At 56.8% G+C, this 98967-nt stretch carries 107 protein-coding genes and 4 pseudogenes; 48 read left to right on the plus strand and 63 right to left on the minus strand.

Going from position 1 to position 98967, the window contains the following annotated elements:
- Both LG385_RS24440 and LG385_RS24445 read right to left on the minus strand, forming a co-directional pair.
- Positions 1 to 264, minus strand: a 264-nt coding sequence (locus LG385_RS24440) for a transposase (protein WP_225776409.1), incomplete at its 3' end; no start/stop codon positions are given.
- A 473-nt stretch (positions 265 to 737) separates the two neighbouring features.
- Positions 738 to 1838 carry a hypothetical protein gene (locus tag LG385_RS24445; RefSeq protein WP_225776410.1) on the minus strand — a complete coding sequence of 367 codons (1101 nt, stop codon included), beginning with the start codon at positions 1836 to 1838 and terminating at the stop codon, positions 738 to 740.
- Positions 1839 to 2296: 458 nt separating this feature from the next.
- Between LG385_RS24445 and LG385_RS24450 the strand changes: the two genes are divergently transcribed.
- On the plus strand, positions 2297 to 3610 hold the full coding sequence (locus LG385_RS24450; protein ID WP_225776411.1) for a hypothetical protein: 1314 nt from the start codon (positions 2297 to 2299) through the stop codon (positions 3608 to 3610).
- An 87-nt stretch (positions 3611 to 3697) separates the two neighbouring features.
- On the opposite strand, the gene mobF is transcribed toward LG385_RS24450, so the two are convergent.
- The 3 genes from mobF to LG385_RS24465 are packed head-to-tail and all read right to left on the minus strand — an operon-like array spanning position 3698 to position 8647.
- Positions 3698 to 6739 carry a MobF family relaxase gene (gene mobF, locus LG385_RS24455; protein WP_225776412.1) on the minus strand — a complete coding sequence of 1014 codons (3042 nt, stop codon included), beginning with the start codon at positions 6737 to 6739 and terminating at the stop codon, positions 3698 to 3700.
- 3 nt (positions 6740 to 6742) lie between these two features.
- Positions 6743 to 8299 carry a type IV secretion system DNA-binding domain-containing protein gene (locus LG385_RS24460; protein WP_225776413.1) on the minus strand — a complete coding sequence of 519 codons (1557 nt, stop codon included), beginning with the start codon at positions 8297 to 8299 and terminating at the stop codon, positions 6743 to 6745.
- Positions 8300 to 8311: 12 nt separating this feature from the next.
- Complete coding sequence (locus LG385_RS24465; protein WP_225776414.1) at positions 8312 to 8647, minus strand: hypothetical protein; 336 nt, start codon at positions 8645 to 8647, stop codon at positions 8312 to 8314.
- Between the two features lie 455 nt (positions 8648 to 9102).
- On the opposite strand from LG385_RS24465, the gene LG385_RS24470 reads away from it, so the two are divergent.
- From LG385_RS24470 to LG385_RS24495, 6 genes are all read left to right on the plus strand, one after another.
- Positions 9103 to 9549, plus strand: coding sequence for a hypothetical protein (locus LG385_RS24470; RefSeq protein WP_225776415.1), 447 nt, complete (start codon positions 9103 to 9105; stop codon positions 9547 to 9549).
- Positions 9550 to 9561: 12 nt separating this feature from the next.
- Complete coding sequence (gene stbB, locus LG385_RS24475) at positions 9562 to 10275, plus strand: StbB family protein (RefSeq protein WP_225776416.1); 714 nt, start codon at positions 9562 to 9564, stop codon at positions 10273 to 10275.
- A gap of 4 nt (positions 10276 to 10279) precedes the next feature.
- Positions 10280 to 10675, plus strand: coding sequence for a hypothetical protein (locus LG385_RS24480; RefSeq protein ID WP_225776417.1), 396 nt, complete (start codon positions 10280 to 10282; stop codon positions 10673 to 10675).
- 532 nt (positions 10676 to 11207) lie between these two features.
- Positions 11208 to 11804 carry a hypothetical protein gene (locus tag LG385_RS24485; protein ID WP_225776418.1) on the plus strand — a complete coding sequence of 199 codons (597 nt, stop codon included), beginning with the start codon at positions 11208 to 11210 and terminating at the stop codon, positions 11802 to 11804.
- A gap of 199 nt (positions 11805 to 12003) precedes the next feature.
- Entirely contained in the window at positions 12004 to 12855 is an 852-nt protein-coding gene (locus LG385_RS24490; RefSeq protein WP_225776419.1) for a SprT-like domain-containing protein, read from the plus strand.
- Between the two features lie 501 nt (positions 12856 to 13356).
- Positions 13357 to 15468 (plus strand): hypothetical protein, encoded by a 2112-nt coding sequence (locus tag LG385_RS24495; protein WP_225776420.1) that lies wholly within the window; start codon positions 13357 to 13359, stop codon positions 15466 to 15468.
- 163 nt (positions 15469 to 15631) lie between these two features.
- On the opposite strand, the gene LG385_RS24500 is transcribed toward LG385_RS24495, so the two are convergent.
- On the minus strand, positions 15632 to 15889 hold the full coding sequence (locus tag LG385_RS24500; protein WP_225776421.1) for a hypothetical protein: 258 nt from the start codon (positions 15887 to 15889) through the stop codon (positions 15632 to 15634).
- A gap of 53 nt (positions 15890 to 15942) precedes the next feature.
- Positions 15943 to 16269 carry a hypothetical protein gene (locus tag LG385_RS24505; RefSeq protein ID WP_225776422.1) on the minus strand — a complete coding sequence of 109 codons (327 nt, stop codon included), beginning with the start codon at positions 16267 to 16269 and terminating at the stop codon, positions 15943 to 15945.
- A 728-nt stretch (positions 16270 to 16997) separates the two neighbouring features.
- On the opposite strand from LG385_RS24505, the gene LG385_RS24510 reads away from it, so the two are divergent.
- Positions 16998 to 17816, plus strand: coding sequence for a hypothetical protein (locus LG385_RS24510; protein ID WP_225776423.1), 819 nt, complete (start codon positions 16998 to 17000; stop codon positions 17814 to 17816).
- A gap of 252 nt (positions 17817 to 18068) precedes the next feature.
- Positions 18069 to 18206, plus strand: coding sequence for a hypothetical protein (locus tag LG385_RS24515; RefSeq protein ID WP_225776424.1), 138 nt, complete (start codon positions 18069 to 18071; stop codon positions 18204 to 18206).
- A gap of 95 nt (positions 18207 to 18301) precedes the next feature.
- Here the strand turns inward: LG385_RS24515 and LG385_RS24520 are convergent, their stop codons facing one another.
- The 6 genes from LG385_RS24520 to LG385_RS24545 form a co-directional block, all read right to left on the minus strand.
- On the minus strand, positions 18302 to 18610 hold the full coding sequence (locus LG385_RS24520; protein WP_225776425.1) for a hypothetical protein: 309 nt from the start codon (positions 18608 to 18610) through the stop codon (positions 18302 to 18304).
- A 44-nt stretch (positions 18611 to 18654) separates the two neighbouring features.
- The gene (locus LG385_RS24525) at positions 18655 to 19254 is read right to left on the minus strand and encodes a hypothetical protein (protein ID WP_225776426.1); all 600 of its coding nucleotides are present in this window, start codon (positions 19252 to 19254) and stop codon (positions 18655 to 18657) included.
- An 85-nt stretch (positions 19255 to 19339) separates the two neighbouring features.
- Positions 19340 to 19744, minus strand: a complete 405-nt coding sequence (locus LG385_RS24530) for a hypothetical protein (RefSeq protein ID WP_225776427.1) — start codon at positions 19742 to 19744, stop codon at positions 19340 to 19342.
- Positions 19745 to 20432: 688 nt separating this feature from the next.
- Positions 20433 to 20966, minus strand: a complete 534-nt coding sequence (locus LG385_RS24535; RefSeq protein WP_225776428.1) for a hypothetical protein — start codon at positions 20964 to 20966, stop codon at positions 20433 to 20435.
- A gap of 371 nt (positions 20967 to 21337) precedes the next feature.
- Positions 21338 to 21664 (minus strand): hypothetical protein, encoded by a 327-nt coding sequence (locus LG385_RS24540; RefSeq protein WP_225776429.1) that lies wholly within the window; start codon positions 21662 to 21664, stop codon positions 21338 to 21340.
- A 64-nt stretch (positions 21665 to 21728) separates the two neighbouring features.
- Positions 21729 to 21953 (minus strand): hypothetical protein, encoded by a 225-nt coding sequence (locus LG385_RS24545; protein ID WP_225776430.1) that lies wholly within the window; start codon positions 21951 to 21953, stop codon positions 21729 to 21731.
- Between the two features lie 181 nt (positions 21954 to 22134).
- Here LG385_RS24545 and LG385_RS24550 point away from each other — a divergent pair, with 181 nt between their 5' ends.
- From LG385_RS24550 to LG385_RS24560, 3 genes are all read left to right on the plus strand, one after another.
- Positions 22135 to 22434 (plus strand): type II toxin-antitoxin system RelE/ParE family toxin, encoded by a 300-nt coding sequence (locus LG385_RS24550; protein WP_225776431.1) that lies wholly within the window; start codon positions 22135 to 22137, stop codon positions 22432 to 22434.
- Positions 22431 to 22724: an addiction module antidote protein gene (locus LG385_RS24555; RefSeq protein ID WP_225776432.1), complete on the plus strand. Its 294-nt coding sequence runs from the start codon at positions 22431 to 22433 to the stop codon at positions 22722 to 22724. The genes LG385_RS24550 and LG385_RS24555 overlap by 4 nt, the downstream gene beginning before the upstream one ends.
- Positions 22725 to 23351: 627 nt before the next feature.
- Positions 23352 to 23690, plus strand: a complete 339-nt coding sequence (locus tag LG385_RS24560) for a hypothetical protein (protein ID WP_225776433.1) — start codon at positions 23352 to 23354, stop codon at positions 23688 to 23690.
- A gap of 257 nt (positions 23691 to 23947) precedes the next feature.
- Here LG385_RS24560 and LG385_RS24565 read toward each other — a convergent pair whose 3' ends face one another.
- The 3 genes from LG385_RS24565 to LG385_RS24575 all read right to left on the minus strand — a co-directional run bounded on the left by LG385_RS24565 (position 23948) and on the right by LG385_RS24575 (position 25749).
- Complete coding sequence (locus tag LG385_RS24565; RefSeq protein ID WP_225776434.1) at positions 23948 to 24286, minus strand: TrfB-related DNA-binding protein; 339 nt, start codon at positions 24284 to 24286, stop codon at positions 23948 to 23950.
- Between the two features lie 113 nt (positions 24287 to 24399).
- Positions 24400 to 24843 (minus strand): hypothetical protein, encoded by a 444-nt coding sequence (locus LG385_RS24570; protein WP_225776435.1) that lies wholly within the window; start codon positions 24841 to 24843, stop codon positions 24400 to 24402.
- 60 nt (positions 24844 to 24903) lie between these two features.
- Positions 24904 to 25749: a DUF932 domain-containing protein gene (locus tag LG385_RS24575; protein WP_225776436.1), complete on the minus strand. Its 846-nt coding sequence runs from the start codon at positions 25747 to 25749 to the stop codon at positions 24904 to 24906.
- Between the two features lie 861 nt (positions 25750 to 26610).
- Between LG385_RS24575 and LG385_RS24580 the strand changes: the two genes are divergently transcribed.
- Positions 26611 to 27351: a hypothetical protein gene (locus LG385_RS24580; protein ID WP_225776437.1), complete on the plus strand. Its 741-nt coding sequence runs from the start codon at positions 26611 to 26613 to the stop codon at positions 27349 to 27351.
- A 177-nt stretch (positions 27352 to 27528) separates the two neighbouring features.
- Here the strand turns inward: LG385_RS24580 and LG385_RS24585 are convergent, their stop codons facing one another.
- The 14 genes from LG385_RS24585 to LG385_RS24645 form a co-directional block, all read right to left on the minus strand.
- Positions 27529 to 28275, minus strand: coding sequence for a hypothetical protein (locus tag LG385_RS24585; protein WP_225776438.1), 747 nt, complete (start codon positions 28273 to 28275; stop codon positions 27529 to 27531).
- 162 nt (positions 28276 to 28437) lie between these two features.
- Positions 28438 to 30066: a DNA sulfur modification protein DndB gene (locus LG385_RS24590; protein ID WP_225776439.1), complete on the minus strand. Its 1629-nt coding sequence runs from the start codon at positions 30064 to 30066 to the stop codon at positions 28438 to 28440.
- Positions 30067 to 30135: 69 nt separating this feature from the next.
- Positions 30136 to 30408, minus strand: coding sequence for a hypothetical protein (locus tag LG385_RS24595; RefSeq protein WP_225776440.1), 273 nt, complete (start codon positions 30406 to 30408; stop codon positions 30136 to 30138).
- Positions 30409 to 30432: 24 nt separating this feature from the next.
- On the minus strand, positions 30433 to 30732 hold the full coding sequence (locus LG385_RS24600) for a hypothetical protein (RefSeq protein WP_225776441.1): 300 nt from the start codon (positions 30730 to 30732) through the stop codon (positions 30433 to 30435).
- A 193-nt stretch (positions 30733 to 30925) separates the two neighbouring features.
- Entirely contained in the window at positions 30926 to 31051 is a 126-nt protein-coding gene (locus tag LG385_RS25490; RefSeq protein WP_263974758.1) for a hypothetical protein, read from the minus strand.
- A gap of 909 nt (positions 31052 to 31960) precedes the next feature.
- Positions 31961 to 32173, minus strand: a complete 213-nt coding sequence (locus LG385_RS24605) for a hypothetical protein (RefSeq protein WP_225776442.1) — start codon at positions 32171 to 32173, stop codon at positions 31961 to 31963.
- A gap of 35 nt (positions 32174 to 32208) precedes the next feature.
- Positions 32209 to 32457 carry a hypothetical protein gene (locus LG385_RS24610; protein WP_225776443.1) on the minus strand — a complete coding sequence of 83 codons (249 nt, stop codon included), beginning with the start codon at positions 32455 to 32457 and terminating at the stop codon, positions 32209 to 32211.
- Positions 32454 to 32726 (minus strand): hypothetical protein, encoded by a 273-nt coding sequence (locus LG385_RS24615; RefSeq protein ID WP_225776444.1) that lies wholly within the window; start codon positions 32724 to 32726, stop codon positions 32454 to 32456. The genes LG385_RS24610 and LG385_RS24615 overlap by 4 nt, the downstream gene beginning before the upstream one ends.
- 64 nt (positions 32727 to 32790) lie before the next feature.
- Positions 32791 to 33300 carry a hypothetical protein gene (locus LG385_RS24620; protein ID WP_225776445.1) on the minus strand — a complete coding sequence of 170 codons (510 nt, stop codon included), beginning with the start codon at positions 33298 to 33300 and terminating at the stop codon, positions 32791 to 32793.
- A gap of 1 nt (position 33301) precedes the next feature.
- On the minus strand, positions 33302 to 33877 hold the full coding sequence (locus LG385_RS24625; protein ID WP_225776446.1) for a recombinase family protein: 576 nt from the start codon (positions 33875 to 33877) through the stop codon (positions 33302 to 33304).
- Positions 33878 to 34236: 359 nt separating this feature from the next.
- Positions 34237 to 34746 carry a phosphoribosyltransferase gene (locus LG385_RS25860; protein ID WP_225776509.1) on the minus strand — a complete coding sequence of 170 codons (510 nt, stop codon included), beginning with the start codon at positions 34744 to 34746 and terminating at the stop codon, positions 34237 to 34239.
- A 595-nt stretch (positions 34747 to 35341) separates the two neighbouring features.
- Positions 35342 to 35491, minus strand: coding sequence for a hypothetical protein (locus LG385_RS24635; RefSeq protein ID WP_225776447.1), 150 nt, complete (start codon positions 35489 to 35491; stop codon positions 35342 to 35344).
- Positions 35491 to 35754, minus strand: a complete 264-nt coding sequence (locus LG385_RS24640) for a hypothetical protein (RefSeq protein WP_225776448.1) — start codon at positions 35752 to 35754, stop codon at positions 35491 to 35493. The genes LG385_RS24635 and LG385_RS24640 overlap by 1 nt, the downstream gene beginning before the upstream one ends.
- Positions 35755 to 36508: 754 nt before the next feature.
- Positions 36509 to 36847, minus strand: coding sequence for a hypothetical protein (locus LG385_RS24645; RefSeq protein ID WP_225776449.1), 339 nt, complete (start codon positions 36845 to 36847; stop codon positions 36509 to 36511).
- A gap of 515 nt (positions 36848 to 37362) precedes the next feature.
- On the opposite strand from LG385_RS24645, the gene LG385_RS24650 reads away from it, so the two are divergent.
- The 3 genes from LG385_RS24650 (at position 37363) to LG385_RS24660 (ending at position 39249) form a co-directional block, all read left to right on the plus strand.
- A complete protein-coding gene (locus tag LG385_RS24650) occupies positions 37363 to 38217 on the plus strand; it encodes a hypothetical protein (protein WP_225776450.1) in 855 nt (284 codons plus the stop codon).
- Between the two features lie 71 nt (positions 38218 to 38288).
- The gene (locus LG385_RS24655; RefSeq protein ID WP_225776451.1) at positions 38289 to 38798 is read left to right on the plus strand and encodes a hypothetical protein; all 510 of its coding nucleotides are present in this window, start codon (positions 38289 to 38291) and stop codon (positions 38796 to 38798) included.
- A gap of 25 nt (positions 38799 to 38823) precedes the next feature.
- Positions 38824 to 39249, plus strand: a complete 426-nt coding sequence (locus LG385_RS24660) for a hypothetical protein (protein WP_225776452.1) — start codon at positions 38824 to 38826, stop codon at positions 39247 to 39249.
- Between the two features lie 326 nt (positions 39250 to 39575).
- Here the strand turns inward: LG385_RS24660 and LG385_RS24665 are convergent, their stop codons facing one another.
- Together LG385_RS24665 and LG385_RS24670 are read right to left on the minus strand one after the other, a co-directional pair.
- A complete protein-coding gene (locus LG385_RS24665) occupies positions 39576 to 39869 on the minus strand; it encodes a hypothetical protein (RefSeq protein ID WP_225776453.1) in 294 nt (97 codons plus the stop codon).
- Between the two features lie 93 nt (positions 39870 to 39962).
- Positions 39963 to 41372 (minus strand): DNA cytosine methyltransferase, encoded by a 1410-nt coding sequence (locus LG385_RS24670; protein WP_225776454.1) that lies wholly within the window; start codon positions 41370 to 41372, stop codon positions 39963 to 39965.
- 803 nt (positions 41373 to 42175) lie between these two features.
- Between LG385_RS24670 and LG385_RS24675 the strand changes: the two genes are divergently transcribed.
- Positions 42176 to 42556: a hypothetical protein gene (locus LG385_RS24675; RefSeq protein ID WP_225776455.1), complete on the plus strand. Its 381-nt coding sequence runs from the start codon at positions 42176 to 42178 to the stop codon at positions 42554 to 42556.
- A 204-nt stretch (positions 42557 to 42760) separates the two neighbouring features.
- Here the strand turns inward: LG385_RS24675 and LG385_RS24680 are convergent, their stop codons facing one another.
- The 8 genes from LG385_RS24680 to LG385_RS24715 all read right to left on the minus strand — a co-directional run bounded on the left by LG385_RS24680 (position 42761) and on the right by LG385_RS24715 (position 47524).
- Entirely contained in the window at positions 42761 to 43678 is a 918-nt protein-coding gene (locus LG385_RS24680) for a hypothetical protein (RefSeq protein ID WP_225776456.1), read from the minus strand.
- A gap of 124 nt (positions 43679 to 43802) precedes the next feature.
- Positions 43803 to 44192, minus strand: coding sequence for a hypothetical protein (locus LG385_RS24685; protein WP_225776457.1), 390 nt, complete (start codon positions 44190 to 44192; stop codon positions 43803 to 43805).
- Between the two features lie 229 nt (positions 44193 to 44421).
- Positions 44422 to 44736: a hypothetical protein gene (locus LG385_RS24690; RefSeq protein WP_225776458.1), complete on the minus strand. Its 315-nt coding sequence runs from the start codon at positions 44734 to 44736 to the stop codon at positions 44422 to 44424.
- Complete coding sequence (locus LG385_RS24695; RefSeq protein WP_225776459.1) at positions 44729 to 45076, minus strand: TrfB-related DNA-binding protein; 348 nt, start codon at positions 45074 to 45076, stop codon at positions 44729 to 44731. Before LG385_RS24695 ends, LG385_RS24690 begins: the two co-directional genes overlap by 8 nt.
- A 102-nt stretch (positions 45077 to 45178) precedes the next feature.
- Positions 45179 to 45826: an OmpA family protein gene (locus LG385_RS24700; protein ID WP_225776460.1), complete on the minus strand. Its 648-nt coding sequence runs from the start codon at positions 45824 to 45826 to the stop codon at positions 45179 to 45181.
- Positions 45827 to 46033: 207 nt separating this feature from the next.
- Positions 46034 to 46183 (minus strand): hypothetical protein, encoded by a 150-nt coding sequence (locus LG385_RS24705; RefSeq protein ID WP_225776461.1) that lies wholly within the window; start codon positions 46181 to 46183, stop codon positions 46034 to 46036.
- A gap of 328 nt (positions 46184 to 46511) precedes the next feature.
- Positions 46512 to 46733, minus strand: a complete 222-nt coding sequence (locus tag LG385_RS24710; RefSeq protein WP_225776462.1) for a DUF3717 domain-containing protein — start codon at positions 46731 to 46733, stop codon at positions 46512 to 46514.
- A 14-nt stretch (positions 46734 to 46747) separates the two neighbouring features.
- Complete coding sequence (locus tag LG385_RS24715; RefSeq protein ID WP_225776463.1) at positions 46748 to 47524, minus strand: DUF4942 domain-containing protein; 777 nt, start codon at positions 47522 to 47524, stop codon at positions 46748 to 46750.
- A 1048-nt stretch (positions 47525 to 48572) separates the two neighbouring features.
- Between LG385_RS24715 and LG385_RS24720 the strand changes: the two genes are divergently transcribed.
- Positions 48573 to 49232, plus strand: coding sequence for a hypothetical protein (locus LG385_RS24720; RefSeq protein ID WP_225776464.1), 660 nt, complete (start codon positions 48573 to 48575; stop codon positions 49230 to 49232).
- A 64-nt stretch (positions 49233 to 49296) separates the two neighbouring features.
- On the opposite strand, the gene LG385_RS24725 is transcribed toward LG385_RS24720, so the two are convergent.
- The 4 genes from LG385_RS24725 to LG385_RS24740 form a co-directional block, all read right to left on the minus strand.
- Positions 49297 to 49914: a hypothetical protein gene (locus LG385_RS24725; protein ID WP_225776465.1), complete on the minus strand. Its 618-nt coding sequence runs from the start codon at positions 49912 to 49914 to the stop codon at positions 49297 to 49299.
- A 190-nt stretch (positions 49915 to 50104) separates the two neighbouring features.
- The gene (locus LG385_RS24730; RefSeq protein WP_225776466.1) at positions 50105 to 50380 is read right to left on the minus strand and encodes a hypothetical protein; all 276 of its coding nucleotides are present in this window, start codon (positions 50378 to 50380) and stop codon (positions 50105 to 50107) included.
- Between the two features lie 166 nt (positions 50381 to 50546).
- Complete coding sequence (gene umuC, locus LG385_RS24735) at positions 50547 to 51824, minus strand: translesion error-prone DNA polymerase V subunit UmuC (RefSeq protein ID WP_225776467.1); 1278 nt, start codon at positions 51822 to 51824, stop codon at positions 50547 to 50549.
- Positions 51808 to 52239, minus strand: coding sequence for a LexA family protein (locus tag LG385_RS24740; protein WP_225776468.1), 432 nt, complete (start codon positions 52237 to 52239; stop codon positions 51808 to 51810). The genes umuC and LG385_RS24740 overlap by 17 nt, the downstream gene beginning before the upstream one ends.
- A 97-nt stretch (positions 52240 to 52336) precedes the next feature.
- Here LG385_RS24740 and LG385_RS24745 point away from each other — a divergent pair, with 97 nt between their 5' ends.
- Complete coding sequence (locus LG385_RS24745; protein WP_225776469.1) at positions 52337 to 53041, plus strand: SOS response-associated peptidase family protein; 705 nt, start codon at positions 52337 to 52339, stop codon at positions 53039 to 53041.
- A gap of 10 nt (positions 53042 to 53051) precedes the next feature.
- On the opposite strand, the gene LG385_RS24750 is transcribed toward LG385_RS24745, so the two are convergent.
- The 11 genes from LG385_RS24750 to LG385_RS25870 all read right to left on the minus strand — a co-directional run bounded on the left by LG385_RS24750 (position 53052) and on the right by LG385_RS25870 (position 60886).
- Complete coding sequence (locus LG385_RS24750; RefSeq protein WP_225776470.1) at positions 53052 to 53618, minus strand: helix-turn-helix domain-containing protein; 567 nt, start codon at positions 53616 to 53618, stop codon at positions 53052 to 53054.
- A 484-nt stretch (positions 53619 to 54102) separates the two neighbouring features.
- A complete protein-coding gene (locus tag LG385_RS24755; RefSeq protein WP_225776471.1) occupies positions 54103 to 54540 on the minus strand; it encodes a GntR family transcriptional regulator in 438 nt (145 codons plus the stop codon).
- A 25-nt stretch (positions 54541 to 54565) separates the two neighbouring features.
- Positions 54566 to 54955 (minus strand): DUF192 domain-containing protein, encoded by a 390-nt coding sequence (locus LG385_RS25865; RefSeq protein WP_225776510.1) that lies wholly within the window; start codon positions 54953 to 54955, stop codon positions 54566 to 54568.
- A gap of 58 nt (positions 54956 to 55013) precedes the next feature.
- Positions 55014 to 55961 (minus strand): DNA-binding protein, encoded by a 948-nt coding sequence (locus LG385_RS24765; RefSeq protein WP_225776472.1) that lies wholly within the window; start codon positions 55959 to 55961, stop codon positions 55014 to 55016.
- Positions 55962 to 56553: 592 nt separating this feature from the next.
- Entirely contained in the window at positions 56554 to 57657 is a 1104-nt protein-coding gene (locus tag LG385_RS24770) for a replication initiator protein A (RefSeq protein ID WP_225776473.1), read from the minus strand.
- Positions 57654 to 58316 (minus strand): recombinase family protein, encoded by a 663-nt coding sequence (locus tag LG385_RS24775; RefSeq protein WP_318781429.1) that lies wholly within the window; start codon positions 58314 to 58316, stop codon positions 57654 to 57656. The genes LG385_RS24770 and LG385_RS24775 overlap by 4 nt, the downstream gene beginning before the upstream one ends.
- 275 nt (positions 58317 to 58591) lie before the next feature.
- The gene (locus LG385_RS24780; RefSeq protein WP_225776475.1) at positions 58592 to 59209 is read right to left on the minus strand and encodes a hypothetical protein; all 618 of its coding nucleotides are present in this window, start codon (positions 59207 to 59209) and stop codon (positions 58592 to 58594) included.
- A gap of 4 nt (positions 59210 to 59213) precedes the next feature.
- The gene (locus LG385_RS24785) at positions 59214 to 59444 is read right to left on the minus strand and encodes a hypothetical protein (protein ID WP_225776476.1); all 231 of its coding nucleotides are present in this window, start codon (positions 59442 to 59444) and stop codon (positions 59214 to 59216) included.
- A gap of 102 nt (positions 59445 to 59546) precedes the next feature.
- The gene (locus tag LG385_RS24790; protein ID WP_225776477.1) at positions 59547 to 59861 is read right to left on the minus strand and encodes a hypothetical protein; all 315 of its coding nucleotides are present in this window, start codon (positions 59859 to 59861) and stop codon (positions 59547 to 59549) included.
- A 343-nt stretch (positions 59862 to 60204) separates the two neighbouring features.
- Entirely contained in the window at positions 60205 to 60633 is a 429-nt protein-coding gene (locus LG385_RS24795) for a hypothetical protein (protein WP_225776478.1), read from the minus strand.
- 4 nt (positions 60634 to 60637) lie between these two features.
- The gene (locus LG385_RS25870) at positions 60638 to 60886 is read right to left on the minus strand and encodes an H-NS histone family protein (RefSeq protein WP_263974755.1); all 249 of its coding nucleotides are present in this window, start codon (positions 60884 to 60886) and stop codon (positions 60638 to 60640) included.
- Between the two features lie 151 nt (positions 60887 to 61037).
- Between LG385_RS25870 and LG385_RS24805 the strand changes: the two genes are divergently transcribed.
- The 18 genes from LG385_RS24805 to LG385_RS24885 all read left to right on the plus strand — a co-directional run bounded on the left by LG385_RS24805 (position 61038) and on the right by LG385_RS24885 (position 74891).
- Positions 61038 to 61742, plus strand: coding sequence for a lytic transglycosylase domain-containing protein (locus LG385_RS24805; RefSeq protein ID WP_225776479.1), 705 nt, complete (start codon positions 61038 to 61040; stop codon positions 61740 to 61742).
- The gene (locus LG385_RS24810; RefSeq protein ID WP_225776480.1) at positions 61696 to 62007 is read left to right on the plus strand and encodes a transcriptional regulator; all 312 of its coding nucleotides are present in this window, start codon (positions 61696 to 61698) and stop codon (positions 62005 to 62007) included. Before LG385_RS24805 ends, LG385_RS24810 begins: the two co-directional genes overlap by 47 nt.
- The gene (locus LG385_RS24815; RefSeq protein WP_225776481.1) at positions 61994 to 62308 is read left to right on the plus strand and encodes a TrbC/VirB2 family protein; all 315 of its coding nucleotides are present in this window, start codon (positions 61994 to 61996) and stop codon (positions 62306 to 62308) included. The genes LG385_RS24810 and LG385_RS24815 overlap by 14 nt, the downstream gene beginning before the upstream one ends.
- Before the next feature lie 55 nt (positions 62309 to 62363).
- Complete coding sequence (locus tag LG385_RS24820; RefSeq protein ID WP_225776482.1) at positions 62364 to 62681, plus strand: type IV secretion system protein VirB3; 318 nt, start codon at positions 62364 to 62366, stop codon at positions 62679 to 62681.
- A complete protein-coding gene (locus LG385_RS24825) occupies positions 62681 to 65299 on the plus strand; it encodes a conjugal transfer protein TraB (RefSeq protein WP_225776483.1) in 2619 nt (872 codons plus the stop codon). The genes LG385_RS24820 and LG385_RS24825 overlap by 1 nt, the downstream gene beginning before the upstream one ends.
- Entirely contained in the window at positions 65299 to 66027 is a 729-nt protein-coding gene (locus LG385_RS24830; RefSeq protein ID WP_225776484.1) for a type IV secretion system protein, read from the plus strand. Before LG385_RS24825 ends, LG385_RS24830 begins: the two co-directional genes overlap by 1 nt.
- A gap of 7 nt (positions 66028 to 66034) precedes the next feature.
- Positions 66035 to 66250, plus strand: a complete 216-nt coding sequence (locus tag LG385_RS25875; RefSeq protein ID WP_225776485.1) for an EexN family lipoprotein — start codon at positions 66035 to 66037, stop codon at positions 66248 to 66250.
- Between the two features lie 14 nt (positions 66251 to 66264).
- The gene (locus LG385_RS24840; RefSeq protein ID WP_225776486.1) at positions 66265 to 67323 is read left to right on the plus strand and encodes a type IV secretion system protein; all 1059 of its coding nucleotides are present in this window, start codon (positions 66265 to 66267) and stop codon (positions 67321 to 67323) included.
- A gap of 92 nt (positions 67324 to 67415) precedes the next feature.
- Positions 67416 to 67610 (plus strand): hypothetical protein, encoded by a 195-nt coding sequence (locus tag LG385_RS25880; RefSeq protein WP_413247399.1) that lies wholly within the window; start codon positions 67416 to 67418, stop codon positions 67608 to 67610.
- The gene (locus tag LG385_RS24845; protein WP_225776487.1) at positions 67603 to 68328 is read left to right on the plus strand and encodes a type IV secretion system protein; all 726 of its coding nucleotides are present in this window, start codon (positions 67603 to 67605) and stop codon (positions 68326 to 68328) included. The genes LG385_RS25880 and LG385_RS24845 overlap by 8 nt, the downstream gene beginning before the upstream one ends.
- Positions 68329 to 68332: 4 nt before the next feature.
- Positions 68333 to 69220 (plus strand): TrbG/VirB9 family P-type conjugative transfer protein, encoded by an 888-nt coding sequence (locus LG385_RS24850; RefSeq protein WP_225776488.1) that lies wholly within the window; start codon positions 68333 to 68335, stop codon positions 69218 to 69220.
- A complete protein-coding gene (gene virB10 / locus LG385_RS24855) occupies positions 69220 to 70368 on the plus strand; it encodes a type IV secretion system protein VirB10 (protein WP_225776489.1) in 1149 nt (382 codons plus the stop codon). Before LG385_RS24850 ends, virB10 begins: the two co-directional genes overlap by 1 nt.
- A gap of 8 nt (positions 70369 to 70376) precedes the next feature.
- Positions 70377 to 71402, plus strand: a complete 1026-nt coding sequence (locus LG385_RS24860) for an ATPase, T2SS/T4P/T4SS family (RefSeq protein WP_225776490.1) — start codon at positions 70377 to 70379, stop codon at positions 71400 to 71402.
- Positions 71392 to 71916, plus strand: a complete 525-nt coding sequence (locus LG385_RS24865; protein WP_225776491.1) for a phospholipase D family protein — start codon at positions 71392 to 71394, stop codon at positions 71914 to 71916. The genes LG385_RS24860 and LG385_RS24865 overlap by 11 nt, the downstream gene beginning before the upstream one ends.
- Before the next feature lie 15 nt (positions 71917 to 71931).
- Positions 71932 to 72543, plus strand: coding sequence for a hypothetical protein (locus LG385_RS24870; protein WP_225776492.1), 612 nt, complete (start codon positions 71932 to 71934; stop codon positions 72541 to 72543).
- Between the two features lie 143 nt (positions 72544 to 72686).
- Positions 72687 to 73106, plus strand: a complete 420-nt coding sequence (locus LG385_RS24875; protein WP_225776493.1) for a hypothetical protein — start codon at positions 72687 to 72689, stop codon at positions 73104 to 73106.
- An 11-nt stretch (positions 73107 to 73117) separates the two neighbouring features.
- Positions 73118 to 73375, plus strand: coding sequence for a hypothetical protein (locus LG385_RS24880; RefSeq protein ID WP_225776494.1), 258 nt, complete (start codon positions 73118 to 73120; stop codon positions 73373 to 73375).
- 142 nt (positions 73376 to 73517) lie between these two features.
- Positions 73518 to 74891 carry a transposase gene (locus LG385_RS24885; RefSeq protein WP_225774689.1) on the plus strand — a complete coding sequence of 458 codons (1374 nt, stop codon included), beginning with the start codon at positions 73518 to 73520 and terminating at the stop codon, positions 74889 to 74891.
- A 749-nt stretch (positions 74892 to 75640) separates the two neighbouring features.
- Here the strand turns inward: LG385_RS24885 and LG385_RS24890 are convergent.
- Together LG385_RS24890 and LG385_RS24895 are read right to left on the minus strand one after the other, a co-directional pair.
- A pseudogene (locus LG385_RS24890) lies at positions 75641 to 75994 on the minus strand (calcium-binding protein); the annotation flags it as partial.
- Positions 75995 to 76012: 18 nt separating this feature from the next.
- Positions 76013 to 76885: a WYL domain-containing protein gene (locus LG385_RS24895; protein WP_225776496.1), complete on the minus strand. Its 873-nt coding sequence runs from the start codon at positions 76883 to 76885 to the stop codon at positions 76013 to 76015.
- Between the two features lie 103 nt (positions 76886 to 76988).
- Between LG385_RS24895 and LG385_RS24900 the strand changes: the two genes are divergently transcribed.
- Positions 76989 to 78092 (plus strand): ADP-ribosylglycohydrolase family protein, encoded by a 1104-nt coding sequence (locus LG385_RS24900; protein ID WP_225776497.1) that lies wholly within the window; start codon positions 76989 to 76991, stop codon positions 78090 to 78092.
- A 37-nt stretch (positions 78093 to 78129) separates the two neighbouring features.
- A complete protein-coding gene (locus LG385_RS24905) occupies positions 78130 to 79887 on the plus strand; it encodes a hypothetical protein (RefSeq protein ID WP_225776498.1) in 1758 nt (585 codons plus the stop codon).
- 99 nt (positions 79888 to 79986) lie between these two features.
- On the opposite strand, the gene LG385_RS24910 is transcribed toward LG385_RS24905, so the two are convergent.
- Positions 79987 to 80349 (minus strand): histone-like nucleoid-structuring protein, MvaT/MvaU family, encoded by a 363-nt coding sequence (locus LG385_RS24910; RefSeq protein WP_225776511.1) that lies wholly within the window; start codon positions 80347 to 80349, stop codon positions 79987 to 79989.
- A gap of 466 nt (positions 80350 to 80815) precedes the next feature.
- Here LG385_RS24910 and LG385_RS24915 point away from each other — a divergent pair, with 466 nt between their 5' ends.
- From LG385_RS24915 to LG385_RS24940, 6 genes are all read left to right on the plus strand, one after another.
- Positions 80816 to 81238 carry a hypothetical protein gene (locus LG385_RS24915; RefSeq protein WP_225776499.1) on the plus strand — a complete coding sequence of 141 codons (423 nt, stop codon included), beginning with the start codon at positions 80816 to 80818 and terminating at the stop codon, positions 81236 to 81238.
- Between the two features lie 395 nt (positions 81239 to 81633).
- Positions 81634 to 81837, plus strand: coding sequence for a hypothetical protein (locus LG385_RS24920; protein WP_225776500.1), 204 nt, complete (start codon positions 81634 to 81636; stop codon positions 81835 to 81837).
- On the plus strand, positions 81824 to 85117 hold the full coding sequence (locus tag LG385_RS24925) for a helicase-related protein (RefSeq protein ID WP_225776501.1): 3294 nt from the start codon (positions 81824 to 81826) through the stop codon (positions 85115 to 85117). Before LG385_RS24920 ends, LG385_RS24925 begins: the two co-directional genes overlap by 14 nt.
- Positions 85114 to 85803 (plus strand): DUF4391 domain-containing protein, encoded by a 690-nt coding sequence (locus LG385_RS24930; protein ID WP_225776502.1) that lies wholly within the window; start codon positions 85114 to 85116, stop codon positions 85801 to 85803. Before LG385_RS24925 ends, LG385_RS24930 begins: the two co-directional genes overlap by 4 nt.
- A 19-nt stretch (positions 85804 to 85822) precedes the next feature.
- Positions 85823 to 87709 (plus strand): site-specific DNA-methyltransferase, encoded by a 1887-nt coding sequence (locus LG385_RS24935; protein WP_225776503.1) that lies wholly within the window; start codon positions 85823 to 85825, stop codon positions 87707 to 87709.
- A 10-nt stretch (positions 87710 to 87719) separates the two neighbouring features.
- Positions 87720 to 90797, plus strand: coding sequence for a type III restriction-modification system endonuclease (locus tag LG385_RS24940; RefSeq protein WP_225776504.1), 3078 nt, complete (start codon positions 87720 to 87722; stop codon positions 90795 to 90797).
- Between the two features lie 403 nt (positions 90798 to 91200).
- On the opposite strand, the gene LG385_RS24945 is transcribed toward LG385_RS24940, so the two are convergent.
- Positions 91201 to 92172, minus strand: a complete 972-nt coding sequence (locus tag LG385_RS24945) for a DNA-binding protein (RefSeq protein ID WP_225776505.1) — start codon at positions 92170 to 92172, stop codon at positions 91201 to 91203.
- Between the two features lie 315 nt (positions 92173 to 92487).
- Between LG385_RS24945 and LG385_RS24950 the strand changes: the two genes are divergently transcribed.
- Together LG385_RS24950 and LG385_RS24955 are read left to right on the plus strand one after the other, a co-directional pair.
- Complete coding sequence (locus LG385_RS24950) at positions 92488 to 93129, plus strand: hypothetical protein (protein ID WP_225776506.1); 642 nt, start codon at positions 92488 to 92490, stop codon at positions 93127 to 93129.
- Complete coding sequence (locus tag LG385_RS24955; RefSeq protein WP_225776507.1) at positions 93129 to 94286, plus strand: tyrosine-type recombinase/integrase; 1158 nt, start codon at positions 93129 to 93131, stop codon at positions 94284 to 94286. The genes LG385_RS24950 and LG385_RS24955 overlap by 1 nt, the downstream gene beginning before the upstream one ends.
- Before the next feature lie 38 nt (positions 94287 to 94324).
- Here LG385_RS24955 and LG385_RS24960 read toward each other — a convergent pair.
- Both LG385_RS24960 and LG385_RS24965 read right to left on the minus strand, forming a co-directional pair.
- A pseudogene (locus LG385_RS24960) lies at positions 94325 to 95178 on the minus strand (IS5 family transposase).
- 56 nt (positions 95179 to 95234) lie between these two features.
- The gene (locus LG385_RS24965; protein WP_412548525.1) at positions 95235 to 95441 is read right to left on the minus strand and encodes a hypothetical protein; all 207 of its coding nucleotides are present in this window, start codon (positions 95439 to 95441) and stop codon (positions 95235 to 95237) included.
- 224 nt (positions 95442 to 95665) lie between these two features.
- Here LG385_RS24965 and LG385_RS24970 point away from each other — a divergent pair, with 224 nt between their 5' ends.
- Positions 95666 to 96805, plus strand: coding sequence for a glutathione-independent formaldehyde dehydrogenase (locus LG385_RS24970; RefSeq protein WP_124528254.1), 1140 nt, complete (start codon positions 95666 to 95668; stop codon positions 96803 to 96805).
- A 677-nt stretch (positions 96806 to 97482) separates the two neighbouring features.
- Here LG385_RS24970 and LG385_RS24975 read toward each other — a convergent pair.
- Both LG385_RS24975 and LG385_RS24980 read right to left on the minus strand, forming a co-directional pair.
- Positions 97483 to 98180: pseudogene (locus tag LG385_RS24975) on the minus strand (HAD family hydrolase).
- 70 nt (positions 98181 to 98250) lie between these two features.
- A pseudogene (locus LG385_RS24980) lies at positions 98251 to 98967 on the minus strand (IS5 family transposase); the annotation flags it as partial.

Genomic DNA, 98967 nt, shown 5'->3' on the forward strand with positions numbered 1-98967 from the left:
CTCATTCAATCGGATATGAAGACGCTTGAGCATCTGATCAAAAGCTCCGCAATCACGCCATCCCCGGAACCGTTGATAGATCGTTGACCAAGGGCCGAATCGTTCGGGCATGTCTCGCCAGGCTGCGTCAGAGCAAAGCACCCAGAGAATACCGTTTAGCATCAGGCGATCATCGGCCCGAGGGCGCCCGGTGCGCTGATTTTTGGTGAAGATATCTGCAACCAGATCCCAGGCTGCGTCGGGGAGTTCATACCGCTTTGCCATCTTGGCCTCCTGGCTTTAATGGCGGTGTCTTTTACAGAAAATCGTATTTCTTGGGTTTACGTACAGAGCCTAGATTATGGCCACCATTGCGCTCGACGTTTAGCGGTGCACTATCCCTGCCTTAGCCTTCGACATGCTTAGTGTATGAGTTTAAGTGCGAATCGTGGGAATCGCCTACAGTTTCTCGAAGAACCCACGTTTTTTAAGTCGATCCCCTCCGTGCATTCGACTCAGGTAGGTCCTACCTGACGGGCTGCACCTGTATCGGCAAGAAGTCACGATCTTTGAAAATTGTTTGGGGGCTAAAAAACATATTTGCCGAAGACTCTAGCTTCCGTCTTGAGCTTCAATAACTCGAGTGTCCGGTCATCAACTCGAAGGTGATGACGCTTCTGCGCCGCGGTGTACAAGCCGGCCAAACGAATCCTTTCGCTGGTAAAAGCGCGCTGAGCCGCGATCTTACCAGCTTCAGCCTATTTGTCGGCCGCTACAGTCGACGTCTTCACCGCATCGCTGGCGGCTTTTACCTGCGTCACGATGTTTCCCACAACTTCCGCATTCGTGGACAAGGTCGCGTTGTCGGCGATCGAGTTGACGCCACATGACGTGTGCATGTTCAAGCTGCCCTTTGGCGGGAGTGCGTAATAGACCACCTGATTGGGGTCCGCGATGACCGTCCCGAAAACCTGATATTTCAGCTCCGGCGGCAGATTGCCTAGTAGCTGGATTTGAACAGGCCTGCAAGCTGAGTCGAAGAAGGAATGAACGTTGGCAATCTTGGTGGCTTGAACAGAAGAAGCATTTACCGAGGTAGGGCCCACCCGTGCGTAATAGAAGATTATATCCATTCGGCTATATCCAAAACTATCACAAGCAGCATGAATTGTTGTGGTTTTGGTCATTTCCTTTATAGCATCCTCAAGCAGCACCCTATCACCATCATTCATAATCGTGGGGTCATAGAAATATCCGCATAATTCACCGCTTCGCCCCATGCTCGACAGCAACTGGTCACCATCAATCACAAGGGGGAATTTAACATCCAAAACGCCTTCTCGTAGCAGACCCCCTGCCACCGGCGCGGGCGCCGATGGGCTTCCACCAAGTAATTTATTGTCATTCAACAACCCGGCCCAGCTCAGCAGCAACGGCGCGGAAATCTTTGCTACGGCGCCCACGGCTTCCCACGCCTGCTTACGGTTGTCCACCACGTCAGTTCCGACCGAACTGACTACATTAGTGTTATCGCGCTTGGTCCACTTTAGAGTTCGACTGACAAAAAGCTCTTTTTTGACCTCAACTTCGTAAGCTTTGTCAGAATTTGCCGGTATCGAGGACACGGTAACGTTGCTCCCTTCCTGGCCTTGCGCATTCTTCTCTTTGGCAAGCCGGATATAGGACTTGGGTAGGTTGAAAGTCATGTTACCAAGAAACATTTGCTCGTTAAGTGGCTGCGTTTTCTGCTCCTTAGGTGGCTGCGTCTGGACCGGCAACGGCTTGTACGTAAGGGTCGGGGGCCTATCTGCGCATCCAGATATGATTACCAGTGCCAAAGAACTGAAAACCTTTTTCATAGCCACCCCCGCCATTGCGATGATCAACCTTCAGGTGAAGATAGCTAGCGGGAATGCGTATTCAACTCCGATAGCGCCGTTTAGTTTGAATCCTCCAGCGCCAAGCAAAAGCGGCGAGAGGCTGGCGCTCTTGTTCGACGGAAACTGATCGCGGCAGCTTTCCGACTGTTGCGCTGGCTCGCAATTTGGTTAGCCCTGGACGTACTTGGAGCTCTGTAGGCGGATGTACCCTAACCGCTAAGCCGTTGACTGAATGGTCAGGAGTTGTATGGATCACAAAAGACTCACAAAAGACTCACAAAAGACTCACAAAAGACTCACAAAAGACTCACAAATGGATTAGATTGTTGTATTATTTCGTCAGGCAAGTCTTGTATCTACTTAACGCTGGGCTCAGCCACAAAATTCTTGCGGCTGCTTATAGGATGAGACGGCGTGAATCTTTTCAAGGGGAGCTTATGAAAAATCTGATAAACCAAAACAGCTCAGTGGCTTACTACTGTCACTTTACGCAAACCATCACCTTAAAAAGGGTTGAAGAGCAGCATGTAAATGCTTTCTTACGTGCTCTGGAAAGCGAGTTTCCGGATGAGGAGATTGCTCTTGTCGAAGGCGCGCAAAACTTTATGCGTCCCATGGTCCATGAGCTGAGGCATTGGGCAGATATGAACTGTTCTATTCGCGGTCTGCAGACGCTCAGCAACATCTTTCTGTTTGGCTTCACGACAATCCACACCCTTGACCAGGATGTGCTGAGATCAAATCCATATCTTGCGAAGCTCAAGAAGGATTTGTCCTTGTCATTTTTTGTTGAAACCCATGATCCTGCTCAAGGAGAAGCCCGTTATCCGTGGCGTTTTGAAATAACGAATAGCATGCCGATGTATCATGAGATGCTGGAGCATGTCTCTGTCTGCTTTTTCTCTCAGCTGGACAAAAAAAAGGAAAAGCTGTTATTTAAATCTCCGATATATTTGGGTAGCCTGCTTGAAACTACTGCCTACTGCCAAGAACTGATAGATGCAGTGCCGCTGTTGCGGGGGTACAAAAAATGGAGCGATCTTTCTCCTATGTTTGAATTGGATGAGATGAATTTCATCAAGGATCCAAGCCTACCTGAATATCATTGTTTAGCTCACGCGTTTGCATCAGCTGGAGGCCAAGAAGACGTCATAGCGGCGTTTATGTTTGCCTCTGCGGTGGCAACCATTCTTTTACATATGCCTCGGCAGATGTTTCGGGAGAGCTGTAAAAAAGCGATATATTGGTCTGAAAAAAGGTTTCCCCAATCAGGTCTAAGAAGAAAAATGGAGATTTGCCCAGAGGCTGGGCTAATTTGCCATCTGTTAGACGAAATGGCCTTAGCGACCCGAAACGATTCCTCGAGCTTCGATGAGGATTTGGTATATGAATTGTTCCCTTATTGGAAACGAGAACGCTCGGTATTTTTTGAAAAAAGTCACGAAGAATTTAAAAAGTTCATCGACGAACATGTTAGGCATCACGGCGCTCCAAATTATTTTCCGGAGTCTATTCCTGCCCTCATAGAAAACAACCGCTATATTCTCGAGCAGCAATCTCTATGCCCTACGCTGCTCGGCCTGCCTAAGCGCCCTCCTATATTTTGCGGTGATGGTCATATTCTTGTAGGTTCACCAGAGTTTCAAAAAGTCATTGGGTTTTACGAAAAATATCCAATCTCTGATGTCGCGCGGGCTATGTTGCCTGCTGAATTGGCTCCTGGTTTGGTTCGACAAATACTCCCTAGATAATTTAGTTGAATCCTAGTTAACTCGTAACTAATAGCATTTTTTGACACGCTACCAGATTGAATAGTAGCGTGTCTTGAAACATGCGATCTATATTCCTATTTGATGCCCAGAATCGCCGCGGTCGTGAGACCTAGTGCGTTCCTGCACCTTGTCGTACTGCTTGTCTTCGCGCTTGAGCTCCTTGCCGATCTGCCGCTGGTCCTTGGCTACGTCGCGGTCCGCTTCCTTCGCCAAGTGGCGCAGCTGCTTGATTTCCAATGCGGCGTTCTTCTGGGCGTCCCGCTTCACCGACTTCGACAGGTCTTTCTCGTTATCGGTGTAGATGACTGCCTCGTGGCGCGCACGGCTGATGGCCACGTAGTACACGTCCTTGCAGGTTGTCGGCGACTTACTGTCCAGATTGATCAGGACGCGATCGCAGGTCAGGCCTTGTGCGCTGTGGACGGTCGAAGCGTAAGCCAGGCTGACGAAGTTCGCGGCCTTGCCAGTGAGCTCGATGTCCTTGTCCTTGGCCTGGACCGTGATTTTCCCGTACTCTACAGCCTTGACCTGGAACCGGTCGCCGTTGTCGATCTGCAGGTCCTTGTCGTTGCGCGTGATCTTGATCCAGTCGCCGGGAGCCAGCTCGGTCCGTTCCGGGTTGTAAACGTCAAGCTTGGTGACCCGACTAGGCGAAAACTGGATCAGCTGCTCATCCTTGTTCTTCACGGTGAGGCGGTTGCCTGGACCGGTATCGACAATGGTGTAGCTCTCGCCTTTTTTCAGGCCATTCGAATAATCCCTTTCCGGCACGATCACCTGGCCCGCTTCGAAATACCGGCTGTGCCGCCGTTCGGCCTGGGTGCTATCCACCCGTTCGTACAGGGTGAAGTCCTTCCCTTTGCCAACCAGATCAAGCGCCTCGCGAATCCCCTGGTTGAGCTCGCGCCGGCTGTCATTGGTGCCGGTAATGATCAGGGTTGTGTTGCGATCTTCGGGGGGCAGCGCCGTGAATTTCTCGACCATGCCTTTCAGGCGGGCTTCTTGATGGCTCTCGACCAATATCTCTGAAACCCGGGCCAGCGATTTGGCGCTCTCGCCATGTGCTGCCAGCTTTACCGCCTCGAGCAATTCGGGATTCTTCTGGCGCTGGATGTCCTGCAGGCGGCTGGTTTGCATGCCAGCCTTCTGCAGCTGCTCGAAGGGCTTGCCGGCCTCGACCGCTTTCGTCTGCGCGGTATCACCGAGGAACACAGCCCGCGCGCCGCTTTCCTGAATGACCTTCATGAGCGCCTGCATCTGGCGCGCTGGAATCACCCCGGCCTCGTCCACAAACACCACGGTCTTGTTATCCAGGCGCTTGTCCTTGGCGTGCAGAAACGCCGATACCGTGCGCGCTTCCAGTCCTTCGGCCTCAAGCGCCTTTTTCTGCATGCCATAGGGGGCCAGGCTGGTGACGCGATAGCCCTTTTCTTCGAGCAGGTCACGCGCCGCGGTCGTCATGAAGCTCTTCCCAACGCCGGCGAAACCCTGGACACCCATGAACTGGTTGGGCGATAGAGCGATCCGCTCAACAGCCTTGGTCTGCTCGCCATTGAGCGTTCGTGAGCTCAGAAATGCCTGCACCGCATCCTTGCTGATGGTGGGCTCGAAGCGGCCGCGCCCTTCGCGCTCCATCTGCAGGATGGCCTTCTCGCGCTGCATGGCAACCACAGTCGTGAAGCGCTCCGGCCCCAGCTCCAACCGACCGTGGCGGATACCGGAATCGACCAGCTGTTTTGCTTCGGCCGGCGAGCGGCCGCTTTGGATCAACTCCTCGACCCATTCCCGGCGGGTAAGCTTGGGGGCATCGCGTTCGGCTTCGCGCTGCAGGAAGGCGATGCGTCGCCGCTCATCATCCGACAGCTTCACTACCTGCCCCTTGGCTGGGCGCAGCTCCTCGGGCACGGCCGCCTCCTTGGCCTTTTTCAACGCCTCGGCAGAGACATACACCGGCTCTTCGCGGATCAGATGGCCCTGCGCTAAGCGGCGGTCAATGGCGGCCTGCACATCGCCAATGCTGACCACGCCCATGCCATGCTTGAGGGCGCTATCACGCAGCTCGGCAAAGTTGATGATGGCCCGGCGTTCGGTCAGGGAGCTGATCGCATGCTGCACGCTTTTGTCGGCATGGAATTCGGTCGGGTTCTCCAGCTGCTTGGTCGGCACAGAATTGCGCGACACTTCCGGGCCGCTGTGCTGTGCGCCAGGGCCTGACCACTCGCGACTGTGAAAATCAATCCCAAGGTCTTTAGCACGGGTTTGCCAGGTCTGGCGCAGGCTTTCCCGGTCAACGCCATCTCTCTTCTTGTCGCGGGTGGCCAGCGCCGCCTGGTTCTTCTCCGCCTGAGTTGCGGTTGTGCGGTCCAATCCCTTTTTGGCCAGCGCCTCTTCGATCTGCTGGCTGCGCGCGCTGAACTCGCGGATGTGCTCAGGCGCAAAATGGGCCAGGTCAAAGGTGCCATTGCGCTCGAATCGCAGCTGGAAACCCTCCTGCTGCAATTCCTTGGCGAGCTCAGCCTTGTAGACATTCCCCAGATGGCCGAGCGATTTGACCATTCCATCATTGGTGAGAGCCCGCCACTGGCCATCCTGACGCTGGGTCATGTTGAGGACGAATGCGTGCGTATGCAGGTCAGGGTCCAGGGCGCGGGAGGTTTCATGGCGAAACTTGGCCACGACCAGACTATTGGTGTGTTCGGAACTGGTCTTGCCTTTTACCGTCGTGCGCGCCATGGCCAGCCGTTCGGCTTCGCGGATCGCGGCCGAAACCGCTCGATCGTGCGCCTCGATGATTCGCTGATCACCGTGTACCAGCGCCTGCAGGGTGACGCCCTTGGGTGCCGAAAAGGTCAGGTCAAAACCCAGTCGTTCCTTGTAGGCGCCACCTGGACTCGAGCGCTTGAGCTGAGTGTGCTCATCCACTCGCCCGTCCAGAAGCTGGCGAAAGCGGCGCTCGTCCACGTCGCCGGCCAGCCCCAAGGCTTCGGCGCCCTTGCCTTCCCACTGCATGGCGCTGCCATCCTTGGCGTAGTAATCGTCTGCGCTGTCGGCGTAGTAGCTGACGACTTTGCCGGCCGCCTGGCGCGAAATCACAGTGATGTTGAGCATGGCTTAACTCGCAAAGGCTTGATGGCGAGAGACAAAGGCCGGCACTGGCGCCGCACGCTTGAACTCGATGGGCTTGTACTTGATTTTGGCGATCGGCAGGTCACCTGGGAAGGATAGATACCCCTGCAGATTGGGCAGGCGAGACAGCTCCGAAGGCAACACGATGCGCTCGAGCTTCAGGTCGTCACGATCGCTTCGCGTGCCGAGCTCGCCCAGCTTGTGGCTACGGCTGGAGCGGTGGCGCTCAATTTCATGCTCGCCGAGGGACTTGGCCACCATTTCCGCAGTGCTGGTGCCCATCCGGCCCGTGGCCAGCGCGACGATGGTCCGCATGTTGTTGACCATCGTTTCAGCCTGCTTGGGTCCGTACACATGCTCAACCTGGGTGTAGTTCTGGTAGCCGCAGACAATACGAAGACCTTTCTTGCGCCCTTTGGTCAGGCCCGGCCCAAGGCTGGGCAGACGGTTCAGGGATTCAAGCTCATCCAGGTAGAGCCACACACGGCGGCTTTCGTCTTCCGGCATGGCAAGGATCGAACTGATGATTGTATCCGTCCAGGCCGACAGCGAAGGTGTCAGCGCCGCTCGCTGTTCCTCTGTCCAGGTGATGAACAGGTTTCCCCCTTCAGGATCTTCAAGCCAGTTACGCAGCGAGAATTTACCGTGGGGCATGTTCAGGTGAGGTGCCAGCGCCTTGCTGAGGATGAAACGTGTGCTGCCCGTGGCGCGGTCGTTACCAGTGAACAGCGAAACCGCGCGGGTGCCTTGGCAGAATTCGGCCAGCTCATTGACCGGACGTTCGTTGGTCCATTCGAAAACCTGGGCAATGGTCGGGTTGTGCTGGGTGCGATACAACTTTTTGGCGACCTCCCGAAAGAGTAGCCGCCCATACTCGTTCCACTCTTCAGAGCCTTGGTCGCTGGATACCTGGATCATCGACTCGGCGTATCTTTCAAAATCATAATCTTCCCGAATCTCATTGAAAAATGACCATGCTTCAGAGCGGGCATCATACGGATTTAGAATCTTATCGCCCTTGCGCCAGAACTTTTTCAGGTAACTACCATCGGGGTCTAGAATAATCTGACGATCACCGCGCTTCATTGCGCCCAATATTATCTCATTGAACAAGGTTGATTTACCTGTGCCCGTGGTACCGGCGACCTGTATGTGCGTTGTTTCTGCCTCGTAGGGAATAGGAACGTCTGCAATGGTCACTTGTGGAATGGCTTCCTTGGTCTTTCTGGCCAAACTACGCTGCGTTACAAGTTGTGTGCCGCGATAGAATCTTGAAAAGCTGGCACCCGCGAATACTTGTTTGCTGAATACTACGATTGCCACTGCGATAGCCAGGCCCAGCGCCAGACCCACACCGCCTGCAAGTTTGAGCGGCCACAAATAAGAGCCACCGCTGAACGTGCCCTTGAACAATTCCGGCAGGACGCTGCGTACCGTCTGAGGCGTAAAACCGTAGACGGTTTTGGCGGTGACGAACCAGATAAACACGGGGGTGAGGATGAGCGAAGCGAGGATGGCTCCGCCTTTATGGCGCTGATCCATGAGCGGGGTCTCCTATGATTTTGACTGCCAGACTGGCAAGCCCAGGCGATCAACCTCGGCCTGAGCTTCACGTTGAGCGTTCGGTTTGACGGCCGTTCGCATGAGCAGAAGCATTTCGATCAGCATGCCCTGGGTAGCCAAATCCAAGCCGCTCGTTCGAGGCGACTCACCCTCGGCCGGGGCCGGATTTCCGATCCGTTCTACCATTTCCACCAGGTGGGCCAGCTCGTCTTCCCGGCTCATATGGCCGAACAAAACGTCCTTGATGTACTGCGAGACGTTGCCATTGCTGCGGGCTTCGAGCTCGTCTTTTTGGGCCGCGGTGCACTTGAATGTTATAGCCGGCACAGTGATTTTCCTTCGTCATACCGTGGTCATACCGCCAACACAGCAAATATAGGTAATACAGACCTATAAGTCATACCGCGAAATTACCGGATTTTGCCTCTCATTTGAAAAGGCTTTATTTTTCAAAGGCTTAGGCAAATCCGGTAATTGCGTATGGTGTATAGCTCGTTAAGGGGCCAAAACCCGGCTCTTCGTTAAGGGAAAACTGTCCTCAAATCCCCCTCGGAGGCGCAAAAAAGCGTCCCGAACCGCCCTTTCGCGCAGCGGAAGGGCAACAACCGGCAGAAAGCCCGACGCAGAGGGCAAATTGAGACAAAAGAGATTCAAATGTGAGTCATTTATTAGCCAAAAGATGGACAGAAAAAGCGCTTGCACCGCTTGGGTGAGACATTTAGAGTACAAACCAGAGACGAAAGGAGGTCATATGCAACCCGCCTGGAGATTCGAGGTGCCGCATGGGCCTCGGTGATTTGAAACCGAAGAAGGGTGCTGCCGTAGTGAGGGCCAACCTGGCCGAAATCGAGGCGGCCCTGGAACGCGGACTGACCCGTGAGCAGGTCTGGGAAGAACTCAAAAAAGAGCACCAGCTCAATCTGACATTCCACGCCTTTTATACATCGCTGCAACGTGCGCGCCGGGACAAGGCAAAGGTACATCCAGAAGCTCGCCCCCTGCCCCAGCCCACTCCAGCAAAGGCTAAGCCGGTTGAAAAAGTGGATTGCGCAATCCAGAACGCAAATGAATCAGTGACCGAAGAAGTGGATTGCGCAATCCAGAAAGAAGCAGAACAGGCGGCACCGTCGCCAGCAGAAAACAAGCGCAGGAACATGATTCGTTCCTCCAAAGAGATACGCGACAGCGCATCACTTGATTTCAATGACCTTGGCCAATCCAAATATTAAGCGAGGCAGCAGATGGCAACTCCCACAAAATTCCTGATGGTCAGTTACAGCGGCAGTGTTGGTAAAACGGTTGCTGCTCTTCACCTGCTCTACCCGCGTGTACCTGGTGCCAAATTCATTGCACTGGAAACCATCAACCAATCCGCCTCGGATTTGGGTCTGGCTGAAGTTGAAAAAATGCAAGGCAAGAAGGTTCGCGAACTTCTCGAACATCTGGTGTTGGAAGACGCTGCGATTGTCGATGTGGGCGCATCCAACATTGAACAGTTCTTTGCTGAAATGACCCGCTTCCATGGCGCCACTGATGAATTCGATCTGGTGGTCGTTCCGGTCTGCCCCGATGACAAGTCCTGGCAGGAAGGGTTGAAAACAGTAGAGTCGCTGTTGCAAATTGGCGTCGAAGCCGACCGCATCCGTATTCTGCCGAACAAGATCAAGGAAGACCCACGTGAAGAAATTCCGCAGGTATTCGAATACGCCAAGAAGAAGAAGATTCCGATGAACCCGGATGCCTTCATTTTCGAGTCCGAGGTGTACGGCTACTTGGCGCACCACAAGATGTCGTTCCGCGATCTGATCGGCGACAACCGCGACTACCGCGCCGAAGCCAAAGCAGCCACCGATCCGGCCGAGCGCTCCAAGCTTGCTCGCCTGCACAGCTGGACCAGCCAGGCCAAGCCGGTACAGGCAAACCTGGACGTGGCCTTCGACGCCCTGGTGGGATAAGCCCATGGCCCAGGAGCGACCAAAGACCAAAGAGGAGGTGCTGACCGAGCTGATTCTGGGCGAATCCAAGGACATCCTTGACCGCCTTGATGTAGCGATGTCGCAGATGAAGACCCTGCACAAGGGGCTGACAGATGTCGCGATCGCCGCCCAGAGCTCGGTTCAACAGGGCCAGCAGGATTTGGTGGCTGCCCATCATGAACTGGGCAAACAACTGGCCGATATTCAGAAGCATGAACGCGACCTGATCCTAAGCCTGTACAAGAAGCTCACCGCCGGCCTGTCCCGCGGTACCGCCGCCCGCCTCGGTGCGATGACCCTGGTTGCCGGCATCGGCGGCGCGGTAGGCGCTGCGGCCGGCGTTTACGCCGTCGTTCGGCTTCTTGGACTCGCGCACTGACTGCCCTCCCCGCTCCACCAAGGCCGCCCTCGAGGCGGCTTTTTTTGCCCGGTACAGCTGCGTATGCTTTCGCCACCTAGACGCCTACCCCAAAGCATGAGTGGCAGCGCTACCCAGAACATAAAGCCAATGAACATGACAGCTTGCAAGGGCAGCACATGGGCAGCGTTGTATCCGTCCATGTAAGCAGTGAAGGTAGCGATGAGTGCGAGGATGGTTTCGATCATAGGATGTATCTCCTAAGCCCCCCCAGTGGGGGTTAAAACAAGGTTCCTTGGGTTTGAATCTGGATTCGGCCGGAACAGAAACCGAGTCCTTGAGAGTCCCTAGCCGCGAGCCCCATACCCCCTGCCGCCCTCGATCATGGCCACTTGCCATCCGGCATTTGTCCCGCTACCTTGCGCGCACGACGAAGCGCCACTCGCCAAAAGGCGAATGTCGAAGAATTTCTATATTTTTTTTGCCTACGGACTTAGGGCTGGGTCTGCTGAGCGCCCGGGCGCGAGAGCTATTAGGCGAGGGAGCCACACATATGAAACATCTAATGCGCCTGCTGGCAGCAGTCCTCTGCACGGCTCCATTGTTATCCGGGTGCAACACAACCAACGGCGTTGGCCACCGCAACCCGGACTTCAGCGACTACCAAATGGGCCGTATAGCGATCGACGTACAGCCACGTAACGATGTCAGCGATATGGTTGAAGCGCAGCTGGTGGATGCGCTCAACCGGCGCGGGGTCAAGGCGTACAAGACCAGCGACATCACGCGGTTTGCCAAAGACTGGCCCGAAGCAGCCAAGAAGATTGCCGCCAGAGGCGGAAAAGAGTTGATGGTCGTGGTACTCGGGGATGGCCGCAGCGCGGCGGTGGCGGGTTACAACGCCAGCGCATACACCACAGGCAACACGACTTACGCTACGGCAACTCCTATGGTGGCGAACTTCCGCGACCTGGAAGCCAATGCTGTGATCTACGTCCCAGGCCCCAACGGCGGCGATGCTCAGGTAGCTGTTCAAGTCGACGCGAAGCGCCATGCCGGCGGCCTCGTCTTCACTCGCGACTCGAGCATGGCCGCTAACATCGCTGATGGGATCATCGAAGGGCTCGATACCGCAGGCGCCTTCCCGTAGAAGGCAGGATTCCCCGTGGATTGTTCAACCTGATTTCTGGATTGCGCTATCCACTAACTTGAAGTCGGGTACGCTTCTGGATTGCGCAATCCAGAATATGCAGCGAGAATCCAGTAACACCGCAACGCCCGGCCATAGATCTACCCAAGAGACGGTAAGCCAGGTGAATTGCCTTCTGCTCAGCCTCGAGGGCCGGCCAATGGTTCAGATCACCCCTACCATCGAGGTCTATACAGACCTGCAGCGAGCCTTCGCCCACTTCAACGCCACGCTTTTCGACGATGAACTGCCGGCGTGCATGATCACGCTGCAGCGTGAGAAGCGCACGATGGGCTACTTCTCACCGCAACGGTTTGCGCGGCGCTCCGGGGAAATGGTCGATGAAATCGCCATGAACCCCAGTTACTTTATCCTGTGCACGATCCACGAAAGCCTGTCGGTTCTAGCCCATGAAATGGTGCATATGTGGCAGTACCACAAGGGAACGCGCCCTACTGCGGGCTACCACAACAAGGAATGGGCCGCACGAATGGAAACCGTGGGGCTGATGCCCAGCAGCACCGGTGAACCTGGCGGCGACAAGGTGGGCTATGTCATGGATCACTACATCATTCCTGGCGGGCGCTTCGATGTGGCCTGCGCCCAGCTCGTCACCGAGCGCTTCCAGCTGCAGTGGTTTGATCGGTTTCCTCCCGAGCGGCCGCGGCCGGCCACGCCGCTGCCGCAGAGCGGCAAAGGCTACGTGGATGACAGTGATGACGAAGCCGACTTGGACATCGACCTGGATCTGGAAGGCGTTCAGATCGTCAATGAACCCATTTCGTCGCTGCGAGAGCCTGAGCCCTCCTTGCCCGATGATCTGGTGCAGTACCCTTCCGAGAACCCCAAAAGCCGTTCCAATCGCTGCAAATACCGCTGCCCGAAGTGTGGTGCGCAGGTCTGGGGCAAGCCGGAGCTGTTGGTGTCGTGCGACAGCGAGCAGCACGAAGGCTCGGCCAGGATGGAATTTGTCAGGGAAGCGCCACGGCCATTGCGCAAAACGCGCGCTTAGCGCTCTGCCGCTCCCGGCTGCAGCAGGCCGCAAGCAAGCGGAGCGCGCAGCCCGGAACGGGCGAAGGCGTGAGGGCTTGACGCCCCGAAGGGGTCAAGCCCGGGCAGCTTTATCGCCCGGGCTTGATTCACGAAAGCCCGACCCGAAGGGGCACGCTCAATATGCAGGCCTGCCGCGGCCTATCCGCATGAACAGAGCCGCTACAGCTCCCCGCCTCCACTGCATCTGCAACAGTGACCGGCACCGATCGCCTGAAAGCTCGGTGACTTGGTGTACACGACACAGAGGATGAGCACCCGTAGCCCGGGTGGTTCCAGGACAAACGGACCAGTGGCTGACCCGTTTGGTGTCAGCGGCCTTCGAAAGCCGCGTGCACTGACCGTCATCGACAGTAGTGCATGTGGGCAGGCCCAGTGCGCTCCCGAAAAGCTGGCCTGCCGCTATCATGCGAACAACCTTTTTCATTAAACTCGCCAGACGTGCAAGGCTCGAAAGGCGCTGTTGAGTACTCAACTTAGCCAGCAAGCCGACCTCAAGCACGCCTACTGGGCGGATGAAATCGACAGCATGGATACGATGATTGAGAAGGACTCAGGGATGCGTATATCCGCGGGGCAACCGACGCTGGGTGAGGTGAAGTGGTTCGGTGGACATAACAAGCAGACCGGCCGGGAAAATGACTATGGCTTCATAGCCGGACCGAACGGGGATGTGTACTTCCAGCGATCGCGCGTGGCGTCCCCCTTGGAATTTGTGTTGCCGGGCACAAAAGTCATCTTCCGCCATACGGAAAGCCGCAATGACAAACCAGCGGCGGGCTCGGTGCAGGTGGTCTCTCAGATACCGGAGACCGAACTTATAGAGCTGTTGCCGGCTTTTGCCTCGGTTCCACAAGACCTGTTAAGCATCCTCTTGTGCAGAACCACGTTATCGCCCTGTGAGAACGAGGCCCTTGGGGCAGTGGCTGTCCTTGCTGCAACGGCCATTGCTCCAGACGTCCTGGAACAATTTTGGACCAGATTCCCACCGTCCGGCCCAGATGATTCATTCTTCCCTCATGCACCCGCTTCCATACAGGCCCAGGTGTACAGACGCTATTATTGGAGCTTCCGGGAGCAGCTCGACACGCTATTTTCGTCAGTAATGGCGACGAAGGTATCCCTGGAAGCTGAAGCGGTCTATCCAGAGTTGGATGAGGCGGATGAAAGCATCGCTCAACACTGGGCGGGAGACAGTGAAAACGAAGCACTGATGGCAAAAATGCTTTCGGCCAGGGGAGCGGAAATAGCTGCCAGGAAGTTTTACGAGAGTATGGGATCACACGTAGAGGACATTTCCATACAGCAGCTAGGCGGTAGCTCCAACGATTGGACCACCCATGACCTGCTCGTGGATTCATCGGTCGCCATAGATGTGAAGAATGCGAGGCGAACGGTCAACGGGCAGCGGTTCTATGTCGAGCATACGGTAGCCAGGTTCAAGCTCGACCGTGACGACAGGCAGGTAAGAATAGCGGGCATTCTTTCGCCGTACCTCAATCTAAAATACGTCCGCAAGCCCGGCAATGCCAGTTTCAAGATCGGCAGACTGATATTTCTAGGCGAAACGAGCAGGGAGAGCATGGACCGGTTGGCCTTACTATTCGGCTCCTCTACCTTCGAGGTCGCCAGGGGCCACGAGCGCACAGTACCTCACTGGGTTTTCAGCTATCCAGCTGCGTGGTATCGAGCGTTACAGCAGGCCGTGAGCCGCCTCACGCTCGAATGTGAGTGGCCTGTCGACCAAGCCTGGAAGCATGTATTGAACGAATCGGAAAGAACCGCAGCCATTCCCGCTTTATGCCTGGCAGGCCAACCGCTGCCTGCAATCCTCTCTTCGGGTCTTAAGGATTGGCAGCGGGATTTTTATGCAAAGCTGCAACGGTTGCTGAAGGGAACGCCCAACCTGCCCGTGGTTTTTCTGGCGGTGCTTACGGATTTCCTTGAGCAACTGAAAAACGATACGCCCGGATTCTCCCCCGAGGACTATTTCCCCCTGCTCTTCGCCCAAGTTCGGTCTCTGGACAGGCCTTCCTACCCACTCGGTGCGATAGACCCGCTGGGTCTTGTCCGCGAACTTATTGGTACCCTGTCGATTCTCTGGGACAACCGGGAAGCGACGAATCTGAACGCCTTCAGCAGTTTCCGTTTCAGCGGTCTGGGGTTGCTGCAAGGCCGAGAAAGGAACCGCACGTCATGGAAGACCCTCGTCGCCTATTGTGGCGGTACGGCCTACAAGATGGACAGCAAAGGCCACGTCATACTCAACGCAGGCGGAGCGCCAGAGCAGATCAAAGGCAAATGTGGAAACGCACCGCTGGTCATAGGCGAGGCCGCCAACTGCAGGGCCTGCGGCAAGCTGGTGTGTAGCCTGTGCGGGTTTTGCAACCTGGATTGCCAAAAACGCGAATTCGCCAGAAGGGCCGAAGAGGCTAGAAGCACTCGCGCCAACCAGGCCTCGGCTCGCCCGGGCATACCTTTCAGTGGGGTAGGCGCCGCACCCAGATGGGAGGACATTCCGCTTGAAGCCTATGCAAATGATTTCAACAAAAAACCACACAATGGCATCAGCTAGCCACCCCGGCCCCCCCTGCTCACATTGGCACGACGCTTTACCCGCCGGCTGAAAGCTGGCTGCCGGTGGGGTGGAATCGCGGCCTACCCTACCCCGCACAGCCAGGCCAACCCCAGCGACCCAGCCTGTTGGGGGTACGCCCGGATGAACCGGGCATCCCGGCTTACAGGGCCTTGATCGTCGCCTTGGCCATGTCGCAGAAGGTGTCGGCCATGCCGTGTGCGGGGAACTCGGCAATGACTTCGCGTCGATCTTCACCGCGTACCTTGCCGACGACGGTGAACAGTCGAACGGATTCGGTGCGGTATTCGCGCGTTTGCAGACTGATATCGACCGCAAATGTTTCGTAGCGGGTCAGTGCGTGCGTGCCGGAGAAATAGAAAATTACCGGCTCGATGTACTCGGGGACTGTCTTGGTCATGGTCATCTACTCCTAGTAGATGCCCCGGAGAATCCGGGGCGGTTGAGGGATGGTTAGTGCTGCGCCGCCAGCTGCTTCAGAACCCATTTCCGTTCAAAGCATTCGGCCCGCCGAAGGGCGGCCGCATCGGTGGAAATGCCGCGCTTGCGCAGTGCTGCACGGAAAGCGAGCTTGTAGGTGAATTCCATGCCCTTTTCCTTCGCAGCCAGAGCGCGCAACAGCGTGGGTTCGTACAGGTCGCCATTGGCGCCGCAACGCATCCGGGTAACGGCCTTGATTTCCTCGATGATGAGGTCAGCGCTAAAGCGCTCGATCGGGCGGCCATGCCAGAAGGCAAGCAGATCGGCGCGGCTGAGGAACTGATCGTTGGGGATATTCATGATGAGGCTCCTTTCGCAGAGGGTGCCCGGCGCGGTTGCCGCCGCTGGTTCCGGGCGGTCAAAGCAGGATCGCTTTGACGGGTTTATTATCGCCCATCCGATTCTCTTTGTCCACTATATGTACAATCTTATTGTACTTTATTCATTTTTCAAATGATTGACGCACCGCGCTTTTCCGGGCTGCTCCGAGGCTGAGGCAGGGAGCGGTAAACAGACGCTTTTCAAGCGTGGCCGCGTAGCGGGCACTGCCCTGCCCCTTTTGCTCTGGAGCACGCTGCCGGCAGTGGGTCTGCTCGTCGGCGTCGGTTGGTCGCGGTAAGCCCGGGCTGTCCAGAGCCGGGCCGCGTGCCGGGGGACCGTGGAATAACGCAGGCCGCGCAGCGGACAAGGCTATGCCGCGAAAGCCCCTGGCACGAGGCGCGGCGGCGGATAGACCATCAGGGCGGCGCGAACAGCCGGTGCCGGCGAGCTTACCGGGTCAGCGCGAAGGACAGGCAAGCGGAGCGCGCAGCCCGGAACGGGCGAAGGCGTGAGGGATTGAAGCCCCGAAGGGGTCAAGACCGGGCAGCTCTATCGCCCGGGCTTGATTCACGAAAGCCCGGCCCGAAGGGACACGCCTTGGATCCTCAACCCAATGATGGCAAAATGCTAATTTCTGGCGCCAATGTAACGCCGCCATCCCACAGCACCCGGATCAGCTCGCTCCTGGAACAGGCAGTAAGGACTCTATGCACACCCTGACAAAATTACTGGCCGCCCTCGCCGCCTGTTCACTGGCTGCCGTCTGTTATGGCGATGATTACTCGGGCGCCTACCGCCTGCACGGTAAAAATACCCAAGTGAAGATTGTGCTCAACGTTCACGGCGACCAAGCCGAAATGGTTCGTTGGCAGACCAATCCTGCGCGGATCACCACTGTTCAGCAGATGAAGGCCATCAGCGTCGGGGACAAACTGTTAATCGACGACGCCGATGGGAATCGTTTGGCCCTGGGGCGTAATGCCGACGAACGCAGTCTCGATTGCCTTAACTGCAACGCGATAGATCTGCCAAAGGGAACGGTTTGGGACTATGACCCCAAAGGGCCGTATGACGTGCTCAAGCTGCTCAAAGAGCAAGCGGCCATGGATGGCGCCGTCCGTGAACTGGCCGCTCAAGCCGCCGTGGAAAAAGCGATGGAGCTGGCTCAACGCGAAGTCGAGGCACCCAAGCTGGGCCCATATGAAGGGGAATGGGTCTACCAGCGTGTTAGCAGCCGTGACCCGCTGAGTATCATGACCATTTGGCGCAAGAGCCAGATCAAGCAGTGGTCCTTCAACTTCCTGAGCCTGGACAGGCTCAGCCAGGGCACGCCGCTGTTTGCAATCACCGAAGCGGGCTTGAGGGTCGGGACCGGCGCCAAGTCCCACCTCTACACGCTGAGCGCCGATAAGAAAACCTTGGCCTGCGCCGACTGCGCCACGGTAGAGCGCTGGGCCAAATCCGATCCGAAAAAAGACCTGAGCGATCGCTATTACGCGCGCAGCGTGGCAGGCAACCCCCTATAGCAGTCCGCGCCCGCCACGCTGGCCAACCTGAAGAACCGGCAAGCGGAGCGCGCAGCCCGGTACGGGCGAAGGCGTGAGGGATTGAAGCCCCAAAGGGGTCAAGACCGGGCGGCTGTATCGCCCGGGCTTGATTCACGAAAGCCCGGCCCGGAGGGCACGCCCAAGGCCTTGCCCCGCGCTGATGTATGTAGAAGTGCCATCATCAAGAACCGCAGGCTGTGCCGATATGACTGCTATACAAGGAGCAACACTATGCAGTCCTACCTCTCGATCACCGGAGCCACCTACAAATCCAAGGCTGCACGCCATGTGGACACCTATTTGATGACCGTTGTCGGCCTAGCCGTGTGCGGTTGGGGTGCTTCGCTGGCCTGGCTATGGATAGCCTGAATCACGGCTTGCCCAGGGAGTATGCCCGGGCTGTTGGGGGTGCAAACCCCCAAAGCTCGGCCCGAAGGGCCGCGCTCCAGGGGCGCTGCATCCGCTCACGCAGGCTGAGCAAATCCGGACAGTTCGCTGGCATGCACCACACACACCGCTTCGCCCTGCGCATCGTACAAGCCCACCAGTGACATCTCCCACTCGTCAAGATACGGCACTTCGGTACCGCCCTCGTCGGTGAGCCGTATAAATCCCCCTGTGGGCAGCGTCAGGTACAGGGCAGTGCAATTGCCCCCTGTGTGTTCGGTTGCAAAGCCATAGGTGGCGGGATCGACCAGCTGCAAGCGATCCGGTGATAGAAACGGGTTGGTGATGATCTGTGATTGAAATTCGAAGGCTATGACGGGGCTCATGCAGGCTCCAAGGCGCGGCCTTGGCCGCGCGGTATGAGGTAGGTTCAGAGCGCCGGGGCAGCGCTGGTAGCCAGCAGCGCGGGCGCAGCCGCTTCGACGATGCGCACGGCTTCGGCGTGGGTCATGCTGATGCGGTCGGCGAAGCTGAAATAGTCGGAGCCAAGGCGCACATAGATACGCGTGATCTGGCCGCTGATGCGCTCGCTCATCTTGAACGATTCGGTAAATCCGCCACGGTACCAGCCGCACGGGGGCAGGCATTCGAGCGCTTCCCAGAACTGGGCCTTGGTAATCAACTCAGGCGTGCAGCGGGCGCGCCGGTCCATCAGCTCTTCAGCCTTGCGCCACGTCACCAGCACCATTTCCGGCCGCTCGATCTGCCAATCCTGCAAGGTCTTGCCGGGCTTGCCTGATACCCACTCGCCAGCGGCGTTGCGCACGGCCGCGCTGTAGGGGTAGCCGGCGCTTTTGTCGAAAAAGCACACGTCTTCGCAATGCTCGATCTTTTCGGCCGAACCGCGCCATACGTTGCCGTCGTCGTCATCAATGACGGTGACCATATCGGTTTCGGGGTCGTAGGCCGACACGGTGCCTTGGCCAAAGCTGGTGGTTCCGGTCTGGAACAAAACGGGATAGCCGATCATGAGTAATCCTCGCAGAGGGCCCGGCGCGGTTGCCGCCGCGGGTGCCGGGCTTGGTTTGAAAAGGGCGGGAATCCCGCCCAGGTGGTCACAGCGATGCAGGGGCGGCGTCGAAGCCAGGCAGCATGGATAGCGCCAGTTGCGCGATGTCGCGCAGTTCGCAGGCACCGAGCTCTTCCCGGTAACCGCCTCCTTCCTCGGCGGTCACTTCGTAAGTGCCGATTAACTTGAGCACTTCGACCGGGCTCACCAGTGCCACATCTGCCGGAATCGCGCACACGCCGAACGCCAGCGGGCCAGCCCCTTGGTAGCCCGGTTCATTGAAACTGGGTAGGTGATATTCGTTGTAACCGCAGATACTGAGGTCTTTCAGCATGTTGGCGATGTCCTGAGCGAGGGCCCGCTTTTCGGGCACGTCCCATTGTTCGCCGGCGGCGAATCGCACAATCGTTGCGATATGACGATCACTGATCTGGGGAATGGCTTTAGCCATGAATACAGCTCCTTTCGCAGAGGGCCCGGCGCGGTTGCCGCCGCTGGTTCCGGGCGGTCAAGGCAGGATTGCTTTGACGGGTTTATTGTCTCGCATCCGCCCTTTTTTGTCAACTGTATGTACAATATCTATGTACTATAAAACGGCTTAAATTGCTTGACGCCCGCGCCGCGCCGGGCTGCTCCGAAGCGGGAGGTGGGAGCGGGAAACAGACGCTTTGAGCGTGCCCGCATCGCGGGTACCGGCCTTTTTGCGACCTGGAACGCGCTGCCCCTCGAAGTCTGCTCGTCGGCTCTCGGTTGGTCGCGGTAAGCCCGGGCTGTCCAGAGCCGTGCCGCGTGCCGGGGGACCGTGGAATAACGCAGGCCGCGCAGCGGACAAGGCTATGCCGCGAAAGCCCCTGGCAGGCAAGGTGCGGCGGCGGATAGACCATCAGGGCGGCGCGGCCAACCGAAGGCCGGCGTGCAGTACGCGAAGGCGAAAGGTCGGGCAAGCCCGGCAGGGCGCGCAGGCTGAAAGCCGCAGGCAAGCGGAGCGCGCAGCCCGGAACGGGCGAAGGCGTGAGGGATTGAAGCCCCGAAGGGGTCAAGACGCGGCGGCTTTATCGCCGTGGCTTGATTCACGAAAGCCCGGCCCGGAGGGGCACGCCCAGGACAAGCCCGGAACGGCCCCTTTTGATTGGCTCCGACTACTCAGCCTGTTCGCCTGCCATACAAGCCAGGTCAATCGAGATGCAAGCCCCGGCCTTGTCGATCACCTCAAACACACACGCCGTGTCCGGCTGGCCACCGGCAATCCGATCTTGAAAATAACCCTGCGCGGCGTGCTTCGCGGCCTCTTGCGGGCTGCGGGCATCCTCCACGGTCAGTTCCCAGCGCACCGTGTACGTCGCGCTCGCGGCGCCGGGGAGGCAATGCTCACAGAGCCCGACTTGACCCGGCTCAAGATCGTCGGTGCAGCGTTCGCAGCGCATGGCATCCAGTTCGGCGCCATCGTCCACGTCACGCACAGTCAGGCCTATGCCTCGCAAATCCTCGGCGATGCTGTGGGGCGTATCGCTGTCCCATTCACGCCCGTCCAGCTCGGCATGAATGCGGGCGAGCGCGTCCAGATGGGAGGCGATGATGCTCATGGCCGTCGGGGTGAGCGCCGCGCGGGCGGCTGCGGCCTCGCGCAGCAGGGCGGCCATCATCCAGGGTTCGGCAGTAATGGTGGTAGTCATTGGTGTGCTCCGCGTGTGTGATCTGGTTTTCAACCCAGTCCCAGTAACCTAGCCACGTTTCTTCTCGGGCCACTTCGGCCCGCCACTCGCCATGTGTGTAGATTGGGTGATCGCCATGACCTGGCGCCGCGCAGTATTTGTCTTCGAGCTCGTCCGCAGTCAGCGCTGTGTCCATGCCGAACAGGGGGAACCCCTGATTGTTCAGCATGACGCCGATACGGCCCGACAGGTCGGCGTCGAAATCGGTATCGCTGAGCATGCCATGCAGCATGGCAAAGGCATCCAGAACCCGGGCGATGGTGCCGCGCGTCTTGTCGTCCAGTGGCTCAGAACGGACCCGGACGGCGCAGGAGCGCAGTTCGCGCTGTTGCCTATTCATCGTTGCGGCCTCCATCCGTGCTCGTCTCAGACGGACGCTGGTGCGCTCCCAGCCATTGTTCAAAGTAGTGGTGCACCGTTTCGCCTTCGGACTCATCACCGTCACTACCGTCCATGACCAGCGCGACAGGCTTTCCATGAATATCGGTGTAACCGGCCTCCTGTTGGAACTCGTCGTCTACATCGTCCTTGTGGCTGCTGGTGAACACGATCAGGACCGGCTGGGAACACTGGACGCTGTGAATGACACCACCAGTAATGTCGACGACTACGCGCACGGCGCGCGGATCGAGGCGGGATGCGGAAAGGGTAGGGCTCATAGTGTGTTTCCTTCGCAGAGAGAGCCCCGGCGCGGTTGCCGCCGCTGATGCCGGGGCGAGGGGCTTAGGCTGGGTAGACCGGCCCGGCGGTGTTGCTGCCTTGGGCTGGAATGCCTTTGTCGTCGTTGTCGGCCAGATAGATCGTGCCGTTCACGACCGCGAGCACGCCCATGCCGGGTTGCGCTTCCAGGTGCTCATTGGCTTTGCGGATGCCTTCGCCGGTATTGGGATACTCGGCCACAACCGCGAACAGGCGGCCATAGGTGCGAAAATGTGTTGCGGTACCCATAGGAATAACTCCTTCGCAGAGGTTGCCCCGAAGCGGTTGCCGCCGCTCTAGCCGGGGCGTCGTCGCCTGATTGCGATGACAGGATTAGTATCGCCTACTCGCTTTTATTTGTCCACCTTTATATAAGTAAAAGACGACTGTTTGCTTGACCTTTTGTCTGTTTTAACGGACAATAGACCCTATGAAAACAATCAAATCCACCGACACTTACCGTAACTGGGAGCGCAAGCTGAAGGACTCCCGCGCACGGGCTACGATCATTGCGCGCATCACGCGGCTGGCGAATGGGCTAGCGGGTGACGTGAAGCCTGTAGGGCAGGGCGTTAGTGAACTGCGGATCGACTATGGACCGGGCTACCGCGTCTATTTTCAACAGCGGGGCGAACAGCTGGTAATCCTGCTGTGTGGCGGCGACAAGTCCACCCAACAACGCGACATTGAAAAGGCAAAGCAACTGGCAAGCCTTTGGAGCGACGAATGAAAGAGCAACTGCATGACTACGATCCGGCGGAAGGTCTGACAGACCCTGAGTCCATCGAGGTCTTTCTGGCCGATGCCTTCGAAACCGGCGATGCCGACTACATCACCACGGCGCTGGGCATCGTTGCCCGCGCCAAGGGGATGAGTGAGATTGCCAATGAAACCGGCCTGCGCCGTACACACCTGTATGACGCCCTGGGAGAGAAGGGGAATCCGACCCTTCGCACCCTGCTGGCCGTCACGCAGTCGCTGGGCCTTGACCTGACCATCCGCACCCATAACCCGGCCTGAACAGGCCGGAGGCGCTTGACGCCGCGACCCCAGGGTGATGCTCCGAGGCAGAGCGAGGGAGCGGGCATTAACGCTTTTGGAGCGGAGCGCGAAGCGCGACCTGCCTTGCAGTGGGGGTCATAAGCGCGCCACCTGGTAGGGGATGCTCGTCAGCGTCGGTCGGTCGCGGTAAGCCCCGGCTACCAGAGGCCGGCCCGCACGCAAGGGACCGTGGAATACCGCAGGGCGCGAAGCGTACAAGGATATGCCGCGAAAGCCCTTGCGTGCATGAGGGCCGGCTTCTGGTAGACGAACAGGGCGATCGCGGCCGACTGACGCTGACGGGCGCCACGGGGCGCCGGCGGGGATCCGGCAAGCCCGCAGGGCGCGCAGGCTGAAAGCCGGAGGCAAGCGGAGCGCGCAGCCCGGGGCGGGCGAAGGCGTGAGGGATTGAAGCCCCGAAGGGGTCAAGACGCGGCGGCTTTATCGCCGTGGCTTGATTCACGAAAGCCCGACCCGAAGGGGCACGCTACTTGGGCCACAGCCCGTTTTTAAATATTTGATACTCCTTGCCGATATAGGCCTTAGAGGTCTGTAAGCCCTTGCGGCTTGCTCCTCTAACCTTCATACGTGACCAGGAGAATGGCTATGTCCAATTCGTCAACTGACAAGGATGGCCGCCCGCGCGATCTGCAAGACAATCTAGTCGATACCTCGAAAAGAGCTGCCATTGGTGGCGCAGCGGGTGCAGGCGTCGGTTATGGCACCGGGTCGCTTTTGAAGCGAGTCGTGGTCTGGGGTAAAAAGGGCGATAAGGACTGGGGCAAGGGCTGGAAGGCCAACATTGCGCTCAGCGTAGCGGGCGCAATTATCGGCGCTACTTCTGCAGCCGCTACCAAGATCGAAGATCTGCGCATTTTGGATGGCGCTGGCCGTGAGCAAGCCAAAGCGAAACGCGATCACGACCGTTTGCTAGGCAAGAAATAAAGTAGCTCATTGGTACTGTTGGTCTTGCGGCCCCTCCTGTCACATAGAGGATTTGAGCGGCCGTACTAACGGCTCAGGGTGACTTTGATATCTGACTCTGGCCGTTACCTCACTTTTTGCTGAAACCGTCTTCATAGCCAGCCCGTTCAGTTCAACTCTTAATGGCTTCGGCGATTTATTAGGATAATCAAATACTTATGAACTGCCCGCGCAGTGGGCGAGCGGCAGTCATGAATTGTGTTTGAGTCTCTTTTGACTCACATTTGACTACTTTTTGTATCAGCTTTGGCCCCGCTGTATTGGGCCGCCAGCGCCATGACTGCGGGCACCTGGTGCTCGGTTACCCAAACCAGCACGGGGCGCAGATCCTCTTCGAGGTGGTCGGCGACTATGGCAAGAACGCGCGTCACTGCCTTGTGCACGGTCTGCCGGTTCACCCCGGCTTCGCCGGCAATGGCGGAGATGCTGCGCTGTTCAACCAGCACTTGCTCCGACCATCTCAGGGTGTTGGCTTCAAGGTGCTGCAGGGCGGGTTGGATATCCGCCCACAGCTCGGGGCTGTAGTGGGGCAGGGATGATTTTCGACCTCGGGCCATGATGATTCCTTAACTGTCTTCGTGTTTACGGCGCCGCGGCGGTCCAGCTTGCCAGACCGCCAAGGCGGCAATGCGGTGTGGGAAACGGCGGCGGTCCTTCGCCGTGTGCAAGCTCACAGGGGCAGACGCCACGGCTCGCCTCTGGAGACCGCTTTGCAGCGGTGCATGATGAACGTGTGGGGTAGGTTGGTCACGCCTCGGAACATCCAGTAGCACCCGAAATGTTGCGCATAAACGGTCCCCAACATGGGGTCGGTGGCGTCGGGCACCTTGAACGAGCGCCCGGCTTCGCAATGCTGGAAGTCCAAGGCATGCGGACTCATCAGCGCGCGCTCGTAGCGATCCTCACTGGAGAGCTCCGGCCGCGTGCTGTGAATGCGGTCCAGGGCCTGCAAAAACTCTTCTTCATCCAGAAGCACGGCGTCAGGGTGGCGCACCTTGAGCTCCACCAGCATCAAGCCTGAATGGGTGGCGATGAAGTCGCCCGGGCCGTCGCCGATCCGGCGGGCGGTGTCGATGAACTGGCAGTTCTGTTTGGCGCAGAAAACGTGAGTCATGATCCGATCCTCGAGGGTAGGGCAGGGGACCGGGCGCGTCTGGCGCGCCCGGCAGGCCTATCAGGCGGCGCGCAGCTCGCGCATGCGTTCAGCCAGCAGCCACAGGGCGCGGTTGATCTTCGTGTCCTGGTCCATGCCGGTAATCGGGCGGGTGGTGGTCGGACGGTTCTTCTGATTGCGGCCGCGCAGCCCGCCGCGAATCACGTTTTCCTGAATCACGTTGAAGGTGGTCCACAGGTCGCGGCCCTGATCTTCCACGCGGCCAGGCATCAGCAGCTGGTCCTGACGGATCGGAACGTGCTCACCGGGCTCATAACGGGCGACCAGCGCGGCCTCGGCGAAGATCTGGCGCTCGTCGTGGGAAAGCTGCAGCGCCTTCATGCCTTCGCGTTGCTCGTTCACGCTGTCGAAGCTCTTGAGCACTTCGAAAGCCCCCTCGATGACGTTGTGACGCACGTCGCCGCTATGGCGAACGCGCACGTCGCCGGTGGTATCGCCGATCACCAGCCCATTGGCGCATACGAAGCGGAAGCAGCCGGACATCATGTGGTAGCTCGAGGAACCGTCGTGGCTGTTGAGCAGGATGATTTCGTTCGCTTCCTGCTGGTTGATCTGCGAGGCGGGGCGCAGACGGATCATGTGCTTGGTGAACTCGTGGCGATCTTCCTTGCGGGTGCGGGTCTGGCAGACCATGAACGGCAGGAAGCCTTCATTGCGCAAGCCCTTGAGCACGTCGCCGGTTGGGATATAGGCGTAACGGGAAGAACGCGATTGGTGGGCTTCATTCGCGAAGATGGATGGCGCCACCTTCATGATTTCGTCGTCTTCCAGAGGGCGATCCATGCGCAGCATGTGAGCCGAACGGAAGCTGGAAGCTAGGCGGTGACGGGTACGGGATACGAACATGGAAGAACTCCTATCTATCGCAGAGGGCCCCGGGAGCGGTTGCCGCCGCTCGTATCCGGGGTGTCGTCGCTTGATTGCGTCGACAGGGTTAGTATCGCCGAATCAGGCTTTATTGTCCACTATTTTATTCATTACAATAGCGCCATTTGTCGGCCTTCGGTGGTCCAGGGCGGATGCTCGGAAGCTGAGGCGAGGAGCGGGAAACAAACGCTTTTAGCGAAGCGCGCAGCGCGCCAGCCTTGTCCTGGTCCGTAGCAGCCACCCTTGCTGGCTGGATGCCCGTCGGCGTCGGCGTGGTCGCGGTAAGCCCCGGCTACCAGAGGCCGGCCCGCCTGCAAGGGACGTGGAATACCGCAGGCCGCGCAGCGGACAAGGCTATGCCGCGAAAGCCCTTGCAGGCATGAGGGGCGGTTTCTGGTAGTCGATCAGGGCGTCGCGGCCACGCCGTTGCTGGCGAGGCTTGCCCGGTCTCAGGCGCAGGACATTCAGCGGGAGTCGGCGAAGCCGCTCACGGCGGCCAGAGGCCGCAAACGATAGGGATGGAAGCCCGGCCACGCCGGGCCGAGGCACGGCGGCTTTTGGCCGGGGCTTGGTTCACGACAGCCCGGCCCGTAGGGATCGCCCATGATAGGTACAAGCTACTGCGCTTGGCGGCTTTAGGTGAATCCCTTAAGAGAGGCTTAAAGTCGCGCATGTAAATCGGCGTCCGGCCCCCCATAACCCCTTTTAACGCGCAATTTGATACCTAATACAAGATTTTATCTTTGTCACACCGAAGCTGCCTACTGCTCATACTCGGCATATTGCGATGTCGTAAAGCAATCCGTTAGGCTTCGCTACCTAATCAGACAAGGATGTGTCATGTATATACGCGCTTCGCTGCTCGCGACAGTTCTAGCTTGCTCAGGAACAGCCTTCGGAGCGGATTGCAACGTTGACGCCAGGCTTTTCCAGGCCGCCGTTTCGATGCGGGACAAAGGCATTACTGAAGCTCAAGCGATATCCTATGCTCCCTCGGTGATCAAGGACCCAGCTACTCGCGAAACGATGCGAGCAGCCATTTATGCTGCATACGAGCTTTACCCGACTTATGGTGTTGAAGACATTACTCGTCTTGGGAAATCCCTGTGTGAGGCCACCCAGCAGCAGGCCCAAGCGCAGGCGCCGGCGCCGGCGCCGGCTGCCCCAAATGGTCCGGCTGCGCCGCCAGGCGTACCAAGTTATATGTACGATAAAGCTTCTCCGCTTTATGTGGATCTTGAACCCTTAAAAGGCATCCCCGAATACGCTGCTGACAATCCCAGTGAATTAGTGATAGGGAAATGGCGGTGCCAGAACCAAAAGGGTACATATCATTGGACTGACACCTATAAAGCTGATGGCACGTTTGAGACCGTGGAGCTGGAAGGGGATATGCGGTCCGCTCGTGGCACCTATACGGTCTCAGGGAAACTCCTCAAGACAGATCGCACAGAGATGACGGACAAGGGTGTAACTGAAGCTGACACAGGCAAAGAGTGGATCTATCTCTACTTCGCTTCGCCAGATCACCGCTTCAACACAATGGCCAAAGCCTATACCGACTGCACGCGCGAGTCCTAAGCTCGCAAGCTGGCGCATGCTGCGGCAGAGCTGAAAGCCATGCTGCAGCATGCATAGGTTCCCACACGGCAGGTCATCAGCGCGCTCATCAACCTGCCGCAATTCATCTCAGCCTTTAGCCTCTAGTAAACGAAAGGTCGCCACTGCCACACCGCCGTCGGCAAGACCGACCCAGCGTCAGGCGCAAGACTGCTCAGCGCCAGCCGGCGAAGGTGCCTTCGATCGCTGGCGCTCCCAAGCGGTTTTTACGAGGGCACCTTCATGTCCGAAATCGAAGCGGGAAAGATGCCTGATGCCTACAACAGGAACCTGCCGACCAGCCACCAGCGCGGTAAACCCGTAGGTCGCGTAGTAAGCCGATGTGTCGACGTGATCCATCGAGCCGCTTACCCCGAAGGACTCCCAAAGAATCTTGCCTGCAGAGGGCGCTTGCAGACTGTTGCTGTAGGCGATGATCAGCTCCGGCTCGCAAAGCGGGACGGTAACCTGTTCGAAGAAATCCATGGATCGGCGCGTCAGCTCAGCCAGACTGCCTAGAGGGCTTTGCCGTGCAGCCTTATTGATCGAGGCCGCATCCGGCGAACAGAGCAGCAACGAGTTGGTGTAAACGGTCTCTTGCCAGTCGAACCCCAGCAGCCCGGGAAGCCTTGTCAGCCGCTTGGCCAAAGTTTTCGGCCCCCATCCTCCCTCCAGGCCGAGCGCGACATTGCTGAAGGCGGGGTCTTCAAACCCTGCATGCACTGCGCCGGCATTGGTGTGAATGGCATCCGCAATGGAGCCATTGAAACCCACCATGATTAGCTTTTTAGTGGTGGGAGGCGCTGCCAGAAGCCCAAATGAGCAATCGTAGGGGCGCGCTGCGAAGTCGCTTAACGCCAGTTCGTCCAGTTTGGAAAGAATGAAATCGCGGGTCTGTAACAGCATGGCCTCGTCCGTAGGCATGGGAGTAGCCTTATGATATCAGTGCTCCTAAAACTGCCGCAGCCGTTTTCGGCCATTTGTTTCTATGGGCACGACTGGTGATGTGACGTCTGGATTCAAGGCCAGACGTCACACGCCAACTTGATAGTGGGCCCTCTATTACATTTACCGCCGGAGCTCATTCACCCGCTTATCAACCTCGGCGAGCTCAGCAGGCAACTCGATGCTGGCCAAGCGCAGGAGCTGTGCGGCGGTGGACTTCACACCGTCGCTGGTTTTCAGCATGCGGCCCAGTACCACGCAACGGTTCTGCCAGAGCTCGCTGCTCTTGCTCGGATCGACTGCCTGCAGATGAGGCATCGGCTCCCAGTTCGCCACCGTGGGGTCGAGGATCTTGGCTGTCCGATCCAAAGGCAGCATGGAGGTACCCGCGAACAGGGCAGTACGGCCGAACATACCCAGCGCCTCCAGGAACACGGCATGCCCGATCACGAACGACTCCCGCACATCCGGGGCGGCAATGTCTCCCTTTACCATGGCTCGCCATTGGGGCAAATGCTCACCGCAGACTTCGAAGAACGCCTGCACATGGGCCTCGATCGCCTGCAAGTGGCTTTCTTCCAACGTGCCTACAGTCTTTTCGTCCACGCCCGTCAGGAGCGTCACGAACTTCTTGAAAGCCACCAGACTCCAGAGCTTGAACGACCTGGCCCCGGGCACGCTGTTCTCGAAGTCGATCCGACGTTGCACGTCGGGCAGCTTGCGCAGCAACTCGAGGGTCCAGGCATTGAACGGGTTGCGCCGGTCGTAGAGGGCATTAAGCGAGCTCGACGGTTTGACCTGCTTGGTATTGATGTCGGCGAACATTTGCTGGGCCCGGGCAAGGCCCTGATCGAAATGGATCTGCACCGAGGCTGACTCGCGCTCGAGCGCAGGATCTGCACGCAGGGCTCGCTCGATCGCATAGCGGCGGTGCTGACCATCGTTGATGAGCATGGTGGCATCCATGGGAATGTGCAGCATGCCCAGCTGGGGCGCAGCCTCCAGCGGCTCGAACACCATTTTCTTGTCAACCGAGGTGGTCAGCGAAGGCAGGACGTAGCTGTCACTGTTGGCCAGGATGTAGTCGCTCAAATCGTCGGCCCGCTTGGGGTTCAGCTGGCGCTGGGCGCGCAGTTCCGCCGGCACCACGTCTTCATCGTCGGACACGAACATCTTGGCCAGGATGCGGTAGGGGATCATGGCGGAAAAATACTCATGGCCTGCCTGGATACCGCGCACGGCCGGGAAGGAATAGCAGAACTCTTCCCGCAGCGCCTCGACGGTCTGTTGCGTCTCGAATCCCCGCGCGCGCAGGTGCGCTTCTTCCTGAGCCGCCACTACACGGGACTGATGTTCTTCGCGCACCTGGACTTCGTACCGCTCGCACAACTCTTCAAGCGTGAGGCCTTCGCTCGCCAGGTGGTAGCCGGCTTCGGCCGCCAGCAGCCCGGGCTTGCCGGTCAGTTCTTCCGCCAGGATGTCGGCCATCAGCCGCTTATGGAAGGCGCCCCGTTGTTCCCTGTCATGCTTGTCCAGAAGCTCGGGCACGATGTCACCCTTGCGCAGGGCATCTTCGGAATGGACAGCCACGAAAAACACTTCGCTACCGCCACCGGCTTTACGCTTTTGCAGCTTGCGCGCGTGTGCTCGGGCAGTTGTCTCATCGTTGTGCAGCGAGACGACCTGGCCCCGGGAATAGGACTGATCAAGGTAACAGGCCTGCGCGGCCAATACGGCGTCGTACTTGGACATGGTGTACTCCATTTCGCAGAGGAGACCCCGCAGCGGTTGCCGCCGCTGTGCTCGGGGTCAGGTTGGGGACTAGCCGCGGCGCCGAATCAGCCGCAGGGTGTAACCGGCTACCACCGTGAAGATGGCCAGCGCTGCCAGCGCGACCGATCCCCAGGCAATCAGGACGGCGTGCTGAGCCATGAGCGGCACGCCGTCCCCGGGCAGCTGGATCAAGCCGAATTTGAGGCTGGCGCGGCCCAGCATGTGGCTGGCCAGCAGGCAGACACTTACCTGCATTGCGAGGCGCGCGCGGCGCAGCACCGGCAGGGGCGAAGTGGTGGGTAGGGCGAGGGAGGTGTTCATAAGCAATCTCCTATGCGTAGAGGTCTACAGCTCGAAGCCGCCGCCGACAAGGATCACAACGAGGTATGCGATCGCCAGTGCCGCTGCGACCACGGCGCACGCAATGAAGCCCAGAACGATCAGGGCAAAACCGGTGGCGAAGTAGCACCCGATGTCGGGCGTACAGGCCGGCATGTGCACGGTCGAGAAAGCCAAGTGCTCGAAGCCCTGGGCGAAGCTGAGCCAGCCGATGCTCCACGCGGCCGCGAAAAACAGGCTGCCCCACAGGGCGATTCTTGCCAGACCCCGGCGGAAATAATTCACATCACTCATTTGCTCGGCCATGGCTGTAAAGCCTCTACTTGCGGTTCACAGAGGGGCCCCGGAGCGGTTGCCGCCGCTGGTACCCGGGGTGTCGACGCAGGATCGCGGCGACAGGATTAGTATCGCGCAGGCCTTCTACTTTGTCCACTGTTTTATTCATAACTAGCCGCATAAAAAGGCCGCAGCATGGCAAATAGCGGCCCGGTTCAGGTCGTTACTGGAACACGCCGTTTTCCAGGCAAGCCATGTTCACGGCAATGGCCAGCGGGCGTACCCAGACGGGGAGGCTGCTGAGCACGAAGGTTTCGCCTGCTTCGGGCAGGAGCAAGATAGTGCTCATGACCTCTCGAGCTTGGCGCGGTAAGCACCAATAAAAACGCCGCCCCGACAGAGCCAGGGCGGCGCGGTACATCAATGGTGCCAGTGATCCCGGAAGAACTCCCACACCCGATAGATGCGGTAGCTCGTCCATACTGCATCAATCATCTGACGCACAACGCTTTCACGTTTCTGCATGGCTCAGGCCTCCTTATAGTGGGGCCTAACCTCCAACGCACCTCCAGACCCGGCGCGCCTTTGTGACGAAATCAATGCGACTTGATTCGCTGAGGCGACCAATTCCCTAGAGCCCTTCAATCTGTCTGGTACGGCGTCCTACCGCCGTGTTGATCGAAGGGGCCATTGCAACGTTTCCCGACTGCGCATCGCTGGGCATTCGGCCTTGCAACTGGAGCGAAGATATCGCGGCCCGCAGGGCAATGCAATCGCAAAAATTCGGAAATTCTGCGACATATTCATTATCCTTGCGGCTATCTCCGCAAAAAAATACGGAAATGAATAGGCCGTTGTACATTTCTGATTAACGCCGATGAAGCCGCGTGAGCCTTAGTGATGGAGAAAATTTTCTCATACACTTCAAAAATGACTCCGCAAGCATCCACAACCTTCTACTTGCGCCAGGTTGTTCACAGTGCTTAAATCGTTTCGCGACTTGATTCGCTGATGCATTCACGCTAGCTCCTACACTCGCGTGAGACGAAAAACCGCCTTTCCTACGGGCGGTTTTTTTATGCCCGCAGGTTCTGTCCGTGCGTGAGCAGTATACGGACAATCCCCAACCAAGCGTGAACCTGAACGGCGCTTTCCCGGACGCCCTTCAGAACACCTTCACCAACACGCTGAACGTGTTCCGGACGGTGCCGAAGTAAGGGGTGTAATTGATCCCGTATTTGACCTTCCCGTAGTCGTGCTACAGCTCCACCCCAAACCCCCGGATCCCCACTTTCTCCGCGAACCGCTCCACGGCCGTGAGGCTTGCCCAGGTGCGCACGGGCTCGCGCCGCGAACGCAGCGGGATCAGCCGCGAACCCGGGCCACCCAGGCGGACCGCCACGGTCCACTTGCCCCGGTCGTCTTCGGCCCGGGCCACCACCACTTCGCGCACCGCGTTGTTGTGCACCATCAGCTTCAACGCGTCTTCATCAATACCCTTGCCGATCAACTGCCCAGCTCCGCTATGCGCCCGGTCAGGGCCCGTTCATACAACACAAATAAATCCTCGGTTTGGGCCGGCGGCATGACCTGTAGCCACTCCAGCGCCTCGGTAAAGCCGGCGGCGCGCTGCTCGGCCAACAGCGCCACGTTCATGCTATCGGCGCGCTGGATGCCCTCCAGCAACGCTTGGCATTTCTGCTCTAGGAAGTCAGGCAACCTCAACGGCGCCACGCTCAGCGTGGGCCTGCTCATGGCACACACGCGCACAGGTAACCCGGCGCCGTCATAAGGGCCAGCTGTTGCCAGAGGGTGCCCGCCCGCGCACCGCCGGCCATATACGCCGGGCCTTCGAGCGTGGCCACGTCGCACGGGGTCACGTCGTCCAGGCCAAAGCACGCGTGGCCGTATTCATGGTTGGCCAGCTGCACCGCGCCGGCCGCGTCATAGGCGACATACACGGCGTCCTCCCCCACCCAGTGCAAGGGCCGGGTCAGATTCAAGGCTTCGTTGGCTGGTTTCATCGCATATCCTCCAGTGCGTTACGCGTAACGGTAGGTCATGCCGGTGGACGCCTGCGCCGGTGATTCACACGGAGTCGTCCACCCACTCGGATACAAACCCTTCCCCCTGGCACAGCGCGCAGTCTTCGCGCCGGCTGAAAGTGTTGTGGCAGGCCGGGCAGCGGTAGAAGGGCGCCAGCTCGATCTGCCGGGCCACCGTCCTGAGCGCTTCGCTGCCCGGGGCCACTTCCTCCAGGGCGTCATGCAGGGCCAGCGCGGCGCGGTACGCGTCCGGATCGCTCAGGCGCGGGGCCAGCCCCGGCGGCGGCGCGCCGGTGTCGGGGATCAGTCGCCAGCGCTCGCCGTCCGGGCGCACCCAGGTCAGCCCCTCCAGGCGGCCGCCGAAGCGCTCGGTACTCTGCGCGTACTCGATCCATGGGCCCTGTTCGTCCACCCGTACCAGCGCGTCATACGCCTGGACGCCTTCACGCGGCAGCAGGGTCAGGGCACGGCTGCCCAGCCGGGCCGCCGGTTCGGACTGGCCGGGCCGGTACAGCAGAAACCGCCCGGCCGGGCTGTAGGGCCACTGACGCATCCTATGCCCCCACGCGAAGCGCTAAGGCCCGATATAGGGTGGCTCGATGGACTCCTAATAACCGCGCCACGCCTGCGACCGGCTCCCCTTCGTCGATCAACCGCCGCGCATGGGCCAACTGCTCTACGGAAAGAATCGGCTTGGGCCCAAATCGAACCCCCTTTGCCTTGGCGGCCGCTCGGCCAGCACTGGTGCGCTCACCAATCAAAGAGCGCTCGAAATCAGCAATCCCGGCAAAAATCGTCAATACCATGCGCCCGGCCGGAGAAGTGGTGTCGGCCCAAGGCTCAGCCAGCGAGCGAAGTCCCGCGCCTATTTCCCTAAGCCTCTCTGCTATATGCAGCAGGTCTGTCGTAGATCTAGCCAAGCGGTCCAGTCGTGTTACCGTCAAGACGTCACCGGCCCGCAAGTGTTCTAGGAGCCGGTTCAGCTCAGGGCGTTCACGCTTGGCGCCGCTCGCCTTTTCTTCAAAAATACGCTGACAACCGCCTTGGCCAAGAGCCAGCAGCTGCTGTTCGAGATCTTGGCCTACCGAGGAAACCCTGGCATACCCAATCAACTGCCCTACGTTCTGCATGGCCCACCTGTCGCACAATATGTTGCAGTCAACTTACCACTTGCGACAGATTCATGCGACAAGCGAAAGCCAACAAATTGGGCTCACTCTGGATTGTCGCTTAACTTAGGATATGTGCGACACATGATCCCAAAAAAAAGCCTTCTTAGGCCTTTAAATGAGGAAAGGGGAACCCGTTTCCGGATTCCCCTCTCATGTTGCATGTTAGCCGATGCCTAACGTAGCGATATTTGGCTCTTAAAGCCGGACCTCGCTTGACGGTGCTCGCTCGGGCCCGCAGGTAAACCTGCTTCATATTTATAGACCATCGGGCATACTGATGGTCTTCCTACGTGGCTAATTCCATCACGTGGTAATGATTATGTCAATACCCTATTTTTCGGGGGCTCTGGCGGATCGCCCAAGGGCCGCCCCCCGTCCAAGGAGCTTAATAGACATAAAGCAGAAACCCGATCTGCACCCGACGCCACTAGCAGGCGAGAAGCCGTCTGAATAGACGTTCCCGATGACAGCAAATCATCAACCACAAGCACCGATAGCCCTCGCACGCTGAGGTCTTCGTTAATCTTGAAGGGGAAGGTGAGAGGACGAAGGCTGTTGTCTACTTCCTTCAGCTTGAATAGATCGTTTGGGCTTGAGCTTAGCGTATTGATGAGAGATGTAACGTCTCTCCGGCGACTCCTGGGGATCTGCCCGGAGGAAACCAGATTTCTCAACGTCTCCGCGACTTCTGCATTGCTGCATTTCACAAAGAAACCGTAGGCAATAGGGGTATCAGGCTGAAAGCGCCCTGCCCGTCTAGCCAAACCGCTTGCAATAGGGTGGCTTGAGGGCAAAGGGATGATCAAATCATACGCCTGCCGGGCCATAAACCGACTCAAAATGAATCGCAGATTCGGGATAAATTTAACGATCTCAGCGGCCGAAATGTTGTATCTGCGTAGCCGTTTTAACGCATAGATCAGGGGGTTTCCGTCCCCATGATGACTTGCCGCCTTACGGCGCCGGAAGACAGAAGCGACCTCTACCCCATGAACCGACTGTACAAAAGGGTTTTTTTCCGCTGACGTGTCTACTAGTAGCTGATGCTGATCAGTATAGAAGACGGCCTTGTCTACAACCTCTATTCCCACTACCTACGCCCCTATCTGATCAGGACGGCGTTTTACCATACCGCAGGCAGAAATCCGAGCTTGAAAGCCTGACGGCCAAGCAGGCCGCCCGGGTCAGCCGCGATCATATCGCCCAGGGCCAAGGTAATGCGGTTGGGGATTGCAGCACATTCATGCGGTGGGTTCGTTGTCATCGTTCAGATCAAGGGTGCTGGCCTGCTCGGCCGTATGTCGCGCCAGGACGGATAGCCCTCGCGGTTTCGTTGAGTCGTAGACGCATTGCGGGCAAATGTGCTCGCCTTCGTCCACCCAGCCCCATGGCTCTCCCGCGTAATCGCGGCGGATGCCCAGGTCATTGCACCTCGGGCACGGGTAGCACGCTTCCACGCAGGTATACAACCGCACGGCGCTCGCGGGCCTCCTCCCAGCTCTCGCCGCGCTTGGCCAGCGCCGCCACCTGGGCATCGGTCAGCTCCGGCGGCAGGTCGAACAGCGAACGCATCACCGCGGCTCCTCTATATAGGTGCCACCCTGAGCTTCACGGGTGATGCGGTCTTCCACAAAATGGCTGTACGCCGCGTCGGCCAGCTCGCGCAGCTCAAGGTGTTCCAGGCTGTCCACCACGCCTTGCGCGCACAGCGCGGCCGCCAGCCGGCGCAAGTCGGCGTGCCATGTGTCCAGATTGGCTTGCGCCTGGGCGTCATTGAGCAGCCCTTCCCACTCGGCCAGCCGGCCGGCCTTCTCTTCGTCGGTGTCGCACAGCATGGCGGGCTCTCTTTGATTGCATTACGCATGACTGCTAAAGATAAACGGGTTCAACGCGGCCGGCGGCCGCAAGCGATAGGGATTGAAGCCCGGCCCCGCCGGGCCGAGACACGGCGGCTTTTTGCCGTGGCTCGGTTCACGAAAGTCCGGCCCGCAGGGATCGCCCCGGGCCTGAGTTTGGCGCTGAACAGAGCGGGAACAGAAGGGTAGGGGAGCAACGCAAGGCTGCGACTGGATATCCAGGAGCCAGAAACGAGGAAGCCAGACCCCGGCAAGGGTCTGGCCTCAGTACTGCCCTCTGCGAAGGAGCGCAATGGCTATAAATTTACGCGCTGTCGTCAGGCAGTGCAAGTCTGCGTTTAATCAGACGTTGGAACAGCATACGTATGCTAAGGATATACACCCAAGCAGTAGCGGGGAGGAAGACGGCGCAGCATCATTGAACCGTCCTGCATCGCTACAGCTTCGAAGCGATCGCCTGGCACAGTACCGGTTCGGTCGAATGGACCCACGTCACCCAATATGAAACCGTCCATAGTCGGAGTGACCTTCACAGCGAACCTAACCCCCACTCGAGTCGCCTGCGATGTGGCCCATAACGCAGCCTCGCGATATTGAGCTCGAGCGTCTGTACCGCAGTTAGGACACCAACCGTCCCATATCCACTAATGCGTACGGAAGAACCTGGCGACGGGGAAGCAGGTCAGGCATCCAGGACACCAGACATTTTCAGGCTGCGCAGTTACTGCTGGATTCATGCCTTGCCCTCCAGCGGGCCCTTTGGGGCATTCATCCATTCATTCAGCTCAGCAGAACGCGGAATGTTCAAGTCGCATTCGGCTAGAAGCTGCGCCGCCGAATAGTACGGAAACGCAGGCCCGGGCTCGGCCAGCACGTGCTGCAGCTTGACCACCGCTGCCATCAGTGCGTGCACCTGGACAGGCGTATCAGCCAGCGCTTCGAACTGCTCAGCGCCAAGTCGACGTAAGCCTTCAACCAAAGCGTCGTACTCAGCATGGTCAAGACCAAAGCGAGGCGTGTGGCTCTCATGCACATACGCGGCCTTCATGAAAACATAGGATTTGTTACTCATTCTCAGACTCCGAAGTCCGCCTCAAACGCGGTTCGTTCTGGAAGATATCACCGAAATTCCTGATTTTTTATAGCCAACGTGTTGCCCGAAAAAATAGCCTTAAATAGCCGTTTTGCCCGACGAATGGCATGATTTAGCCCATTTGAACACCCAAGCGAGCGTACCGGTGAGCAACAAGCGAAGCTGAAATGAAGGCGGATGCATTTTGCAGCATAGCCATATCTACCCGCGCAATGTGTCCCAGCGATGCGAAGAGAGCGGCCTAACCGAGCGTGGCTACACCCTTATAGGCCTGATCGCTCGCCCGGCCGCAACATCTGGGAATGGGCGTCTTTTCCGGTGCAGCCTGATCAATCAACTGGAAGTGCTCGCGCTGGCAGCGCCGGCAGACATACCGAAAATGGGTCGATTTTTCGTTAAGAAAATTTATTAAAGAATATTGTGCCGCTGCCGACTACCCCCTGGACTAAACACTCAAGGGGATTTTCGTGTCAGGTAGCTCAAGCATACGCAAGATGTTGGACGCCATCGTATTTGGGGTGATGCTGGTGGTCGTATGTGTCGTAGGCGCTGGTTATTATGCATACCATTCCGCCAAAGATTTTATTTTGGACAACAGCGAAATCAGTATAGGAAATGAGTGTGAAGGTAATGTAGTTGGTGCTGATGACACCCTTTCCCGCTTTGTGCTCTACTCTGCGCGGTACAACTCGCGGGCCTTTGAGAAAAAAATCTGCATCCTTGACAAAAAAAGTGGGCTGATAGAGTTTTCCGAGAAGCTAGCCGGGTACAAGGATAAAACAATATATTCAAAGGAAAAAAACATAACCGGACTATTCAAAGACCTCCCGGTCGAAATGGCGCAACCCTTTGAAGCAGTTTCACTACCCAGAATCCAGTTCTTAAATAATGCGCTGTTAATAGTCGACAGGGATCAGTTTACCCCGAACCATATTCAGGCCGCCGTCTTGAATTATTCCGAGCTGAATCTAGAAGGATTCAGTTTCTCAAGGTGGCCAAAAGACGACTTTGTGCCAATGGACTCGAATTATGATGTCCTATTTGAGAAAATGTACCAAGATGCAGATGATTATGTTGTTAGCTGGAAGCAGTTCGGTTCAAAGGAGCCAGCTGGTAAATTTGAGCAAACTCTCAAAGGCGCAGATTCTCTGAGCGGTCTTTTTCTTGGGGACAAGGTACTAATCAGCAACTCTGGAAAAGTGACAGCCTATGCACTTGATGGCCATACACTAGCAGGTAAGTTTTGCTGCGGCGCTAGGCTTGCTTTGCTACCGGGAAATCCAAAGTGGATAGTTTCCAATGGCGACCCGCTCAGGCTTTGGCAGACAAGCACGGTTGACTCGAAATAGTTGAGTAAGCATTGATGAGTCGGATAATAACCCGTGTAGTGAAGGAGGCCGCAAGCTCTCTGAGCCGTAGCTTGGATCACTTTTATCCCGCGCACAACACCAATGGGTTCAATGAGCGAAATTTAACCTACCAGTTTGCCAAGGCGTTCGAAAATAGGAAGAATTCTTGTGCCTTTATGGAGGTGCCTTTCTTTAACAAGAAAAGAGAGGTATTCAGTCACCATATAGATGCTCTGGTCTTCGATAAGCGCATAGCACTGTTCATTGAAAGTAAAAGACTGTTCAGCCCGGACAAGGTTTCCGAGATCAAGGCGGACTTCGAAAGGATGAATGAGGCCAATTTACTACCCGTCCTTGAGAAATTATGTTTGCGACAAAATCCTAACCGAATTCCTTATCGCTTAATCTTGGCCGAGACATGGAAAGAAAAGGTGACGGATTGGTGGATGGGGGGCGATACAACCGTTACTTGGGATCGTAGCTGGATACCGAAGGATAGAGGTGTCATCACAGTAAAAGAGTGGGAGCACAGTAGCGCCAAGTTGCATTGGTTGTATGCTTTTTCACCACTGGCAAATTAAAGGCGATCATAATGGAGCAAGGCATATGGATGGTCAGCAGAAACTTAATTGGTTTAAAAAATCTTTCATATGCTTTGCTTCGAAGATTTTTTTCCATGATTCGACCCCAGGCGTTATAGCGACCTATTTCTTGACGGGGTTAGCTGTTGCATCAGCTGTCGGATGTTTTCTGGCGTTTCAAGATGGCCCGCATATTATCCTTAACGTTTTTGCGATAACGACCAAATTCATGGCATGGTTAGGTCTTGCATATGGAACGATGCAGAAGCTTGGAACGCCCCTGGAAAAAGAAATTAATGAGCTTCGGAAAAAGCATGGTAAGAGTCAGATATTCCCGGAAGCACCTGAAAAATCCGATAAGGCTGCATGGACTCACCTATGGCTATGGCTCATAGGCTTTATTTTTCTGGTTTTGGCTACATGTTTAGATACGTGGAAAGCTTCTTTGTGACGGCGAGCGCGCCTTCGGGTGTATAGGCAGGCCACAATGTCGCTGTCGCCGACGTAGTAGGCCACCAGTGGAGGGCAATCCACTGGCGGATGCCAGTGCGGGCCAATATCGGCCTCGGACCAGCGCGGGGCGGTCGCGCATCTCACACCGGACTCAAGAAGCGCCGGCGTGCAAGGAAGCCAGTTGGCGGGCGGGTTAGTCCCGTTGGGATGATGCATGGCAGTGTCTCCGATCGTGACGTGCAAATACGTGGGATTCAGGCAGGAACGGGCGCGGTGGTATGAGGCCGCGCAGCGCTTTAGCGCCGGTTCGCCTGGTGCGCCTGGTCAGTGAAGGCCACCTTCGTGGTGCGCATCAAAACCGTCGTCCATTTCGGCCAGATCCGAATCCGCCGGAATCTGCTGCCGGCACTGTTCGGCCTTGCGTACCAGCCGGGCCATGTCATTGGCGCTCGTCTGCACCGCTCCGCACGGCAGGATCGAAGCCGCCGCTTCGTAGAGTTCGGCGGCGGAAAACCATTTGCGTTTGAGCTCGGCCTCGCGTGCGGCGGCGCACAGCGCGGCGCTCGAGCGTTCGGCTTTGGTGGGGATCAGGGAGCGGAAAGTGGAAGTCTGGGCCATGAGTATGATTCCTTCGCAGAGGTTGCCCGGCGCGGTTGCCGCCGCGGGATCCGGGGTACCGGGGCACGAATGCCCCGGCGGTTGAATGGATCGTTATGCAGCGATGGCCATGGCCGGGGTGGTGTCCTCGGCAATCGCCTCTTTCAATAGGGCGCCGATGGCGATGCCCACCGAATGAAACTGCGGGAAGACGACCGACTGACCAAGGATTTCATGGGCAACAGTCTCGGACTCGCCCTCGATCACCCCCTCGGGGATGCCCTTGAGGCGTGCGTGCTCGATCGGGGTGAACAGGCGGGACAGCTCGGGGAAGCGCGGGTGGATCAGGAAGGGCTCGGTTGAGCGGGCTTTGGAATAGAGTCGGCCGATTGTCCCGCAGGCCTGCTCGTCGCCGGTGAGCAGCTGGCGGGCAAAGCCCTTGCCGGCAGCCTTGTCGCGTACCGCCTTGTTGGCCAGATAGCTGTAAGTCTTCCAGCGGGGCGAGTCCTCGCCGATCGGCTCCAGCACGTCGCGAATGCACGCTTCCTTGATTTTGACCTGAGCCAGCGACTCGAAGTCGAAGGTGACGGTCAGGCCCTTGGTGACCGCCACGGCCACAAACCGTTGCCGGCGCTCCAAGGCACCGAAGGCCGCGCCGTCCAGTACCGCCTCCTGCAACACATACCCCAGCGAGTCCAGCACCGAACGGATGACCGCCATTGAGGCACTGTTCTGCAGCTCGGGCACGCATTCGAGCACGACGATCGCCGGATTCACGTTCCGCACAGCCTCGAGGAAATCAACAAACAGGGCCCCGGCCTTGGCGTGCTCTTCGCCGCAGGTCAGCTTGTTCTTCGCGCGGCCGGACTTGGACATACCGGTGCAGGGCAAACCGGCGGTGAGGACATCGCAGGCAATCGGGCTATGCTGCCAATTTACATCGCGTACATCCGAGCAGATGGCTACCGACTCGTCGCGCCACAGGTCGCGGTTGTTGCGCAGGGAGGCATCCAGATAGTTGGATTCGATCTCTACCGCCACTTGGGTAAAGCTTGGGACGCCCTTTTGCATCATGCCGTCATGCAGGGCGCGGTCCAGCACCCCGCCGCCATGGAACAGGCTGCAGACGGCCAGCTCTGCACCCTTGCGCAGCTTGGCCAGCACCCGGGCCACACGCTCACGGATCTTGCCCACCATGTGGTGCGCGGTCACGACGATGCGACCGTTGCGGATGGCCACGCGCACGCTTTCGACCTGCTCGAAGACTTCGCGCAGCTTGCCGGTACGAATCTCGAACAGGGGGTGCACAACGCCATTGCGTTCGCGCTTGCTCACATTGAAGGTTGGCCCCTGATAGGCCGCATCCACTTCATGCAGCTCGATCCGTTCGCCGGCAAGGGCCTTGAGGGAATAACGGGCGCCGACCTTTACGCCGGCCTTGGAAAGCTTCTGCCCTTCAAGCCACAAGCGCGGCACGTTGCGTGCCTCGCCAATCTTGAGGTTCAGAATGGTGGTCATAGTCATGTTTGACGTGCTCCTTCGCAGAGGTGCCCGGAGCGGTTGCCGCCGCTGAATCCGGGCGGTCAGAGCAGGATTGCTTTGACGGGTTCATTGTCTCGCATCGGTTTCGCCAAGTCAACTACATGTACAATGTTATTGTACTATAAATCCAGCGCTGCGCGCTTGACCTTGGGCCTGCTCCGAGTGCACAGGGGGGAGCGGGCATGAACGCCTTACCAGAGTGGCCGCGCAGCGGGCACAGCCCCGCCTTGACGACCTGGAGCGCGCTGCCGGCAGTGGGTCTGCTCGTCGGCGTCGGTTGGTCGCGGTAAGCCCGGGCTGTCCAGAGCCGTTCCGCGTGCCGGGGGACCGTGGAATAACGCAGGCCGCGCAGCGGACAAGGCTATGCCGCGAAAGCCCCTGGCAGGCAAGGTACGGCGACGGATAGACCATCAGGGCGGCGTGAACAGCCGGTGCCGGCGAGCTTACCGGGTGAAGGCGAAGGGGAGGGCAAGCCGTCCACCTGGACGGCGCGCAGGCCAGCGGCCGGAGGCAAGCGCAGCGCGCAGCCCGGCACGGGCGAAGGCGTGAGGGATTGAAGCCCCGAAGGGGGCAAGACGCGGCAGCGCCGTGGCTTGATTCACGAAAGCCCGGCACCGAAGGGTGCACGCCAGGATATTTCGCCGATAAAGGGCGGATGCCGAGTCGTCGTGCTAGAGCACGTTTTGCCATCATTTTGGCACCACTGTAATATTTCACTCCAATCAACCTACTGCCGATTGGCTGGGTACAGGCCTAGGTTCGCAACAAGTACAAGGAAACGGGTAGTGAAACTGCTGCTGATATTGGCCCTGATCCTAGGCGTTGCTGGACCTGCGCAGGCGGCTATTGATGGCAAAAACGAGGATGTCGGAGGTTTTCTCTGCATTCAGTTTGTACACGACAACCCATCGCTGAGAGAGGGCATGATGTGGGTAGCGGGTTATCTGTCCGCCGTTAACGCGGTGTCGCCGCTTAGCGATGAAGTCGAAGATATCACCCAGGACACTCCGTGGACCCTGCGCGTGGGATTTTTGGAAAACTGGTGTCGAGCACACCCGGATGCACGGCTTGCAGCGGCGATGCCTGAGCTGCTAACGATGATGCAGGAGCGGACTCGAGCCAAAAGTACGCCGCTAGGCAGGATATTGCTTAAACAAACGCAATAACGTTGCTAGAGCCGTGGGGCGCGTGACCGCGCACTTTCTTGGTCGGGCCGGCTTTAGGTGTTACATAGCAGAGTTGCCCCGGAGCAGTTGTCGCAGCCGGTTCCGGGCGGGTCCTCGCTCAAGCCGCTGTTGGCCTGGTGGCCGAGCCCGGTGTACGCGTTCAGCGCCTGCATGTGGCCCGGCCAAGCTGGCGGCACCTTTCTGCTACTCGTCAAATAAAAGCTTGATCGACAACGCCCGCTCATAACCGCCTATAAACGAACCTTGAAACGCCGCCAGCAGGTTGATGTTCATCCCAAAGCTAATGTTGAGAGAAATATCTTTCCTGATCTCCTTCAACGTTCCGGGGTTCAGGGCCGCATGTTCTGCAAGCTTCCGCAACTCGGGCGCAAGATGAAGAGCTTCTTTTATCTTCAGCATAAGCACCTCATCCACCCGGCACGCGGTGCCTGTCAGTGTAGCGTCAAGGCTAAATCTAGTGGCCCTGCTCAGGTTCAAGCCGAGTGAGGGAGCCAAGGCCAACACCTCTTTGCTGACACTGGCCTTCACCTCAGCTTTGACATCCGTGTTGTCCTGGAGGGTTATCCGTTTGGCACCCAATTTTGAGAAAATCTCAATAATGGCCACCCTTAACAATTCAAACACGCTGGTCGAGAAATCACTGGCGGGGACTAGCTGATCTTGATATTGAAAATGGATACCCGGGCGCAGCCGCGAGGCAGGAAATAGCGCCTGGGCCTCGTCCACGCCGCAGATAACGATGTCTGTATCGTCCGTGGGGAGCATCTTAAGTAGCAGGTCGTACTGCTTGCTCGAGGCAAACAGCCCTCGGTACACGTTAGCGTCATACTTCAGGTGGCAGGTGGCAGCAGTTTTCTTGTCAATCGCATTCGCTGCTGCTAGCAGGCCGCTCTTTACCTTGTGAACGGCCAAGCTGAGGTCACCACCCTGACCTGCCTCGTACAAGCGAAGAAAATGCCCTCTGAACAAGAGCATTTCCTTCAGAGTTTCTGTGGAAATTAGGGCATTTGCGACGCTCCCAATAACCTCGGAAGAGGTTTTCCCCTTTCGGACGTAACGGCCGGGTGTTTCGGTCGGTTTACTCGTAACGAGGAAGAGCATGGCTGGTCTCTTGGGCTAGGATCAAAGCGAATGTGCACCCTGTATCGACCCTGCGCAGACAATCTTAAGACTGCTCTGCTGCTCTGGCACTGGATTCCTAGCGCCTGGCGTATGTCGCATTAAATCAGTCAGGCTTCAGGTTCAGCTCTTTGCTACGAGAATGGGTCTTACAAATTTTTTGTCCTGCGATAGCCTCGTTCTTGCACCATTCGTTCTGCTTCGTGACAGCCCTGCATCGCGTGATTAGAGCTTCTTCCACGAAATCATAATGCACGCCTTCCCGGCCTGGCTTAGGGTCTTGCCTAGCGTAGCGTGCTGTTTTGAAGGTAACCCAGTTCGCCGGAAGCTCGGGGGCTTCTACGAACACACCTATGTGCCCTTCTGGCTCCTCCGTAAACCCGCTTCCAGTGGGTATGCTCAGTAATGGAAAGACGCGCGTGCCCGGAACGTCCACAAATGAGTCGCCATCGTTGGGCCCGCCGTTGAAATACAGTGTTGTCTTCCCTTTAGGCATCAATAAATCCTCTATTCACTGTCGCGCGTACCTGCGCCCTGATACTGCTAAACCACTGTGAAGAGGATAGGGCACTGGCAGTGCTGTTGAGTTAAGTCGGTGAAGCCCAGCGCTGATAAACCTCCAAGATCGCTGGGGCAACGTCTACGGTTTTTGCCTCTTGTATCCAATGGTGCAGCATGATGCCAAGCAGGTCGGCCAGCGTAAGTGTGTTGGCCAGGCGGCAAGGTCAGTTCGTCGAAGCCTGGTAGGCGGCCACGTAGTCGGACTCTATTTCACGCAGCAGCCTTGAGCCTTCTTCGCTCAAACCGCTGTTGGCCTGGTGGCTGAGCCCGGTGTACGCGTTCAGCGCCTGCAGGTGGCCGAGGTACTCGCGCCACGCCTCATCGAAGGCTTCGGCCGTAGTGTCGGGCTCGGCTTTACGGCGAAAAAAACGCATGACCGCTTCGAGCTCGAAGCGTGCATTGCCGATGATGGTCTGTTCCAGCTGGGTCAGCTCGCCAGCTGTCGATGGGTTCGAAGGCATAGGGTTTATGTCAGTCATCGGCTTCGGTCTTCTTGGCTTTTCTCGGGGCCCTGCGCACCGCAGGCGCCGCCTCGGTCATGTACGGCTTGGCCATTTCCAGTACCTGCTCCGCCAGGTGCTGGGGAAGCCAGACGTTTACCGGGACCAATCCAGCGATCTCCTGTTTCTCGAACCTGGTGCGTACACGCTTGACGGCCTCGTTCACCGATTGCCGGGTCTGCCCGAATTCGGTCGCCACATCAACGGGGCGTTTGCCTTCGACCAATACTGCCCGGGCCATATCGACCGTGATGACTGCAAAGCTGCGCAGGGCAGGGTAGACCTGATCCCACTGTTCAGCCGTGTACTTTGGTTGCATTAATCACGCTCCTGATGCGCTTGGTGCGAGGCGTGCCGGCGGACCTGAATTGTGCCCGCCGCCGCCTTCGTTTTGGTTGTCGGCATCCCTGCCTGGCTCGTTTTACCGCTGGGCGACTTGCCGCGGTACGACGTTGATTTCCACGCGCCGATTCTGGGCGCGGCCTTCCGGTGTAGCGTTGCTGGCCACGGGCTGGGAGGAACCGACACCCGTGGTTTGAATCCGTGAGCTGTCGATCCCGCTGGCGCGCAGATACTGCGCCACGGCTTCGGCGCGGAGCGCACTCAAGCCAAGGTTGGCATCTGCGCTGCCGGTCGAGTCGGTGTGCCCGGTCACGATCAGGTTGCTGTCGGGGAAATTGCTAAAGCTGCCCGAGAGCTGGCCAAGGGTGTTGTAGAAGGATGGCTGGATATCGGCTTTGCCCGTAGGGAAGGTAATGGCCCCTGGCATGACCAGCTTGATCTGATCGCCATTGCGCTCGACCTCAACGCCGGTGCCGCTCATGCGTTGGCGTAGTTCGGCTTCCTGGTTGTCAACGTAGTGTCCGTAAGCGGCCCCGGCAGTACCGGCCACAGCAGCGCCGATCGCGGCGCCACGGGCATTGCCCAGCAGCGCGCCGGCGGCAGCGCCTACCAGCGCGGCCCCGCCGCCGTAGGTTGCAGCTTTTTTGGTGGAGCCGTCCTCATTCTGGATCGCGGCGCAGCCGGACAGGGAGGCGATGACCAAGGCAGACACAATCAGTTTTTTCATGGGTATTTTCCTTAAAAGTTCGCAGAGGACCTGGCGCGGTTGCCGCCGCAGATTCCAGGTTGCCAGACGTGGTGCGCTGGCAAAGCAATTGTCACGGACAAAACCCAAATAGTCAATTTTTAGTAAAGTATTAGTTTACTAATTGCTACTTGTGTAGTCGGGCATATGCTCTAGTTCGAGGCGAGGAGGGTGCCCGCCAACCACAGCTCAGCGGGCTTGCCGGGTGCAGAGGTGCGCCAGGCCAAAGCCGAGGGCGTACAGGCCTGCCGCCACAGGGAGCACGGCCAGCGCGTAAAGTCCTGCCCAGGAGATGTCGGCGAAATGCTCAAGCAGGCCCAGCGCGTGCAGGGCCGACATTTGAAACGCCACGGGAATCTGCAGCCAGACATATCGCGACTTGGGGTCATCACTACACAGGCCAGCCGCTATGCAAATGACCGTAGGGACCAGATAAAAAAGACTGAAGCATAAGCCTAAGCGGCTGACCTGGATGTTGCGCATTCTATGTGGCGTTCCGTGCTAGCCATAACCAGTGCAGACCTACTGGAATGCAGCACCCTATCGTGAGGGCGGGGGGTATCGGTCATAGCTGTTTTTCCGTGTTCGGTTTCGCGGACGCGAAAACGGCGCCCTGGTACCTCCAAACCCCCAATGAAGGGGGTAGGAGGTGCGAAGGACTCAAATGCTAAGCCGGGGAAGCCCAGCGCTGATACGCTTCCAGGATCGCAGGCGCAACGCCTGCGGTATCAGCCTCCTGAGCCCGATGGTGCAACATGATACCGAACAGGTCTGCCATCAATGATGCGTCCGGGTGCAGACGCCGGCCCGGACCGGTCGAGGGATTGGCATCGCAGCACCGGGCCAAGGCGGTTTGGAGCTGCAGGCGAGTAATGGATTGGGTAGTCATCACTGCATATCCTCTTAGGCATTGCGGCCGTCAGGTAGAGCGCCGTCGGCATAGAACTCGGCGATTTGCTCATTCACCTTTTCAAGTAGGTCCAGGCGTTTGAACTCTAGATGCAGGTTGCCGTTTTTGAAGGCTCTGGCTCGGTAGTAGGCATTCTCAAACACCTCCAGGCCCTCGAAGGCAGCATTCATGCTCGATTCCAGCGCTCGCGGCTGGAACGGCTGCTTATCCAGGGTCAAGAAAACACGGTCTATATCGTTGAGCTGATCGGCTGCCCTGTCGTACCAGATACACAAACCGCGTTTGAACGATGAGCTCACCATGCCCGACATCACAACCTTCCGGCCAATGCGAAACGGCTCAGAAGCATTGGTTCGGTAGTCGTCGGACAGGTACCGGAAAACATTGAAAATACCGCGGCGGAACATGTCCGAGGCTTTCAGCCGCAAGTCGATGAAGGTGGCCCGTATGTTTTCCTCCGTGAAAGCAGGCGGCTTAGGGCTCAGGCCTTTCTCGAATTCGCTTACGGCCTGAGCGTCCATCAGCTGCTTAAAGCCGGTCAGATCGAAAGCACGACGCCACAGGCCGCTGTCGAGCTCATGGCGCACGTCCGGTTCGTCTTCGGGCAGCTGAGCGCCGCGCGGGAGCAGGTACCGCCCAAAGGGCTCTAGGACGCTACTGGCCATCTCGGTGAGGCGCCGGGCGTCAGCAATCAAACGCAGGGCTTCCTCACGGGCTCGAAGCAGATCTTGCAAGGTGGTGGGAAGCGCCAGTTGGGTAAATATGCTCATGGAGTGGGTACCTCAGTTCGCAGAGGGCCTGGAGCGGTTGCCGCCGCTGGGTCCAGGCGGTCAGAGCAGGATGCTTTGACCGGGTTATTGTCTTGCACGGTTAGGCTGAGCCATAGGACGCTAAAAGAACCTCCAACAGCTCAAGGGAGATAGTCGTTTGGTGAGCACCTACCTGCGCAGCATGCGGAATCACCTTGCGGAGTTCCTGCACCTCCGAAACCAGCTTTTCGGACACAACTGGAGAGACATGATCCGCAACGCTCATGCTTACATCATTCGGGGTTGAGCTGAGGTGCTTGGTAGTAGCTGTCATAGGGGCCTCATCACGTCGCAGAGTCGCCTGAGCGGTTGCCGCCGCTGAATCCGGGCGGTCAGAGCAGGATTGCTTTGACGGGTTCATTGTCTCGCATCAGCCCCGCTAAGTCAACTGTATGTACAATGTTATTGTACTATAAATCCAGCTTTGCGCGCTTGACCTTGGGCCTGCTCCGAGTGCACAGGGGGGAGCGGGCATGAACGCTTTTCCAGCGTGGCCGCGCAGCGGACACCGCCCCGCCTCGACGACCTGGAGCACGCAATCACGGGTGGGTCTGCTCGTCGGCGTCGGTTGGTCGCGGTAAGCCCGGGCTGTCCAGAGCCGCGCCGCGTGCCGGGGGACCGTGGAATAACGCAGGCCGCGCAGCGGACAAGGCTATGCCGCGAAAGCCCTTGGCAGGCAAGGCGCGGCGGCGGATAGACCATCAGGGCGGCGCGAACAGCCGGTGCCGGCGAGCTTACCGGGTGAAGGCGAAGGGGAGGGCAAGCCGTCCACCTGGACGGCGCGCAAGCCACCGGCCGGAGGCAAGCGCAGCGCGCAGCCCGGGCGAGGAAGTAAGGAATTGAAAGTCCAAAAAAAGCAAGACCCGTCTTAGAAACTAGGCTATTGCCCACCACGCTAAAAGACAGAAACGCAACGTAGAGCGAATTTTGCCCCAGCGGCAGGTGGCCTATTGTCATCAGAAATGATGACAATATAAGCTCTGTATACCTCCCATCCATGGATTATTGTATGTATCTACGACTCATCCCAATGCTTCTATGTGGTCTTACGGTCGGGTCGGCCTATGCCGAAGACTGCGAGCGCACGGCTTACCTGTATTTAGTGGCGGCCTCACTTAGAGATAAAGGCTGGGATCAGCAAAAAGCTGTCATGAGTGTTCCTTCGATCGCGACCACAGCATCCGACCAAAATATGCTACGAGCGGGTATTCTGACTGCATACACAATTTGGCCCGAAGTGGACAAGGTAGGGATTCGGGACATGGGCCGCGAGGCGTGCGAAACAGAGAATGCAAAGCAGGCAATCGTGCCATCACAGCCAGTAAAACCAGAAGGATTGGTGCAGTTTAGAGAAACAGACGGTAAGCAGTCTATAGTAGGCAAGTGGTACTGCATTGGTGGCGGGTCAAACGGGTATGAGTCTGAATATTTTTCAGACGGAAGTACAACATCTATCTTCAGCCAGAACAGTACTTGGAAAGGAACATGGTCTCTAGATGAAAGTTATCTAACTACGAATCGGCATGAACGTATTTTCCAAGGAGAGACGACGATTGAGGATTCCCAAATGAAGGTAAAGGTCGCCTTTATCCCAAAGAATGCGACTTTTAAAGTTCTTAATAATAGCACCGTAATGTGCGAGCACCGCAATGGGAAATCAGCTTCCTAAGTAGGGGCTGTAAGTATGAGGAAGCAGGGAGCAGCGTACATCCAGTGCTCCTTGCCCTCAATCTTCAATTCCGTATGAAACCAGTCACCTTTTTTGCAGGCGCGGCTTCGAAAGCAGGTGAGCGATCGAAGGCCTCATTTACAAAAGCACGCATGAACTGCTTAACTAACGGCTTCAAGCGTTCATAGGCTTTGTCCAGGTCCTGCAGCTCCATATTTTCAACCCAGCCAGAATATTTCTTAGCAATATCTGCGTCAGCTTTTGACCCCGCATGTTTGATCAGATTATTAAGCATTCTCAATTCATCAACTGCGGCAAAACCTATCAATTTCGTGCAATCAATTTCGTTCTGAGGATCGCCAGAAACTATCTTATCTACTTTTTTCTTTCCCATGTCTGGAAAGGTAGTTTTCAGCACCCTCCTTTTTTGGGTTTCGACATGCCGATACAGGCCCGTTATCGCCAGTGCGTGGCCTAATTTTTTGGCTTCTTCTAATTGATGAAAATCATCTTCTAGACAAGCTTTATAGCCTTCCAAATGATCTTCATTCTCGAAATTCTCTGCACGGATGGCTTCGTACTGTTCACGAATCCGATTTTCGCTTTGGATAGCCGCATAGCTTAGTAAGGAATGAAATTCGTCTAACACATTGAAACTATACATGAGATGGACAGTTCTCATGCTTATTCTAGAATTATAAGATTTTTTAGGAGTAATGCTCACAACCAATGCCTTCTATGATTTAAGGAGCTTCAGGCCATTCATTACTTCATTTTTGCGGTAAAATAATGGTTTCATCGTAGGCACATATTGCTGGCGCCTAGAAACTAGATACCCGCCTTCTCTAACAGGCGGGATCTATTTCTACTGATTATTTTTCTTCTTCAAGGGCTCCAAGCCGTTTCAAGCTCTCTAGCGCTTTCGCACACATGGAGGAGCCCTTACGAGTGCCATCTGAAAGCGCGGCTGCTACAGACTGCACACCAGCCACAAAGCCAAGGGCTTTGCCCAATTCAATGCCATCGACAATGCCCTCATTTCGGCCCTCATTTCGGCCAACTTCCCGGCCAATATCGAACCCTGCACGACCGGCTTTTTCTACCGCATTTTTCGCGTGAAGCTCGTACAGATCGTCATCTGATGCCATGTCCATACCCTCATTGGCCTATGTGAGTACCGCCAGAAAAAGCGGCACGGCCAGCATAGCGTCCGAACAAGCTACCGACCAGTAACGGTGGGGTGAGCGCTTTTCTAGGTGATTCCACTTCATCCAAAAAGCTATCCAATTTGGCCAATTGATTGCACGTAACACGTCAACGAACCGTCATCAGGTCGGCCAGGCGCGTCGTATACGCGCGGCTCAACAGCTCCCGACGCATCTTCCACTCGGGCTCAGATGGCACCGAGGCCAACCGCAAGGTGCCCCGCCCCCATTTGCCGTTTATCTCGTCCAGAACCCCCATGACTTTGGTCGCGCTTGGGGCCTGTACTTCCGCGAATAGATCCTGCGTGTACTCGCCCCGCTGGCGAAGGTCCACCAACATGATTTCCGCCTTGCTGTAGCGGTACCCGGGCCGATACAGCCGCTCAAGGGCCTGAGCCGCAGCCTTGACCATGAGCCGTGTGTCAGCCGTGGGGTAGGGCAGTTCAACGAGCGCTCCGTTGGCATACTTTGCTTCATCCGGGCTGAACATCCCCGTGCGGATGGCCACCCGGATTTTCTTGCAGACCGAACCTTGGTTGCGCATCTTCTCGGCGGCACGCATGGTGTAGCTGGCCACCGCCTGGTGGAGTCCTTCTAAATCCGTCACACGCTGGCCAAACATGCGACTGCAGCAGATTTCCTGTCTGGGCGGGTCAGGTTCATCCAGCTCGAGGCAAGGCGTGCCCGCGAGCTCACGCGCCGTTTTCTCGATGACCACGTTGAACTGCTTGCGTAGTGCCCACGCATTCGCGTGCGCCAGATCCCAGGCAGTGTTGATTCCCATGCCTTGGAAATGCGCCTGCATCCGGCGGCCTACCCCCCACACATCCCCGACTTCGGTTTTTTTCAGCACCCAGTCGCGCACTTCAACGCGGCGAAGGTCCACGACGCCACCCGTGATTTTCTGCCACTTCTTGGCAGCGTGGTTCGCCAGCTTGGCCAAGGTTTTCGTACCGGCAATCCCGACACCGACTGGAATACCGGTGTACTGAAAGACACGCGCCCGGATATCTCGGCCCAGCCGTTCCAGGTCACCTTGCATGCCGGTCAGGTCAGCGAATTTCTCGTCAATCGAGTAGGTTTCGCTGGCCGGCACCATGGACTCAATGACGGTCATCACTCGTTCACTGATGTCGCCGTACAGCGCGTAGTTGCTGCTGAATGCAAGGATGCCGTGCGCACGCAGCTTGTCCTTGATCTGAAAATAGGGCTCGCCCATGCGGATGAAGGGCTTGGCATCTGCGGAGCGCGCTATGACGCAACCGTCGTTGTTTGAAAGAACAACGATGGGTGTCTTGGCCAGGTCCGGGCGAAAGACCCGCTCACAGCTTGCGTAGAAGGAGTTGCAATCGATAAGTGCGAAGACGGGCTCATGCTTTGGGATCATGGCTGCGCACGCTATAGGTTACGACACCCCAGATGGACAGTTCCTCGCCTTCAAGCACATACCGCGCGGGAAAATGCGGATTTTCCGAAGCCAGAATGACCTCATTGCCGCGCCGAATCAGGCGCTTGCACAACGGTTCACCATTGATCGCAGCTATCACAATCTGGTTATGCGCGGGGTCAATGGATCTGTCTACCAGCACCAAATCACCGTCGAAAATGCCCGCACCGACCATGCTGTTCCCTTCGATGCGCACCAGATAGATATGCGGTGCTTTGACGTTCAGCAGCTCGTCCAGGGAAATGCGCTTTTCTATGTGATCGGCCGCTGGCGATGGAAAGCCTGCAGGCACCTTGAAGTCGAAGAGGGACAAAAGAGCGCCCCGAGCGGCCACAGGGCCAAGAATGTGAACCATAGGGGTTGATCCGTTATAGCTGTATTTTTATACAGTAAACGATGTGCCCCCCTCACGGTCAATCAGAAGAAGACCGGCGCGACGCGGAGAACAGCAGATGTGTGGACGGATTGCACAGTACAAGGGCGTTGCCCAATACCTGGAGCGGTTGGATAGCGCTACTCCGATACTGTCCGGGTATGACGATGTACCGCTTGAACGCTACAACGTTGCCCCTAGCACGCGCGTGAAGGTAATCCACCAGTTGGTGAACGGCCTGGTGGTGGCTTCGGTCAAGTGGGGATGGCAGCCCTTCTGGGCGAAAGGGAAAATGCCCCCGCCGATCAATGCCCGAGTCGAGAAAGTGACCCAAGGCAAGTATTTCAAACAGATATGGCCCCACCGGGCTCTGGTAGGCGCTGATGGTTGGTTCGAGTGGGTCAAAGACCCGGCAGACCCGAAACGCAAGCAACCCTTTTTCATTCGCCTACGCAGCACTCAACCGATGTTCATGGCAGCGATTGGACACTTCCCAGAACCAGAAGCTGAGCTGCGGGAGGATGATGGCTTTGTGATCCTTACCGCCGACTCAGCGGGTGGAATGATCGACATTCACGACAGGCGCCCGATCGTGCTCTCAGCGGAGCATGCCAGGGAGTGGGTAGACCCAGATACCAGCCTTGAGCGAGCAGAAGAGCTCGCGCTCCGCCACGGGTTGCCCTCGGAAGCATTCGAGTGGTTTCCCGTGGACAAGGCGGTAGGGAATGTGCGCAATGAGGGCCCTCAGCTGGTGCTTCCGATAGACAAAGGGCCAGGTTTCTGAGGCAAGGAACTCAGGTCAAATCGTGCTCGCGCTCCCGAAGCGCAGGCAGGTCGGGCAGCATATCTTCGAAGGAATCCTGCGCCGGCGGCGATAGGCTCTCACCGGATGGTAACTGCTGCTCGCCAAGCCCCACAGATGGGATGCTCTTGAGCTCACCGGTGCCCAGGTCCACCTGGTCTTCGCTCGAGATCAATACCTGAGCACTGAAGCGGGCGTACTGGAGGTTTTCGCGTTTGTCAGCCCATGCGATGCGGCTGTTCACCACATAAGCCAGCGCGCCGCCACGCTCACTTCCCAAGCGGATCGTCTGAATCCAGCGCTGTTGAATCAGCACCTGCAGGGCGCGCTTGGTAGTGGCCGTTGATACGTTGGTCAATTTGGCCAATGTGGCCTGGCTCGCGATGAGCGCGCCGGTTCTGTCCATGTTGGCTACAAGCACATGCAACAACTGGGCAGCACGCGGTGCCTGGCTGATCAGTTGGGCCAATGCCTCATGGCCGGCCCGCTCCGTTTGTACCCAGGTACCGCGGTCTGCAGGCTGAACCAGCTTACGAACCTCGGGATTGTCTTTGCTCATAGTCAGTACCCAGGTAGTGAACGCTATCGCTCAAGTTTGTCAGTTATCGTGCAAGATTGAGCTTAGGGTAGCTCACCTGATGAGCTAGGGGTAGATCATCCGTGCACGCTATCTAACAAAATTGATTGGTAACGTGCAAGTCTGTCGTCTATCGAGCACTCATGAACTAGGGGTAGATCACGTCAGGGGTAGCTCATAGCTGGTGAGCTACCTTAGCTCATTAACTGTGAGCTACCTTGGGGCGTAGCTGGTGACCTAGGGATAGCTCAACTGGTGAGCTATGGAAGGCCTTGAGAGGCCCGAAAATAGGGGGTTTGAGAGTTGCCGCTCTAAAGTTCTTCAATGGCTGACCCTTCTGTTGTTGCTCAGGGCCTCAAAGTCGCCCGCCGGCGGCGGCTGGTTGAAAGCACAGAACCGGCCCGGCTACGCCTGTTCCGGTTCTGCACTTTCAACCAGCTCAACTGGCTACAGGTAGGGAGGAGAATTAAAACGATGCTTCATGGCCGCAGGCAGCGGGCTCAACCAGCGCAAGCTCAACACGGGCTCTGAATGTCTGTCGTTCTGAATCGTTTTGCAGCTGACGATAATGCTGACAAAGCTGGCCCAGGAGCAGGTCGAGCGAACCCGTGTCAGGTATGGGCTTTGGACTGTTTACAAAACAGCCGCGGTGATCATCACAGTCCACCCGGCCCTCTGCGGCGAGAATGCGCAGTGCTTCCCTGACAGGCATGCGGCTTACCTGGAAGACATCGGCCAATGCCTGTTGGCGGATGTGGGCATCCGGTTTTAAAGCACCTGCCGCAATAGCAGTGCGCAGGGTGACGACAATTGCCTCTCGCGGGTTAACGAGAGGTTGAATGAACGGACGCAGGATAGCCTCAAGGTCGTTTGTTCTAGGTCGTCGCTGTTGACGTTCTGGCATACGTTTGTCCAAGGTAATCGGAAATTTAGCCGGCTGCTTGGGGCCGGTCTCTTACGGAAAAGCAGCTGCTGGAAGCCACCCGCGAAAGTTTCGTGATCCCGTGGGACTCAAGCACTCCAGGGGGTACCTCCAGGACAGCAATGACAGGCCAAACCGAAAAATGAGCCTCATCCGTTTCGGGAGCCATCACTTGGATACTGTGGATCTTGCCGTCTTCACCTATCCAGACACCGGTCAAAGGCTTTGGGGTGTCTTTCATCCAGAAAGCCCGTATCGCGGGTGTGTCCCACACGAACACCATCCCAGGGCCTGGATCAGGAACGTGGGCTAACCCAGCGGCCTGCTCCTCAAGGGTGCGCGCAACCGGTACCTGTAACTCCTGACCGTGATCAAAGGTGACCGTACAGGTATTCATCGCGGCTGAGGCTGAGGCTGATAGCAACCACAGCGCCAGTGCAGCAACGAGTGGGCCGCTAGTCACGGATTTTTCCTTCGCTGACCTGCTGCTTTAGAACCTCGATCTGGCCATGAAGGTTGGCGATGATCTGTTGAGCGCCGCGCTCGGCCTGGCGCGCCTCCAAGGCTTCGGTATCCTTGGCCTGGATGAGTTTTGCCTGGCGCTGGGTTTCCTGGGCTGTATGGGACTTGTGGTCTTTCAGCTCCTGTTCTAGGCGTGCACGTTCAGCTTGTGCGGTACCAATGTCCTTGTCTCGCTCGCTGATTTCCAGGCGAAGCCTTGCGATCACTTCAAGGTCTTCCTCATGGCGCTTCTCCGACGCTTTAACCGATCCGTAAGCCTGCGCTTCATTCTGGCGCGACTCTTCGTATTTGCGACGGGACTCCTCCAGCAAGGCTTTGAGCTCCCGTTCGCGTTCCTCGGACTGCTTGTAAGCCTGTTCTACAGCGACCAGGCGCTCTTGTAATTGGGCGTGGGCAACCTTGCTGGCCTGTTCAGCTTCTTTGCTGGAGGCCAGCTGGGTTTTCAGGCTGGTTACTTCCTCTTCACGGCTCATTAAGCGAGCTTCGATGTCCTCGATCAGATCCGAGGCCTTGAGGATTTCCTGCTCCGCTTGCTGCCGTTGTTCCGAGGCAGTTCGTACAACCTCTGCAACGCGGCTTTCAGCGGTTCTGACAGCACGATCGTTTATCTCGACCACAGCACGCTGAAGGGTCGTAGTCAGCTGCTTCGTCATTTCCTCCAGGTTCTGGGCAACTTCTACGGGCAGCTCAGCAACCTCATGCTGTTCCAGGGTCGGCACCTTCGCCAGGTGCTCCTTCCAGATTTGGCGGATGCGCGCCACGTTCCCCCCGCCCAGTTCGCCACGAATCTTGTACGCAGTCGGAGAGCGCTCTGGATGCTGCTTCTGCAGCCGCTCCCCAACAGCAATGACCTCTTCTTCTGAAAATTCGGGCGGGCGCATGACGAACTCCTTCTGGTAATACCCAATCATAGTTTGTTTGTTCTGTACAAACAAACTAATAAGCTTTGTCTAGCTGGGTATCGACGTGGGGCCACTGATGAGCCGGTTCCTGATCGCTGACTAGCGCAGGCGTAGCCGGAGTCTGTCAGGGAGCAGGGAGTGGCCGCCGCCGGCAGGCAATGGGATTGGTCGCAGATCACTCGGCCCAGGGACGTTAAGTACGTTAAGCCAGTTAAAGACGCGCGCGCGTAGTTACGGTTTCGTAACCAACTGTTTTTAAATGGTTTTTAGACACACTTTATCCATAGAGTGACGAATGCCGTTATCCACAGAGTGACGAACCTTTATCCGTGGAGTGACGAATTGCTATCTGCAGAGTGACGAACCCTGCCCCGCCGAGCCTCCGGGTTTATCCGTAGAGTGACGAATGAAGGGATGCGCCCCCGAGCACGATTATCCGTAGAGTGACGAACGCGCTGAAGGCCTATTGAAATTGCAATTTCAAGGAATAGGGAAAAAGCCACTCAGAAAAAAAACCATGATTTAGGTAAGTAAATCATGGGCTTAGATAGGTTTATCCGCAGAGTGACGATTACTTACGCTCGTTAGCTTTGCGAGCCCTGACGCGTGGTCTGGTACCTGATGCAGTCTCCGCAGGGAGTGCGGCAAGTGCTTGGGTCATGGCTTCAAGACCCGCTTCACTGTGGTTGAAGAACGTCACGGTATCGTCCAGGTGCGAATAGGCGAGGTGATAGCCAGGCAGTGAGCGAGCGTCGATGATCCCGCGTACCGAATGCCTGAATTTGAACAGGGGTTGTCGTGTGCCCACTTTCTTGTGCAGCAGGTCCAGGCCGATCTTCCACCGAGCTTGTTCCCCACAGTGCTTGCGTCCCAGCTCGTACAGGCGTTTTTCGGTGGCCTTGCGTAGTTTGAAATATCCCGGGTCGATGCTGAGCACCTGCAGAGCTAAGGCCGCGTCGTAGGTAAACTTGCTCAGGGTAATGCGCAGCTCTTCGAGCCTGTTGTCTTTGCCCCGGGTCAGGGTTTTCCATTTATCTATGAGGCCAAAGGTTTCCCGCTGCCGTTGGCCTGCCTTACCGGTTGGTACCGTTGTCTTGATCCGGGTTCCGGCGAGTCGGTCCAGGGCCTGCTCGAGGAGGTCATAACCTCTCCCGCTGGTACTTCTGCCCGTGAATTTGAGAATGTCATGCGCGGTGATGCAGACCGTTTCGGAAACCGGTTCGCCGCGGTTCACCGCATCCACGATCTTGGAAACGCAGACCAAGATAATGTCCTTGTCGTGAATGGTCGCCCTGCCCTTCACGGACGGCGTAATTTCAAGCGACGTGCCGTTGTGCTCATACTTGATGATCCGCTGGTCCCCGTCCTCGATCGCGTAAAACGGGTGTTCCATGGTGGCAAGCTCATCACGAGGCGCAGCTGCGCGGCCCGTGGCTATGAACAGATCCAGCTCCTCTTCCAGCCCCTCCTCGGCCTGAACGGCAGGCGCAGCTTTGCGCTTTGCTGGGGGCTTTGCGCGCGGCAGATTGAGCGCGGCTGGGGTTTCGGCGGCCGGCTGGGCTTGCTCCGCTTCATGGCCCTTTAGCGGTTGCGCTTTCTCCTTTTGAATCCGTTCGGCGTGGTGCTCCAGGATCGCTTGGAGTGATCGCGCAGTAATCGGAGCCTTGGATGTCATGCCCTGCCCTCCTTTGCAGCCTGGTTGCCGGCCACCGTATTTTTTTGTTCGGCCATGTAGGAGCTCCATACCCGTTTTACCGTTGTGGTACCACAGCCGAGGATGTCTGCAGTGGCCTTGATCGAGTGGTCACTCTGGCGCAAGGTGATGATTCGCTGATGCAGCTTTACGTCTGCCTGGCGACCCTTGTACTTGCCCGCTTCGCGCGCAAGTTTGATGCCTTCGGCTGTCCTGCGCCGACGTTTTTCCCAGTCAGCCCGCGCCTGATGCAAGGTTATGCGCATCAGCATCTCTTGCATGGCCTCCATCATGATCTTGGGAATACCTTCTTGGCCCTTGGCCACTTCGGAAAGGTCCACTACGCCAGGGATTGCTAACTGGGCACCGGTATCACGGATTTGCTTGATCAGCTCCTCGGACTCGCCTAACTCGCCCCGGGTAAGCCGGTCTATGTCCTCCGCGATCAACACCTCACCTGGTTGCAAATCCTGGATAAGCCGCTGAAGCTCCGGACGATCCATTCGGGTTCCGGTAGCTTTTTCCCTGTAGATATTGGCTATGTAATAGCCCTGGGTCCGAGCGTCATCGACGATGCGTTCCTGCCGTTGCAGGTCTTGGTGGTCAGTGGATACGCGAAGGTAGATGCGGGCGACTTTCACGACTGAGCACCTGTTACGGAAACCCAAGACAGAATCCATTTCGTGAAATCTGATCCGCTGGTGATTGAACCCATTTCTCATCCTCAGAAATTTACCGGCGTCAAGCCCTTTTAGTTTTTTCCGGTGGACCCTTTGGGTATACCCTATGGGTCCACCATAACACGGGTGGACCGAAATAAAAAAGGGTGACCTATACGGGCCACCCTTAAAAAGTCCACTTAAACGGTCTATGCTCTAGTTAAATTCTATCAATCAATATGGAATCATAGCCCCAATCAATAGTTGCTCGGCCTTCCTCGTCCGGCGGCTGGTGAACTGGCCACCGGTGGTTGCGCTGATAGTTTTTTTAGTGGCTCGATGCCCTCCGGCCGTACCCATAGCACCAGTGGTATCAACCGACTAGGTAAGAAGGGCTCAAGTACCTTCGCGATAGCATCGGTATGTTTCTGTACGGTTGGCTGCTGCACTTCGAAAGCGGTAGCAACGTCCTGTTGCTTATGGCCAAGTACCAACACAGCGCGAGCGATAGCGAAGGCGTTTGCCGGGAATGGTTGCTTCCGCCCTTCGGGAACGCCGGTAGGGCAGTCAAGCTTCCATTGGGCAATCGCCTCATCCCATTGCTCCTGGGTGTAGCGCGATCGCTTGGAACTGCCAGAGCCCAGTTCAGGCGCGGCCGGTTGGGAGGAGGGTGGTGCACCTTCGGTGATCGCTTTTTCGATGGCGTTTGTAATCACAGTGATATGGGCAGGGGAAAGGCCATAGTCGTTCGCTACATCTTTGCGCGCCCGGGAAGCCACCAGCCGCGAGTGTGCGACTAGAAGGGATCGTTCAGGGAACGATTGCAGCTTGGGAAGAAGATGCTGCCATTCTGCTTCCGAGTATTTCTGTTTCATTCAGTCAACTCGCCGTATTGTCGCTTTGGAAGTAGGGCGCCCATAGGATAATTGTGCTCGCCCAACATAACACCGCACCGGCGGCGCAATAGGCAATCAGCCCGGTTCGAGGCTTGGATTCGGTCTTTTTCTGGTAGAGCCGTATGGCGCTCTGGGTAAAGAACACTGCTGCTGCAGGATGGATGAATTTGAAGAACCAAAGTGAGTTTGTCAGTGCTGATACAATTTCATCCATAACATCCCCTAGTAGTCCGCCGGATAACGCCCTGGTGCGGTCAGCCGTCTCAGCGATGCCGCGGCGGTGCGAAAAAAACGGGCCGACGGCCCGTTTTCTGTTTTAACGGTTGGTGGTTCGCAACCGCCATCCCCATTCCTCAGCCTCGTTGGATCGACGTATTGCGCGTGCGTCTTCACAGATGCGTCCTGCAAAAACGGCTCCTGGTGAATATAGCTGTCCACCCAGCATGCAACCACGCGGCGCGATCGCCACAGGGCGTGGCTGTTGCGCCTGCGCATCGAGTTTCAGGTTCAAATTGGCGATCTGATTCTGCATGCTCACCATCTTGGCGTTGGTCGCATCGAGTTCGGCTTTGGTAGCACAGCCACCTAACAAGCCCAGGCTCATAGCCAGAAGCGCAATACCCTTGATCATAGTGACCTTACCCTCCCGAATTTCCCAATAATTCCGTCCACTGGGCCTTGGTTCTCATCAGCGCCCTTGCAGCTGTTCAAGAACTGCTCCCGGGCGTCCGAGGTTGCGCTTGCCTTAAACTTTCCGTGCTTTTTCACAACGATGCTGAAGAAGTCGGACATGGGGCCTTTGCACTCCGACTCACTGCCGTCCAAGGTGCTGCCAGCTCCGCCCAACTTGCCGTACATACAAGCCAATGTCTTACAAGGATCCTTGGCCCAGACGGTGTTCGAGAGCAGCGCGGTAGATGAACAAAGGATCCAAACAGTGGCGCGGATCCATTTTCTCGATATACTCGACACCATTAGTTACCTCCGTTGATGGAGTAGTCCAGCTTTCTCAGGCCCTGGGCTAACGCGTCGTAGATGGCTGCAAGGCCAAGGAAAAGCAGTACACCCGCTATGGATAGTCCTACAACCTTCGGATCACGCCACTGGTGCACACCCTGGTACACAAGAACGACCAGTAGTGTCAGTGCGCCGAGCCCGAACGCCACGAACACCTCCCGCCGACACCTCCACAGAACTCGAGCTGCCACCGAAACCAAGGCACCCGTCAGGTTTACTGCTGCGCGCCCTAAGCTGCGGACGACGGCCACTGCGCATACCTTGGGCACTGCTCCCAAGCGGCGCCAAAGCGATGCTTTGGGTACCGGGGTATTCGCCGCCGCCGATAAATCGGTCTGCTGCGATTTCCGTGGCTTTCCTTGTTTCAGCGCTACGACATCACCCATCGCGCTACTCCTCTTCGTTGATCTTGAACTCCTCGAGAGAACGGCCACCCTCCAGGTAGCGCCTGAGCCAATTTGGTCGCTTACCTCGACCTGTCCAGGTCTGAAACGGGTTTGCCGGGTCTCTGTAACGGGGTTTTCCAACCGGCGGTCTTTCTGCCAGGTGTACGAACTCGATACGGTTACTGGGCACCGTTCCATGCCTCTGCTGCTGATTGTTCTTCTCGTCGGCTTCATCGCCTTGGCCGCTTGACATAAACGTCCATACCCTTAGACTAGCTATTAATCATTGAAATTGCAATTTCAGGGGCTAATGGGAAATGCGACATCTAGCGCTAGCCACCCTCGTTTTTGGAGCCGGCATCAGCTGCTCGGCACTGGCTCACGCCGAATTGTCGACCAGTGTGATGGCGTTGGCAAAACGTTGCGCGCCAGGCGTCTCGCCTCTGACGATGGCGTATGTGGTAGCGCATGAATCTGCAAATAACCCTTTTAACCTGAACGTGAACGATGGCAACCGCCTTAAACATGCGCCGCAAACCCGTGCTGAGGCCTTGGCCATCATCAGGGAATGGCAGGCCGAAGGCCGTAATTTTGATGTTGGCCTGGGCATGGTCAATTCTGCGAATTTTTCAAAGCTAGATACAGATGCTGAAAGCCTACTCGACGGCTGCAATAATCTGCAGGCTTCCTCGGTGGTGCTTCGCGGCTGTTATGAACAGGCAGTGCGAGACCACGGGGAAGGACAAAAAGCGCTTAGGCACGCGCTGAGCTGCTACAACACCGGGTCTCAAACTAGAGGGTTTGGGAATGGTTATGTGGCAAGGATCGTGGCCCAAGCCAATACCTTACAAGTCCCTGCGCTAGTAGCAACCGAAGGTAATGGCGATGTACCGGACAAGGATCCTTCCGAGGAGGCGGGCGTTTCGCCTGTGCCGTCAACGCCAACACGATCGCTCGGTACCCCTGATGCGTTCGCAAGAAACGCGCAAGGGGATGCCTTTGAACAGAGTGAACCTGACGCCTTTGAAGCTGCAGCCCGGGGCAATGCCGGAGCAAGGCCTGATGAAAGTCTTCCTGATACAACAAAGAAAACTGGAGGAAATCGGTAAGGACAGAAAGATTTTGTCAGCGTCGATTATTCGTATCGACAAGAAAGTGTGGATGCCTTTGTTCGAAGTCATGACTTCGACAGGCGAAACAGTAACGTGCTCATTGCGCGTACAAGAGCGTGAAGAGGTCAGAACCTGGGCTGATGTGAGGTTATTGGCAGAATTCCTTCACAAAAAACTAGGCATTGAAGAATGCCGATTAGTTTTAAAACAGTGGGACTCGTTCCAACAATCTGAACCTGGAGAAACACATGGTCACTTCTGAAACTCAAACCTCGTTCGTCAAAAAACACGGTCTGTCGGTCTTCTGCGGATTGCTTTACATGGTTTTCTCCGGCTTTGCCTGCGCCGCTGGTGTAGATACCGGTAGTTCCTCCATGACCTCTCTTCAGACCTGGCTGGACACCTGGATTCCACTGGCCGCCACCATCCTGATCGTGGTCACCGCCATTGGCTGGATGGCACACATGGTTCAGATGACCACCGCCGTGCGGTTGGGTCTGGGTCTGATCGTGATCGGTTCGGCGTCCTACCTGGTCAGCCTCTTCGGCCTGACCTCGGCCTGAGTCGAACCTCTTTCAGGGCCTGCGCTGCAGGCCCTTTTTGATTGGAGGTACAGCAATGTCGTGGCAATCCGGCCGGTTCCCCCTCTTCAAGGGGGCCACCCGGCTTCCGACGTGGTTAGGCGTACCCAGGACGGTGTTGGGGGTAACCCTGATGTTCTGCGCCACGCTTTTCATGACCATTCACTTGTGGGCCTTGGGGTTGTTCGGCCTGCTCTGGTTCATCGAATGGTGCATATCCAAGCATGATGATCGGATGTTCCGGATTCTGTATCTGGGCTTCAGGACGAAGGTTCTGAATCGGATCAATTCGCCATTCACCAAACGCTGGGGCGGCTCATCCAGTTCGCCTATTGATTACGAGGTACGGGACTGATGGGTGTACAAGCGCGAGAAATCAGCAAAAGCCTGAAGTTTCGAAAAGAGCCTTCTGTCTCCAAGAATTTGCCCTATTCCTATCACCTGACGGACACCGTGATCAGCACCGTCAATGGTGAGTACCTGACCATCTTCAAACTTCGCGGGCGCGCCCATGATTGTGCGTCAAACCGCGATATGGTCATGTGGTTGCGCGACCTGAACCAGATGATCAAATCCATCGGCACGGAGCGCGTAAAGTTCTGGACGCACTTGCATCATCACACCGTGGATGACTACCCAGAAACGTCTTTCAAGCTGAAATTCGCGCAGCATTTTGCCGATAAATACTGCGAATCCTTCAAGTCGAAGCCGATGCTGGTCAATGACCTCTACCTGACCGTGGTCTATGAGCCCGTCGGCGATGCGACCCAGAAAATGTTTGCCCGGTTCGACCGGCCTTCGCGCGAAGCGCTCGATGAGCTGCAGGCGGAGGCCCTTCAAGGCCTGGAAGAAGTAACCGACCAGATCCAGGAGAGCTTCCGCTCTTACGGTATCGAAACCCTGGGCATCTATTACCGCGATGAGCGGGGCCTTCCGATTGAGGCACCGACCCAGCGCTACACGCTTGAGGATCTAGGGATTGAGGGTGTTGACCTCTCTGTGGACCCCGAGGACGCTTATGCAGAGCAGGTACTGGATGACGTGGAGGCGGAGCCGCACGCTGCGGTGGAGATTCCTGGTACCGCGCGTGCGTACTCCTCGGCGTTGGAATGGCTGTCTTTCCTGTGCAACGGCGAATTCGAGCCGGTGCCCGTGTGCCGCGGGCGCATTCGCAATTATCTGATGACCACCCGGCCCATCTCGTCGATGTGGGGCGATCTGATTGAGCTGCGCTCGATCGACGAAAAACGTTACACGGCCGGCATAGAAATCACCGACTACGACGAAAACACAGAGGCCGGGCAGCTGAATCGCCTCATGGAGGCCGACTTCGATTTCGTGCTCTCCCAAAGCTACTGCTGCATGTCCAATTCGGCGGCTAAAGGATTCCTGGACCGCCAGGAAAAGGCGTTGCTCGAAACCAAGGACCGCAGCAAGTCGCAGATCAAGGGCATGAGCCAGGCTGCCGATGATGTCGCCTCCCGGCGGTTCATCATGGGTTGGCACCACGCTACGTTGCATACCTACGGCCATGAGCCCCGTGTTGTACAGAAACAAGCGCGCAAGGCGATGACCATGTTTGGCGACTGCGCGGTGAAGGCCGCGCCGGTTGGCCTTGCCTCGGATGCAGCGTTTTGGGCGCGGCTGCCAGGCAACCAAGCGCTTGCACCCCGTCCTGCAGCGATCAACAGCTGGAATTTCCTGAGCTTCAACTCGTTCCATAATTTCATGACAGGTAAGGCGCACAACAATCCTTGGGGAGATTCGGTGCTGCTGGTGAGGACCACCGCGGGCACGCCTCTCCATGTGAATTTCCATGCCAGCCATCCGAATGAGGACTCGCTCGGGAAACGGCCGCCAGGTAATACCCTGATTCTTGGCCGAGTGGGTGCCGGTAAAACAACGCTGCTCAATGCGCTGCTTACTGCCTCGACGAAGTACCTGCCCCGGATGTACTGCTTCGACAAGGATCAGGGGATGATGCCGCTGATCACGTCTTTGGGGGGTCGCTATACGGTCCTCGAGGACGGCGTGAGCACAGGCTGGTGCCCTGCGCAGCTTGAGCCAAACAAGACCAACGTCACGTTCGTCAAGCGCCTGCTCAAGGTCTGCGTGGAGATTACGAACAATGGGCCAGTGTCTCAGCTGTATGTAGAGCGCCTTAATGCTGCCGTTGACCACGTGATGGCCAGCGGGACCATTCCTCATCACTTGCGTGATTTTTCTGCGATTTCGAGCCAGATATCCAACGTGGCTCGGCTTTCTGAGGACGGCGCGCTGAGCCTTTCCGAGCTGCTGCAGCCGTGGCTGCGCGGGAACGAATATGGCTGGCTCTTCGACAACTATGAAGATCAGATCGACCTCAAAAGCCAGGACATCTACGGGTTTGACCTCAGCGATTTCATCGTGGCCAAGGAGCAGCCAGCGCCGCCTGCGCGCACGCCTTTGCTGATGTACCTGTTCTTCCGGATTCGTGGATCCATTGACGGAACTCGCCGTACAGAGATTGTCCTAGATGAGTTTGCGCAATACCTGGACGATCCGATCATGGAAGTAGAGATCAAGCGCGGCCTCAAGACGGACCGTAAGCGGGACTGCATCTACATCTTCGCCACACAGGAAGCCAACGATGCTCTGGATAGCCGTATTGGCAAGACGGTGACCCAGCAGTGCGTGACGAAGATCCTGCTCGAAAACCCTGACGCTTCCTGGGCGGACTACGGCCCGGGCGGTTTGAACGTCACAGAGGCTGAATTCGAGGCAATGCTCAGCATCCCCGAACACAGCCGGCAATTCCTCTATAAGCAAGGTACGCAGTCCACGCTGGCGGTCATGAACCTCAGCGGCATGGATGACGTTATCAGCGTGCTTTCCGGTACGCCCAATAACGCCGCATTGCTTCAAAACATCATCAACATTCACGGGAATGACCCGGCCGTCTTCCTTCCGAAATACTGGAAGGAGGCAGTGTAATGGAGACGATTATGAAGAAAAAACTGCTCACTCTGGCCATCTGTGGGGGCCTCGCCGCCGCTATGCCCGCGATATCTCAAGCCCAGCTTGTAGTTAATGACCCCGTAAACCTGGCGCAAAATGTGATTCAGGCGCAACAGCTTGTTCAACAGCTGGCAAACCTGAAAGAGCAGCTGTCTACACAGCAGGGAATGTACGGGGCCATGACCGGGGCTAGCGGTATGGGTGGCCTATTGCCGAATTCCACCTCAACCTACAAAGAAAATCTTCCTCAAGACGCGTCAACGATATATTCAGACGCTACAAATGGAAATTCCTCGATAGCCAATGATGCGAGCTCTATGTCATCGAAGTTTGATGACCAGATTGCAGGCATGGATAAAACCGAGGCCTTGGACTTTGTTCAAAAACAAGTTAAAGAAAAAGGCGCCTATGATCGGGTCATGACTGAGAACGCCTATAACAATCAAATGCGTGAACTGGACGATATCCAGACATTAACAGAGCAAATCGACTCTACTACATCCCAAAAGGAAATTTCTGATTTGCAAGCAAGGATCAGTACCGCCCAAGGAGCAATTCAGGCTGAGCAAACCAAGGTCAATTTGATGTCAATGATGCAATCGTCGCAGGATAAGATTCTTGAGCAGCAGCATGATACTGCGGTTGAACGCTGGATGATTGGGGATGTACAAGATAATACAGCTCCAGACGTAACTAATTTTTGAGGTTCTGATGAGAATTTTTACTTCGCTACTGATTCTATCGCTGTTGTCCCTCGGGGGCTGCAGGGATGAGAACGAAGCCCAGTCGAAGGACTGGTATAAACAACATGAAAGCGAGCGGAAGGCGCGTGTAGAGCAATGCAATTCGGATTCTCGTATTCGGGCTTCGTTTGACTGTCAGAACGCGTTGGAAGCTGAAAGCGATATTTTCGTGTTTGGTAAGTAGAAGGATCACGGCTGATGGCTAATTATGATGCTATATCAAAGCTTCTGGCTTACATGGACACGGTTTCCACGGAATTCGTCGCCCAGAATCTTTCAGCTATTACGTTAGCCGTCACGCCACTGGTTGCTATTGGCCTAACGATGTCGTTAATGATATCGGGTTTGCATACCATGGCATCTGGAGACGGTGAGCCTCTAAGCGAATTGGTATCAAGGTTCTTCAGATATGCACTTATCATTAGCTTTGCCAGCGCTGGCGGCTGGTTCCAAAAAGACCTTGCCAATTTGGCACTAAAGGCGCCCGATGAGTTTGCCAATATGTTGGTCGTAGGTGGAAGCGCTCCACCTACCCAAGAGACCATGGGGAATACAATCGACAGCGCGCTTGACAAGGGAATCACGATATCCAAGCAAGCATTCAAAAATGCGGGGATTAGTGGTTCCGGCATAGCCTCTGCCCTGCTTGGTATGTGGAGCATGTTTGTCACAGTCATTATGTGCGGTGTTGGCGCTGCGTTCATATTGGCTGCAAAGTTCTGGATGTCTATAACGGTTTGCTTTGGTCCCATCTTCCTATATATGCTTTTATGGGAAGCGACGCGCCAAATGTTTGATAAGTGGATCGGTTCCGTAATCACCTATGGGCTAACTATAATTCTAGTCGCGTCGGTCTTCGGACTAATGATTAAATTTTATGAAAAGGCTTTAGCTAGCGCGATGACAGGTACCGGGTCCGATATCGTTACGACAATGGTAACTGCCGGTGTCATTACGGTTGTGTCGATGTACGTGCTTCTCCAAATTCCCGAAAAGGCGGCTCTTTGGGGTAGTGGTATCACCGTAGCTGCTCGTACCGCTATGCGAGGAGGGCCTGGTCGCTCCGCTGCTCCCCAGGGCGGCGGTAAAGGAGGCGGCGGCGGGGAAAAGGAAAAACCAGATCCAGCTCCTTCCGAAGCAGAAACCCCACCTAGTGGGGCAGGCGCCGCGGGCAAGTCAGGTGCTGGCGATACTAAAGGAAGTGGGTCCCAAATCGGGTCAGCTATGCAGGGCATGGCCAAGGGCTCACGCCGCTAATCGTCTTCCGCGTCGAAGGCCAATAAATCCTTGAAATTGCAATTTCAAGGATTTATTCTGGCCCTATCTTTTTAAGTACCGAGGTAAATGCCATGCGTCGTTTTTCGATAGCAGCGGCTGCGCTGTGCGCAGCCCTGGCGGTAGCGGGTTGCTCTTCGAAACCTACACCGCCGCCCGAACCCGATATGACTCGGATGATTCCGGTGAACAAGACCGTGCCGCCGCACCTTTACACCCCAGCGGCGAGCGAACCCGTGGCGCACAAGGACGGTACCCAACATGAATAGGAAGGAAAAACCTGATCGTACTGGCGATGCCGTCACGCGCGAGAACATGGCCAAGTTCCAAGCGGAACGCCAGGATCTTGAAACCGAGCTCCTGGATGAAGTGCTGAAATCTCGCTCCACCGCCTGGAGGCTCGCCGGCGGCCTGTTCGCGTTGACCGTTATCGCCTTTGGCATAACGGGCCTAGTGATCCATCGCTACTCTCAGCCCCTTCCAACCAACTTCATGGTTGCCCAAGCGGACGGTCAGTACGTTCGTATGACGACCATGCCGGAAGCGACTTCCCTGGGCCAACAGACCGATATTTACTGGGCTTCCCAGTTCATCATCCATTACGAAACCTACGACTACTTCAACCAGCAGACCCATTACGACGCCGTGGGCCTCATGGCGAGCCCAGATGTCGCCGATGAGTGGCGAAAGGCGCGCTATACCGGCGACAAGGCCCTAGACAAGGTATTGGGTGACTCGCAGATGGATAGGGTCACCATCAACTCGCGCTATGTCGACGCGGCCCATGGCGTAGCCACAATTCGGTACACCAAGCAGACCAAATTCAAGAGCCGTCCGCTTCCTGAGCCGCCCAAGCATTACATCGCGAACATTGGGTACAACTACAAAAAGACGCTCCTGACCGCAGCCCAGCGCGATATCAACCCCGCGGGCTATCAGGTGATGTCGATCGACATTCACGAAGAATCTATCGGGAACGGGGGCTGATCCGATGAAAAGGTCAATTGTTGCCGGCCTGGCGCTGTCCATTGCCCTCGCCTCGAGCGGTGCGTTTGCACTGAACGAAAAAACCAATTCACCCTACGATTTCCGCATCAAGTCTGTCGTCTACAACCCGCTCGATGTAGTGGAGCTCGATGCGGTCGCCGGCGTCAGTACCCATATCCAGATGGCGCCCGATGAGACCTACGTTACCCACGTATTCGGTGAATCTGGCGGGTGGGTGCTCACGTCGAATGAAAACAATATCTTCGTCCGGCCGGTCGCTGAGTTGAGCGATACGAACCTGACCATCATCAGCAACAAGCGCACCTATTACCTGGTGCTGCACTGCATTTCGTATGCGGAAAAAAAGCAGCCTGACGGCACGGTCAAGCAGGAATTCATAAAGACCCCCTGGCAGGCCAAGCAGGCCACGGTAGGCCTGATCTACAAGTACCCCTTCGAAGATATGGCCCTTGCCAACCGCAAGCTCGAGGAGCGGCGCGTGCAGGAAGCGCTGAACAAGGCTGATACGACCGGTCCACGCAACATTGACTACCAGATGTCTGACGAACCCGGCACTGAGTACATTCGGCCCACGTGGGTATGGGACAACTACCGCTCCACCAGCTTCGAATTCCCTGCCAACGCCGAGTTGCCGACCATCTTTGTAGTCGGGTCAGATGGGAAAGAGTCAGTGGCGAACGTTACGCCCATGGGAGAGAACAGCAACATCCTGGTCGTGCCGCAGACGGCCAAGATGTGGAAGGTCCGCATGGGCGACAAGGTGGTCGGTGTCGTGAACGGTAACTACAACCCCTCCCTTGGCGCTAACCCAAGCAATACGGTTACACCTGAAGTGAAGCGGGTGCTCAAGCCTGCCAAGGAGGACAACTGATGGCGCGCGAACCCGTAGACATCGACAGCCTGGATACCGAATTTGACGAACGCGGGAAATTTGCCGGTGGCGGCAAAAAGTCGATTCCTGGCCTTCGCGTTTTCATTGTGGCCATGCTCTGCATCCTGCTTGGTCTCCTGGCCTGGACGCTGGTTTCAGCGAAGCTGGCGACTCAGAAACCCGAGACCGAGGAGGCCAAACCCAAGCAGTCCGAGATTGGCAATGCCCTACCACCGCGAGAGTTCAGCCAGAATTCCCCGGATGCCGGCAAGGCCGCTGAGCCTTCGCCTGTTGTAAATACGTTGCCCCAACGACCTGTTGCGGCCGAGCGTCCGGCGCCGGCGGGCTCGAAGGGCAAGCCAGAACTGACCCCTGAGCAAAAGGCCATGGCCCGGCGGCTGGGGAAAGAAGCCGGCGGTACCTCGGACAGCTCGCCAAGTGAACCTGAGAATCAGCGTCGGGGGCAGGATCTGGCGACTTCCGAGGGTAGCAGCAAGCTCGCCAGCGCCCTCAAGCCCGCAAAGATCAGCGGTTCCAAGGCTGGGCGGTTGGCCAATCCGAGCCTGACCATCTCCAGGGGCACCATGATTTCCTGCGGCACGAAGACACAGCTCGATACCACGGTACCGGGCATGGTCAGCTGCCAGGTCAGCCGCGACGTGTACTCGGCTGATGGGAAGGTCAAGCTCATCAACAAGGGCGCCCATGTAGACGGCGAGGTCTCAGGCGGTATCAGCCAAGGGCAGGCCGCAGTGTTTGCACTTTGGACACGCGTGCGCAACAAGGATCAGGTCATAGCTGACCTAGCCAGCCCAGGCACCAGTAGACTTGGAGCTTCCGGTATTCCAGGACAGGTGGACGATCATTTCTGGGAACGCTTCAAGGGCGCGATCTTTGTTTCCATTCTTTCCGACATGGGCGATACGCTGACCCAGCTCGCAGCAAATTCGGCCAACAGCGGTGATGGCAACACCAGCGTGAGCCTGGGCAACACCGAGAACAGCGGCGACTCCCTTGCTCGCGAAGCCCTGCGCAACTCGATTGATATCCCCCCTACCCTCACCGTCAACCAAGGCGAAGGCGTCTCGATCTACGTCGCTCGTGATGTTGATTTCAGCGATGTTTATAGCCTCGAAATGAGCCGCTAGGAGGTCGCATGGAACGCGTAAACGAGAACGGCTTTACCAGTCGTGAACTGGAAGTGACTCGCCACAATATGGCTCATCTTACGCCTTACCTTGATGCCGATGATGTGTTCGAGATCCGGATCAACAAATTTGGCCAAGTGGTGTGCGATACCGTCAACGGTCGACGCATCGAGGATGATCCCAACCTCACCGAGACCTATTTGAAGGGGCTGTGTGAACACCTGCTCTCGTTGAACAGGCTGCCCTGGAAGCCCATCAACTACCTCGTGCTGCCGGATGGTTCGCGCGGTACCTTCTGCTGGAACCCCGCCGTAGTAGGCGGCACGGTGCTGATTGCCATCCGTAAGCATCTGCAGATCAACAAGTCCCTGCGCACCCTGGCTCAGGAAGGTCGGTTTAGCCGTGTCCAGATCCGCAAGTTCTCGGATCACTTCGAGCTGCGCCCGTGGGAAAACGAGCTGCTGCAGCTGCTCGATCGCGGGGACATTGATGAGTTTCTTGAAAAGGCGGTACTGAACAAGCTGAACATAGCTGTGGCAGGTGCGACCGGCAGCGGTAAGACCCTCCTTACGCGTTCGCTGCTATCCGCAGTGCCGGCCTATGAGCGTGTAATTCTGCTCGAGGACAGCCATGAGGTAACGAACCATCACCTGCTCGAAGTGGGCTACATGCTCTATGGCAGTGATGGCGGTCGGGTAAGTGCCAGTGAATGCCTCAAGGCATGCATGCGTCTGACCCCCGACCGGGTATTCCTGACCGAGCTTCGCGACGATGCGGCCTGGGAATACCTCACCTCGGCCAATACGGGTAATCCCGGCGGAATCTTCTCCACTCACTCCGACAGCGCCTTGGAAACGTTTGATCGTGTTGCAGATTTGGTGAAGTCTTCTCCCACAGGGCAAGGCCTGGATTACGGCCTGATCATGCGCAAGGTGAGGTCAGCATTGGATTGCGTCGTGTACATGGAAAAGCGCGACGTGGTTGAGATTCTTTATGACCCATTGGCCAAGAGGAAAGCACTCTATGCTGCGTAAGTCCCTTGCCAGCGCCTTGCTGCTGGCCTGCCTGGCTGGACCGGCATCGGCTTCATCATTGCAGGTAGGGTTCTCCCCAGAAGGTTCGGCTGAAGCCTTGGTACTCAAGGTCATTGGCTCGGCCAAGCACGACATCCGCATGATGGGTTATTCGTTCACCTCCCCTGCGATCGCCCGGGCCCTGGCCACTGCGGCGCGTTCGGGCATTGACGTAAAGATGGTGATTGACGACCACGGAAACAGGGGCAAGGCCTCCCGTGCTGCGATGAACCTGGTGGTCAATGCGGGCGTCCAGCTGCGCACCGATGACCGCTACAAGATTCAGCATGACAAGGTGATCGTGATTGACAGCCGCACCGTCGAAACCGGGAGCTTCAACTACACCGCTTCGGCGGCCAAGGCGAACAGCGAGAATGCTCTGGTTGCCTGGGATGTTCCCGAGATTGCCAATGACTATCTGGGGCATTGGCAATCGCGCTGGGATCAGGGCACCGACTACCGTTCCAGTTACTAGGACGGGAGTCGTGCCATGGATTTTAGGCTGTTACTCCTCGCCGCATTTGCCCTCCTCATTTGTGCGCTGCTGTTCCGGCCGGCCGGTTATTACCGACGCCGGCGGCACCTGCGCAAACAGCGTGCGGCGCGGCGCGTGGCCTATTGGTACATGGAGGAGCTGGCTCGCATCGAAGGTGGCGCCAAGGCTCATTATGCCGGGCGTATACCACCGCTCTTTCTCGAAAACCCAGACCTGGTGGACGCCTATCAACAGGCGCAAGAGCTGGTTCGCTCCGAGCTTGCAATGGAGCACGCCTATGAGGATTGGGCGGCCGCGGAAAAGGCACTGGAGCTTCGGGAGCAAGAACAGCAATGCCTGGATGCCGAGCGCATTGAGTCATGCCTTGTTGCTGGTGACTGGGAGGGGTTGGCCCTCCCCTCCCCTGCCGGTCTGTTATCACGGCTGCTTGCCCATGAGCGGGTCAGGGTCAATCACCACTCCCTGGTCTACGAGGACGGCTGGACCTGGATGACCAATCCCTATGGCGTCGACGGCGTGCTTTCTTGCAGCGCCCCGACTCTGCAGGCCTGCCATGAATTTCTAGTCCGCATGGCGCGGGACGAAGACTACGGCCCAGTGCCATAAAGCTTTCCGTATCATGCCTCCGCAATTCAAGGATGGCATCAGCGCGCAGCTTACTGCGGCTTACAAGAGCTTGAGGCCGGCTTAAAAAGGCCCGAGCAATGACAATGACAATGCCGCGCTGTAAGCCGGCAGAGGGAATTACAATGCTGAAACTGACGATCCTCACCTGCGGGCTGTTCCTGGGCAGCACCGCCATGGCCGCACAGCTGCAGATTCCGGGCGCCACCTACCAGCAGAACAACACGGTGAACCAGACCATCAATGCCGTGGGCACCGTTGGCGGCTGGCTTGGGCTGGGCTCGAAGACTGCAAGCGGCGACTACCTGGAGCCTGGCCGAGTTGTGGTGCTGGCCAACGGTGCCAAAGCGCAGGTCTATGGCATGGACTGCCGCCCTGGTGAATCCAAGCCGTGCAAATCGGTGAAGGTCTCGGAACAGAACACCCGCGTTACCGTCATTCCGGCCACGGGCCAACCCTTCCAGGAATACTGGTCGCTTCAGCGCCTGAACGATAATCGCTTGGCGATTCGTCGGCAGAATGGTCAGATGATTGTTACGCCTTAACGGAGCTGCACATGACACCAGTAGAAATAGGAGGCTTGGCGCTTCTTATCCTGATCACGGCCTTCGCGTGGAAGGTGTACGACAAGCACAAGCTGCGTCCACTGTCCGAATTTCCTGACCTGGCAGAAGATTTCAAGTTGTTCCCGACAGTGCTGGAAAAAATCCGCGCCCGTGGTGCATTGAGCCTGGCTGAGTACCGGCTTTTGCTCAAACGCAGCCTTGGCGCTGTTGATACCGAGCTGGCGCGCCGGAAGAACGAGAACCCCTGATTCGTAGGAACAGGTAGTACGCACAACTATGGGTCGGTTGCTGCCGGCGGCGGGCTGCTATCGACCGATTCTGTTGAAAAAGTAGATCTCCTGCCTGGTCTGCGGCAAAATATGGACATCGGCCGGCGGGAGGATTCGCAGCATGATGGGACAATTGTCGAGTGGACAGGAACGGCTGTTTTACTCGTTCAACATTGAAGATCACATCCCAGCAAATCACCTCCTGCGCAGCATTGATCGATGTCTCGATCTGAGCGACCTGCGCCGATACCTCGCCGATTTCTACAGCCCGATTGGGCGTCCTTCGATTGATCCTGAGCTGATGATTCGCCTGCTGGTCGTGGGCTACTGCTACGGTATTCGCTCCGAGCGCAGGTTGTGCGAAGAGGCTCATTTGAACTTGGCGTATCGCTGGTTTTGCCGCTTGAGTCTCGAAGACGAAGTCCCCAACCACTCTACGTTTTCCAAAAATCGGCACGGTCGTTTCCGCGACAGCTCGCTGTTTCGCTGGCTATTTAACGAGGTGCTGCGCCGCTGCATGGACGCAGGTCTGGTCAAGGGCGAAGGGTTTGCCGTGGACGCCAGCGTCATTAAGGCGGATGCCAGTCGCCAGCGTGGAGTGCCTGGTGATGGAGAGGTCAACTGGAGCGATCCGTCGTTAAGTACTCGTGCCGTCCGTGAGTACCTTGAAGCGCTGGATGAAGAGGCTCTGGCTGAAACACTTCCCAAACGCCTGTCGCTGACCGATCCCCTCGCTCGTTGGACAGCAGCGCCAGGAGGCCCGGCGTTCTTCGCTTACTCGACCAACTATCTGATTGATGTCGAACATGGCGTGATCATGGACGTAGAGCCCACGCCGGCTCATCGAACAGCCGAGGTCGAGAGCACCAAGACCATGATTGAGCGAGTCGAAGAGCAGTTCGATATCAAGCCGGATCGACTGATCGGCGATACCGCTTATGGAACCGCACCGATGTTGGCCTGGATGGTGGAGGAAAAAGATATTGAGCCACATGTGCCGGTTTGGGACAAAACCGAACGCAAGAACGACAGCCTCTCTATCCGCGATTTTCAATGGAATGAAGGGACGCAGGAATATCGCTGCCCCACCGGACACGCCCTGCGCAGTGAGTGGCGTGCCTTCAAGAACCAGCGCTCACATGTCACAAAAGCCGACACCATCATCTTTCGATCACGGCAAACCGATTGCGCTAAATGCTTGATGAAAGAGCGCTGCTGCCCGAACACTTCGTTCCGAAAAATCGCCCGTAGTGTCCATGAAGCGGCGCGAGATGTTGCTCGGCGGATCGCCACAACACCTCAATACGTGTGCTCTCGCCATGAGCGCAAGAAAGTCGAAATGTTGTTCGCTCACCTCAAGCGAATCCTGAGACTGGATCGATTGCGACTACGCGGCATGAGCGGTGCGAACGATGAATTCACGATGGCAGCAGCAGTACAGAATCTGAGGAGACTGGCCAAACTTACCTCTCAAAGGCCGCCAACGACGGGATAGGTGCGCCCGGAGTAAGCAAAAAACCTCAAATTAACCCATTAACCAAGCTGCAACGGTCAATGCAGAACCGAAAAGCCACCCAGCGTGGTGAATAGGTTCTGAAGAGACGACCAACCTCGAAGTCTTCCAGTCTGAAATTCCGACTTTTTCAACAGAATCGACCCATAGCGGTCCTTCGCGAAAAATAGAAATTGCGTTTTCCAAAGAGTTGGTCCCAAAGCAGAGGCTTAAGGAAACACAGATCAAGTCTATTCCCTGTTTGCAGCGACGCTCGTTCAGACTACCGTTCTGAGCTTACGCGAGGACTGACCTTATGGTGCCCCAGCCAGCACACCGCATCTGTGATCGGTGCGGCAATTTGATAACGGCTTATTGCCCTTCAATTGAGACGCTATCAACCATCGGGAGCTTCTATGAAGCGGGTGATCAAGAAGTAGTCGATGAGATAGTACGTCGGGAAAATATTGATCCAAAAATTGTATGGGAGTATTTCGATCACCGAATGAGGCCCCGATGCGAGCAAAAAGTGGCTTTCTGTCCATTCTGCGGTGGGCAGCTGAGAACCTGGCGCGCACGGCAATGCATGCACTGCTTAAGGGAGTGGCACTGAATGGCTGCCATGGGTCGAGTGCCGCCCGTGGATGGGGGGACCGCAACCGATCCGTAGCGGCCGTTCGCTAACGCCACCCTTGGAACGGTAGCCGGCAGTAGGCAAGGACTACTGACGACTACCTAAAGCGGCTTCTCACTTAAGCAGCGTGGATATCACTAGGCGCAACACCTACTAATTCAACAGGCGTATCGGAGACGTGTTCAGCGGTTGAAACGGTGCTCGAAACAACCAGGTTATCTGCGGAGAATGTCCTTGTATAGCCGCCTTCTAGGGCGATTTCGAAGCGCTGCCCCTCGGCATTCAGGTCGTAGTCCTTGAGATAGGTGCGGTGCAAGTCTGTGTCGTAGACCAGCTTCAAGGTACCGTTGGTGCCATCGCCCAGGCCCGTATAGCCGAGGGCCGCCACGTCGATCTTGTTCTCGGTTACGTCGAAGTCCGTAATAAAGTCGGCGGCACCATGAACGCTATCGCTGCTGTCCAGATAGCGGAAGGTATCTACCCCAAATTCTCAGTCATACAGCCATGGCTTCAGCTCCTTGAGATTGCTTACCACAATCTGCTGGGCTTCTGGCTTGGGGTCGAGGTTCTTGGGGTCTATCTGATAGCGTTGCAGTACGTATTTCACCAAGGCCTGCCGGCTGGGAATCACCAGCTGGCCGTCGACCATTCCATAGTCGGTTTCGATGATGCTTTTCTGGGCAGGGGCAAGTCGTTCATCCGGGCGAATGATGACAGGAGCCTCGGTGTTCCAGACCTCGTCATCCGCGATGCCGTTGTCGGATTTCCCCAGCAACTCGGGTACCCCGCGCAATCGGCTGAGCACAAAGTCGCGGTATGCGCGGTTGCGCTCGCAATAGGCCCTCACGTGCCAGCGCATGCCGGTGTACACGAGCGTGTGAGGCGCGATCAGCCGAACCTCGGGATCCGGCCGGGCGAGCGACACGTATTCGGTTTCCAGACGCAACCCTTCCCGGCAGGCCTTGAGCAAGGGGCGCAGGATTTCGGCCTTCACCGATCGGTCGGGGACTTCGAGCACCTTGGTATGTGCGTAGGCAAGTGCCAAGCCTTCGATGTGCGGAGCGCGTTCATTGTTGTGATAGAGCAGGTGCAAATAGGCACTGGCACTGTCGTCGATGAACAGCGGCTTGAAATGCCTGCTCGGTACGTACCCCTTCACCTGCTTGTCATATGTAAGGTTTTTGGGCGCATGCTCGGCCATATAGGTGTTGATGTCCTTGGACGCTTGCTGACGGCTGATGCCGAAGCTCTGCATCAGGTGCCCAGTGGTGAGCCTGCCTTCCCACCAGACCACGGTCTCGATCAATCGATAACGCAACGCCAGGTCCCAGCGGACCTGTGCGATGGACTGTTTGCGCTTCATTGCCTCTCCATCTGTGCGAATACCTTACCTGTACAATTCCACATTATGGACGTGTCCATCAAGGATACATATCGTGCGGCCTTGCTCGTAAGGAGAATATCACATGGACACCATCATGGCCGTTTGCGGGACAGGCATAGCGGGCGCCGGGACCTTATCCCGCCTGGACCGTATCAGGGGTTGCCTGCTGGGCGGTGCGGCTGGCGATGCGCTTGGGGCTCCTGTGGAGTTCCTTGAGTGGGCTGCAATCAGGGCCATTCATGGCCCGGAGGGGATTCGGGACTTTGCACCGGCCTATGGGGGGCTTGGCACCATCACTGACGATACCCAGATGATGCTGTTCACTGCCGAAGGGCTGTTGAGGGCTTACGTCCAGGGCAGCAGTCTCCGACATACCCATGTGCCCAGTGTCATCCACCAATCGCTCCTCCGTTGGCTGAACACCCAGGATTGCCCCGGTGAACTGGCAGTGCCCATGGACGGCTGGCTGGTCAGGGAACCTGCACTCTGGGCCCGCCGCGCGCCTGGTGCTACCTGCATCAGCGCGCTCAGGGCAAGCCGGCGCCTGGGGCAGTCGGCGCAAAACCATAGCAAGGGCTGCGGGGCTGTCATGCGGGTGGCCGCCTGTGCATTCTTTGGGAATGCCTTTGAGTTCGCGGCCATGTCAGGTCAGCTCACTCATGGTCACCCCGGCGGATACCTCACCGCCGGGCTGTTCGCCGACATCCTGCAGCGCATGGTTGACGAGGAACAGACCCTTGAGAGTGCTATCACTGAAAGCCTGATCGCTTACGGCAGCCTGCCCGGTCTGGAAGAGGTACGGACACTGATCGACCGGGTGCTCTTTTTCCATTCGGAAGGCTACCTGCCGACCCCGGATACCATCGCCGAGCTCGGCGGTGGGTGGGTCGCCGAGGAGGCGCTTGCCATTGGCATCTGGTGTGCGCTCACAGCCGAAAATCTGGAAGAAGGCATTGTCCGGGCAGTGAACCATGGCGGCGACAGTGACAGTACCGGCCTGATCGCCGGGCATTTACTGGGGCTGCAATACGGGGTACGAGCCATCCCGCAGCGCTGGTACCAGCAACTGGAGCTGCGCAACGTCATTGAACGAATGGCGGCAGACATTGAACGTGTCCCACGCGATTTCTGTGGATACGGGGGATCTTTCGATGAAGCCATTCTCGTCGATTATCCGCTGAGCTGATTGATTCTTAGCATACGGAACGCCAAGGAGTCGGAGCATGGTTGATATGGCTGCATTGATCAGGGCATTACCCGTTTCGGCACTTGAGCCGAACAAGATGGCATACATCAAAGGGATTATCGGCACGCCTGAGGATCAGGCGTGGCAGGAGAGCATTGTCCTTATCGAGCCCACAGCCGGGCGGCGTATCCCCTACATTGATCCTCTCGAAACGCTGGAAAAATTGTTACGTGGCCACGGTCGCCCGCATGAGCTCGCCCGACCGCATGCGAAGGAGATGGTGGTCAGGATGCGCAAGGAGATAGCGGATGAATGCTGGGTCAACTTCTTGGACAGTCTCGAACCGGAGTCTCCTGAATGTCTGTCGGTGGCAGATTTCCTGCTATGGCTTCGTGAGGAGCAGAGCCCCTGGAAACACGAGGGAGCGGCCCCGAAGCCTGGCATTGCAGACAACCGTGAACTGGCTTTCGAACAGCGCCCGGTGGCGGCCGAAATACTTGACTACATCGAACAAGCAGCGCAGGTCGCGGCTTCAGTGCCAATGTTTCGCGGCCCGGACAACTGGGAAGAACCATGGTCCTTGGAAAGCCTGCCTGCCCTGCCCTCTGCCTGGACCATGATCGAGTATGTGCCTGGAGCACTCTGGACGGATATCGACTGCCGGAACGATTGGAAACGTGGCGATAACCCGTTCCAGCAGTGGCGTAAGTCCATGCGCCCTGTAGTGCAGGAACTGGAAAAGACGCTGGGGGTATCGGTTTACCACTTCACGGACTTCGACTGCGAAGCCAGTGGCGATGTTGGGCATCGCTTCCTGATCCTGCACTGGTGCTGCACGTTCAGGCCGGCTTCCGCCTTCGTGAGCTACCTGCTGAAGATCAGCGGGGCGGATACCGTAGAGGTACTCAAGGAGGCGCTTGTTGACCCCGCCAGCTACAACCCGGAGCTGTTTCACGGCGAACCTTTCGGCCAGCTCGAAGCGCTACCCTGCCGCTTCGAATACCTGCCACCGGACCAGCAAAGGAATGTCGTCCTGCAGTTTTCCACTTTTCCGGCACGCGCGGTAGCCGAGTCGATAATGGCAGAGAAAATCAACGCATGTGTGTGGGTGGTTGCACCCAGGGAATTCTTTACCAAGGGCTGGATAAAGCAGGCGAGGCGCTATTGCCGGTACCAGGGTGGGCATTATCTGGATGAGGACACGTTGAAGGAAAGCCCCCTGGAAATTCTGCTGCACGCCGATGAGCTGTATGTGATTGCAGATAAGCCGTCCGCTCGCGAAAGTTTCGATCTGAAACTGTCACAGGGGGCAGAAGATCTGCTGCAGCTGGCACTCGAGCTAGGCATTGATGCCGCTTATATAAACATTGACCGTAGCAGGCTGATGAATCCGGAACCATACCTCGAAAAGTCCGGCGCAGTTGCTCGTGTCGCTGCTGCCGGGGCGGAACGGGCAGCGTATACCCATCAGCTCGAGGTACTGAATCTCGACAATGACTATTTTTCAAGCGCCTTGTGGACCCGGGGTGGGATGGTGCCCTATGACTACGTCGAATTGCCATTTCCGCTGCTAAAGCGCCTTGCCGCCTGGCAGGAGGATTTCAACCTCAACGAGCGGCCATATGATGACAGCGGAAGCGCCAGCGATGAGTGGTGGGAACAGCATGAGCTGGAAGCCATCGAGCTTGCCAAGGCCCTTCAAGCCGTTGTGGCCCCCACTGTCGTCCAGCTCTGGCGTTTGGAGGGGTGGACGAGCATCGACCAAATCATCCGTACGAAAAGCAATGATTCATGACATGAGATGAATAGGCAAATCAGGCAATGTTTTCAAAGCTGTAATGGCCGCCAGACGGCCATCTAGTTAGCAGTGCAGACGTCGAGGCTCTCACCCTGCTTACTGTTGAACCCAGCTTTCAACTTCTTCTGCACCAAATCGGGCCTTCCAGGCCCCCAGAAGCTTGTGGTTCCCGCCTTTGCTTTCCACGATTTCCCCTGTCAGCGGGTTCCTGTAGCGCTTCACAACCCGGGCCTTGCGTGTGCGTTTTGCAGGTACTGCGGACGCAGGCTGCGCCGACTGGGGGTCAAGCAAGGCTCTAACATCACGAAGACTTTTGCCATATTCGCCCAGCAGCGAGCGCAACTGCTGTTCGAATTCGAGCTCCTTTTGCAGTTCCGGCTTGTCCTGTAGCCATGCAAGCAATGACCTTTGTTCCGCCAGCTTGCGCTCGAGCTCACGGTATTCACCCAGCTTTGACATCATTCGCCCCTTCACAGTGATTCATCATTCTATCTTGTGTGTTCGCAGCGGCGAAGACCACCTGTGTCCCATATGGCGGCAGAGGTCCAGATGCTGGCCAAAAATTGAAGCGGTGGCAATCAGCGGTTTCAAAGGCTATCCCGATAGCCCTCTTACCCGCTTGCCTCGGTCCGCAGCCCAAATCTTGTTCTCGAGGACGATGAACAAACGAGGCGTGGGGAAGCCGATCGGTACATCAAGGTAGGCCAGCTCGCGGGCAACCTTCACCTGAACGTCAGGAGTCGATTCCAGCACAGCCTGGAGAGTGCCAGGTCTACGCTGCGGCGTCGTGAAAGCGTCTCAACCACCGCGCTAAAGCTCGCGCTCTATCAGCCGATAAGCCAGCGAACTTAGTGAGGAATGCAGTCTATTCCACCCTGTGATCAACATCATCTCCCCGCCACCTTAGCAACCAGAAGAATTCCTAATGGACGAATCGTTCTCTCCCACTCGAAAGCGCTCGAAGAAGCCAACGCTGTTCCTCGCCATTGACATGTGGGGCATTGAAGGTGAATACGGTGATGGAAACTGGCATGAGCTGCTTCGCCAGTTTGCATTGGACTGGGCGGTTGCGCATCCGGATCAGCCAGCAGCGACGCTCTGGTCAAGCGTTCAGCCATGCACTCTTTTCCCCAATGGGTCTTCCTGCTATGTGGCCGGAAGCTCCAAGCTGCCAGAAGCGTTCCTGCAGCAATTGGAACGTTTGCTTCGCTCGAAGCTGGGAAATCACGCCTGCATCGGTGGCGAGGTCCAGGTCAATGTGGATGAATGGCGGGTGTATCTGCACTTTGAGCGCGGCGAGGTTTGGGAGCCTTATGACGGCTTCGACTGGCGCATTTTGCAAGGCTAATTTAAGCCCGCCCAGCACGGCACTGGGCTGCGGTGGAGTACAGCCCTCTCCCGGGGCCGTCCGTAGCGTTATGCCCGCCATCGCTACAGAAATAGCACCGGGTTCCTCAAAGGTGTCTTCACATCGGATGAAGGCTCCGCGGACTTGTTTCCCCAACATTGCCACCTTTTTCTAGAAAGGCATACTCCCTGTTCCCCCATACTCAAGGCGTAGCAGACGATAGTGAAGCGTGCTGGATGCGCTTTTGCCTAGCAGACACAGCGCGACCAAAGACCGAGGCAATCTTTCGCCTCACTTTCCTTTAAGGCAGTTTTTCGGCCTCGTGGACGAGAGTTTGTGCTATTAATTCATGGCAAAGCGCAGTACATTTGCAGGACAAAATCCAGGACTGCCTCATGAAACGCCCAAAGGACGAAACTTTGTCCATCCGCACGACGGCAGATATCAAGCAGCTGTTGCGGATGGCTGCCGAAAAAGAGCACCGCTCCATCGCCTCAATGATGGAGGTTCTGATCCTGAACTACGCGCAGAAGAATGGCTTCACAGCTGATGCGCAGCCGGCGGACGGAGTGAAGAAGGGAAGCGATGGAACTCATTGATAATATCAGTCGCCTCCTTGGCGACGACCTAAAGCAGACGCTCAGGCCCGGAGCGCGATTGAAGATCGCTGCGTCCTGCTTTTCGATGTATGCCTTCGAGGCTCTGAAGGCGGAGATGGAGAATATCGAAGAACTGAACTTCATCTTCACGTCACCGACCTTCGTTGCCAACGAAGTCACCGACAAAATCCGCAAGGAGCGTCGGGAGTTCCATATTCCAAAGGTGGATCGCGAACGTAGCCTGTACGGTAGCGAGTTTGAAATCCAGCTGCGCAACAAGCTGACCCAGCGCGCAATTGCCAAGGAGTGTGCAGACTGGATGCGGCTCAAGGCCCGTTTCAAGAGCAACCGGACTCAGGCCCCTATGCAGCAGTTCGCCTGCGTGCAGTCTCGCGCTGGCGACACGGCTGATACTGCTTACATGCCGTTGCATGGCTTCACAGCAGTTGACCTTGGCTACCAGCAAGGCAATGCCGTGTCGAACCTCGTCAACAAGATGAATGAGCCGACCTTTGCTGCTACCTACCTCAGCTTGTTCGATCAGATCTGGAACGACCCGGAGAAATTGGAAGATGTGACGCAGCAAATCTGCGAGCACATCGCCTCGGTCTACCAAGAAAACTCCCCCGAAAGCGCCTACTTCCTGATGCTATACAATATCTTCAGCGATTTCTTGGACAATATTGACGAGGACGTACTCCCCAATGATCGTATCGGCTACCAAGACACGCTGGTCTGGCAGAAGCTCTTCAACTATCAGAAGGATGCCGCGACCGGCATCATCAACAAGCTGGAGACCTACAGCGGCTGCATCCTGGCCGACAGCGTTGGCTTGGGCAAGACCTTCACTGCGTTGGCAGTAATCAAGTATTACGAACTGCGGAACAAGTCGGTGCTAGTGCTGTGTCCTAAGAAGCTAGCCGGTAACTGGTTGACCTATAACAGCCCGCTCAAAACCAATATCTTCGCGGCAGATCGCCTCAGTTACCGTGTTTTGTGCCATACAGATTTGGGGCGCACCCGAGGTGAGTCGTTCGGTCTACCTTTAAACAATGTGAACTGGGGTGGTTTCGACCTCGTAGTCATCGACGAATCGCACAATTTTCGCAACAACGATGCCAACAAGGACAAGGAAACGCGCTACCAGAAGCTGATGAACAAGGTCATCAGGGAAGGCGTGAAGACCAAAGTGCTGATGCTCTCAGCCACCCCGGTCAACAACCGCTTTGCCGATCTGCGCAACCAGCTGGCTTTGGCCTACGAAGGTGATTCCGAAAATCTCAGCAAGAAGCTCAAGATCACCAAGAGCGTGGAAGAAACTTTCCGGAGCGCACAGGCTGCCTTCACCGTATGGTCGAAGCTGCCGCCAGAGGAGCGCACTGCTCGCGCTATCCTGGATTCGCTGGATTTTGATTTCTTCGAGCTACTGGACAGTGTGACCATCGCTCGCTCCCGCAAGCATATCCAGACCTTCTACGACACGAAGGACATCGGCCAATTCCCGGAGCGTCGCAAGCCGCTTTCCTTCCATTGCCCGCTGACCCAGCGCTCGGACGTATTGGACTTCAACGAGATTTTCGAGCAACTGTCCCTGCTCAAATTGTGCGTGTACACCCCAGCAGGCTACATCCTTCAAAGCCGGGTCAAGAAGTACATCGACCTGTACAACGCGCAATCGGGTGACAAGAAGGAAAACCTCAGCCTATACGGTCGCGAGAAGGGCTTACAGGCTCTGATGACCACGAACCTGCTCAAGCGCTTGGAAAGCTCCATCGAATCGTTCCGGCTCACGTTGCAGTCGCTGCGTGGCAACCACGCCAACACGCTGGCGACCACCCGAAGCTTCAACGAAGGCGGTGGTGTCGCCACTGGTTCCTCCGAGGTGGCTGACCTCACCGACGTATTGGAAAATCTGGACGCAGAAGACGACGATCTGTCGATGCTGAACGGCGGCGAGGTCGGCGGCAAGGTTAAGATCAGTTTAGCTGACATGGACTTGCCCTCCTGGGAGCATGACCTGACCGTTGATCTGGAGATCATCGATGCCCTGCTGGCCTCAATGAACAAGATCACCCCCGAGGACGACGCCAAGCTGCAGCACCTCAAGGAACTTGTGCTGGAAAAGATCGCCAACCCGATAAACCCCGGCAATAAGAAAATCATCATCTTCTCGGCTTTCGCAGATACCGCGGATTACCTCTACGCCAACCTTGCGCCGGAGCTGCTGGCTCAGCAGCAACTCCACAGTGCCAAGGTCACGGGGACCGGCTCGCCCAAATCTACGCTCAAGAAAAGCTACGACTTCCAGGAGCTGCTGACCTTGTTTTCGCCGCGCTCCAAGTCGAAGGCTCAAGTGCTTCCACAGGAGCCAGCAGAGATCGATCTATTGATCGGCACGGACTGCATATCCGAGGGCCAGAACCTTCAGGATTGCGATTACCTGATCAATTACGACATCCACTGGAACCCGGTGCGTATCATCCAGCGTTTTGGGCGTGTTGACCGCATTGGCTCGGCCAACACCAGCATCCAATTGGTGAACTACTGGCCCGACATCTCGCTTGACGAGTACATTAACCTGAAAGAGCGAGTTGAGAGCCGGATGATGATCGCCGACGTGACGGCCACAGGCGACGACAACGTGCTTTCTGCGCAGGCTAACGATGTCACCTACCGCAAGGAACAGTTGCGCCGCTTGCAGGAAGAAGTGATCGAGCTGGAAGACCTGAAAACCGGCGTGTCGATTACCGATCTGGGGCTCAACGACTTCCGTATGGACTTGCTCAATTATGTGAAGATACATGGCGAGCCCAGCCATGCGCCTAATGGAATGCATGCCGTAGTTCCCGCCAATCCCAGCTTGGGCCTGGAGCCAGGTGTGATCTTTACGTTGCGCAACCGTAACCCGGCGTTGAACGTCAACCAGCACAACCGGCTGCACCCGTACTACCTCATCTACATCGGGCGCGACGGCCAGGTGATCAACGATCACACCGAGGTCAAGCGCCTTCTGGATCTCGTGCGCAGTGGCTGCAAGGGCCGCCCCCAGCCAATTTCCATGGCTTGCCAAGCCTTCAATAAGGAGACGAACGACGGCAGGAACATGTGGCTCTACTCCGAGCTCCTGAGCAAGACTATCCGCTCCATGATCGAGGTGAAGGAAGAAAGAGATCTGGACAGCCTGTTCAGCGGGGGCAAAACTACGGCACTGACCAACACCATCAATGGCCTGGATGATTTCGAACTCATCACCTTCCTTGTGATCCAGGAGGCTGGATGAGCGGCGCCGCGACTTCGGCCAAGCACTCGGCCCTGATCAACTACCCCAAGCAGGCCGCGTTCGGGCGTGTGCTGCCCAAGAACAAGATTTACGAACACAGCGGGGCCAACACGCGCTTGAAAGACTTGTTCGTGGAGCAGGTCGAGCAGATCGTCTGGCAGTACAAGCTCGCACCGGAAACCATCAATCTGCCCCCGAAGCCGGGCGTACCGGAAGTGCAAGTTTTCCGCATCGCGCTGAAGACGCTAGAGCTGTCCGTCGATGTATTAAAGTGCATTGATGGGGCCGTGCACTTCCCCATCCTGTTCGAGTTGGAACACGAGGGCAAGATCAAGGTCATCGCTGCTCACAAGCGCCCCAGTGAAGCGGATGCCAGCAAATGGGTGGTCAGCGATTACTTTTCGACCGCATGGAAACCGGCCAATAGTGAGCGCAGTGACCTGCCGATGGTCCTGGACTTGGCAGGGCTCTACGAGACCCTGCTGCAGCGGCTGATTCCATTAGCTCCACGTGCCCAGGAAAGCTTTGCTGCCTTAGTGAAGCGTCTGGAGGGTGTGACGACCAAGCAGCGCGAAATTGATAAGGTCCGCGCCAAGCTGGCGAAGGAAAAGCAATTCAATCGCAAAGTGGAAATCAACGCCATTTTGCGTCAACTGAACAACGAACTTGAGGAACTGAGCCACTGAAGTCGATGGCCAGAGGAATATGGACAAACTGAAAATGCATTCTACCGATCTGACGCAAGACAACATAGCTCGCATTCGTGAGCTGTTCCCCGGCTGTGTGACCGAGGCTAAAGCCGAGGACGGATACGTGAAGTTGGCCGTGGATTTTGATCAACTGCGCCAAGAGTTATCAGGATCAGTCGTTGAAGGGCCGCAGGAACGCTACCACCTGAATTGGCCGGGCAAGCGCGAGGCGCTGCTGACGGCCAATACGCCAATTGCCAAAACGCTGCGCCCTTGCCGCGAAGAAAGCCTGGACTTCGATACCACCAAAAATTTGTTCATCGAAGGTGATAACCTTGACGCGCTTAAGCTGTTGCAGGAGAACTATCTCGGCAAGATTAAGATGATCTATATCGATCCGCCATATAACACTGGAAATGATTTTATTTATGCGGATAACTTTTCCGAGGGTGTGGAAAGCTTCTTGTTGCGTTCAAGCCAAAAAGATGAGCAAGGAAATAGACTGGTAGCCAATACCGTTGCAAATGGAAGATTCCATTCCGACTGGCTTTCAATGATTTTTCCAAGACTGAAGCTTGCAAGGAATCTCCTCTCCGAAGAGGGGATTATCTTTATCAGCATCGACGAAAATGAAGTTTCAAATCTTAAAGCGCTTTGCGATGAAGTATTTGGGTCAGATAACTGCAAAGGAATTGTGTCGAGGCCAACAGGTACCCCAAGTGGCCAAGGTTACAATATTTTAGTTAACGAAATTGACTACATTCTTGTCTATTCAAAATCTTCTAGCGGAAAACTCCTTGGTACCCCATTTTCCGGACAAGATGAAAAAATTTATGATCAGCAGGATAATTTTGGAAAATATCTTACTAGGACGCTGAGAAAAACAGGTGGTGAGGATAGGCGAGAGGATCGCCCTACCATGTATTATGGTGTTGAAGCTCCAGATGGTTCGTTAGTCTTTCCCATGGGTCCTACAGGATACGAAAGCCGGTGGCGATGCGGCGAGGATACTTATAAAGACCTGCTTAAACAAAACCGAATTGAATGGAAAAAAGGCGCCGATGGGTGGAAACCATACCAAAAGTTTTATCTTGAAGGACGTCTCAAGCAACCATCTAATCTCTGGCAAGGTTTAGAGGGGAATAAGAAGGCGAGCTTGACGATCAAGGATTTATTTAACGGAAAAGTTTTTGATACACCGAAACCCGTAGGGCTGATAGAGCATTGTCTAAAAATATCGACACACCAAGACGACTTGGTTCTTGATTTCTTCGCGGGATCTTCCACTACCGCTCACGCTGTTTTGTCGCTTAACGCTCAAGATGGCGGCCATCGGCGATTCATTATGGTTCAGCTCCCAGAAAAATGCGATGAGTCGTCAGAGGCTTATAAAGCGGGCTACATGAATATTTCGGATATTGGAAAGGATCGAATTCGAAAGGCGGGAAAGCAGTTTTCCCAAGGGGTATTATCTGAAGACCAGTCAATAGACATTGGGTTCCGTGTATTAAAGGTTGGCGCGTCAAACATGGCAGCTGTATTCTATGCGCCCGACGATTTTGATAAAGGGCAAATAGACTTTCTGGTAGACAACATAAAATCGGATCGCTCGGCGGAAGACCTGCTGTTCCAAGTGATGCTGGACTGGGGGATTGACTTGGCTTTGCCCATTGCCAAAAAAACCATTTACGGAAAGGAAGTCCTTTTCGTCGATGGTGATGTGCTAGTCGCCTGCTTTGATGCCCATGGCGGCATCGATGAAGGCTTCGTCAAGGAACTTGCCAAGCATCAGCCTCTGCGCGTGGTTTTCCGCGATGCGGGCTTTAGGGACAGTGCCGTTAAGATCAACGTCGAACAAATTTTCAAGTCGCTCTCGCCTTCTACCGAAGTGAAATGCATCTAAGGGATAGGCGATGAAACTGAAATTCAAGACGCACTCCTACCAAACCGCTGCCGTTCACGCAGTGGTGAATTGCTTTAAGGGTCAAATTCCGCAGCATGGCGGGGTTCGCTATCGCCTGGACACTGGCATGAAAAAGGCGGCAACGACGAACCCTCAATCTGCTCTCGATCTCAACACTGAAACGGTAGCTGACCAAGAGGCTGCTTTCCGCAACGCCGACGTAACCTTGCTCGAGTCTACCTTGCTGGACAACATCCAGCAGGTGCAGCGCTTGCAGAACCTGCCGGTATCTACCGAGCTGGCCAAGACCAAGGTCAGCAAGCTCAATCTCGACATCGAGATGGAAACCGGCACGGGCAAGACCTACTGCTACATCAAGACGATCTTCGAGCTGAACAAGCAGTACGGCTGGAGCAAGTTCATCATTGTCGTGCCCAGCATCGCCATCCGTGAAGGGGTGGCGAAGTCGCTGGAAATCACGGCAGATCACTTCCTGGAGACGTACCAGAAGAAGGCCCGCTTCTTTATCTACAGCTCCAAGGCGCTGCATCATCTGGAGAGTTTTTCCTCCGACGCGGGCATCAATGTGATGGTGATCAATGTGCAGGCCTTCAATGCGACCGGCAAGGATAACCGCCGCATTTACGAAGCCTTGGACGACTTCCAGTCACGCAAGCCAATCGATGTGATTAGCGCCAATCGCCCCATCCTCATTCTGGACGAACCCCAGAAGATGGAAGGCGGCAAGACGTTGGACTCGCTGATTAATTTCAAGCCATTGATGGTGTTGCGCTACTCCGCCACCCACAAGACCACACACAACAAGATTCACCGCCTTGACGCGCTGGACGCCTACAATCAGAAGCTGGTCAAGAAGATTGCTGTACGCGGCATCTCGGTCAAGGGCTTGGACGGCACCAATGCTTACCTCTACCTTCAAGGCATAGATGTTTCCACCAGGAAGCCGCCTGAGGCACGTGTGGAGTTCGAGCAGAAGCTTGCCAGTGGCCAGATCAAGCGAGTGGTACGCAAGCTTTCCAAGGGCGACAACCTCTTTGTATTATCGAACGAACTGGACCAGTACCGTGGCTATGTGGTGTCTGACATCAACGCCATCATTGACACCCTGAGCTTTACTAATGGCGTTGAGCTGCAGGTGGGCGAAGTAGACGGCGATGTTAACGAAGCCGCGCTGCGCCGCATCCAGATTAGGGAAGCAATCAAGGCACATTTCGACAAGGAGCGGGAGCTCTTCCAGCGGGGCATCAAGGTGCTAACGCTGTTCTTCATCGATGAAGTCGCCAAGTATCGCGACTACAGCGCTCCCGACGAGAAGGGCGAGTACGCCCGCGTGTTCGAAGAGGAATACCAGCTCTACCTGAACGAAGAGCTGGATCTGGACGAAGCGCCCTACATCAAGCACCTCAAGGGCATCGCAGTCTCGAAGACCCACAGCGGCTATTTCTCAATCGACAAGAAAACCAAAAGATTGGCTGACCCTGATGTAGAGAAACGGGGCGAAAACGCCGGTCTGTCGAATGATGCTGACGCCTATGACTTGATCCTGAAGGACAAGGAGCGTCTGTTATCCCTGAGCGAGCCCGTGCGTTTCATCTTCTCGCATTCGGCCCTGCGTGAAGGCTGGGACAACCCGAACGTGTTTGTCATCTGTGCCCTCAAACACAGCGACAACACGATTTCACGCCGTCAGGAAGTGGGCCGTGGCTTGCGTCTCTCGGTGAACCAGCACGGCGACCGGATGGATCACTCATCCATCGTTCACGACATCAACGTGCTGACCGTTGTGGCGAGTGAGAGCTACAAGGATTTCGTTGCCGCCCTGCAGAAGGACATCAGCGAATCCCTGTCGGCTCGTCCGCGTGTGGCCGACAAGGCTTACTTCACCGGCAAGATACTCAACACCACGGAAGGCCCGATCACGGTTTCCGACGATCAAGCCACGGACATCGAGTTCTACCTGATCGCGAATGGTTACGTTGATAAGAAGCGCAACATCACAGAGAAGTACCATCAGTCCAAGAAGGACGGCACGCTGGAAGCGTTGCCGGACGAACTGCTGCCGCACGCCGAGCAGGTTTTCCAGCTGATCGACGGCGTGTTCAGCGAAAGCCAGATCATCCAGCCTGAGGATGGCCGCAAGGCGAAAAAGCTGGAGCCCAACGCCAACTTCGAAAAACAGGAATTCAAGGAGCTTTGGGCCAGAATTAATCGCAAGGCAGCCTACAGCGTGCAGTTCGATTCCGAGGAGCTTGTCGCCAAGGCAGTCAGAGCCCTGGATGAGCATCTGCGCGTGACGCCATTGCAGTACACCATTCAAAGTGGTGAGCAATCTGCACAGGTCACTTATGACGGCGTCAAGAACGGCGACGCCTTCGTGCTGAAGGCGACAGAGACAGAGCAAAACACTCACTCCATCCATTCAGCGGTGAAGTACGACTTGATTGGAAAACTGGCCGAAGGTACGCAGCTCACGCGGCGTACCGTGGCAGACATCCTGCGCGGCATCAATGTGGCCGTGTTTGCCCAGTTCAAGACCAACCCCGAGAGCTTCATCGCCGAAGCGGTTCGGTTGATCAATGAGCAGAAGGCAACGGTGATGATCGAGCACCTCGCCTACGACCCCGTAGCCGATCAGTTTGACCTGGACATCTTCACGTCAGGGCAGACCAAGCAGGATTTCAGCAAGGCCGGGGACAAGCTCCAGCGCCACATCTACGACTACGTGCTGACCGATTCCAATATTGAGCGCGATTTCGTGAAGGAGCTGGATACCAGCACAGATGTGGTCGTCTATGCCAAGCTGCCTCGTGGCTTCCTGATTCCGACCCCTGTAGGAGATTATAATCCGGATTGGGCTATCTCCTTCAAGGAAGGGGCTATCAAACACGTATACTTCGTGGCAGAGACCAAGGGTTCCATGTCATCGATGCATCTCACGCCCATTGAGCAGACCAAGATCGACTGCGCTCGCAGGTTCTTCGACGAGATTAACAAAAAGTTTGCGCCTGAAAATGTGAAGTACGACGTGGTGAACAGCTTCGACAAGCTTATGGAGTTGGTTAAGTAATCCGTGCTGAATAAATGATGAATGGGGCGGGTTGACCGCCCCTAAATCTATTTTGCGCTATATAATGTTGTAGCTGATAGGCAGTTCGCTCGATACACATGCTTGTATTACTGAGCTGAGGCATAAATGCCTTCTCCACCTTCCGTTTCTTCGCCGCGGCCGCAGGCGGCACGATGACCACGTGCGTAGGCGTAGGCGCCTCTGCGGCGCCAAACAGGGCACGGCGCATTTCTTCTTAGGTCAGGTCGTTCATGGCTGTCTCAATGTGTTGACTCTTCAGCGTGGCGCAGCGCCGGCGCACAGTCAGCGGCGATCATAGACTGCTTCAGGTTCGGTTGAACGGTGCTTCAGCGAGCTACTTTCTTTATTTCACCGATATCCAGCTTCACACCAAATCCCTGGCTCACCCCTGCCCTTCCGCTTTCGCTTGCAACAGCGCTTCATACCGGGCCTCGAGCCGTTCATGGGCCTTCTGCAGCTGCTGCAGCTGCGCAGCAGCACTGTCGGCCTGCGCACGGAACCCGGCGCTTTCCTCCTTGGCCTCCGAACGTTGTACCCGTAGCCGATCGACCATGTCGCGACTCTGCGCCAGTTCACGGGTGAGCCGTTCGGTCTCCAGCCGGGCGGCATCGCGGACGCGGCTGGTTTCCTTCATCAGGTGGTTGGAGGTGCTCTCGAAGATGTCCGCCTGGCGGCTTACCTCGGCGCGCAGCGCAGCGTTTTCCTCGGCGTGCACCGCCTGCAGGCGGCTGAGCTCGGCGGCATGTGTCGCGGCGAAGCGTTGTTGCTCTTCCTGGTGCGCGGCCTGCAGGCGGGCCAGCTCTTCATTGTGCCGTTGCCCTTGTTGCTGCTGTTGGCTCATGACTTCGCGCAGCTCGGCCTGCAGTTCGTCGCTCTGCGCCTGCGCGCGGTTCAGCTGCTCACTCAACCGCTGCACTTGGTCGGTCAGCAAAGCGATCTGCCGCTCCTGGTCCGCAATCCGTCCCGTGGCCTGCTCCGCTTCCATCCGCGCTTCGGCGGCCTCCCGCTGCGCCTGCTCGGCCACCTGCTGGTAGTGCGATCGCTCGATCGCATAGGCTGCGGTGGCTTCGTTCAGCGCCACGTCCCACACCGCGTCCAGCGCCTGGCCCACCGCCTCGGGAATGCCCGGCCGTTTCAATCGCGCATTCAGCAGCGGCCCGGTGCGCGCCCAGAACTGCTTTACCTCGTCCCCCACCACGTTCGGCGAGGCGCTGACGCCATGGTCTTCGAGGATTCGCGCACGGATGGCGGTCACCGACACCTCGGCACCGGCCTCGAGCAGCTGCCCCGCGTAATGTCGCACCAGATCACGGGTTTTCGGCAGGCCACTGCGGGTGGCAGAAGGTGTATTCACGAAAGTGCTCCAGGGTGACGGGTTGAAGAACTTTTTAATCTGCCCGGTTTTGCAGGGCCTAACCCCTGTTTTAGGCGCCAGACGGTCCAAAACGACAAAAAACGGAGCGCTTTCATTCGATTATATATCTACTGCAAGTAATATGAAAAATATCCTCAATTCAAAAAATTCGTGATTACCTCCCATTATCACGAATTTTTTGCCGGTGACAGGTCAAGCGGGTAAGCTTGGCGGTAGCCAGGCTCGCCGCTGTCCAGCGACAGGCTCTGCTCCATCTTAATGAATTCAATCGGTTAACAAGGACAAACTTGCGCTGTGGATCAAGTCGTCAGCGGCCTCGCATTGCTCTGTCCATCGCGGCTGAGCCCGTCGGAGTTCAAGGCGCTGATTCGTCAGCGCGGATGGCGCATGGCCGACGCGGCCGTGCGCTGGAACGTGCGACCTGAAACGCTGAGCCGGGTCGCGGCCGACCCTTCCCGGGAAACGCGGTGGGATGACCTGGTGCGCGCCCTGCCCCAGTTGACTCGCCGCGAGCGGGCCGCGGCCACGGCGGCGCGCCTGGCGCTCCATCCGCCGCGGCCACGGGCTCGTGTCGGGGTTGCGGAGGTGGACAGTCCGGCGATGAATCCCTCCCCTCCTGCATCGCCACCGGCACCGCTGTCCTGGGCCGCTGACGAGGACGAGGATCTGGACGACTCGGCCTATGGGACCAACGGTTTCCGTTACCGGGGGTATGTGGGGGTGCGTTCGGAGCTGATCGTGGTCCGGGAGATCGGCAGCTTTGCGTCGGAGGGGGCGGTGCTGGTTGTCAGCGATACCCGGTTGGGGGTGAACGCGCACGCGGAGCCGCAGGAGGAGTACTGCTGCGAAGCGCCCAGCGGCCTCCTGCAGTGGCTCACCCCCGATCAAATGGATGACTGGGTGGTCTCCACGGGCAAGACCCGGAGCGCGTACTGATGACCGAGGTGCTGACTGTTGCCAGCAGTGATCCGATCGATTTTCAGCAGACCGTTGCGCTCGAGCAGGTACAGGTACCCGGGGCGCACCGCGGCGCGAATGCCCTCCCCGACCTCATCCAGGCGCGGTCCGATATCGAGGCCGCCGCCATCTGGCTCGAGGCCACGACCGACAATCCCAAGACCCGCCGCGCGATGCGCAAGGAAGTCGAGCGTTTTATCCTCTGGGCGCTGCATGTCCGCGGTAAGCAGCTGTCCCAGGTCGGCGTGATGGACGTACGCGCGTACGTGCGCTTCCTGCAGGACCCGCAGCCGGCCGGCGTGTGGGTGTCCACCGTCAAGCGGCCGCGGCAGCACCCGGAATGGCGACCCTTCGCGGGGCCGCTGAGCCCTGTCTCACAGCGGTACGCGCTGGTACAGCTGGGCAGTCTGTACAGCTGGATGGTCAAGGGCGGGTGGCTCAAGGGCAACCCGGTCGCGCTGGTAAAGAAGCCGACGGCGCCGACCGATCCGGGCATTCAGCGCCTGTTGCCACCGGAAGGGATTGCGCTGGCGTTCGAGGCCATCGCGGCGACCAAAAGCCCGCTCAAGCGGGCGCGGGATCATTTCATGCTGAGCCTGTTCTACCTCACCGGGCTGCGCACCTTCGAGGCAACCACGGCCGACATGCGCACGTTGCGCCGTTCGGCCAGCGGCCAGTGGTGGCTGCTGGTGCATGGCAAACGCAACAAGCGGCGGGAGGTACCGATTCCGGAAGCGCTCTATGAGGAGCTCGGGCGGTACAGGGCCGTCTTTGGTCTGCCGGGGGCAATTGCTGCAGACGAGGACACACCGCTGCTGATGGCCGCCAACAGCAAGCGCAAGCGGGCCAGCAACAGCACCGTACTGAAAGCCATGATCGACCTGATGATGCGGGCTGCGGACCTGGCCCGCGCGGGCGAGCAGCTTGAGCTGGCCGAGCGGCTGGCGGAAGCCACCACCCACTGGCTGCGGCATTCCTGTTTCAGTCACCTCGCTCAGGCCACGGGAGATCTTGTCATGGTGCGCTCCCTGGCCGGACACGCGCGCCTGGACACGACGAGCCGCTATCTCCATGCCGAGGCAGATCATATGCACGCTCAAGTCAGCCAAGCGCTGACGATACCCGCTATTGATTGATGAGCAAAGGTTAATTGGCAGGCTGTTTCCCTCAACTCCTAGGCTCTGTACGTAAAGTATTGTCGCAAGCACCGCATAGCGCAGGCCAATGAGACCATCGCCGCAAAACTTGTTGCGAGCTTGTCGAAGCGCGTCACGATGCGACGGTTCTCCTTCAGCCAGCCAAACATGCGTTCGATGATGTTGCGCTGCCGATATTTGGGGCGATCAAAAAGTCGAGGCAATCCTGGCTTGGTTTTGCGCTTCATGCTTCGCAACGGAATGACTGGCTGCATGCGATAACGATCACAATACTGGCGCAGCGCTTCAGCGTCGTAACCCTTGTCAGCCAGCAACCAGCGGCAACGCTTGCGTGGGCGACCGCGCAGGCTGGGTATGCAAGCCTGATCGAGTAGCGGTTGGGCATAGGCTATATCGCTGGCTTGTCCGCCTGACAACAGGAAACGCAGAGGCACACCATTGGCGTCGCACAGCATGTGAATCTTGGTCGTCAGGCCACCCCGGCTGCGCCCGAGCGCGTGGTCTTGCGGTTCTTCAAATCCCCTTTTTTCCCGGCACCTGATGAGGCCCGGGTTGCTCGTACGGCAGTGGAGTCGATCATCCATGTTTCCAAGTCAATCAAACCCTGCTCATTCAATCGGATATGAAGACGCTTGAGCATCTGATCAAAAGCTCCGCAATCACGCCATCCCCGGAACCGTTGATAGATCGTTGACCAAGGGCCGAATCGTTCGGGCATGTCTCGCCAGGCTGCGCCAGAGCAAAGCACCCAGAGAATACCGTTTAGCATCAGGCGATCATCGGTCCGAGGGCGCCCGGTGCGCTGATTTTTGGTGAAGATATCTGCAACCAGATCCCAGGCTGCGTCGGGAAGTTCATACCGCTTTGCCATCTTGGCCTCCTGGCTTTAATGGCGGTGTATTTTACAGAAAATCGTATTTCTTGGGTTTACGTACAGAGCCTAAAGTTCTTTTTACAACCGCGCAAGTTCATCGAACAGAGGCAGATCTGCAGTACGATCAATGCATAGGCCCCGGCGTAAGCACCCCAAATGACCCACAGAACATTACTCAAAATGAAACAGAAGAACCCCGCCATTCTTCTCGCGGGACGTTGAGAGCCAATAAGCCACGCGGCGATAACCGTCACTGCCATAGCTGGCCACTGCACCCAATCCAGATAACTCAAGTCAACCCCTCAATCTCTTATCGATTTAAAAGAGAGAGATTCAATGGCGAATAATTCAGATTTTTTGGGCGACATTTGGAATGTACCGTTCGTCAGACATGGATCGAATTTCTTGAACATACGTGCTCCCTCGGACACATTAAACATGTGCTGACGAAAATTCCCTTTCGTCTTGCTTCTGGGAGAATGCAATGAAAGCCATCGTTTACAACGGCCCTCGTGACGTTAGTGTGCAAAATGTGCCGGACGCCAAAATCGAAAAACCTACCGACGCTCTGGTGCGAGTGACTGCCACAAACATCTGCGGATCTGATCTGCACATGTACGAAGGCCGTACTTCTTTTGAAACGGGCAGAGTGTTTGGCCATGAGAATCTGGGCGAGGTCATCGAAGTAGGCTCCGGCGTAGATCGGGTCAAGGTAGGAGATCTGGTATGCCTGCCATTCAACATCGGCTGCGGCTTTTGCGAAAACTGTGAAAAAGGCCTGACGGGGTTTTGCCTGACCGCTAACCCCGGCAGCGCGGGTGCGGCCTATGGGTTCGCTGACATGGGCCCGTATCAGGGGGGGCAGGCTGAACTACTTCGAGTGCCTTATGCAGACTTCAACTGCCTGGTGTTGCCCGAGGACGCGCAAGAACGTGAAGAAGATTACGTCATGCTCTCCGACATCTTCCCGACTGGTTGGCATGCAACCGAGTTGGCAGGCCTCCTTCCCGGGGAAAGTATTGCCATCTACGGCGCCGGCCCAGTTGGTTTGATGGCTGCCCACTCGGCCATGATCAAGGGTGCCTCTCAGGTGTTCGTAGTCGATAATCATCCTGACCGCTTGAAGCTTGCTGCTCAAATGGGCGCTACGCCCATCAACTCGCTTGAGAAAGAGGCGGTGGATCAGATCTTGAACTTGACCCATGGCAAGGGCACTGATCGCGGTTGCGAGTGCGTGGGTTATCAGTGCTGCGACCGCCATGGTCATGAAGCTAATCACCTGACCATGAACAACCTTGTCGCTTCGACCAAAGCGACCGGAGGCATCGGCGTCGTAGGTGTGTTCGTACCGCAAGACCCAGGAGCCAAAAATGAGCTGGCTAAGGAAGGCAAGATGGCTTTCGATTTCGGCGCTTTCTGGTTCAAGGGGCAGCAGATTCGAACGGGCCAAGCCAACGTCAAAGTCTACAACCGTCGCCTGGCTGAGCTAATCCACCATGGCCGAGCAAAACCTTCTCAGATCATCTCCCACCGCCTCAAGCTTGCCGAGGGCCCAGATGCCTATAAGCACTTCGACGCACGTGACGATGGCTGGACGAAGGTTGTACTCAAGCCAGCAGCTTAAACGCCAACCTCCGGTTTCGCCGGCTCCCTTTGGGCCGGCCTCTTCAGTAGAAAAGATTCAACAGCTAGCAGGAGAATGATCATGAAAAAGCTATCTATGTGCTTATGTCTATGCAGTGTATTCATGCTTCATGGATGCTTTGACAACGCGGATAACGCCACGAAAGACAATTCCAGTGGCACCAAGTCTTCTGTCCAAATGCAGGAAGGAAAGTCTGACGAGAATAAGTAGGGCAGCTAGGCGGCCCAGGTAGGAGTGAACATCCTGGGCCAGAGATAACTACAACAATAAATGGTGATCGAGATGAATTGCCTAATTTGTGTGGGAGCTGCACAACGCGTCATGTGCGACGGCCCGTGGGAAGAGCGTGACTGTCCGGTGTGCGGTCGGTATCGAATATCAGACGAGCTGATTCTCGCGTTGATGGATCAAGGGCAGATTTTCGATGTGCTTAAAGTCAGGGGCTGGCTAGATACGCGGCGAACTGAAGGTTTCCTGCCCTGCATCCAAAGTTCTGAAGGGCTACTGGTTACCGTTGTCGAGCCTACTTTAACGCCTGCGCAAGTGAAGTGAGTTTCAGTACGGCGCTGGGGGCTGCACTCTCCCAAAGCATCGAAATGTTATCGGCGAAACGCATGAATCTGCTGATAAAAAGCCCTGACGGTGATTATCGAAAATCAAGGTCGGGATGCTATTTCCTCAAAATGCTGCAATAGGTCTTGAGGATCCTCGTACACCCTCAGGGCTCCCGCTCTTTCTAGCTCGCTAATATCGTAGCCGCCGGAGAGCAAGCCCACACCTGTCGCTTTGCACCGCCTTGCTGCAAGCATGTCCCATATGGCGTCTCCAACCACTAAGCAGTCCTCAATGGGTCTCTTGAGCTTTTGCGCTGCGGCAAGGAAAAGATCTGGATCAGGCTTTCCATATTTGACATCGTCGCGGGTGATTATATTAATGTCGTTGATGTCTAAACCCAGCGCCTTTAAATTGATCTTGGCTGTAGAAACACCACCACTGGTTGCGATGCACCACTGTATATTTTCGTGGGTGAGCGTATTTAGTAGCTCGACTGAACCTGGGAGTGCCGTTATTTGGCTTTTGAGGGCCTCATACGCAGCCGCATGCTTTTTACTTAAGATTCTTCCTTGCTCGTCAGTAATTTCTACACCCGTTTCACGGGACAAGGTTTTTAACATCAGCCCTCCGCTCATACCAATCTTCCGATGAATACGCCGTGTGTGTGTGTGTGTGTGTGTGTCATGGCCAGCGGGATATTCTCGGAATCGAGTGCCTCTTTCCATGCGGCTACGTTCTGGTACACGCTGTCGGTCAGCGTGCCATCAAGGTCGAATATAAAAGATGTTTGGGGTCGCATGAGTATCCTCCAAGTTAATTAGAGCGGGCGCTATGGGTATATTGTTCGGGGCATGCGAGTAAATCGTCACCTAGGCTCTGTACGTAAAGTATTGTCGCAAGCACCGCATAGCGCAGGCCAATGAGACCATCGCCGCAAAACTTGTTGCGAGCTTGTCGAAGCGCGTCACGATGCGACGGTTCTCCTTCAGCCAGCCAAACATGCGTTCGATGATGTTGCGCTGCCGATATTTGGGGCGATCAAAAAGTCGAGGCAATCCTGGCTTGGTTTTGCGCTTCATGCTTCGCAACGGAATGACTGGCTGCATGCGATAACGATCACAATACTGGCGCAGCGCTTCAGCGTCGTAACCCTTGTCAGCCAGCAACCAGCGGCAACGCTTGCGTGGGCGACCGCGCAGGCTGGGTATGCAAGCCTGATCGAGTAGCGGTTGGGCATAGGCTATATCGCTGGCTTGTCCGCCTGACAACAGGAAACGCAGAGGCACACCATTGGCGTCGCACAGCATGTGAATCTTGGTCGTCAGGCCACCCCGGCTGCGCCCGAGCGCGTGGTCTTGCGGTTCTTCAAATCCCCTTTTTTCCCGGCACCTGATGAGGCCCGGGTTGCTCGTACGGCAGTGGAGTCGATCATCCATGTTTCCAAGTCAATCAAACCCTGCTCATTCAATCGGATATGAAGACGCTTGAGCATCTGATCAAAAGCTCCGCAATCACGCCATCCCCGGAACCGTTGATAGATCGTTGACCAAGGGCCGAATCGTTCGGGCATGTCTCGCCAGGCTGCG

Origin of the sequence: Pseudomonas sp. Marseille-Q5115 (genome assembly GCF_916618905.1) — a bacterium.
GTDB classification, from domain to species: domain Bacteria; phylum Pseudomonadota; class Gammaproteobacteria; order Pseudomonadales; family Pseudomonadaceae; genus Aquipseudomonas; species Aquipseudomonas japonica_A.

Bases quoted from the DNA above. Each gene is read 5' to 3' on its own strand.
- LG385_RS24805 (WP_225776479.1), top strand. From the start codon at position 61,038: ATGGCGTTGGCAAAACGTTGCGCGCCAGGCGTCTCGCCTCTGACGATG.
- LG385_RS24900 (WP_225776497.1), top strand. From the start codon at position 76,989: ATGGACACCATCATGGCCGTTTGCGGGACAGGCATAGCGGGCGCCGGG.
- LG385_RS24480 (WP_225776417.1), top strand. From the start codon at position 10,280: ATGGCCCAGGAGCGACCAAAGACCAAAGAGGAGGTGCTGACCGAGCTG.
- LG385_RS24955 (WP_225776507.1), top strand. From the start codon at position 93,129: ATGACCGAGGTGCTGACTGTTGCCAGCAGTGATCCGATCGATTTTCAG.
- LG385_RS24525 (WP_225776426.1), bottom strand. From the start codon at position 19,254: ATGATCGGCTATCCCGTTTTGTTCCAGACCGGAACCACCAGCTTTGGC.
- LG385_RS24510 (WP_225776423.1), top strand. From the start codon at position 16,998: ATGCACACCCTGACAAAATTACTGGCCGCCCTCGCCGCCTGTTCACTG.
- LG385_RS24595 (WP_225776440.1), bottom strand. From the start codon at position 30,408: ATGAACACCTCCCTCGCCCTACCCACCACTTCGCCCCTGCCGGTGCTG.
- LG385_RS24705 (WP_225776461.1), bottom strand. From the start codon at position 46,183: ATGTCGGCCCTGCACGCGCTGGGCCTGCTTGAGCATTTCGCCGACATC.
- LG385_RS24915 (WP_225776499.1), top strand. From the start codon at position 80,816: ATGGACGAATCGTTCTCTCCCACTCGAAAGCGCTCGAAGAAGCCAACG.
- LG385_RS24885 (WP_225774689.1), top strand. From the start codon at position 73,518: ATGATGGGACAATTGTCGAGTGGACAGGAACGGCTGTTTTACTCGTTC.
- LG385_RS24930 (WP_225776502.1), top strand. From the start codon at position 85,114: ATGAGCGGCGCCGCGACTTCGGCCAAGCACTCGGCCCTGATCAACTAC.
- LG385_RS24515 (WP_225776424.1), top strand. From the start codon at position 18,069: ATGCAGTCCTACCTCTCGATCACCGGAGCCACCTACAAATCCAAGGCT.
- LG385_RS24530 (WP_225776427.1), bottom strand. From the start codon at position 19,744: ATGGCTAAAGCCATTCCCCAGATCAGTGATCGTCATATCGCAACGATT.
- LG385_RS24650 (WP_225776450.1), top strand. From the start codon at position 37,363: ATGTTGGACGCCATCGTATTTGGGGTGATGCTGGTGGTCGTATGTGTC.
- LG385_RS24850 (WP_225776488.1), top strand. From the start codon at position 68,333: ATGAAAAGGTCAATTGTTGCCGGCCTGGCGCTGTCCATTGCCCTCGCC.
- LG385_RS24965 (WP_412548525.1), bottom strand. From the start codon at position 95,441: ATGGCAGTGACGGTTATCGCCGCGTGGCTTATTGGCTCTCAACGTCCC.
- LG385_RS24665 (WP_225776453.1), bottom strand. From the start codon at position 39,869: ATGGCCCAGACTTCCACTTTCCGCTCCCTGATCCCCACCAAAGCCGAA.
- LG385_RS24795 (WP_225776478.1), bottom strand. From the start codon at position 60,633: ATGGGTGATGTCGTAGCGCTGAAACAAGGAAAGCCACGGAAATCGCAG.
- LG385_RS24450 (WP_225776411.1), top strand. From the start codon at position 2,297: ATGAAAAATCTGATAAACCAAAACAGCTCAGTGGCTTACTACTGTCAC.
- LG385_RS24810 (WP_225776480.1), top strand. From the start codon at position 61,696: ATGAAAGTCTTCCTGATACAACAAAGAAAACTGGAGGAAATCGGTAAG.
- LG385_RS24535 (WP_225776428.1), bottom strand. From the start codon at position 20,966: ATGACTACCACCATTACTGCCGAACCCTGGATGATGGCCGCCCTGCTG.
- LG385_RS24875 (WP_225776493.1), top strand. From the start codon at position 72,687: ATGCTGAAACTGACGATCCTCACCTGCGGGCTGTTCCTGGGCAGCACC.
- LG385_RS24555 (WP_225776432.1), top strand. From the start codon at position 22,431: ATGAAAGAGCAACTGCATGACTACGATCCGGCGGAAGGTCTGACAGAC.
- stbB (WP_225776416.1), top strand. From the start codon at position 9,562: ATGGCAACTCCCACAAAATTCCTGATGGTCAGTTACAGCGGCAGTGTT.
- LG385_RS24640 (WP_225776448.1), bottom strand. From the start codon at position 35,754: ATGCTGTGCGACACCGACGAAGAGAAGGCCGGCCGGCTGGCCGAGTGG.
- LG385_RS25875 (WP_225776485.1), top strand. From the start codon at position 66,035: ATGAGAATTTTTACTTCGCTACTGATTCTATCGCTGTTGTCCCTCGGG.
- LG385_RS24770 (WP_225776473.1), bottom strand. From the start codon at position 57,657: ATGACATCCAAGGCTCCGATTACTGCGCGATCACTCCAAGCGATCCTG.
- LG385_RS24700 (WP_225776460.1), bottom strand. From the start codon at position 45,826: ATGAAAAAACTGATTGTGTCTGCCTTGGTCATCGCCTCCCTGTCCGGC.
- LG385_RS24545 (WP_225776430.1), bottom strand. From the start codon at position 21,953: ATGGGTACCGCAACACATTTTCGCACCTATGGCCGCCTGTTCGCGGTT.
- LG385_RS24470 (WP_225776415.1), top strand. From the start codon at position 9,103: ATGGGCCTCGGTGATTTGAAACCGAAGAAGGGTGCTGCCGTAGTGAGG.
- LG385_RS24725 (WP_225776465.1), bottom strand. From the start codon at position 49,914: ATGAGAACTGTCCATCTCATGTATAGTTTCAATGTGTTAGACGAATTT.
- LG385_RS24540 (WP_225776429.1), bottom strand. From the start codon at position 21,664: ATGAGCCCTACCCTTTCCGCATCCCGCCTCGATCCGCGCGCCGTGCGC.
- LG385_RS25880 (WP_413247399.1), top strand. From the start codon at position 67,416: ATGCGTCGTTTTTCGATAGCAGCGGCTGCGCTGTGCGCAGCCCTGGCG.
- LG385_RS24865 (WP_225776491.1), top strand. From the start codon at position 71,392: ATGCTGCGTAAGTCCCTTGCCAGCGCCTTGCTGCTGGCCTGCCTGGCT.
- LG385_RS24565 (WP_225776434.1), bottom strand. From the start codon at position 24,286: ATGGCCCGAGGTCGAAAATCATCCCTGCCCCACTACAGCCCCGAGCTG.
- LG385_RS24500 (WP_225776421.1), bottom strand. From the start codon at position 15,889: ATGACCAAGACAGTCCCCGAGTACATCGAGCCGGTAATTTTCTATTTC.
- LG385_RS24925 (WP_225776501.1), top strand. From the start codon at position 81,824: ATGGAACTCATTGATAATATCAGTCGCCTCCTTGGCGACGACCTAAAG.
- LG385_RS24845 (WP_225776487.1), top strand. From the start codon at position 67,603: ATGAATAGGAAGGAAAAACCTGATCGTACTGGCGATGCCGTCACGCGC.
- LG385_RS24485 (WP_225776418.1), top strand. From the start codon at position 11,208: ATGAAACATCTAATGCGCCTGCTGGCAGCAGTCCTCTGCACGGCTCCA.
- LG385_RS24825 (WP_225776483.1), top strand. From the start codon at position 62,681: ATGGGTGTACAAGCGCGAGAAATCAGCAAAAGCCTGAAGTTTCGAAAA.
- LG385_RS24490 (WP_225776419.1), top strand. From the start codon at position 12,004: ATGGTTCAGATCACCCCTACCATCGAGGTCTATACAGACCTGCAGCGA.
- LG385_RS25490 (WP_263974758.1), bottom strand. From the start codon at position 31,051: ATGAGCACTATCTTGCTCCTGCCCGAAGCAGGCGAAACCTTCGTGCTC.
- LG385_RS24605 (WP_225776442.1), bottom strand. From the start codon at position 32,173: ATGGTGCACAACAACGCGGTGCGCGAAGTGGTGGTGGCCCGGGCCGAA.
- LG385_RS24460 (WP_225776413.1), bottom strand. From the start codon at position 8,299: ATGGATCAGCGCCATAAAGGCGGAGCCATCCTCGCTTCGCTCATCCTC.
- mobF (WP_225776412.1), bottom strand. From the start codon at position 6,739: ATGCTCAACATCACTGTGATTTCGCGCCAGGCGGCCGGCAAAGTCGTC.
- LG385_RS24755 (WP_225776471.1), bottom strand. From the start codon at position 54,540: ATGCCAGAACGTCAACAGCGACGACCTAGAACAAACGACCTTGAGGCT.
- LG385_RS24660 (WP_225776452.1), top strand. From the start codon at position 38,824: ATGGATGGTCAGCAGAAACTTAATTGGTTTAAAAAATCTTTCATATGC.
- LG385_RS24585 (WP_225776438.1), bottom strand. From the start codon at position 28,275: ATGCTGTTACAGACCCGCGATTTCATTCTTTCCAAACTGGACGAACTG.
- LG385_RS24780 (WP_225776475.1), bottom strand. From the start codon at position 59,209: ATGAAACAGAAATACTCGGAAGCAGAATGGCAGCATCTTCTTCCCAAG.
- LG385_RS24695 (WP_225776459.1), bottom strand. From the start codon at position 45,076: ATGCAACCAAAGTACACGGCTGAACAGTGGGATCAGGTCTACCCTGCC.
- LG385_RS24830 (WP_225776484.1), top strand. From the start codon at position 65,299: ATGGAGACGATTATGAAGAAAAAACTGCTCACTCTGGCCATCTGTGGG.
- LG385_RS24610 (WP_225776443.1), bottom strand. From the start codon at position 32,457: ATGAGCAGGCCCACGCTGAGCGTGGCGCCGTTGAGGTTGCCTGACTTC.
- LG385_RS24690 (WP_225776458.1), bottom strand. From the start codon at position 44,736: ATGACTGACATAAACCCTATGCCTTCGAACCCATCGACAGCTGGCGAG.
- LG385_RS24730 (WP_225776466.1), bottom strand. From the start codon at position 50,380: ATGGCATCAGATGACGATCTGTACGAGCTTCACGCGAAAAATGCGGTA.
- LG385_RS24560 (WP_225776433.1), top strand. From the start codon at position 23,352: ATGTCCAATTCGTCAACTGACAAGGATGGCCGCCCGCGCGATCTGCAA.
- LG385_RS24445 (WP_225776410.1), bottom strand. From the start codon at position 1,838: ATGAAAAAGGTTTTCAGTTCTTTGGCACTGGTAATCATATCTGGATGC.
- LG385_RS24575 (WP_225776436.1), bottom strand. From the start codon at position 25,749: ATGTTCGTATCCCGTACCCGTCACCGCCTAGCTTCCAGCTTCCGTTCG.
- LG385_RS24860 (WP_225776490.1), top strand. From the start codon at position 70,377: ATGGAACGCGTAAACGAGAACGGCTTTACCAGTCGTGAACTGGAAGTG.
- LG385_RS24940 (WP_225776504.1), top strand. From the start codon at position 87,720: ATGAAACTGAAATTCAAGACGCACTCCTACCAAACCGCTGCCGTTCAC.
- LG385_RS24840 (WP_225776486.1), top strand. From the start codon at position 66,265: ATGGCTAATTATGATGCTATATCAAAGCTTCTGGCTTACATGGACACG.
- LG385_RS24680 (WP_225776456.1), bottom strand. From the start codon at position 43,678: ATGCTCTTCCTCGTTACGAGTAAACCGACCGAAACACCCGGCCGTTAC.
- LG385_RS24625 (WP_225776446.1), bottom strand. From the start codon at position 33,877: ATGCAGAACGTAGGGCAGTTGATTGGGTATGCCAGGGTTTCCTCGGTA.
- LG385_RS24635 (WP_225776447.1), bottom strand. From the start codon at position 35,491: ATGCGTTCGCTGTTCGACCTGCCGCCGGAGCTGACCGATGCCCAGGTG.
- LG385_RS24895 (WP_225776496.1), bottom strand. From the start codon at position 76,885: ATGAAGCGCAAACAGTCCATCGCACAGGTCCGCTGGGACCTGGCGTTG.
- LG385_RS25865 (WP_225776510.1), bottom strand. From the start codon at position 54,955: ATGAATACCTGTACGGTCACCTTTGATCACGGTCAGGAGTTACAGGTA.
- LG385_RS25860 (WP_225776509.1), bottom strand. From the start codon at position 34,746: ATGGCCCGGCAGGCGTATGATTTGATCATCCCTTTGCCCTCAAGCCAC.
- LG385_RS24720 (WP_225776464.1), top strand. From the start codon at position 48,573: ATGTATCTACGACTCATCCCAATGCTTCTATGTGGTCTTACGGTCGGG.
- LG385_RS24910 (WP_225776511.1), bottom strand. From the start codon at position 80,349: ATGTCAAAGCTGGGTGAATACCGTGAGCTCGAGCGCAAGCTGGCGGAA.
- LG385_RS24870 (WP_225776492.1), top strand. From the start codon at position 71,932: ATGGATTTTAGGCTGTTACTCCTCGCCGCATTTGCCCTCCTCATTTGT.
- LG385_RS24935 (WP_225776503.1), top strand. From the start codon at position 85,823: ATGGACAAACTGAAAATGCATTCTACCGATCTGACGCAAGACAACATA.
- LG385_RS24505 (WP_225776422.1), bottom strand. From the start codon at position 16,269: ATGAATATCCCCAACGATCAGTTCCTCAGCCGCGCCGATCTGCTTGCC.
- LG385_RS24710 (WP_225776462.1), bottom strand. From the start codon at position 46,733: ATGACTACCCAATCCATTACTCGCCTGCAGCTCCAAACCGCCTTGGCC.
- LG385_RS24615 (WP_225776444.1), bottom strand. From the start codon at position 32,726: ATGAAACCAGCCAACGAAGCCTTGAATCTGACCCGGCCCTTGCACTGG.
- LG385_RS24590 (WP_225776439.1), bottom strand. From the start codon at position 30,066: ATGTCCAAGTACGACGCCGTATTGGCCGCGCAGGCCTGTTACCTTGAT.
- LG385_RS24785 (WP_225776476.1), bottom strand. From the start codon at position 59,444: ATGGATGAAATTGTATCAGCACTGACAAACTCACTTTGGTTCTTCAAA.
- LG385_RS24970 (WP_124528254.1), top strand. From the start codon at position 95,666: ATGAAAGCCATCGTTTACAACGGCCCTCGTGACGTTAGTGTGCAAAAT.
- LG385_RS24570 (WP_225776435.1), bottom strand. From the start codon at position 24,843: ATGACTCACGTTTTCTGCGCCAAACAGAACTGCCAGTTCATCGACACC.
- LG385_RS24520 (WP_225776425.1), bottom strand. From the start codon at position 18,610: ATGAGCCCCGTCATAGCCTTCGAATTTCAATCACAGATCATCACCAAC.
- LG385_RS24670 (WP_225776454.1), bottom strand. From the start codon at position 41,372: ATGACTATGACCACCATTCTGAACCTCAAGATTGGCGAGGCACGCAAC.
- LG385_RS24600 (WP_225776441.1), bottom strand. From the start codon at position 30,732: ATGGCCGAGCAAATGAGTGATGTGAATTATTTCCGCCGGGGTCTGGCA.
- LG385_RS24920 (WP_225776500.1), top strand. From the start codon at position 81,634: ATGAAACGCCCAAAGGACGAAACTTTGTCCATCCGCACGACGGCAGAT.
- LG385_RS24745 (WP_225776469.1), top strand. From the start codon at position 52,337: ATGTGTGGACGGATTGCACAGTACAAGGGCGTTGCCCAATACCTGGAG.
- LG385_RS24715 (WP_225776463.1), bottom strand. From the start codon at position 47,524: ATGAGCATATTTACCCAACTGGCGCTTCCCACCACCTTGCAAGATCTG.
- LG385_RS24905 (WP_225776498.1), top strand. From the start codon at position 78,130: ATGGTTGATATGGCTGCATTGATCAGGGCATTACCCGTTTCGGCACTT.
- LG385_RS24740 (WP_225776468.1), bottom strand. From the start codon at position 52,239: ATGGTTCACATTCTTGGCCCTGTGGCCGCTCGGGGCGCTCTTTTGTCC.
- LG385_RS24880 (WP_225776494.1), top strand. From the start codon at position 73,118: ATGACACCAGTAGAAATAGGAGGCTTGGCGCTTCTTATCCTGATCACG.
- LG385_RS24790 (WP_225776477.1), bottom strand. From the start codon at position 59,861: ATGATCAAGGGTATTGCGCTTCTGGCTATGAGCCTGGGCTTGTTAGGT.
- LG385_RS24815 (WP_225776481.1), top strand. From the start codon at position 61,994: ATGGTCACTTCTGAAACTCAAACCTCGTTCGTCAAAAAACACGGTCTG.
- virB10 (WP_225776489.1), top strand. From the start codon at position 69,220: ATGGCGCGCGAACCCGTAGACATCGACAGCCTGGATACCGAATTTGAC.
- LG385_RS24820 (WP_225776482.1), top strand. From the start codon at position 62,364: ATGTCGTGGCAATCCGGCCGGTTCCCCCTCTTCAAGGGGGCCACCCGG.
- LG385_RS24765 (WP_225776472.1), bottom strand. From the start codon at position 55,961: ATGCGCCCGCCCGAATTTTCAGAAGAAGAGGTCATTGCTGTTGGGGAG.
- LG385_RS25870 (WP_263974755.1), bottom strand. From the start codon at position 60,886: ATGTCAAGCGGCCAAGGCGATGAAGCCGACGAGAAGAACAATCAGCAG.
- LG385_RS24685 (WP_225776457.1), bottom strand. From the start codon at position 44,192: ATGCCTAAAGGGAAGACAACACTGTATTTCAACGGCGGGCCCAACGAT.
- LG385_RS24750 (WP_225776470.1), bottom strand. From the start codon at position 53,618: ATGAGCAAAGACAATCCCGAGGTTCGTAAGCTGGTTCAGCCTGCAGAC.
- LG385_RS24580 (WP_225776437.1), top strand. From the start codon at position 26,611: ATGTATATACGCGCTTCGCTGCTCGCGACAGTTCTAGCTTGCTCAGGA.
- LG385_RS24550 (WP_225776431.1), top strand. From the start codon at position 22,135: ATGAAAACAATCAAATCCACCGACACTTACCGTAACTGGGAGCGCAAG.
- LG385_RS24620 (WP_225776445.1), bottom strand. From the start codon at position 33,300: ATGCGTCAGTGGCCCTACAGCCCGGCCGGGCGGTTTCTGCTGTACCGG.
- LG385_RS24645 (WP_225776449.1), bottom strand. From the start codon at position 36,847: ATGAGTAACAAATCCTATGTTTTCATGAAGGCCGCGTATGTGCATGAG.
- umuC (WP_225776467.1), bottom strand. From the start codon at position 51,824: ATGATCCCAAAGCATGAGCCCGTCTTCGCACTTATCGATTGCAACTCC.